Origin of the sequence: uncultured Campylobacter sp., from assembly GCF_938039205.1 — a bacterium.
Lineage (GTDB): Bacteria > Campylobacterota > Campylobacteria > Campylobacterales > Campylobacteraceae > Campylobacter_A.
The window spans coordinates 1-113800 of sequence record NZ_CALHVM010000056.1 but is presented as its reverse complement, the minus strand read 5'-3'; the positions used below and the strand labels follow the sequence as shown (position 1 = coordinate 113800).

Annotated in this window: 118 protein-coding genes, 2 tRNA genes, 1 other RNA gene and 1 pseudogene; 33 read left to right on the top strand and 89 right to left on the bottom strand. The window is 44.6% G+C overall.

All coding sequences use genetic code 11. From position 1 onward, the window contains the following. Nucleotides 1-330 precede the first annotated feature (330 nt). Nucleotides 331-3084, bottom strand: coding sequence for a bifunctional aconitate hydratase 2/2-methylisocitrate dehydratase (locus tag Q0394_RS08430; protein WP_298946786.1), 2754 nt, complete (start codon nt 3082-3084; stop codon nt 331-333). 86 nt (nt 3085-3170) lie between these two features. Here Q0394_RS08430 and Q0394_RS08425 point away from each other — a divergent pair, with 86 nt between their 5' ends. Continuing rightward, nucleotides 3171-3638 carry a methylated-DNA--[protein]-cysteine S-methyltransferase gene (locus Q0394_RS08425; protein WP_298946784.1) on the top strand — a complete coding sequence of 156 codons (468 nt, stop codon included), beginning with the start codon at nt 3171-3173 and terminating at the stop codon, nt 3636-3638. Nucleotides 3639-4053: 415 nt separating this feature from the next. Here Q0394_RS08425 and Q0394_RS08420 read toward each other — a convergent pair whose 3' ends face one another. The 14 genes from Q0394_RS08420 to Q0394_RS08355 all read right to left on the bottom strand — a co-directional run bounded on the left by Q0394_RS08420 (nt 4054) and on the right by Q0394_RS08355 (nt 17747). Further along, nucleotides 4054-4632, bottom strand: a complete 579-nt coding sequence (locus Q0394_RS08420) for a hypothetical protein (RefSeq protein WP_298946782.1) — start codon at nt 4630-4632, stop codon at nt 4054-4056. A 22-nt stretch (nt 4633-4654) separates the two neighbouring features. Then, nucleotides 4655-5083, bottom strand: coding sequence for an EamA family transporter (locus tag Q0394_RS08415; protein ID WP_298946780.1), 429 nt, complete (start codon nt 5081-5083; stop codon nt 4655-4657). Between the two features lie 189 nt (nt 5084-5272). Beyond that, on the bottom strand, nt 5273-7234 hold the full coding sequence (locus tag Q0394_RS08410; RefSeq protein WP_298946778.1) for a methyl-accepting chemotaxis protein: 1962 nt from the start codon (nt 7232-7234) through the stop codon (nt 5273-5275). Between the two features lie 316 nt (nt 7235-7550). Continuing rightward, nucleotides 7551-10109, bottom strand: a complete 2559-nt coding sequence (locus Q0394_RS08405; RefSeq protein ID WP_298946777.1) for a molybdopterin-dependent oxidoreductase — start codon at nt 10107-10109, stop codon at nt 7551-7553. Nucleotides 10110-10385: 276 nt separating this feature from the next. Beyond that, nucleotides 10386-10565 (bottom strand): hypothetical protein, encoded by a 180-nt coding sequence (locus Q0394_RS08400; RefSeq protein WP_298946775.1) that lies wholly within the window; start codon nt 10563-10565, stop codon nt 10386-10388. 16 nt (nt 10566-10581) lie between these two features. Continuing rightward, nucleotides 10582-11160, bottom strand: coding sequence for a cytochrome C (locus Q0394_RS08395; RefSeq protein ID WP_298946773.1), 579 nt, complete (start codon nt 11158-11160; stop codon nt 10582-10584). Nucleotides 11161-11429: 269 nt separating this feature from the next. Further along, a complete protein-coding gene (locus Q0394_RS08390; protein WP_298946771.1) occupies nt 11430-12356 on the bottom strand; it encodes a Dyp-type peroxidase in 927 nt (308 codons plus the stop codon). A gap of 197 nt (nt 12357-12553) precedes the next feature. After that, nucleotides 12554-13282, bottom strand: coding sequence for a response regulator transcription factor (locus Q0394_RS08385; protein ID WP_298946769.1), 729 nt, complete (start codon nt 13280-13282; stop codon nt 12554-12556). A gap of 65 nt (nt 13283-13347) precedes the next feature. Continuing rightward, on the bottom strand, nt 13348-14448 hold the full coding sequence (locus tag Q0394_RS08380; RefSeq protein WP_298946767.1) for an ATP-binding protein: 1101 nt from the start codon (nt 14446-14448) through the stop codon (nt 13348-13350). Then, a complete protein-coding gene (locus Q0394_RS08375) occupies nt 14417-15427 on the bottom strand; it encodes a bifunctional 3,4-dihydroxy-2-butanone 4-phosphate synthase/GTP cyclohydrolase II (RefSeq protein WP_004321359.1) in 1011 nt (336 codons plus the stop codon). The genes Q0394_RS08380 and Q0394_RS08375 overlap by 32 nt, the downstream gene beginning before the upstream one ends. A 685-nt stretch (nt 15428-16112) precedes the next feature. Further along, entirely contained in the window at nt 16113-16556 is a 444-nt protein-coding gene (locus tag Q0394_RS08370; RefSeq protein ID WP_298946765.1) for a helicase IV, read from the bottom strand. A 165-nt stretch (nt 16557-16721) separates the two neighbouring features. Next, on the bottom strand, nt 16722-17018 hold the full coding sequence (locus Q0394_RS08365; protein WP_122867820.1) for a hypothetical protein: 297 nt from the start codon (nt 17016-17018) through the stop codon (nt 16722-16724). 13 nt (nt 17019-17031) lie between these two features. Next, nucleotides 17032-17514, bottom strand: a complete 483-nt coding sequence (locus Q0394_RS08360) for a hypothetical protein (RefSeq protein ID WP_298946763.1) — start codon at nt 17512-17514, stop codon at nt 17032-17034. After that, a complete protein-coding gene (locus tag Q0394_RS08355) occupies nt 17511-17747 on the bottom strand; it encodes a TetR/AcrR family transcriptional regulator (RefSeq protein ID WP_298946761.1) in 237 nt (78 codons plus the stop codon). Before Q0394_RS08355 ends, Q0394_RS08360 begins: the two co-directional genes overlap by 4 nt. Nucleotides 17748-17970: 223 nt before the next feature. Here Q0394_RS08355 and Q0394_RS08350 point away from each other — a divergent pair, with 223 nt between their 5' ends. The 9 genes from Q0394_RS08350 to Q0394_RS08310 all read left to right on the top strand — a co-directional run bounded on the left by Q0394_RS08350 (nt 17971) and on the right by Q0394_RS08310 (nt 25994). Then, the gene (locus tag Q0394_RS08350; protein WP_298946759.1) at nt 17971-18351 is read left to right on the top strand and encodes a hypothetical protein; all 381 of its coding nucleotides are present in this window, start codon (nt 17971-17973) and stop codon (nt 18349-18351) included. Between the two features lies 1 nt (nt 18352). Then, nucleotides 18353-18664, top strand: coding sequence for a hypothetical protein (locus Q0394_RS08345; protein WP_298946757.1), 312 nt, complete (start codon nt 18353-18355; stop codon nt 18662-18664). Between the two features lie 111 nt (nt 18665-18775). Further along, a complete protein-coding gene (locus Q0394_RS08340; protein ID WP_298946755.1) occupies nt 18776-19003 on the top strand; it encodes a hypothetical protein in 228 nt (75 codons plus the stop codon). Between the two features lie 409 nt (nt 19004-19412). Next, entirely contained in the window at nt 19413-20879 is a 1467-nt protein-coding gene (locus tag Q0394_RS08335) for a hypothetical protein (protein ID WP_298946752.1), read from the top strand. A gap of 10 nt (nt 20880-20889) precedes the next feature. Next, nucleotides 20890-21309: a hypothetical protein gene (locus tag Q0394_RS08330; protein WP_298946739.1), complete on the top strand. Its 420-nt coding sequence runs from the start codon at nt 20890-20892 to the stop codon at nt 21307-21309. A 3-nt stretch (nt 21310-21312) separates the two neighbouring features. Then, entirely contained in the window at nt 21313-22461 is a 1149-nt protein-coding gene (locus Q0394_RS08325; protein ID WP_298946737.1) for a zonular occludens toxin domain-containing protein, read from the top strand. Then, the gene (locus tag Q0394_RS08320; RefSeq protein WP_298946735.1) at nt 22415-23557 is read left to right on the top strand and encodes a type II and III secretion system protein; all 1143 of its coding nucleotides are present in this window, start codon (nt 22415-22417) and stop codon (nt 23555-23557) included. The genes Q0394_RS08325 and Q0394_RS08320 overlap by 47 nt, the downstream gene beginning before the upstream one ends. A gap of 233 nt (nt 23558-23790) precedes the next feature. After that, a complete protein-coding gene (locus Q0394_RS08315) occupies nt 23791-25122 on the top strand; it encodes a replication endonuclease (RefSeq protein ID WP_298946733.1) in 1332 nt (443 codons plus the stop codon). Further along, nucleotides 25122-25994, top strand: coding sequence for a tyrosine-type recombinase/integrase (locus Q0394_RS08310; protein WP_298946731.1), 873 nt, complete (start codon nt 25122-25124; stop codon nt 25992-25994). Before Q0394_RS08315 ends, Q0394_RS08310 begins: the two co-directional genes overlap by 1 nt. 47 nt (nt 25995-26041) lie before the next feature. On the opposite strand, the gene Q0394_RS08305 is transcribed toward Q0394_RS08310, so the two are convergent. From Q0394_RS08305 to Q0394_RS08220, 18 genes are all read right to left on the bottom strand, one after another. Continuing rightward, a tRNA-Met gene (locus Q0394_RS08305) sits at nt 26042-26116 on the bottom strand. Between the two features lie 12 nt (nt 26117-26128). Next, nucleotides 26129-26203: transfer RNA gene (locus Q0394_RS08300), tRNA-Gln, on the bottom strand. Nucleotides 26204-26278: 75 nt separating this feature from the next. After that, on the bottom strand, nt 26279-26968 hold the full coding sequence (locus tag Q0394_RS08295) for an MOSC domain-containing protein (RefSeq protein ID WP_298946729.1): 690 nt from the start codon (nt 26966-26968) through the stop codon (nt 26279-26281). Nucleotides 26969-26975: 7 nt separating this feature from the next. Next, nucleotides 26976-27662: a DUF4230 domain-containing protein gene (locus Q0394_RS08290; RefSeq protein ID WP_002951264.1), complete on the bottom strand. Its 687-nt coding sequence runs from the start codon at nt 27660-27662 to the stop codon at nt 26976-26978. A gap of 202 nt (nt 27663-27864) precedes the next feature. Further along, nucleotides 27865-29076, bottom strand: coding sequence for a threonine ammonia-lyase (gene ilvA, locus Q0394_RS08285; RefSeq protein WP_298946727.1), 1212 nt, complete (start codon nt 29074-29076; stop codon nt 27865-27867). 151 nt (nt 29077-29227) lie between these two features. Further along, a complete protein-coding gene (locus Q0394_RS08280; protein WP_298946725.1) occupies nt 29228-29623 on the bottom strand; it encodes a CoA-binding protein in 396 nt (131 codons plus the stop codon). Beyond that, nucleotides 29616-30737 carry a tRNA (uridine(54)-C5)-methyltransferase TrmA gene (gene trmA / locus Q0394_RS08275; protein ID WP_298946723.1) on the bottom strand — a complete coding sequence of 374 codons (1122 nt, stop codon included), beginning with the start codon at nt 30735-30737 and terminating at the stop codon, nt 29616-29618. The genes Q0394_RS08280 and trmA overlap by 8 nt, the downstream gene beginning before the upstream one ends. Before the next feature lie 2 nt (nt 30738-30739). Further along, on the bottom strand, nt 30740-32434 hold the full coding sequence (locus Q0394_RS08270) for a Na+/H+ antiporter NhaC family protein (RefSeq protein ID WP_298946721.1): 1695 nt from the start codon (nt 32432-32434) through the stop codon (nt 30740-30742). 462 nt (nt 32435-32896) lie between these two features. Then, nucleotides 32897-33643 (bottom strand): SDR family NAD(P)-dependent oxidoreductase, encoded by a 747-nt coding sequence (locus Q0394_RS08265; RefSeq protein ID WP_298946719.1) that lies wholly within the window; start codon nt 33641-33643, stop codon nt 32897-32899. 10 nt (nt 33644-33653) lie between these two features. Next, the gene (locus Q0394_RS08260; protein WP_298946717.1) at nt 33654-34865 is read right to left on the bottom strand and encodes an ankyrin repeat domain-containing protein; all 1212 of its coding nucleotides are present in this window, start codon (nt 34863-34865) and stop codon (nt 33654-33656) included. A 63-nt stretch (nt 34866-34928) separates the two neighbouring features. Beyond that, on the bottom strand, nt 34929-35426 hold the full coding sequence (locus Q0394_RS08255) for an HIT domain-containing protein (protein ID WP_298946715.1): 498 nt from the start codon (nt 35424-35426) through the stop codon (nt 34929-34931). Nucleotide 35427: 1 nt separating this feature from the next. After that, on the bottom strand, nt 35428-36213 hold the full coding sequence (gene trpC, locus Q0394_RS08250; RefSeq protein WP_298946714.1) for an indole-3-glycerol phosphate synthase TrpC: 786 nt from the start codon (nt 36211-36213) through the stop codon (nt 35428-35430). Beyond that, complete coding sequence (locus tag Q0394_RS08245) at nt 36210-37475, bottom strand: hypothetical protein (RefSeq protein ID WP_298946712.1); 1266 nt, start codon at nt 37473-37475, stop codon at nt 36210-36212. The genes trpC and Q0394_RS08245 overlap by 4 nt, the downstream gene beginning before the upstream one ends. Further along, on the bottom strand, nt 37451-37828 hold the full coding sequence (locus Q0394_RS08240) for a YkgJ family cysteine cluster protein (protein WP_298791654.1): 378 nt from the start codon (nt 37826-37828) through the stop codon (nt 37451-37453). Before Q0394_RS08240 ends, Q0394_RS08245 begins: the two co-directional genes overlap by 25 nt. Continuing rightward, a complete protein-coding gene (locus Q0394_RS08235) occupies nt 37825-38520 on the bottom strand; it encodes a methyltransferase (protein ID WP_298791655.1) in 696 nt (231 codons plus the stop codon). The genes Q0394_RS08240 and Q0394_RS08235 overlap by 4 nt, the downstream gene beginning before the upstream one ends. Continuing rightward, on the bottom strand, nt 38517-40499 hold the full coding sequence (locus Q0394_RS08230; protein WP_298946710.1) for a vesicular transport factor Uso1p: 1983 nt from the start codon (nt 40497-40499) through the stop codon (nt 38517-38519). The genes Q0394_RS08235 and Q0394_RS08230 overlap by 4 nt, the downstream gene beginning before the upstream one ends. 2 nt (nt 40500-40501) lie before the next feature. Further along, nucleotides 40502-41452 carry an NAD(P)-binding domain-containing protein gene (locus tag Q0394_RS08225; RefSeq protein ID WP_298946708.1) on the bottom strand — a complete coding sequence of 317 codons (951 nt, stop codon included), beginning with the start codon at nt 41450-41452 and terminating at the stop codon, nt 40502-40504. A 236-nt stretch (nt 41453-41688) separates the two neighbouring features. Beyond that, nucleotides 41689-43026 (bottom strand): class II 3-deoxy-7-phosphoheptulonate synthase, encoded by a 1338-nt coding sequence (locus tag Q0394_RS08220; protein ID WP_298946707.1) that lies wholly within the window; start codon nt 43024-43026, stop codon nt 41689-41691. A gap of 163 nt (nt 43027-43189) precedes the next feature. Between Q0394_RS08220 and rarD the strand changes: the two genes are divergently transcribed. From rarD to Q0394_RS08195, 5 genes are all read left to right on the top strand, one after another. Continuing rightward, entirely contained in the window at nt 43190-44080 is an 891-nt protein-coding gene (gene rarD / locus Q0394_RS08215) for an EamA family transporter RarD (protein WP_298946706.1), read from the top strand. 32 nt (nt 44081-44112) lie between these two features. Continuing rightward, nucleotides 44113-44571: a hypothetical protein gene (locus tag Q0394_RS08210; RefSeq protein ID WP_298946705.1), complete on the top strand. Its 459-nt coding sequence runs from the start codon at nt 44113-44115 to the stop codon at nt 44569-44571. 66 nt (nt 44572-44637) lie between these two features. Beyond that, nucleotides 44638-45570, top strand: a complete 933-nt coding sequence (locus Q0394_RS08205) for an aspartate carbamoyltransferase catalytic subunit (protein WP_298946703.1) — start codon at nt 44638-44640, stop codon at nt 45568-45570. Then, nucleotides 45567-46847 (top strand): dihydroorotase, encoded by a 1281-nt coding sequence (locus Q0394_RS08200; protein ID WP_298946701.1) that lies wholly within the window; start codon nt 45567-45569, stop codon nt 46845-46847. Before Q0394_RS08205 ends, Q0394_RS08200 begins: the two co-directional genes overlap by 4 nt. A gap of 135 nt (nt 46848-46982) precedes the next feature. Further along, nucleotides 46983-48695 (top strand): reverse transcriptase family protein, encoded by a 1713-nt coding sequence (locus Q0394_RS08195; protein WP_298946698.1) that lies wholly within the window; start codon nt 46983-46985, stop codon nt 48693-48695. A 74-nt stretch (nt 48696-48769) separates the two neighbouring features. Here Q0394_RS08195 and Q0394_RS08190 read toward each other — a convergent pair whose 3' ends face one another. The 15 genes from Q0394_RS08190 to Q0394_RS08120 all read right to left on the bottom strand — a co-directional run bounded on the left by Q0394_RS08190 (nt 48770) and on the right by Q0394_RS08120 (nt 63050). Further along, nucleotides 48770-50089, bottom strand: a complete 1320-nt coding sequence (locus tag Q0394_RS08190; RefSeq protein WP_298946696.1) for an amidohydrolase — start codon at nt 50087-50089, stop codon at nt 48770-48772. Between the two features lie 370 nt (nt 50090-50459). Continuing rightward, nucleotides 50460-51542: a glycoside hydrolase family 3 N-terminal domain-containing protein gene (locus Q0394_RS08185; protein WP_298946695.1), complete on the bottom strand. Its 1083-nt coding sequence runs from the start codon at nt 51540-51542 to the stop codon at nt 50460-50462. Between the two features lie 409 nt (nt 51543-51951). Next, nucleotides 51952-52842: an NAD(P)H-dependent glycerol-3-phosphate dehydrogenase gene (locus Q0394_RS08180; RefSeq protein ID WP_298946693.1), complete on the bottom strand. Its 891-nt coding sequence runs from the start codon at nt 52840-52842 to the stop codon at nt 51952-51954. A gap of 143 nt (nt 52843-52985) precedes the next feature. Further along, entirely contained in the window at nt 52986-54407 is a 1422-nt protein-coding gene (gene gatB / locus Q0394_RS08175; RefSeq protein ID WP_002953297.1) for an Asp-tRNA(Asn)/Glu-tRNA(Gln) amidotransferase subunit GatB, read from the bottom strand. Nucleotides 54408-54533: 126 nt separating this feature from the next. Continuing rightward, a complete protein-coding gene (locus Q0394_RS08170) occupies nt 54534-55241 on the bottom strand; it encodes a F0F1 ATP synthase subunit A (protein ID WP_298946691.1) in 708 nt (235 codons plus the stop codon). Nucleotides 55242-55388: 147 nt separating this feature from the next. Further along, on the bottom strand, nt 55389-56156 hold the full coding sequence (locus Q0394_RS08165) for a TSUP family transporter (protein WP_002953299.1): 768 nt from the start codon (nt 56154-56156) through the stop codon (nt 55389-55391). Between the two features lie 436 nt (nt 56157-56592). After that, entirely contained in the window at nt 56593-57141 is a 549-nt protein-coding gene (locus Q0394_RS08160) for a superoxide dismutase family protein (RefSeq protein WP_298946689.1), read from the bottom strand. Nucleotides 57142-57276: 135 nt separating this feature from the next. Beyond that, nucleotides 57277-58038: a TIGR02757 family protein gene (locus Q0394_RS08155; protein WP_298946687.1), complete on the bottom strand. Its 762-nt coding sequence runs from the start codon at nt 58036-58038 to the stop codon at nt 57277-57279. Nucleotides 58039-58092: 54 nt separating this feature from the next. Beyond that, a complete protein-coding gene (gene flgK, locus Q0394_RS08150; protein ID WP_298946684.1) occupies nt 58093-59946 on the bottom strand; it encodes a flagellar hook-associated protein FlgK in 1854 nt (617 codons plus the stop codon). A 3-nt stretch (nt 59947-59949) separates the two neighbouring features. After that, nucleotides 59950-60378 carry a flagellar export chaperone FlgN gene (gene flgN / locus Q0394_RS08145; RefSeq protein WP_298946683.1) on the bottom strand — a complete coding sequence of 143 codons (429 nt, stop codon included), beginning with the start codon at nt 60376-60378 and terminating at the stop codon, nt 59950-59952. 35 nt (nt 60379-60413) lie between these two features. Next, nucleotides 60414-60617: a flagellar biosynthesis anti-sigma factor FlgM gene (locus Q0394_RS08140; protein WP_002953309.1), complete on the bottom strand. Its 204-nt coding sequence runs from the start codon at nt 60615-60617 to the stop codon at nt 60414-60416. Nucleotides 60618-60670: 53 nt separating this feature from the next. Next, nucleotides 60671-60982, bottom strand: a complete 312-nt coding sequence (locus Q0394_RS08135; RefSeq protein WP_002953310.1) for a rod-binding protein — start codon at nt 60980-60982, stop codon at nt 60671-60673. Beyond that, nucleotides 60982-62043: a flagellar basal body P-ring protein FlgI gene (locus tag Q0394_RS08130; RefSeq protein ID WP_298946681.1), complete on the bottom strand. Its 1062-nt coding sequence runs from the start codon at nt 62041-62043 to the stop codon at nt 60982-60984. The genes Q0394_RS08135 and Q0394_RS08130 overlap by 1 nt, the downstream gene beginning before the upstream one ends. Before the next feature lie 66 nt (nt 62044-62109). Next, nucleotides 62110-62676: a 16S rRNA (guanine(966)-N(2))-methyltransferase RsmD gene (gene rsmD / locus Q0394_RS08125; protein WP_298946679.1), complete on the bottom strand. Its 567-nt coding sequence runs from the start codon at nt 62674-62676 to the stop codon at nt 62110-62112. Further along, the gene (locus Q0394_RS08120) at nt 62673-63050 is read right to left on the bottom strand and encodes a hypothetical protein (protein WP_298946677.1); all 378 of its coding nucleotides are present in this window, start codon (nt 63048-63050) and stop codon (nt 62673-62675) included. The genes rsmD and Q0394_RS08120 overlap by 4 nt, the downstream gene beginning before the upstream one ends. Nucleotides 63051-63197: 147 nt before the next feature. On the opposite strand from Q0394_RS08120, the gene Q0394_RS08115 reads away from it, so the two are divergent. From Q0394_RS08115 to Q0394_RS08095, 5 genes are all read left to right on the top strand, one after another. Then, nucleotides 63198-63569, top strand: a complete 372-nt coding sequence (locus tag Q0394_RS08115; protein WP_298946676.1) for a FlaG family protein — start codon at nt 63198-63200, stop codon at nt 63567-63569. A gap of 2 nt (nt 63570-63571) precedes the next feature. Then, nucleotides 63572-65305, top strand: a complete 1734-nt coding sequence (gene fliD, locus Q0394_RS08110; protein WP_298946674.1) for a flagellar filament capping protein FliD — start codon at nt 63572-63574, stop codon at nt 65303-65305. A gap of 11 nt (nt 65306-65316) precedes the next feature. Next, nucleotides 65317-65709, top strand: a complete 393-nt coding sequence (gene fliS / locus Q0394_RS08105) for a flagellar export chaperone FliS (protein WP_004321273.1) — start codon at nt 65317-65319, stop codon at nt 65707-65709. Further along, the gene (locus Q0394_RS08100) at nt 65696-65914 is read left to right on the top strand and encodes a hypothetical protein (protein ID WP_298946672.1); all 219 of its coding nucleotides are present in this window, start codon (nt 65696-65698) and stop codon (nt 65912-65914) included. Before fliS ends, Q0394_RS08100 begins: the two co-directional genes overlap by 14 nt. A gap of 71 nt (nt 65915-65985) precedes the next feature. Further along, complete coding sequence (locus tag Q0394_RS08095) at nt 65986-66402, top strand: hypothetical protein (RefSeq protein WP_298946669.1); 417 nt, start codon at nt 65986-65988, stop codon at nt 66400-66402. Between the two features lie 233 nt (nt 66403-66635). Here Q0394_RS08095 and rnpB read toward each other — a convergent pair. The 5 genes from rnpB to Q0394_RS08070 all read right to left on the bottom strand — a co-directional run bounded on the left by rnpB (nt 66636) and on the right by Q0394_RS08070 (nt 68263). After that, nucleotides 66636-66961: RNase P RNA component class A (rnpB, locus tag Q0394_RS08090), an RNA gene on the bottom strand. A gap of 148 nt (nt 66962-67109) precedes the next feature. Further along, complete coding sequence (locus Q0394_RS08085) at nt 67110-67319, bottom strand: alkylphosphonate utilization protein (protein ID WP_298946666.1); 210 nt, start codon at nt 67317-67319, stop codon at nt 67110-67112. 237 nt (nt 67320-67556) lie between these two features. Further along, nucleotides 67557-67679, bottom strand: coding sequence for a hypothetical protein (locus Q0394_RS08080; RefSeq protein ID WP_298055843.1), 123 nt, complete (start codon nt 67677-67679; stop codon nt 67557-67559). 18 nt (nt 67680-67697) lie between these two features. Further along, on the bottom strand, nt 67698-67901 hold the full coding sequence (locus Q0394_RS08075) for a hypothetical protein (protein ID WP_298792513.1): 204 nt from the start codon (nt 67899-67901) through the stop codon (nt 67698-67700). 194 nt (nt 67902-68095) lie between these two features. After that, entirely contained in the window at nt 68096-68263 is a 168-nt protein-coding gene (locus Q0394_RS08070) for a hypothetical protein (RefSeq protein WP_298055837.1), read from the bottom strand. Between the two features lie 54 nt (nt 68264-68317). Between Q0394_RS08070 and Q0394_RS08065 the strand changes: the two genes are divergently transcribed. Continuing rightward, nucleotides 68318-68476 carry a hypothetical protein gene (locus Q0394_RS08065; protein WP_298946662.1) on the top strand — a complete coding sequence of 53 codons (159 nt, stop codon included), beginning with the start codon at nt 68318-68320 and terminating at the stop codon, nt 68474-68476. On the opposite strand, the gene Q0394_RS08060 is transcribed toward Q0394_RS08065, so the two are convergent. From Q0394_RS08060 to Q0394_RS11975, 9 genes and pseudogenes are all read right to left on the bottom strand, one after another. Then, the gene (locus Q0394_RS08060) at nt 68460-69578 is read right to left on the bottom strand and encodes a M20/M25/M40 family metallo-hydrolase (RefSeq protein WP_298946660.1); all 1119 of its coding nucleotides are present in this window, start codon (nt 69576-69578) and stop codon (nt 68460-68462) included. The genes Q0394_RS08065 and Q0394_RS08060 overlap by 17 nt on opposite strands. 11 nt (nt 69579-69589) lie before the next feature. After that, on the bottom strand, nt 69590-70054 hold the full coding sequence (locus Q0394_RS08055; protein ID WP_002950687.1) for a YjiG family protein: 465 nt from the start codon (nt 70052-70054) through the stop codon (nt 69590-69592). After that, nucleotides 70051-70689, bottom strand: a complete 639-nt coding sequence (locus Q0394_RS08050; RefSeq protein WP_298946658.1) for a nucleoside recognition domain-containing protein — start codon at nt 70687-70689, stop codon at nt 70051-70053. Before Q0394_RS08050 ends, Q0394_RS08055 begins: the two co-directional genes overlap by 4 nt. Before the next feature lie 524 nt (nt 70690-71213). Next, nucleotides 71214-72338 (bottom strand): tRNA pseudouridine(13) synthase TruD, encoded by a 1125-nt coding sequence (gene truD, locus Q0394_RS08045; protein WP_298946656.1) that lies wholly within the window; start codon nt 72336-72338, stop codon nt 71214-71216. Next, the gene (locus tag Q0394_RS08040) at nt 72316-73149 is read right to left on the bottom strand and encodes a thiamine-phosphate kinase (RefSeq protein WP_298946654.1); all 834 of its coding nucleotides are present in this window, start codon (nt 73147-73149) and stop codon (nt 72316-72318) included. Before Q0394_RS08040 ends, truD begins: the two co-directional genes overlap by 23 nt. 103 nt (nt 73150-73252) lie before the next feature. Then, entirely contained in the window at nt 73253-75061 is a 1809-nt protein-coding gene (locus Q0394_RS08035; protein WP_298946652.1) for a menaquinone biosynthesis decarboxylase, read from the bottom strand. Nucleotides 75062-75133: 72 nt separating this feature from the next. Beyond that, nucleotides 75134-75322, bottom strand: a complete 189-nt coding sequence (locus Q0394_RS08030; protein ID WP_298946650.1) for an ester cyclase — start codon at nt 75320-75322, stop codon at nt 75134-75136. Between the two features lie 52 nt (nt 75323-75374). Then, nucleotides 75375-75527, bottom strand: a complete 153-nt coding sequence (locus Q0394_RS08025; RefSeq protein WP_298946648.1) for a hypothetical protein — start codon at nt 75525-75527, stop codon at nt 75375-75377. A gap of 36 nt (nt 75528-75563) precedes the next feature. Further along, nucleotides 75564-75677: pseudogene (locus Q0394_RS11975) on the bottom strand (twin-arginine translocation signal domain-containing protein); the annotation flags it as partial. Nucleotides 75678-75747: 70 nt separating this feature from the next. Between Q0394_RS11975 and Q0394_RS08020 the strand changes: the two are divergent. Next, complete coding sequence (locus tag Q0394_RS08020; RefSeq protein ID WP_298946646.1) at nt 75748-76470, top strand: lecithin retinol acyltransferase family protein; 723 nt, start codon at nt 75748-75750, stop codon at nt 76468-76470. 201 nt (nt 76471-76671) lie between these two features. Here Q0394_RS08020 and Q0394_RS08015 read toward each other — a convergent pair whose 3' ends face one another. From Q0394_RS08015 to Q0394_RS07970, 10 genes are all read right to left on the bottom strand, one after another. Continuing rightward, nucleotides 76672-77037: an Imm10 family immunity protein gene (locus Q0394_RS08015; RefSeq protein ID WP_298946644.1), complete on the bottom strand. Its 366-nt coding sequence runs from the start codon at nt 77035-77037 to the stop codon at nt 76672-76674. Between the two features lie 4 nt (nt 77038-77041). Further along, entirely contained in the window at nt 77042-77971 is a 930-nt protein-coding gene (hemC, locus tag Q0394_RS08010) for a hydroxymethylbilane synthase (protein ID WP_298946643.1), read from the bottom strand. Next, nucleotides 77959-78396 (bottom strand): FxsA family protein, encoded by a 438-nt coding sequence (locus tag Q0394_RS08005; protein WP_298946642.1) that lies wholly within the window; start codon nt 78394-78396, stop codon nt 77959-77961. The genes hemC and Q0394_RS08005 overlap by 13 nt, the downstream gene beginning before the upstream one ends. After that, complete coding sequence (locus Q0394_RS08000; RefSeq protein ID WP_298946939.1) at nt 78393-80105, bottom strand: proline--tRNA ligase; 1713 nt, start codon at nt 80103-80105, stop codon at nt 78393-78395. Before Q0394_RS08000 ends, Q0394_RS08005 begins: the two co-directional genes overlap by 4 nt. Beyond that, entirely contained in the window at nt 80102-81394 is a 1293-nt protein-coding gene (gene hemA, locus Q0394_RS07995) for a glutamyl-tRNA reductase (protein ID WP_298946639.1), read from the bottom strand. The genes Q0394_RS08000 and hemA overlap by 4 nt, the downstream gene beginning before the upstream one ends. Continuing rightward, the gene (locus Q0394_RS07990; protein ID WP_298946636.1) at nt 81394-82287 is read right to left on the bottom strand and encodes a polyprenyl synthetase family protein; all 894 of its coding nucleotides are present in this window, start codon (nt 82285-82287) and stop codon (nt 81394-81396) included. Before Q0394_RS07990 ends, hemA begins: the two co-directional genes overlap by 1 nt. Before the next feature lie 22 nt (nt 82288-82309). Continuing rightward, a complete protein-coding gene (locus tag Q0394_RS07985; RefSeq protein WP_004321220.1) occupies nt 82310-82765 on the bottom strand; it encodes a hypothetical protein in 456 nt (151 codons plus the stop codon). Continuing rightward, a complete protein-coding gene (locus Q0394_RS07980) occupies nt 82758-83015 on the bottom strand; it encodes a DUF2018 family protein (RefSeq protein WP_298946634.1) in 258 nt (85 codons plus the stop codon). Before Q0394_RS07980 ends, Q0394_RS07985 begins: the two co-directional genes overlap by 8 nt. 90 nt (nt 83016-83105) lie before the next feature. After that, a complete protein-coding gene (locus tag Q0394_RS07975) occupies nt 83106-83729 on the bottom strand; it encodes an HAD family hydrolase (protein ID WP_298946632.1) in 624 nt (207 codons plus the stop codon). Continuing rightward, on the bottom strand, nt 83726-84058 hold the full coding sequence (locus Q0394_RS07970) for a hypothetical protein (protein ID WP_122873782.1): 333 nt from the start codon (nt 84056-84058) through the stop codon (nt 83726-83728). Before Q0394_RS07970 ends, Q0394_RS07975 begins: the two co-directional genes overlap by 4 nt. A 79-nt stretch (nt 84059-84137) precedes the next feature. Here Q0394_RS07970 and Q0394_RS07965 point away from each other — a divergent pair, with 79 nt between their 5' ends. Further along, on the top strand, nt 84138-85409 hold the full coding sequence (locus Q0394_RS07965) for an aminotransferase class I/II-fold pyridoxal phosphate-dependent enzyme (RefSeq protein WP_298946629.1): 1272 nt from the start codon (nt 84138-84140) through the stop codon (nt 85407-85409). A gap of 163 nt (nt 85410-85572) precedes the next feature. Here the strand turns inward: Q0394_RS07965 and Q0394_RS07960 are convergent, their stop codons facing one another. The 4 genes from Q0394_RS07960 to Q0394_RS07945 form a co-directional block, all read right to left on the bottom strand. Then, entirely contained in the window at nt 85573-85917 is a 345-nt protein-coding gene (locus Q0394_RS07960; protein ID WP_298946628.1) for a hypothetical protein, read from the bottom strand. A 271-nt stretch (nt 85918-86188) separates the two neighbouring features. Beyond that, entirely contained in the window at nt 86189-87634 is a 1446-nt protein-coding gene (locus tag Q0394_RS07955; protein WP_298946626.1) for a potassium/proton antiporter, read from the bottom strand. Nucleotides 87635-87759: 125 nt separating this feature from the next. Continuing rightward, nucleotides 87760-88137: a helix-turn-helix transcriptional regulator gene (locus Q0394_RS07950; RefSeq protein ID WP_298946624.1), complete on the bottom strand. Its 378-nt coding sequence runs from the start codon at nt 88135-88137 to the stop codon at nt 87760-87762. A gap of 1 nt (nt 88138) precedes the next feature. Continuing rightward, complete coding sequence (locus tag Q0394_RS07945) at nt 88139-89011, bottom strand: DnaJ C-terminal domain-containing protein (protein WP_298946622.1); 873 nt, start codon at nt 89009-89011, stop codon at nt 88139-88141. Nucleotides 89012-89185: 174 nt separating this feature from the next. On the opposite strand from Q0394_RS07945, the gene Q0394_RS07940 reads away from it, so the two are divergent. The 3 genes from Q0394_RS07940 to Q0394_RS07930 all read left to right on the top strand — a co-directional run bounded on the left by Q0394_RS07940 (nt 89186) and on the right by Q0394_RS07930 (nt 92843). After that, a complete protein-coding gene (locus Q0394_RS07940; protein ID WP_298946620.1) occupies nt 89186-90601 on the top strand; it encodes a Do family serine endopeptidase in 1416 nt (471 codons plus the stop codon). Between the two features lie 289 nt (nt 90602-90890). Then, nucleotides 90891-91583 (top strand): response regulator transcription factor, encoded by a 693-nt coding sequence (locus Q0394_RS07935; RefSeq protein ID WP_298946618.1) that lies wholly within the window; start codon nt 90891-90893, stop codon nt 91581-91583. Between the two features lie 21 nt (nt 91584-91604). Further along, a complete protein-coding gene (locus tag Q0394_RS07930; RefSeq protein WP_298085153.1) occupies nt 91605-92843 on the top strand; it encodes an ArsS family sensor histidine kinase in 1239 nt (412 codons plus the stop codon). 170 nt (nt 92844-93013) lie between these two features. Here Q0394_RS07930 and Q0394_RS07925 read toward each other — a convergent pair whose 3' ends face one another. The 6 genes from Q0394_RS07925 to secA form a co-directional block, all read right to left on the bottom strand. Further along, the gene (locus tag Q0394_RS07925) at nt 93014-93415 is read right to left on the bottom strand and encodes a hypothetical protein (protein ID WP_004321201.1); all 402 of its coding nucleotides are present in this window, start codon (nt 93413-93415) and stop codon (nt 93014-93016) included. Nucleotides 93416-93523: 108 nt separating this feature from the next. Next, complete coding sequence (locus Q0394_RS07920) at nt 93524-93709, bottom strand: hypothetical protein (RefSeq protein ID WP_298946616.1); 186 nt, start codon at nt 93707-93709, stop codon at nt 93524-93526. A 22-nt stretch (nt 93710-93731) separates the two neighbouring features. Further along, on the bottom strand, nt 93732-93944 hold the full coding sequence (locus tag Q0394_RS07915; protein WP_004321198.1) for a hypothetical protein: 213 nt from the start codon (nt 93942-93944) through the stop codon (nt 93732-93734). Continuing rightward, nucleotides 93941-94411: a hypothetical protein gene (locus Q0394_RS07910; protein WP_298946614.1), complete on the bottom strand. Its 471-nt coding sequence runs from the start codon at nt 94409-94411 to the stop codon at nt 93941-93943. Before Q0394_RS07910 ends, Q0394_RS07915 begins: the two co-directional genes overlap by 4 nt. A 472-nt stretch (nt 94412-94883) precedes the next feature. Next, nucleotides 94884-96080 (bottom strand): ABC transporter permease, encoded by a 1197-nt coding sequence (locus Q0394_RS07905; protein WP_298790728.1) that lies wholly within the window; start codon nt 96078-96080, stop codon nt 94884-94886. 239 nt (nt 96081-96319) lie between these two features. Further along, nucleotides 96320-98905, bottom strand: coding sequence for a preprotein translocase subunit SecA (gene secA / locus Q0394_RS07900; protein ID WP_298946612.1), 2586 nt, complete (start codon nt 98903-98905; stop codon nt 96320-96322). 89 nt (nt 98906-98994) lie between these two features. Here secA and lolA point away from each other — a divergent pair, with 89 nt between their 5' ends. Then, entirely contained in the window at nt 98995-99507 is a 513-nt protein-coding gene (gene lolA / locus Q0394_RS07895; protein ID WP_004321189.1) for a LolA-like outer membrane lipoprotein chaperone, read from the top strand. A 555-nt stretch (nt 99508-100062) separates the two neighbouring features. On the opposite strand, the gene Q0394_RS07890 is transcribed toward lolA, so the two are convergent. Together Q0394_RS07890 and Q0394_RS07885 are read right to left on the bottom strand one after the other, a co-directional pair. Next, nucleotides 100063-100566 carry a hypothetical protein gene (locus tag Q0394_RS07890; RefSeq protein WP_295142358.1) on the bottom strand — a complete coding sequence of 168 codons (504 nt, stop codon included), beginning with the start codon at nt 100564-100566 and terminating at the stop codon, nt 100063-100065. Then, a complete protein-coding gene (locus tag Q0394_RS07885) occupies nt 100563-101888 on the bottom strand; it encodes an AAA family ATPase (protein WP_298946611.1) in 1326 nt (441 codons plus the stop codon). Before Q0394_RS07885 ends, Q0394_RS07890 begins: the two co-directional genes overlap by 4 nt. Nucleotides 101889-101938: 50 nt before the next feature. Between Q0394_RS07885 and Q0394_RS07880 the strand changes: the two genes are divergently transcribed. Then, complete coding sequence (locus tag Q0394_RS07880) at nt 101939-104008, top strand: M15 family metallopeptidase (RefSeq protein ID WP_298946609.1); 2070 nt, start codon at nt 101939-101941, stop codon at nt 104006-104008. 823 nt (nt 104009-104831) lie between these two features. Here Q0394_RS07880 and Q0394_RS07875 read toward each other — a convergent pair. The 3 genes from Q0394_RS07875 to Q0394_RS07865 form a co-directional block, all read right to left on the bottom strand. Then, nucleotides 104832-105155 carry a hypothetical protein gene (locus tag Q0394_RS07875; RefSeq protein ID WP_298946607.1) on the bottom strand — a complete coding sequence of 108 codons (324 nt, stop codon included), beginning with the start codon at nt 105153-105155 and terminating at the stop codon, nt 104832-104834. Then, entirely contained in the window at nt 105133-105630 is a 498-nt protein-coding gene (locus tag Q0394_RS07870) for a DUF523 domain-containing protein (protein WP_298946605.1), read from the bottom strand. Before Q0394_RS07870 ends, Q0394_RS07875 begins: the two co-directional genes overlap by 23 nt. A 163-nt stretch (nt 105631-105793) precedes the next feature. Continuing rightward, nucleotides 105794-106648, bottom strand: coding sequence for a D-amino-acid transaminase (locus tag Q0394_RS07865; RefSeq protein ID WP_298946604.1), 855 nt, complete (start codon nt 106646-106648; stop codon nt 105794-105796). Between the two features lie 130 nt (nt 106649-106778). Here Q0394_RS07865 and Q0394_RS07860 point away from each other — a divergent pair, with 130 nt between their 5' ends. Then, nucleotides 106779-107288 (top strand): hypothetical protein, encoded by a 510-nt coding sequence (locus Q0394_RS07860; RefSeq protein ID WP_298946599.1) that lies wholly within the window; start codon nt 106779-106781, stop codon nt 107286-107288. Here the strand turns inward: Q0394_RS07860 and Q0394_RS07855 are convergent, their stop codons facing one another. Then, nucleotides 107289-107573 (bottom strand): hypothetical protein, encoded by a 285-nt coding sequence (locus Q0394_RS07855; RefSeq protein WP_122863615.1) that lies wholly within the window; start codon nt 107571-107573, stop codon nt 107289-107291. Further along, nucleotides 107563-108495: a 16S rRNA (cytosine(1402)-N(4))-methyltransferase RsmH gene (gene rsmH / locus Q0394_RS07850; protein ID WP_298946597.1), complete on the bottom strand. Its 933-nt coding sequence runs from the start codon at nt 108493-108495 to the stop codon at nt 107563-107565. The genes Q0394_RS07855 and rsmH overlap by 11 nt, the downstream gene beginning before the upstream one ends. 54 nt (nt 108496-108549) lie before the next feature. Between rsmH and Q0394_RS07845 the strand changes: the two genes are divergently transcribed. The 4 genes from Q0394_RS07845 (at nt 108550) to ftsZ (ending at nt 113337) form a co-directional block, all read left to right on the top strand. Then, the gene (locus Q0394_RS07845) at nt 108550-109137 is read left to right on the top strand and encodes a class II aldolase and adducin N-terminal domain-containing protein (protein ID WP_298946595.1); all 588 of its coding nucleotides are present in this window, start codon (nt 108550-108552) and stop codon (nt 109135-109137) included. Nucleotides 109138-109256: 119 nt separating this feature from the next. Beyond that, nucleotides 109257-110720: a peptidylprolyl isomerase gene (locus Q0394_RS07840; RefSeq protein ID WP_298946593.1), complete on the top strand. Its 1464-nt coding sequence runs from the start codon at nt 109257-109259 to the stop codon at nt 110718-110720. Nucleotides 110721-110733: 13 nt separating this feature from the next. After that, on the top strand, nt 110734-112164 hold the full coding sequence (ftsA, locus tag Q0394_RS07835) for a cell division protein FtsA (RefSeq protein ID WP_002948629.1): 1431 nt from the start codon (nt 110734-110736) through the stop codon (nt 112162-112164). An 18-nt stretch (nt 112165-112182) separates the two neighbouring features. Continuing rightward, nucleotides 112183-113337 (top strand): cell division protein FtsZ, encoded by a 1155-nt coding sequence (gene ftsZ, locus Q0394_RS07830; protein WP_298946591.1) that lies wholly within the window; start codon nt 112183-112185, stop codon nt 113335-113337. The last annotated feature ends 463 nt before the right edge of the window (nt 113338-113800 follow it).

Genomic DNA, 113800 nt, shown 5'->3' with positions numbered 1-113800 from the left:
CATTTTTAAAATAAAAAAGTAGTTGAATTTAAATGAAATTTAGCGCGCAAAAGAGAGGGCAAAATATGCGAAAAAAGAGTAAAATTTAAGTGCATTTTACGAGATAGGCAAGTACGAATTTTACCGCTTTTACCCTGTCTAGAGACTTACGTATTTATTTAGAGCGAAGCAAAATTTGGCCATACAGACGAACTCAGCATGGTCGCCGTGAGTAAAATCATCGCCGCAAAGAGAACTTAGACGCGTAAACATCAAAATATGACACATCCGTCGCTAAACTATCTATAGCGGCGTATCCGTCCATAAAAAATACGCCGCCGCGCCGAAAAACTAAATTTTAAAATTTTCTATCTCGTTAAAATTTAGATACCTATAAATTTGCGCCTCTTTGCCCGCAAGCTTTTGGGGCACTATACTTATGTATTCTGAGACGCTAGGCAGCCTGCCTAGCACGGCGCAAACGGCCGCTAGCTCGGCGCTGCCTAGATACACGCGCGCGCCCATGCCCATTCGGTTATCGAAATTTCTCGTCGAAGTCGAAAACACCGTCGCGCCGTCGTTTACGCGGGCTTGGTTACCCATACAAAGCGAGCAGCCCGGCACCTCCGTGCGAGCGCCTACCTTGCGGAAGATATCGTAATAGCCTTCCTTTTCTAGCAGTGCCTGATCCATCTTGGTAGGCGGCGCGATCCAAAGGCGAGTGGGCAGCGTCCCAAGCCCCCGCAGAGCCTCGCCTAGCGCGCGGTAGTGGCCGATATTGGTCATACAGCTACCCACAAATACCTCGTCGATCTTATGCGGGCGCGAGCTACTAGCCAAAATTTCGCTCAGAGTCGTGACGTCGTCGGGGTCGTTCGGGCAGGCCAGGATGGGCTCAGTGATTTCGTCCAAATTTATCTCGATCACCTCGGCGTAGCGCGCGTTCTTGTCGGCTCGCAGCAAGCTAGGCGCCGCTAGCCACTCGCGCATTTTTGCCGCGCGCCGCTCCAGGCTCGCCCTGCTCTCATACCCGGCCTCTATCATCGCCTCGATGAGAGCGACGTTTGAGCGGACGTATTCGCAGACGCTCTGCTGACTCAAATTTACCGCGCAGGCCGCCGCAGAGCGCTCGGCCGAGGCGTCGCTTAGCTCAAAGGCCTGCTCGACTTTTAGATTTTCCAGCCCTTCTATCTCTAAAATTTTACCCGCAAATACGTTTTTCTTGCCTTTCTTTTCAACCGTGAGCAGCCCGCGCTTGATCGCGTAGTACGGGATCGCATTTACCAGATCGCGCAGCGTCACGCCCCTTTGCAGTCGCCCGCTAAATCGCACGAGCACGGAGCCTGGCATATTTAGCGGCATGGCTCCCGATACCGCCGCAAACGCCACCAGCCCGCTACCCGCAGGGAAGCTCACGCCGATAGGAAAGCGCGTATGAGAGTCGCCGCCAGTGCCTACGGTATCTGGCAGCACCATGCGGTTTAGCCACGAGTGTATGACCCCGTCGCCGGGCCTCAGGCTCACTCCGCCGCGCGAGCTCATAAATTTAGGCAGCGTCCTTTGCGTTTCAAGGTCGCTAGGCTTTGGATAGGCCGCCGTGTGACAAAAGCTCTGCAGCACGAAATCTGCCGAAAACCCAAGGCTTGCCAGCTCCTTGATCTCGTCGCGCGTCATCGGCCCAGTGGTATCCTGCGAGCCTACGGTGAGAGTTGCTGGTTCGCAGTACTGTCCTGCCCTGACCCCCCGCACGCCGCAGGCCTTGCCCACGATCTTTTGAGCTAGCGTATATCCCTCGCTCTCATCCGTTTGCGGCTGCGCGGGCTTTGCGAATATATCCTCCGCGCCTAAATTTAGCGCCGCCCTAGCCTTACCGCAAAGCGAGCGGCCGATGATGAGCGGTATGCGCCCGCCCGCTCTGATCTCGTCAAATATCGTGTTTGGCGCAAGCGTAAAACGAGCGACCGGCTCGCCTTGGGGTTTTTCGTTTTCATTTAAATTTTCAAATTTAGTTTCACCGTAAATTGAAACCGCGTCAAATTTACCCTCGGCGCTCAAATTTACGCGCCCGACGCGGAACATCTCGCCCGCGTATGGATAGATATCGACGACGTCGCCCGTCTCTAGCGCGCTCGCGTCGGCTACTATGGGCAGCGCGCCGCTATCCTCGGCGGTATTAAAAAATATCGGCGCGATCGCCGTACCTATCACGATGCTGCCCGTTTTTTTGTTCGGCACGCCCTCTATCTCGCGTCCAAGGTGCCACTGGATGGAGTTTATGCCACTTTTTCGGCTACTGCCAGTACCCACGACGTCGCCCGCGTAGACGACCTCGAGCCCGCTTTTTTTGAGCTCGCCGATCATCTCTAGGCTACCCGGCTGACGCTTAACTAGCATAGCATTTGCGTGCAGCGGGATATCCGAGCGTGTATAGGCCTCGCTAGCAGGGCTTAGATCGTCGGTGTTGGTTTCGCCGGCGACCTTAAATATGACCGCTCTGATGCGTCTCGGCAGGCTCTCGCGCGCCTTAAACCACTCCGCCTCGGCCCACGAGCGCAGCACTTCTAGCGCAAATTTATTGCTTTTAGCAAGCTCCGCCACATCGTTAAAATAATCATGCACGAAAATCGTCTCTTTTAGCACGTTACAGGCAGCTTGCGCTACGGCCTTGTCGGCGTTTTTTAAGCTCTCAAGCAACACGATGACGCTGTATCCGCCCAGCATCGGTCGCAGCAAATTTACGGCGGTGATTTTATCGATTTCGCTTATAACCAGCCCATGATTTATAATCTCGTTTAAAAACTCCGCCTTTACCTTCGCCGCGTCGTCTACGCCAGGATTTACGCGATTTGCGAGTAAATTTACGAGCCGCTTTACCCTCTTTTGATTTTCATCTAGCTTTGCGGCGATAATTGCTTCGCCTTCACCGCCCGGCTCCATCGCTGGCACGCGTCCTGAGAGCAAGCCCAGATACTCCCTCTCGTGCGCGCTTTCAAGCCTTAAAAGCTCGCAGACTTTTCTGGTCTGCTCCTCGTTTAGCGGTAGCGGCGGTACGCCTAGGGCCTCGCGCTCTTTTACGTGTTTTTCGTATTGCGTGAAAAAGTCCATCTTTTATCCTTATTAAAATTTACGTAATTTTAGCAAAACAAAGCGAAATTTGGCTAAATTTAAGCACTTGATTTTAAGGAATTACGATGCAAAAAGCGTATTTTGACTCGCCTGTGGGCGTTTTGGAGATTTGCGGCGACGAGAGCGGAGTTTGTGAGATAAATTTCGTGCGCGAGTTTGTCTGTGCGGACGTAACGGACGCAAATTTAAAGCTCTGCTTAAGCGAGCTTGAGGGTTATTTTAAAGGCGAGCTAAAAACCTTTAAAACGCGGCTAAATATCGGCGGCACGGCGTTTCAAAGGTGCGTTTACGAAAATCTGCAAAAGATCGCTTACGGGCAGCGAGTTACGTATGCCCAGCTAGCAGCGATGGCTGGGCGACCGAGGGCGTTTCGCGCAGCAGGCTCGGCAAACGCAAAAAACAAAATCCCGATCATCGTGCCTTGCCACAGAGTCGTCGCCTCAAACGGCCTTGGCGGATACAGCGGCGGCGAAGGGCTAGCGACTAAAATTTGGCTTTTGGAGCATGAAGCGAAATTTAAAGACAAAGCTTAACGTCTTTAAAATTTGACGGTGTAAATTCGTCCAAACAAGCACAAATTTGATCGCTTAGTTTTAGTTAAGCTCAAGCCTGGCTACACGAAGTGCGGCACCGTTTTTAGTCGGCAAAACGCGAGGTAAATTTGCCAACTAATCCGAGCAAATTTACCAAAATCTAAATCTAGCAAGCAAACAAACTCAGCCCGTTTCAAAAACTCAAATTTAAATACAAAGTTGTCGGTAAATTTGAGGCAAAAATCTATCCGCAAAAAGGTAAAAATAAATTTAAACCGCAAACAAAAATGCAAATTTGACCAAAAACCGCGCCGCTTTAGCCGCTTGTTCCGCCTTGCCGGATAGCAAAATTTATCACCCAAACCCCCGCTCAAAAAACAACAGCCAAAAACATCTCTTAAGGTAGCGAATACCGCTAAAATTTATTATTTTTACCCTTGGCTTTCGCGAGATCTCTACGATTTAAAAACCATACTATAAATAGAAAAAAGGCGGCTATTTTTAAGCATGCGTAGATCGAATCCATGCGTCTCTGTGGCGTTTGCAGTTCATCTTCGTAGCTATATTTGACGTAAACCTTACCCGCATCGTCTTCTAGCTGCAAAATTCTATTTCCTAGCGGCACTACCTTGCTATATATAACCGCCCTCTTTTTTATGAGCGGTCTATACGACTCGTCATCTCTGCTATCTATGTAGTATGACACCGCCGAGCCGTCGTCTAGCCTCAGTTTTAGCTTTCCGTCGCCTTTTAGACCGTAGTTTGCAGACTCCACCGTCCCTACGTTTTTCGTTAGTTCGTTTAGCGGTTTAAAATCGCTATAAAAAATCATATCCTTGATAATAAACAGGATCAAAGTAAAACACAAACCGACCATAGCCATCAAAAATGCCGAAAAAATACTTCTTAAGGCAGAGCCGTTACCGTAAAATCCTCTTTTTATAAAAACTACATACAAATACGAGTTTTTGATTTTTTCTTTAAATTTCTCCAAATTTAACTCCCGCTACTTGATACTATTTATCCGCAAATACCAGCGTAAACACGCCGCTAGCAATCAGCGCGATACCGATCCACTCTCTGACGCTCGGGCGCTCGCCCAAAAACATAACCGCAAAAACAACGACCAAAACGACGCTAAGCTTATCTATCGGCGCTACCTGCGACGCGGAGCCTATCTGAAGCGCCTTAAAATACGCCAGCCACGATGCGCCGGTGGCCAGTCCGCTAAGCGTCAAAAACAGCCAGTTTCGCGCGCTTAGCTCGCCAAGCGGCTGCCACTTTTTAGCATATGTGAGAAACAAAACCAGCGCCGCAGCGATAACGAGCGTCCTGATAAAAGTCGCGAAATTTGAGTCTATACCCTCAAGCCCAACCTTGGCGAAAATCGCCGTAAGTGCGGCAAAAACCGCCGAAGCTAGCGCCCACAAAGCCCACTCTTGCATGATTGATCCTTTGCAAAATTATAGTCAAATTTTACGGCAAATTTAGCTCAAAAGGGTGCAAATTTAAAATAAAAAAATAAGAGAAAGCTGCAAAGCGATTAAATTTGGCAGCGTCGTAAATGGATTAAGTAGCGTTTAAATTTAAAAAAGCGAATGCCTGATTTTTGACATTCGCCTTTAAAGTTTGATTTAAAATTTATTTTTTCTAACATCCGCGACGATATTTTTAGCCATATCGTCTATCTCGGCCGTAACCTCGTTTGTGGTATTTACGATCGAGATATTTTGGTGAGTGATGGAGTCGATTTGCGTGACCGACTGATTTATCATATTTATGCCGTCGCTTTGCTCCTTGATGCTTTCACTCATCTCATTGATACTTTGAGCTAGCACGTTTGCGTTAGCTTCGATTTCGCTTAGGGATTTTTGCGTTCGCTCGGCTAGTTTTCTTACCTCATCGGCCACGACGGCAAAACCACGCCCGTGTTCGCCTGCTCGCGCTGCTTCGATGGCAGCGTTAAGCGCTAGCAAGTTTGTCTGATCGGCGATGTCGCGGATGATCACGATGATGTTTTTGATCTCCTCGCTTTGTCGAGTTACATCCTGCGCCTTTTGGCTGATAGCGTTCATCGAGCTACTCATCTGCTCGATTGCAGCAGCGCTTTCTTGGATGGAGTCGGCTTGTCTATGAGCGCCGTCGGTCAGATTTTTCATAGATTCGGCTAGGATTTTAGCTTTTGCTTCTAGGCTTTCGGCCTCGTTTAGATTTTCTTTTAGCATATTGCTAACAGCTACACCGGCGCTCTCTATGCCCATGATCATATCTTTTAGATCGCTTTCTAGCTCATCTTTGAGCTCGATTTTAGCAGTGTAATCGTTTTTGTTATATGAGTTTAGCACTCGCGCGATATCTTTTAAATTTGAAGATATTGAGCTAAAGAATTTATTTAGCAAATCTTTTAGTTGCACGAGAGCCGGATTGTTCGGATCCGCCTTTATAGTCGCGCCCATATGGCCTTTTATCATGAGATTTGCGATGCCGTTCATCTCCTCGATCAGAGCGCTATCTTTTTTGATGCCGTAGACTACTTTATCTATATTTTCGTTGATAGCCCTACTCATAACGCCGAATTCATCCTGCGTATTTACTGCTAACTTTTCAGGAGCCTTAGATACCTCATGTGTGACGAATTTAAATGTATCCTCAAGCTTTTCTTGGATAGTTTTTATCGGACTGAGAGATTTTTTAAGTAGTACGTAGACAAAAATCGAAAGAGCGACTATAAATAACGCCGCTAGCGCAAGCTGAGCCTTAAGTAGAGGAAGGGTATTGCTAGAAAAAGTATCCGCTCCGATAGCTGCAACAGCTAGCCAGCCTTTATCGTTGATAGGCAAAAGTTTAGCCGTTACGTTCTCGCCCTTATAGTTAGTATAAGGAATAAGTCCGTTTTTATCAAATTTCTTTTCTGCATATTGCTTGGAGAGATATGTAGTAGAGTCGACTGATTTACCGACGTTCTCAGGATTTGAGTGCATTAGCATGACGCCGTCTTGATTCATTAGATAAACGTAGCCGTATTCGGTCTTGCCCATATCGAGGATTTTTTTGCTTAGAGTTTTTATATCGATATCTATACCTACTATACCGACAAATTTACCGTTTTTTACCGCAGGTGCTACGAAAGTTACGACCAAATCGTTAGTCGAAGTTAAGCGAGGCTGCATATAAATAGCTTTATTTTCATTTTTAGCCGCTCCATACCAACCCCTAGTTCGCGGATCATAGTTATCGGCCAAAGTTGTTCTTTTACCGTCTGATTGGAAAAAATAACCATCCTCGCGTCCATAGTAAACATAAGTAACCAACGAATTTGCAAGCTCTTTTTCTAGCACCAAGTGACGCATTATATCATCGCCGTCGTCTGAAATTTTCTCGATGTTTGCAGCTATTTTTTTGACCATAGCCAAATAATCTTCAAAAAACGAATTAGCAACAGTATTGACGTCTTTTAAAATTTGAGCCTGATTTTGGCTAACGAGCTGAACGACCTTATTCTCAGCCGTATAATAACTAACCGCCGAAATAGCAGCAAACGAAACGATCAGCGCGACGATAAGCATCACAGCGATCTTGTTCGTGATAGAACGCATTTTCTCTCCTTAGATTTTGATTAAAATTTCTATTTTACTACGTTAAAAATTAAATAAAATTAAAACTTTACATTAACTATGTTTTAAAAGCAAAATCCAGTCCAAATTTATTAAAAATAAGAAGTAATTTTTATGAGAATAAAATATAAAGCGGAATGAAAGCAAAATCAGCGTAGCAAAAATGATAAATTTAATCCAAATTTATACCGCTCCGAGTTAAATTTAACGACTGAATTTTAAACGCCTCGCCGAGTCAAATTTAACCCGGCGAGGTTTTATCGAATTTAAGCCGCAAATTTAGTTCGCGGCCTCAAATTTAAGCAAATTTCGGATCGCTAAACGCCGTTAGCTCAGGCGCCTTGCCCATAAATTTCTCGATATTTACAAGCGCGGTGTGGCTGATGTTGCCGTTAGCTAGCTTGCTAGTCGGGATATCGATAGTTAGCACATTTGGCGAACCATTTTTGCAAAGACCCGCGTCAAATCCGTCATACCATACGCCTTCGGCAAGCTTAACGACGCCCTCTTTGATATCTTGCGTCACCAAGGCACCCGCTAGCACTTCGCCGCGCGCGTTAAATACCCTAACCAAATCGCCGGTTTTTATGCCTTTTTTCGCAGCGTCTTTAGGGTGTATCCAGATCGGCTCGCGGTTTGCTATCGCGTAGTTTTCGCGTAGAGAGGTTTGGTTTAGCTGCGAGTGGAGGCGATCGGTCGGATGCGGGCTTAGCATGTGTAGCTCGGCAGGTTTATCTTTCATGCCTAGCCACTCGATCGGCTCAAACCACATCGGGTGCGCTTTGCAGTCATCATAGCCCATTTTCTCGATGGTTTCGGAGTAAATTTCGATTAGGCCGCTTGGCGTTCCTAAAGGATTTAGCACCGGATCCTCTCTAAACTCGCCAAATCTCACCCACGTATCGCTCTCAGGCGTCGAGGCAAAAGTTACCGGCTTATTTTCATTCCAAAACTCCTCAAACGGCTTCATATCGGTTTCAAAATCAGGTATAGCCTTGACCTGCTCGTACGCCGCGCCGTAGTACTCTTTGATCCAGTCAAATTCATCCTTGCCGTTGTCGGTGTAGGCTACGACTAAATTTTTAGCGTACGCCTTGCAAAGATCGGTGAAAATTTGATAATCATCGCGAGCTTCGGCGTATTTTTCCACAACTTGCTTCATCGGCACGATGTTCATATTCGAGTAGTCGCCCGTCATCGTGACGTCGTTGCGCTCGTATGCGGTTGTGGTTGGAAATACGATATCAGCCATCTTAGCAGTCGGCGTCCAGTATGCCTCGTTTACGACTACCGTGCGAGGTTTGCGCCACGCTTCTAGTAGGCGGTTGGTTTCTTGATGGTGGGCTAAAGGATTGCCGCCGACCCAGTAGATAAAGTCGATATCAGGATACGTGATTTTCTTGCCGTTGTGATCGATCACTTTGCCAGGATTTAGCAGAGCGTCTGCTATACGAGCGACCGGGAATGCATAATGAGTCGCCTTTTGCAGCCAGCTTTGACCCGTACCAGCAACCGCCGCAGCCTTAGCTACGAAGCGGCCGTTTGCGTCAAATTCTCCGCTATCGGTACCGATAAACTCGCCCTCGTCGTTAAATTTACCCACGCTTGCGCTATTTACGCCGCCGATGACTGCGCCTTTGCAAGTCGGAGCGCCGCCGTTTGAGTAGTGGTAGCTAAGGCCAAAACCTCCGCCAGGAAGCCCGATCTGTCCTAACATCGCCGCCAAAGTCACCATTGCCCAGTGCGGCTGCTCGCCGTGATGCGCGCGTTGCATGCCCCATCCGCTCATTATCATCGTGCGGTTAGCGGCGAAGGTATCTGCAAGCTCTTTTATGAGGCTTGCTTTTAGGCCGCAAATTTTGCTCGCCCACTCCAAATTTTTAGGCGTGCCGTCGGTTTTACCGAGCAGATACGGCAGGAACTTATCAAAGCCGCTCGTATAGGTTTCGATGAAGTTTTTATCGTATTTGCCACTCTCGTATAGGTAGTGCATCATGCCTAGCATCATCGCAGTGTCGGTGTTTGGCACCGGAGCGATCCACTGAGCCTTGTCGAAGTACTGCGCCGTATCACTTCTGATAGGGTCGATGATGATCACTTTGATATCTTTTTTGTTTTTTAGCTCTTCAAAATACTTAAAGCCCTGCTCGTCGGTGCTAGTCCACGCTATGCGAAGGGTTGCCACCGGGTTTGCGCCCCAGATAACGACTACTTTTGAGTTTTCTAGTACCACAGGCCAGCTGGTTTGCTGCTCATATACCTCGATGCTACCCACGACGTGAGGCATGATGATCTGGCTGGCACCCGTGGAGTAGTCGCCTAGCGAGCCCACGAATCCGCCGCTAAGGTTCATAAATCTATGAAGTAAAATTCGCGAGTTATGCACGTTGCCGCTTGATTTCCAGCCGTAGCTACCGGCAAACACACCCTCTAGCCCCTTTTGCTTTCTAGTCTTTTTTAGCTCTCTAGCTACTAGTTTTATCGCGTCCTCGTAGCGTACTCGTACCCAGCCGTCTTTACCTCTTAGCTCTGGTTTTGGCGAGTCCGGATTTTCTAGGTAGCTTTTGCGCACCATAGGGTATTTTATGCGTGATTTATAGACCATATCGGCGGTGTAGTGTTGCAGCGGATTATACACTTCGCTCGTTTTTTGAAACGGCTCTGATTTTACGATCTTGCCGTCTTTGATGCTAACCTTTAGCATGCCCCAGTGAGCAGCCGTTAGCACCTCGCCGTTACGTACGTTTGCCGTATTTAGCTCGGCGCCGAGTAAATTTGACGCCGTTACGCTAGAAAACAAAGGAGCTGCCGCAAGTGCCGCTCCGCCTTTTAATACATTTCGTCTTTGTAGGTTCATTTTTCTCTCCTATTTTTATTTCTCGGTCGAATAAAATCCGACCTGCGAGCGGAAGCGCAAGCGCTCCCTGCACCATTCTGCTTGCAGTTGCGAAGTCGCAGACGCAAGCAAGGCTAAAACACATCGCTTCTTTTAAAAGCGGCTTTAAATCGGCTTTTTATCAGCCAAACGAGCCGCGCCTTAGCACGGACTCAAATTTAAGCTTTTACGCTCAAATTTGACCGCTCTCTCGTCCAGCGAGTCAAATTTGACAACTAAAAGCCTCGTTCGCGCAGCCTAGCTCGCAAAGCAGCCGCTCAAATTTAGCGTATATCTCGTTTTGTACGCTAAATTTACCATCCGCCAAACCTTCAAATTCGGCGTTTTAAAAACAGCCGCTTCGCCGCGAATTTTATAAAATCTAGCTCCCGTAAATCTCGTCCATCTGCGGGCGCGCCAGGCGTAAATCCTCGTCAAATTTACGCGCCGCTTTTTACTTTTTATCTACGTTCACGTCGGCAGAGTGCTTTTGCAAGTACTGTGTCACCAGCCACTCGTCGTCTTTGCCGATCGCCGTTCGCGCGATCATCGATTTTAGCAGGTTAGGCCACTGATTTGCCTTGTAGTGCGTGGTTTGATGCAGCGAATGGCACACGCCGCAGCTCTCTTTGTAAAGCTCGCCGCCCTTAGCAAAAAGTCCGCCTAGATCGTTCGTAAAGCCGTCTTTTTGCGCATAGACCACGGTCTCGACCTCGTCCCATTTGCCGTTAGCGCCCTTTTTCACGACCTTTATATCAGGCGTTGCAGTTTTGGCAAACGCAACGGCGATGACGCGCTCGGAGTCGCTAAAGTAAACGACGTTGCTAACGGCGGGATTTTGGTAGCCTTTAACGGAGATTTTCACGCGGTCGCCCTGCGTGGCTAAAATTTTAACCCCGTTCGTCGGCAAGAGCCTGCCTATGCTTTTTTGCGACGTCGCATCTGCGTAAACGTCTTTTACCGATGGGCTATACACCTCGCCCGCTGCAAAGAGCGAACAGGCTAGCAAGCTTGATAGTAGGATTTTTTTCATTTTGCTCCCTTAAATTTAAAATGTAAAAGGATTATATAAGAAAAGTATGATGAAAGTATGATTTTATGAAAATATAATTTTATATTTGCGCGGTTCATGCCGTAAATTTGCAAGCAAAATTTGCAAATTTAGCGGTAAAAGCTTACGAAAAAATACTAATCTCGGTTTTAAATTTTAAAAGCGAATTAGGCAAGGTTGTTAAAAGTAAAATTTAAAGCGGCAGCCCGCAAAACGTCCGCAATTTAGGAGGGTTCGCGAGCCGAAAAATCCTACTCTGCGCTATAGCTTGAGAGCATATCAAAAGTAGGCGCAAAAAATAGCGCTCCGGTGATCGGCGTGCTAAAATCAAGCAATCTATCCGAGTTGCCGCGCGGCTCGCCGATAAACATCTTATTTAGCATCGCTTCAACCGTCGAAAACATGCCAGCATACGCGATAAAGTACGTCCCCGTCACGCTTCCCTCGACAAAAGGCATATTTCCGCGAACGACTTTTTTATCATCTCCTACGTTTGCCGCGGCGGAGTGCGAGTTGCTAGGCTTTTCATCCTCGCTCATCTCGATGTCGTCTGCTTTCGTGCGGCCGATGACCTTTTCTTGCTCGCTCACGCTAGTTGCATTCCACTCTCTCATTTTGTGTTTATATTTTTGCACGAACACATAGCTTCCGCCCTTAAATTTAGCGTCCTCGTCGCCGACTTTGGCAAAAAAGTCCCTGTCTTCGCCGTTTGGATTTTCCGTACCGTCTACAAAGCCAATGATCGCTCTGCCGTCGTGGTATTTAAAACCCTGAGTTTCGTCTGCGAGCTTGGCAAATTTAAAAAGCTCGGCCTTTATATTTTGCGCCATATCAAAGCAATCCGCCGCATCAAGCGCCCTAATATGCACGTGGATATCGCCCGCGGTGCTCACGGCTTCGTGCTTATCGCCTTTTATCGCTTTAAAATTTACAAGCTCTTTTGGTAGCGGTTGCGGGAGTCCTAGTTTTAGCCACGCATCGTGTCCGACGGCGATTACGCAGTTTACGTTCGCCTCCGCGCCAAACCTTACTTTGGCCGTCTTATTTAAATTTACAACCAAAGCGCAAAGCCTCTCAAAACCTTTTTTACAGGCGTTTTCGTCGCCGCTTAACAGCCAAGTTTGAAAAACGGTGTTATTTCCGGGCGTTTGCGTAACCTCTTGAGAATTTATTTGCATTTTCTCTCCTTAAATTAATATTTTAAAATCAGTTCTTTAGATTTTACAACTTAAATTTTAATTTTTTATAAATTTAAGCTTTAAGGAAGCGAAAAAATCAATTTATTCATAAATTAAATAAACGCTATATTTCGGCAAATTTGACTTTTGAGTCATATAATGCAAAATCATTAAATTTCGTAGATAAATTTACATTCTCAAACGTAGCCGACCTGGCTCACGGTGCGCTGATTTTGCTCATCTAGGATGAGTGCATAGCCGCTGCCTTGCGCGTTTTGGATGAGTTCTGGATAGAGTTTTTTGCGTAGTTTATACACAAAGCTTCGTATCGCGTCGGCGGTGCAGCTACCATCCTGCCAGACGCACGCCTCGATCATCTCAAAGCTCACGACGCGGCCCTGATTTTTTAGGAAAAGATGGAGCAAATTTTGCTCTTTTTTCGTTAGCCCCACCGGCTCGCCGTGCTTTGTCAGCTGCCTGCTAAAGGCGTTAAATTTAAAGCCGTTTTTTAGATCAACCTGGGCAAAATCGTTTTTAAATTTATTCGCCGCAAAGCTCATTTCCATGATGAGTTCGCGCTTTTCAAAGGGCTTTTTTAGTACGCCAAAGCTACCTAGCTCTATCGCGCTAAGCACGTTTTCGTCGCTATCGTATGCGGTGAGAAAAATAATGGGCACGTCTTTATCAAGCCCCCTGATGCGAGCTGCCATCTCAAGCCCGTTCATGTGCGGCATGTTGATATCCGAAAGCACCAAATTTACGCCTTTTGCCTCAAAAATCTCCAGCGCCTCTTTCGCGTTTGCGCAGGCGTAAACCTCGCTCACATAGTTTTCGACCGATATCTTGATACTCTCGCGTAGGCTCTCGTCGTCCTCGACGATGAGTAAATTTACGCCGTTTAAGATATTTTTTATTTTGCTATACACGCTAGCCTCGTTTCTTGTTTGTGGTTCTTAATTCCTAAAACTAATTTTCAAATTTACCGCCTCGTCTAAATTTCGCCTAAAAATAGCGTAAATTTAGTCGGATTTACGGCACTTTCAAGCTCCAGCGAGCCGCCTAGCTTTTTTACGGCGAGTTCCCTAGCTACGTTTAGCCCCGTGCCCGTACCTATATTTTTCGTCGTAAAAAACGGTTCGAAAATCTCATCTCTATCCGCCTTAACCCCGCCGCCGTTATCGCTCACGCTCACGCAAAATAGCCCGCCCTCTCTCTTTAGCTCGATTAAAATTTGCGGCGTATCACGTCCGCTTTCAACTAGCGCGTCCTTGGCGTTTGAGAGTAAGGATAGCAAGATCTGCCTCACGTAGCTAGCGACGCTTTTTAGCTCGTATTTTCCGCTCTCGTGAGCAAATTTTAGCTCGATACCGTGAGAGTTTAGCTCGGGCCGCACTATCAAAATAAGCTCGTTTATGATATTAACGAGATCAAATTTCGCCGCTCCTTCGCCGCTGGCGTAAAAATTTCTAAACGCCTTTATCGTTTCATCCATGAGCCTTAGGCTCTTTTTGCAGGCTGCGATTTGAGCCGATATGCGCTCAAATTCGCCCTCGCTCGCGCACTCCTCGATGTTATCTAGATATAGCCCCAGCGCGCTTAGAGGTTGGCGCTGCTGATGCGAGATGGAGTTTATCATCTCGCCTACCAGCGCGGTTTTAGCGTGCACCAGCACCGAGCGCCTTTGCTCAAGCTCCTTTTTTTCGAGCTCTTTTTCGTGCGTGACGTCGGTGACCGCGAGGATAAATCCGTCAAATTTCACCCCGCCCTCAAGTACGTTCGAGACGTTTAGCCTGAAACTTTTTTCGCCTTTTTTTACGATAAAATCGCTCGAGTTTAGCGGGCTATTTTTGAGATTTTTAAAGCTCTTTAGCTCGTCAAGTCCCTGCGCCGCAGCGATCATATCGTCAAATTTCGCTCCGTAAAAAATTTTTGGCGCTAGAGCAAAAATACGCTCGAATTTTTTATTTATAAATTTTATGACGCCCTTTTTATCCGCGTACAAAAGCCCCAAATTTAGCGTCTTGGCAAATGCCCGCGCTACCTCGCTAGGCCCGCTTGCGTTACTCTTTGTAGCCCGCGATGTCAAGCCCAAAGCCCTTTAATGCAACGAAATCTTTGTTTTTATTTGCGCTTAAAAGCTCGATACGGCTGACGCCTAGTTTGTGTAAAATTTGCGCCCCGATGCCGTAGTCCTTGACCTGTCCGCCGCACTTCTCTTCGCCTTGTAAAAACACCGCGACTCCGCCGTTTTTAGCTAGATACTCAAGCGAGCCGCGCAAGTCGTCAAATTTATCCGAGCAAAGCAGCTCCACGTCGCTTGAAATTTGATGAAATTTGACTGCGGTTTTGTCTTTTATCTCGCCAAAAACAAAGGCGTAGTGACGCTCGCCCTTGTGATCTAGGATCTCGCATTTTAGCGCGTCAAAGCCTGCTATCTTAGCCGCGGTTTTTTCTTTTATCTCGATTAGGCTTTCGTGTTTTAGACGGTACTGCACTAGCTCTGAGACAGAGACCATATTTAGTCCAAATTTCTCGCAAAATGCCTCTAAATCGGGTCTACGAGCCATATTTCCGTCCTCTTTTACGATCTCGCAGATGGCGGCTGCTTGCGTTAGGCCTGCGTATTTACATAGATCGACCGACCCTTCGGTGTGCCCGGTGCGGCTTAGCACGCCGCCTTTTTTAGCGATGAGCGGGAAGATATGTCCCGGGCGCACGAAATCCTCGGGCTTTGACATCGGATCGGCGGCTAGGCGGATCGTGACGTCGCGCTCGTATGCGCTCACGCCCGTCGTCGTGTTTCTAGCGTCGATCGTTACTGTAAACGCCGTCTCGTGGCAGGATGTGTTTTTATCTACCATCAAATTTAGATCGAGGCGACGCGCGATCTCCTCGTTTAGCGCGAGGCACAGCACGCCTTTTGCGTGAGTTATGGCGAAATTTACCTTTTGCGTGTCGCTAAAGGTCGCCGCAAATACCAGATCACCCTCGTTTTCGCGATCCTCATCGTCGACCATTACGACCATTTTACCGTTTTTGATGTCGTTTATGGCCTGCTCTACTCTATCCATTGTTATTCCTTGTTTAAAAATTTGGGGTAATTATACATTTTTAGCTTTGAATTTAGGCTTTTGCGCGGGCTTGGCTTGAGATTTTACGGACTTTTAGATGTAGCCAAACGCGGCGCGAACGGGCTTTAGTTAAATTTAAACGAAGCGACCAGGCTTGTAAGTTTTTGTTTAATTTTTACGGATTTATTAAATTTGACCGATTTTGGGCATAACCCGCACCTTGAAAATGTTAAAGGTTAAATTTGGCGATAATAATATGCGTGAGGCAAATTTACAAGAATTGTTATTTTGATTAAATTTGTCAAACCTTAAAATGGAGCGCGATACGATTTGGGTTGTTTTTCATCGCGGCGACTAAATTTGATCAAACTCGCCGCTGATTGGAACTGTTTTGGAGCAAATTTGCCGACCTTAAAAGCATAAACGCTCGCTTGACGTACGCGAGTGGCAAATCTTTTTAACGACCATATCCGCGCTCTTGCTCAAACGGTTTTATCGCACGCGCACTGCGATCGGCGACTTCAGCTCTTACACCTTACTAATATCTATTTTTCAAACGACTGCAAATGCTTTTAAATAGTTGGTTTTTTCTGATTTAATAAATTTTGTGTCCGTCAAATTTAGTAGCCATATCTGCATGCAAATTTGCTACATATGCGATAGCGTTTACGAAATTTGACGATTTTTAGAGCTTTGGCCTGATTTGGTATTTTGCGCCGAGTCTTGCAAATTCTTTGGCAAAAAACGTGTTTAGATCGCGCAAGCTGTCGTCGTTCATTTGGATAAGTTTTAGGCGGTTTTTCTTGTAAATTTTGATTTTTTTACTTTTTCTTTTTAGATACTGCGGTGTTTCAAGTCCCCAAAATTCGATATAAATTTCGCTTTGCGTCAAATAAAAATCACTAATGACACGCTCTTTGGTCGGCACCTTTTTCTCGTAGATAAAATCTATACCGCGGTAAAATAGCCAATTTGCCACAATGAGCTCGGCGCGGCTTTTTACCGTATTGCCGCTATCGCTTTTGTATCTAGTTTGCTTGATTTTTTGCCTTTTAAATAGCTTTAAAGCTAGCAAAGCAATTACGATCAGCAGTAAAACGATTAAAATTTGAGATACGTCAAAGTTCATAAATAATTTTCTTTAGTGCAAAATTTGATTTTTTGGAGTAAGTGAAGGATAAATTTTAGATTTGGTTGCGGAGGACGGATTTGAACCGCCGACCTTCGGGTTATGAGGATTATGGGCTGTAAAATCTCTTTTAAAACGCCCATTTTTTGGGCGTTTTTTGTTATTTTAATCAAAAAAAGCCCTATGCTTTATTTTTTCTCCTGTTGTTTTTTCAATGTGTTCCTCTAGTTCGTAAAATCTTAGTTCTAAATTTTTTATTTTTCTTTCTGCTTCTTTTGCTAAGCTATAGCTTCTGAAAATATAATATATCATTGCTATTGTTATTATTATGCTTATTATTGCCTCTGCTGTTCCCATATAATACATTTGTGTTGCTCCTTTTGCCATTGCCTGATTAAAATCTTGCATACCTTTTGCTGATTCCTCCATGATTTTGCTCATGTTTTTAAAATATTCGTCCATATTTTTCCTTTTTTTAATTTATTTTAATAACTCTTTTTGCTCTTTCTCTTTCTCTTCGTTGGCTTTCTTTTTTATCTAAGATTTCGCACATATATACATCTCTTTCTTTGTTTATTATATTTACTAAATAACAATTTCTATTTTCTACTAAATCTAATTTTCTTTTTATTTTTATATCGTCGTTCATTATATTCCCGATCATTGCTTCAACAAATTGTTTATTGTCTACTTCTAATTGAAATTTTATACTTACTATTCCCGGTTCTTTTGAATATTGCCAATTAAGTTGTTTTTTAACTTCTCTATCTTTTAGTATGTCGTAAATTGTTCCGTCTGGTCTAAAATTTAACGTCCATTTATTTCCAGCCCCTGATGCAAACGCAAACGATAAATCATCCACACTTCTTATATACCACTTTCCAACAATATCTACATCTTTACCAAAATCTAAGGCTAGCAAATTTATTCCAAATAATAATATTAGTATTTTTTTCATTGCCCTAGCTCTTTTTTTAAAACAGTTATTTTTATATTTGATAAGTAAAATTCTTGTTCTTTTTCTGTAAGTTTTTCAAAATATTCTTTAAGTTCGTTAAATTTAGAATCTTTTTCGATAGTTTTATCAATATTTTCAACTATAAATTTATACAGAGTTGGTCTATTCTTTTCCCAATTATAAAGCGTTCTAAGCTCTATTTCTAGCAAATTTGCTATTTCTTTTTTTTCCATATTTATAGAAATTCTTTCATTTTTTATTTTATATTAAGCTTATATATGAAATAATTTCATTGTTGAAATCTAATTTGTTGAAAGTATTTCATATTTTTAGATTATATCAAAAAAATGTGGAATTCCGCCCTGAATACGGCGCTAAACTGTTTCCGCCGCGTTTAGGTATAGAGCACCTCCGCGGCGGTGTTTATGCTCTAAATTCATTTTTAAGAGGTGCTTTATGGAATTAGTTGATAAAGGTTATGAATTAACCTACACACTTGTTAAGGGACTTATTAGAAGTTCCGCTTCTGGTAAATTTGAGGGAACTGATTATTCCTCGTCTGTCCGAATTTCTACTGTAAACGTTTATGATGTTGAGAATAAAAAGACCGGCATTATAGATAGCGTTCAGCAACCCGTAGTTTTTAAAATCGTTTGCCCTGATGACGTTACCGCCGGGCTCGTTGGGAATGCTGTTCGTGAAAAGCTTAAAAAAGGCCCTATTGTTTTACACGGCGGTTTCCCTGCTGGCGATCAGCGTATTATAACCGTAGCCGAGCCTTACGAATACTTCTTATTTGACTCAAAGCCAACCGAAAAAGCTTCTAAGGGGGCTTAACATGAGCTTTTCTCTTAATTATGAGGTTTTTCGCGGTGAAGTTTTAGCCGTTGGCGGCGGCAAGGATTCCGAGCCTGCCGTTCTTATAAAATGTTCAAATTCTTTTGAAAAATTAAAAGATGGAAGTTTGTTTGAACAAAATATGACTTTTAAAATTCCTTGTTGTAGTTATGCTTTTGCGCTTAAAGTTGCCAAATTTATTAATAATAAATTTGATGATGGAAATAGTGTCTTTTTTTCCGGCACTATTCCTAGAGACGGTTTTGTCATTGTTACCACTTCTTGCAATAGTTTATTGTCTGATGGTTCTTGATTTGTTTTTTGATTTTTAGCCGAATTTATTTCGGCTACTTATTTAAGGGTTAATTCTTTAGCTCTTAAATAAGTAGCTCACACTACTAAAATTTTCTTAAAAGGATAGAAGATGTTTAAGAAACTCTTCTCTGGGCTAAAATCTGCGTTTTTAGCTCTTGGTTTGGGGTTAGGTGCGGTTAATGCTACTGCTGCTGATCTAACTATGGGTACTGATGGAACTGTTACAGGTACTATCAATCTAGCCAACGTTTACGCTGTCGGTGCTGCCGTATTCGGTGCGCTTGCTGCTATCGCTGTTGTTTCAATAGCGTTCAGAATGATCCGCAAAGTCGGTTAATCTGAATATTCCAAAGGCTCTAGTATGTTTGAATTTATAGAGTTGGCTAAATTTTACAAGTTTATGTTTTCTTTATATGTTCCTATGTTTGGAGCCTTTGTCGCTTATTTCGTGGTATCTCTTGCGATTGATTTTTTCAGGAGATCGGCTAATGATTGATCTTGGTATTTCTCAAGAGCAATATAACTTTATGATGGCTCTATCGGGTATTTTATTCGGCTTTCTTGTGAATTTGCTGTTTATTTTGTTCGTTCATAAATTTAGCTAAGGTGCTTAAAATGTTTACAATTACTGGCGTTGCTTCATTTGATTACTTTGCTAGCATATTTATCTATTTCTTATTTATATCATTTCCATTTTCACTTTGTATAAGCATCTTAGCTAAGAAATTGATTAAATAGGCTTCCCCATGCGAGGTTTATTAAAATTTATCCTCTTATCTTTCGCCTTTTGTATAAACCTTTTTTCCGTTGATTTCTCAACTGTTGATGATTGGACCTATACTTCATCTGTAAAAAATAGTTTCCTTCCCGTTGGTGTGTCTGCTTCTCAAGCTTCTAACGTTGAAATTTTGAGTAATTCTTATTTACGTATTGCTGATGACATATATACTTATAATCCTATTTATGATAGTGTTTTTAATTTGGAATTTTTAAAAGATTCTGGATATATGCTTGAAAATAAGCCTAAAAATTCTGTTCGTGATTTATATTATTATGATCCTAGTTTTTCAAAAAGCACCGTAATTTGTCAAAAGGATAATTCTGATTATCTCGGTTGCTCAAAGCATGGTTACGATGATCAGTTCGGTAAAGACCCTAGTTTTAAAAAGGTTGAATTTTCTTATTATAAAAAAATGTCTATTTCTTTAGTTTCCTCTTGTCAATCTGATGAACACTTCAACACACAAACGAAACAGTGTCAAAAATGTAAAGAAAACGAGTCTTGGGATCCTGAAACAAATACTTGTTTTAATGATTGCCGTAAAGACGGCAAGATTAACAAATTTGCTTTTACAGATGGCTCTTGCATTGATTGTAGTGGTGAAAAAGATCCATTGTCTGTTTTAAAATGTATTTGTCGAGGTTATGGCAATAGTTCTATTGATCCAACATTTTGGGGTAAAAATGGCGGTTCTCTTGATGGTTGTCAGCTTGAAGGCTCTTGTGGTGATGGTTCTATTCAGCATTCTTTTACTAATCCAAAATGTAAACCCGACGATAAACCCGACCCAAAACCTGACGACAATAAAACAAAACCCGATCCAAAACCCGATGATCCCGACAATCCTGATCCAGACAATAAGGATAAAGACAAAGATAAAGACAAGGACAAAGACAAGGACAAAGATGAATTTTGTAAGAAAAACCCAGACGATCCAAAATGTAAACCTGATGATTTTTGCAAAAAAAATCCTAGCGATCCCAAATGTAAACCCGATAATAACAATACAAAACCTGGCGGTGGTGGCGGTGGCGGCTTCGGCGGTGATGGTGTTAAATTTAAAGAAGGTGATTTTAATGCTGATGGTTTAAATAAGGAAATGGGGGCTTTTGAGAAAGCTTATAGAGGTGCTTTTTCTAATATTGAAAAAGAATTTCAAGGTTCTGAGGGTTTTAATGCGTTTAAAAACGGTATTGATCAATTTATTAATAATTTAAAAGGTAAAGGCCTTAACGATATTTCTAAAAAAAGTGTTCCGAAGAGTTGTTCTCATAAAGAAACTATTGATTTTTTCGGCCATAACATTGAAATAGATTTTGATTTTTGTAAGATTGTTGAGCCTGCGTCCGGTGCTTTTTACTATCTTTTTTACGTTTTTTTCTTTGGTTGTTTTCTTTTCTTGATTATTAAATTTTTGATATTTTCATTTTAAAGGATAGATAATGCCTGCTTTATATTCTGCTATTGTTTGGTTTTTTAGGACTTTTCTCGCTGAAAAATTTGTTGGTTGGGTTCTTAAGGGTATTACATTCGGTAAGATGGTTTTTATTAATACTGCGTTGTTTGCTCTTGTTATAGCTTATGGTTGGGCTGTTTTTAAACTTATTATGTTTGTTCATGACTCTATTAATAAATTTATATCTTTTTTAAGTGATATTAGTTCAGGCGGTTCTAATGAGATTTTAGCTTGGGCTATGGATATTATTCGCGCTCTTGGCGTTTGGGATGCCTTTGTTGATGTCTATAATATTTTTTCTGTTCCTATTGTTTCCGTTATTTTGCTTTATGTCTATAAGATCGGCTTTAAGGTCTTGCATTCTATGCAACTTACTCTGACTACTTTTAACATCGCCAGGCTCTAACCCATGATAACCTATATAGTTGGTAATCCAGGTTCTGGAAAATCCTATTTTGCGGTTTACAAGCTTTGGTATATGTTTATCTATAAGCCAAAGCCGGCTAAAGGTATTTTAGGCAAAATTTTCAAGCCTAAACTTCCTAAAAATGAATATCTCTATGCCTATACTAATATCAATGAGTTTAAATTTGAGCTTGACGAGCGATTATTAAAATTTGACTATGATGAAGTATATGCCAACCTTGCAAAGCTTTACAATGCCTATAAGGTAGAAAAAAAGACCGATAAGGAGCTGATCGAGCTAGCTAAAGAAATGAGGCTTTATAAGGTTCTTTTCGTTGTTGATGAGATCCATAACTACTTTAAGGCCAAAGAAGATCCAGTTCTCGTTTGGTGGGTCACTTACCACAGACACCTTTACCAGGATTTGTATTTCATCACCCAAGATTTAAGCCTGGTAAACAACGAATACAAGCGTGTAGCCGAGAAGTTTTATCTTGCTATAGATAGTTCCAAGCGTCTATTCTCTACACGCTTTAAATACGCTTATTTTATGTCTTATAAGATGTTTAAAACCGACCGGGTCAATAACTTTAATATAAATTTGCCTTTTAATCAGGAAGTTTTTAATCTCTATCATTCAGGCCAGGATAGTAAGAGTAAATCGGTAGTTAAATTTTTTATGGTCGCTGGTCTTATTATCTCTCTTTTAAGCGTGTTCGCTTTCATTTATGTATTTAATACCTTTTTTGCCGTTCCGGATGAATATGCGACTACTCCGTCTGAAAATTTAACCCCGCAAGTCTCCGCGGCTTCTTCTGCTTCGTCTAAGGCTTCTTTGTCGTCTAATGCTTCTAAACCTGACGAGCCTATCGAGGCTGCTTATATTTATGAAATCGTTTGCGTTGCTGATAGCTGCCGTTTTAAAGGCGGTTCGGGTTCATTCCCTTATACCTATGTTTCTTTTGTTATTTCAAGCCATAAACCCGCTTATTTTTACTCTACTACGAAAAATAAGCATTATGTTGAATATTACCTCGTTTTTAAATCCCCGGTGCTTGAAACTATCAAGCTTGCTTCATTTCAAAAATCTAATAAAGGTGCTCTAAATGAAAACTTTCAAAAAAATTCTGATCCTAACTCTTTGCGTAATTAGTTTTTCTAAAGCTGAAATGATTTACACCGATCTTGTAAATTTCGCTCAGCTTGCAAGTATATCCAACAATATAGCTATTGTAACAGATGATAGTATTGACGGCAATTATTATTACTTTATCTATCAGCACGATACAAATTTAACCCTTTCTATGTTTAGAAAAATGCTTGAGTCTAAAGGGTTATTTCTCTATAAAAAGGACAATTTTTACTATATAACCGATAAAAAGCTACCCGATTACGATTTAAGGCGCATTGATCTTAGTAATTACGTTGTTGAGGACGTTCGCCGAATAATGGCAAATTTTGAGCTAAATGCGACATATTCTACGACTTCAAACTCTGTATTCTTTCGCGCTGATGATGTAGCATACGAGCAAATAAAACAAGCCGTGGCTTCTATAGATAAACCCCTCGAGCAGGTTGAATTTAAGCTCACTATCACGGAAACTAATCTAAAAGATATTAAAGACCGCGGCGCAAAGCTTCAAAGCCTGCTTAAGCCGCTAAATTACGGCGATTTGGCTTATTACATTAATCTTATTACTTCGCCTTACACTACTAATTCAAACGTTGTAAGAAACGATAGCGAGGGTTTTTTCGGCGTCTTAAATTTCCTCGATACCAACGGCTTAACCAAGATCATATCTAGCCCTTTTTTGACTGCTAAAAATCACACTGAAGTTAATTTCTCTGCCGTTCAAAATATTCCTTATTTAGTTCAAAATAGCCAGACTTCGGCTACCCAGACCACTACCCAAAACAGTTATGAATACAAAGACGTTGGATTAAAAATTACTCTTAAACCGGTTATTTTAAAAGATCACGTTGATTTTGACCTACATCTTATCCTCGAGGACTTACTTTCATCTAGCAATACATTGACGCCTATTACAAGCAAAAAGGAGCTTAAAAGCTCGTATTCTCTCAAACGCGGCGATATTTTAGTTTTATCAGGCATTAACAAAACCACTACACAAAAACAGCGTAACGGCATCCCCATTTTAAAAGACATTTATATTCTTAAATATCTCTTTTCCGTCGAGCAAGACCAGGACATCAATTCCGTAGTTACTTTGACTATCCAAGTTATCTAATCTAAATTTTGTGTCGTGCGGCGCGTAGCGTGGGATCAAGGGTTCCCACGCCGCCGCACATAACCCAGGGTGCGGGGGAGCCGCTTGCGGGTTCGCTCCCCCGCCAAAATGAGCGAAGCGTTGGCTTTGGCGGCAAAGGCCGATTTTGCGAGCGACGCGCGCCCCGCGCGCGGAGCAAGCAAAGAAGGCCGCCTTGTCAATCTAATAAAAAAGTGCCAGTTTTAAGGTTGAGCGTGTTTGGAATCAGTGAGTTTGACCGGATTCAATGTCAAGAAAAGCTAGAAAAACAAAAAGCCTATATGAAAAGCTTTAGCTTTGTTAATGACTTCGGAGAGGTTAGAAGCTTGCTTGATTTCTCTATGGCCGCAAATTTTAGCCGTAAGTATTACGCCGAGGTTGCCAACCGCGTAAATACGTTCGGTTCTTTTGCGATAGATTACGCCCAGCGCCCGGTATTTCTCACGATCACGCTTAACGGCTGCTTTCGCGGCGCATTGAGCGGCGATTACTCCAAATTTAAGGATAAAGATATGAAATTTTTACCGACCGAGGTTAAATACAAGGTTAAAAACGGTGCGCCCCTTACTATTAGCGATTTATGCGCTACTTTAAATCATCAGTGGCGTATATTTTTTAGACGTTTTACGGCTAAATTTAAGGTCGATTACTCTTATATAAGGTGCTTTGAGCCTCACAAAAAGGACGGCGTGCCGCATATCCACGCCCTGCTTTTCGTTCCTAGCTATACTATAGATTTTCTTAGGCGTTCTTACAAGGATATATTTTACGCACCTCAAAATTTACGTGTGGACGCTATTTCACGCGAGCAAATAGCAAACGGCGAAACAAACGGCTTTCAAACCTCTATACATAATCCCGCTGGCTACGTAATGAAGTATATTCAAAAAACCTTTATAAATTTGGACAAAACCCAGGAGCTTGATGATCTTGCCGCTTGGTATGTAAAGCATAAAGTAAGACGTTTTTTAACCTCTCAAAATAACGTTCCTTTGTGGGTTTATAGGAAAATTAATTTTATAGCTACAATGCAAGATTTCTATCACTTAAATAACTTTAAAAACGACGATAATAACGTACTTGAGTGGGATAAACAAAGCGATTATATATACATCAATATCCCCGAGCGTAAGGAAGTTATCATTTATGATAACGGCAGGCTGGAGCATTATGTTTGCGATAGGCTTATAAATAGCTATGATCGTAAAAAACCGCCTAAAAACGTAACTTTCCAAACCATTAAACCCGATCTTGACGCCTGGGTAGATGCCTGGTATGTTCGGGAGGGTCAAAAAATCAAATTTGAAGCTATGAGAAACCGAAAAGAATTTAAAAAACCGCCTCTATGGATGAAAAATTACGAGTTATATAATTATTATTCAAAACTCGATAAAGCTAACTGTAATATTCAACACCTAGCCTACGTTGAAAATATAATGCTTGATCGCGGCTTGAATTCATTTACGAAAAGAAATACAAAGCACGATCTAAATAATCCGGACCTTGAGGACTTTATCGAGCGCGGATTAAGGGAGTATGAATTTTAATGACCCTTAACGAGCTTTTTAAAAATTATCTTGAATACTATGAGCTAATTTTAAGCCCCTCTACGCTTAGAAGCGATATATCTACATATCAAAAGCATTTCAAAGACGATCTAGGTTTAAAAAATGTCGATGAGATAAATTTCTTGGATATTCAAAGATTTTGTAACGAGCTTATCAAGCGAGATTATAAGATCAAGACCGTTAAAAATATCCTTGCAAAGCTTAAGGTTATTTTTAAGCTCGCTCTAAAACTCGAGATAATAAATAAAAACCCTTGCGACTTTATCGAGTTGCCCAAATTTGACAATAAAAGATATTTTGATTACAGTGTATCGATCCAAAAGAAGTTTATTAAAGCCATTTCAGAAAACAAAGAGCCTAACGCGGATATATTCTTTTTTCTGCTCCACGGTCGCCGAAAAAATGAGGTGTTAAGCCTTAAATTTAGCGATATAAATTTTAAGACCAGGACTTACACTATCCCGTTTAAAATCAACAAGGCTAAGCGCGATATGTCTTATAAAATGAGTGATGAGCTTTATGATCGCCTTTACCGCCGATATATCGAAGCAAAGAAGCAAAACAAGCTAAACGGATATGTATTCGTAAATCCGATGACAAACGACAAATACCAGGATTTACGTAAGAGCTGGAACTCACTATTAAAGCGCAATAATCTGCCTAGAATTAGGCTGCATGATATAAGGCACTTAATTGGCACGTATTCTATTAATTATCTTAAAATTCCGATTGAGCAAGTATCGTTTACGCTTGGCCATACAAATATTATTACAACTCAAAAATATATCACTGCAAACGTAAGAAAATCTAAAGAAACTATCGAAAATTTGCTTAAATCAATTTCAGAATAAATTAAGCGTTTTTAAAAGTGGCTTCAAATACCGATAAAATGGGGGTTTGGTTGCGGAGGACAGATTTGAACTGCCGACCTTCGGGTTATGAGCCCGACGAGCTACCACTGCTCTACTCCGCGATGAAATTTGAGTGGATGGGGTAAGAGGATTCGAACCTCTGGATGATTGGACCAAAACCAATTGCCTTACCGCTTGGCGATACCCCAGCCTGTAAAAAGAAAGGTGATTATATATATTTTTACCTTATTTGTCAAGCTTTTTGGCAAATTTTCGCCGTTTTTTCAAAGTTTTTCCATAAAAGCCGTGCTGTATGAGCCGTTTAAACGCCTATTTATATCATCCTGCCAGCTAACAGGAAGTACTTCAAGGGCTCTAAATTTAGGCAACAAATCCAAATTTTCGCTCGGATTAAAAAATAATTTATTTATTTGCATCACGCTTAGAGCATTTTCGTTTTTTTGCAGGATCTCTATCTCGCAGCCAGCCTTACATGAGCCGTTTTCTAATACTTTATAGTACCAGCCGGTTAGCCCCGTGGCAAAAATTTCTTTAGCCAAATTTGCATTTCCCCAGCGTTTTGCGAGCTTAAAACACGGTTTTCGCGGCTGAGTTACTTGTAGCACTAGCGAGCCGATTTTATGCACGTCGCCCACGTTTACGCTATTTTCATCCAGCCCGCTAATGGTCAAATTTTCGCCCATCGCGCCTAACGGCAAATTTTTAAGCCCAAGATAAGCTTCCCACGCGGGATAGTTTTCGAGCGAATTTGCAAACACGGCTTTATTTACGCCGCCGTGATGCTTCGTATCAGCCACCTCGTCGCCCTCAAAGCCAAGCTCGCCTGCGTAAATTTCGCCCGTCTGCGCGCTCTTAAATATCGCTGAGCGCCACGCCTTACCTAGCTCGTCCGTGGCTGCCACGCTACCGTACAGTCTTGCTTTACCTATCAAAAGCGCTTTTAGAAATGCCATCTTGACCTCACGCTACGTTTTGCAGATTTAGCTGAACTTGCTCGCCCTCGTCGTTAAACTCAAACCTCACCGCCCTAGCCCCAAAGCTCTTTGCGATCGCCTCGAGCGTGTCGCGTGCGGACTTGTGGATCTTGGACTGGAGCTGATTTATCAGGCGTACAGACATCTTTTCGACCTCGGCGCGCGCCTCCTCGATGAGCCTATTTTTATCCTCCTCGCTAAAGCTGCTACCGAAAAATCCATTTAGCGAATCAGGTAGCAAAAACGGGATAAATTTGCCGTTTTTCTCGTCGTAAAATTTCATATTTGCGATCGAAAATTTGTATTTGCAAGGCGGCATCTTGATGAGATACTCCTCGCTCGCGACATTTACGATCTCTAGGCGCGGGCTCGTTAGGTCGTAGATGAAGTTTATCTCAAACTCAAATATCATCGAGAGCTTTTTCTCGCTCACCAGCCAGCGCAGATATTCCTTGCCAAAGCTGCCAAATGCGTGGTCGGTTTTGGTCACGATCTCTTTGCTATAGACCTGAAAAACGGATAGCTCGCCGATGGATTTTAGCTGCGATATCTCGGTGCTAATCTGCGTCATCGCAGGCTTTTGCGCGGTTTTTAAGGCTTTATTAAATCTAAAAATCGTAAATACGCAAATCGCCAGCAAAATCGCTAAAATAAGGCTTGTAACATCTATCATCTTTGCTCCTTTAAAAGGCGATTTTAGCGAAATTCGTTAAAATAATCGTTAAATTTGAGTTTTTGGCTGTTTTATATCGGTATAAATTTGGATCGTAAGTTTAAATTTAGCGAGCTTTTAGATTCGGTGCAGTTTGGCAAAACCCGCACCTTTGAGATACGGGTTTTAAATTTTACGCAAATTTGAGGCAAATTTAAATAGCTTAAAACACCTGAATAAATTTAAAATCATGCTCTCTAAGCACTTTTTTGATGAGTTCTTGATGGTCTTCACCCTTGGTTTCCAGCGTGATCGTGATATTAGCGTCGCCGTACTCCAGACTCGTGGAGAAGCGGTCGTAGTCGATCTTTACTATGTTGGCATTTGCGATCTTTAGGCTATCGGTTAGGCTCATGAGCGCGCCTGGTTTATCTATCAGCGTGATTTGTAGCGCCATCTTGCGGTGCGACTTTATGAGACCTTTTTCGATGATGACGTTTAGCATCTGCACGTCGATGTTTCCGCCGCTTAGCACGATGCCGATACGCTCGCCGGCCTTAAATTTGACCTTGTTGTGCAAGATACTGGCGACACCGACCGCACCCGCGCCCTCGACCACGATCTTTTGCGTCTCAAGCAGGAACAAAATCGCATTTGCGATCTCTTCGTCATCGACCTGTACAAACTCATCTACGCACTCTAGGATATTTGCCAGAGTCGTCTCGCTCGCGTCGCGAACCGCGATACCGTCGGCGATCGTGCGAACTGTTTTTGAGTTTATGCTCTTTTTAGCGCCAAAGCTGTTAAACATAGCAGGCGCACCCTTTGCGCTCACGGCGACCACGCGGATGTCGGGGTTTACCTGTTTTACGCAGCTTGATATGCCGCTGATTAGCCCGCCACCGCCAACCGGTACGATGATAGTCTCAAGCTCGGCCAGATCGTCAAGCATCTCTAGCCCCACCGTGCCCTGCCCAGCCATCACGTACTCGTCGTCAAATGGATGAATAAAGCTCATGCCCTGCTGCTTGGCGTACTCAACGGCGTAGGCGTAGGCCTCGTCGAAGTTATCGCCCTTTAGGATAACCTCGGCGCCTAGATCTTTGGTGCCTAGCACCTTTAAAAGCGGCGTGGACTCGGGCATCACGATAGTGGCCGGCGTCTTAAACTCGCGCGCTGAAATAGCCACACCCTGGGCGTGATTGCCCGCACTTGCCGCGACGACGCCTTTTTTACGCTCCTGCGCGCTTAAATTTGCGATTTTATTATACGCGCCGCGGATCTTGTATGCGCCGGTGCGCTGGAGGTTTTCTTCTTTTAGGTAGATGAGCGCGCCGCTGGCGAGGCTTAGTTTTGCGCTGTAGGCAAACGGCGTCTTGTACACAAAGCCGCTTATCGTGCGCTTGGCTTGGATTATTTTATTTAGAGAGATCATTTTAGCCTTTCGTTTTTGTTTAAATTTTACTTTTCGTCGCTTTTGCTTGCGCGTTTATTTACCGTATTTTTGCTTACGTTTTCTTTATTTTTTTATCGCGCATTACCGCATTTGCGTTTTTTATTTGGCGTTTAGAGACGTCAAATTTAGCCTAGTCAAGCCTTTTTAGCTCGATTTTTATGCACCTATCCTGCACGAAATTTATCCCGTTTTCGCGCGCGATCGCTCCCGCCGCATCGTTTGTTATACCAAGCTGCAACCACAGCGTTTTTACGCATTTTTTGACGGCGTCCTTTACTAGCTCGCTAGCAAATTCGCCTTTTCTAAACATCACTGCGACGTCTATATCTTGGTCTATTTCCATCAAATTTCTATAGACCTTGCGTCCTAAAATTTCATCAAATTTTGGATAAACAGGAAATACGTTAAATCCGCGCTTGATGAGAAATTTCGCAACCTCGTTGCTAGGCTTGCTCTCATCAGGACTAAGGCCCACGACCGCGATATTTTTAGCGTCGGATAAAATTTGCCCTAGATCGCTAGGCATTTTTACCCTTTAAAAGCACGCCGCACTCGATATGAGTAGTATTTGCAAACTGATCAAACACGGCAAATTTGACCGCCTCGTGCGTCGCGGCAAGCTGCGTTAGATCGCGCTTTAGGCTCTGCGGCGAACAGGAGATATAGATGATATTTTCGTAGTTTTTAATGAAATTTATCACGCTCTCATCAAGCCCCGCGCGCGGCGGATCAACCAAAACGTGCGAGAAATCGTAGCTAAAGATATCAAGCTCTCTTAGACGGTTAAACTCACGCTCGCGCCTAAACGCGCTCATCAGCTCCTCGGCGCTCATTCGCAAAAATTTAATGTTATCTACGCCGTTTAGTTCGCAGTTTTTGAGCGCATTTGCGATTGAGCTTTTGGATATTTCGGTCGCCAAAACACGCTTGAATTTTTCAGCTAGTGGGACGGTAAAGTTGCCGTGTCCGCAGTAAAGTTCAAGTAGATCCACACCGTGCTCTACACACCCCTTCACCCATGCGATCATCTTTTCGTTTACGGCGGTGTTTGGCTGGATAAAAGCTCCGTCGCCGAATGTAAATTTGTAAATTTTACCGCCGATATTTAGGCGGTCCTCTAAATTTAGCTCGCCGCTTAATAGCTTTTGCCCCTTTGCTCTCGCCGCTATCGTTACGCTCAGATCGGCAAATTTGCGCACTAGGCTCTCTATCTCGCTCTGTTCGGTTTCGCCTAGGCGCTTATGATAGAGCAGCGTCGCTAGTATCCCGCTCGCGCACGAAATAAACTCGGCACCAAAGAGTCTCTCTTTTAAAATTTGATTTTTCGCAAGCGCCTCAAGCAAACGCGGCATCAAATTTGCGATAGGAGCGGCTACTTTCGGGCACTCATCTATCATGACGCGCCTGGTTTTAGCGCCGTACATCGTAAATCTAAGCTCCTCGCCGTCACGCCAGACTCCAAACTCCGCTCTGGTGCGGTAAGCAACACTCTGCGAGGCGAAAAACTCAAATTCGCCGCTATAAAACGGCTCAAACTCACGCCTTATAAACTCGGTTTTAAATTTAACCTGTTCCTCGTAAGGCATATCAAGAGTGCAACTACCGCACTCTCCTAAAAATTTGCAAAATTTATCGGGCAAATTTAAACCCTTTGCCCGACGAATCTAACAACTAAAGCCGTCACTAAAAGCCCCAAAGGAAGCACTATCCAGATGCTTAGGCCAAGCGCGGTCGGGAAGTATCCCGCAAAAATGCTGATCGCGCAAACTGCAAGCGCATAAGGCATCTGCGTCTGGACGTGGTCGATGTGGTTACACCCTGCGCCCATAGACGAAAGTATCGTAGTATCCGAGATCGGAGAGCAGTGGTCGCCAAATATCGCGCCCGTTAGAACGGCTGAGATATTTACTATCATATAAGCGTGCAAGGCGTCGCCCTCTAGTCCGCTGTGCATGCCCACCGCGCTAGCTAGCGGTATCGCAAGCGGCATCAAAATGCCCATCGTGCCGTAGCTGGTGCCGGTAGAAAAGCTGATAAACGAACCCAGTATAAAAATCGCCGCCGGAAGGACGATCTTTGGGGTAGACTGCGAAAGTAGATCGACTAGGTAGCGAGATGTGCCAAGCTCCTTGATAACCGAGCTAAGCGACCACGCAAGAAGCAGGATGATAATCGTAGTTATCATGGTTTTCCAGCCCTTACCCCATGTTTCTATCGCCTCGCGAATGGTCAAAATTTTTCTATAAACGGCCATAAATATCGCCACCACGGTAGCTAGCAAAGCCGACTGAAATAGCGCCACGGACGCATCGGCAGCGCCGAACGTAGCTTGAAATGTATGGAACGTAAGCGGATGAGCCTTCGCGCTCTCAAGAGCCTCGCCCTCAAGCGCACCCAGACCGCTAAAGTAAAAGCTAACGAACGCGCCCAAAATAAGCACCAAAAGCGGAATAACGGCGTTTGAGCTTTGTAGTTTTATATTTTCTTTAGGCTCTAGCGTCTTGTCCTCTACGTCCTCGATCATGGCTCCGCCGCGTCTAGGGTGCAGTTCGCCCGCTCTAGCTCTGCGCTCGGCTTTTAGCATACCTGCAAACTCGCGCCCCATAAACGCGGTGCAAACGATGAAAAATAGCATGAAAAGGTTGTAAAATCTATACGGCATCGTCTCGACGAATATACTAAAAGCGTTTACGTTTGTTATGCCGATAAGCTCGTAACCTTGTTTGATCAGCGAGATCTCAAGTCCAACCCAAGTCGAGATGACGGCTAGACCAGCGATCGGAGCGGCGGTTGCGTCGATGATAAAGGCTAGTTTTTCGCGAGAGACTTTAAATTTGTCCGTTATCGGGCGCATGATAGGGCCCACAATGAGGGAGTTTGCGTAGTCGTCGAAAAAGACAAAAAGTCCCATCACCCAGGTTGAAATTTGAGCCGAAACGCCTGTTTTAGCCTTTTTGCTCAGCCATATCGCCACTGCCTTGGTTCCGCCCATTTTGGTGATGAGCGCGACCACGCCGCCGATACAAAGCACCTGAAGCACGATGCCCGCGTTCCAGCTATCGGCTAGCGAGCCCACGACCCTTTTTACGATGTCAGTAAAGCCCTTTACGAAGGTCATCGGGATGCTTGAATCGATGACGTTTATGAGAAACGTTCCGCTAAAAACGCCGATAAAAAGCGACAAAACGACGTCTTTGGTGATAAACGCCAAAACTATCGCCACCACGGGCGGTATGAGCGTCCAAAAGCCGAAAATTTCGGCATTTTTTTTCGCTACTTCGGGATCTACGGCTAGCGCCAAGATCGGCAAAAGCGACAAAAATAAAATCTTTTTCATCAAAAACTCCTTTTTGTTTTTCGTCGGTTTAATCAAATTTTCCGCCCCGTGTGCGGTCGGTCGGTATTTAAGGCATAAATTTAGCTAAAAGCGGCTTAAATTTTTGTTTTAAATTTGCTTATTGGTTAAAAAATTTAGCTCTTTATTAAAATTTTATGTTAAAAATGAAGCTTTTGTGGAAATTTTGTTTAAAACTGCGCTCGGTGGCAAATTTTAAATTTGGTCATGATTTAAATTTTGCAGGGAATTTTGAAACTCTGGTTTGTTGATCGAATTTTGTATTTAATGCGCGGAGTGTTATTTGCATAAAAAGGTAAATTTACGATATCTGCTTAAAACCGCACGGATTCAAAGCATTATTAAGCTCGCCGCTCAAAATTTAATATTAGGCGTCAATTTTGGGTTAAATTTGATAAAAGAGTCAAATTTAACCCAAAAATCCACAAATTTAACAACAAAAGCCTACTTTTTCTCTATAAAAAGCCCGGCCCAAGTCTGCTGCGTCGCCATCGCCTCGACGACGTTGATGTTTACGCGGTGAGGCATATTTAGGCAGTTTAGCACTATCTGCGCGATATCCTCAGCAGTTATGTACTCCACGCCCTCGTAAACTGCGTCGGCTTTAGCCTTATCTCCGCCGAAGCGAACCTCGCTAAACTCGGTCTTGCAGATACCTGGAGCTATCTCGGTCACGCGTATGCCGGTGCCGCGGATGTCGTTACGCAGATTTCTACTAAACTGCTTCACAAACGCCTTGCTAGCGCCATAAACGTGACTGCCCGGATACGGCCATGCGCCCGCGGTTGAGCCTAGATTAAAGATATAGCCGCTCTTTCGCGCGATCATGAGGGGCAAAACGGCCTTGGTCGAGTATAAAAAGCCTTTGATATTAGTATCGACCATCGTCTCAAAGTCCTCGATGCTAGTCTCTGCCACGCCTTCAAGTCCCAGCGCTAGGCCTGCGTTATTTACGAGCACTTCGATATCGCGAAACTCCTGCGGCAAATTTGCCACACCGTCAAAAACCGCCTTTTTATCGCGGATATCTGCGACGATGATGTGGGTATTTCCAAGCTCTTTTGCCAAGGCTTCGAGCCTTTCCTTACGGCGAGCGAGCGCTACGATCTTGTAGCCTTCACGGCTGAGCACCCTAGCTATCGCCTCGCCAAAACCCGAAGTAGCTCCAGTAATAAAAGCCGTTCCTTTCATATCTTTCTCCTTATTCGGTGATCAAATTTGACTCAAGCCCCATCGCCCTTAGATACTGTGCGTTGATCTCTTTTTTACCGATGATCGCGTAGTCTAGGGCGTTTAGTCCGTTATCATCCACTGCCTGCGCGTCCGCGCCGTTATCTATCAAAAGCTGCAAAATTTCCACGTCAGCCGCCCCCGCGGCGCTCATCAGCACGCTTTTTGACGCCTCATCAAAGTCGCAGAGCTTCACGAAGCTTGGTAGTTGGACGCTTAAATTTGCGCTATATGCAAGCTTGGTGCTCATGTCTATCAGCCTTTTGTTTACCAAAGCTCCGTTTTCAAGCAGAAATTTGACCAAATTTATGTCGTTTAGCTGCACGGCCTTAAAAAGCGGAGTGACGCCGAGCAGGTTTGCATAGTTTACGTCCGCACCGCTAGAAACCAGGAGCTTTACGTTATTTAAATTTTTAAGCGCGAAAAATAGCGAACTCTCAAAGCCGTAGTTTAAATTTACCCCCGCGCGCAAAAACTCTTTTATCACGTCCTCGCTTTTTTCGTAAAGAAGCGCGGCGTTAAAGGCGTTTTGCAGCGAGCTTTGCGAGACGGCGCCCGAATATATCGCCTCATTGATGCCGTATTTTGTAAAGGTCGGGTCGCTAACCTTTCTCGCAAACTCGTCCATATCGCCATTTTGCAGAGTCGCGGCGGCAAATTTTAAAAACTCGTTTGCAACCTTTGAAGCGTAATAAATCGCGCTGCCTTCGTCTATCTTAAAATTTGATTTGTAGTAGTTTACGAGCGGCTCAAGCGCGGCGTTGTAGTCTTTGTTAAAGTCCTTAAAAACCGTGAAGTTACTTAAACTTTGATGTCCCCAGTAGCGAAGCCTGGCTCTATTTTGTGCTACGAGTTTTTCGTATTCGTCGGGACTTTCTAGCTCTTTGGCGTAAATTTCAGGTGCATAGGAGGCTTTTAAAATCTTAAATTTAAACTCGTTTAAATTCTTAGTCGCTAAATTTCCAACGCAAGCAAGGCTTTCGGAGCGGATATTTTGCGCTACCGAGAGTAAAATTTGAACCTCTTTTAGCCCCAAGATAGAGTCGTTGCAGTTTGGCTCAAATCCTCCCGAAAAGGTTAAATTTTGCGAGAAAAATCGCTGCTTATCAACCAAAGCGTCATCACAGCTAAAGCTAGCAAAAACAAAAGAAAATGACAAAAATATCGGCAAAATAAATCTCATCGCATGCCTTAATATCTTTTTATTTTGATAATTCTACCAAAAAATAATTTGGTAAAAATAAATTTACCGCTCGTTAAAGCAAACATCAGCAAACGCGGCTTTTAGCTTCTCGTAAAGCGGAGTAAATGGAACGCCGTTTACGCGCACCTCGGCGATGGAGGTGATGAAATTTGTATCGCCGCTCCAGCGCGGCACTAGGTGATAGTGCACGTGCTCTGCGATACCCGCACCCCCTGCTTTGCCCAGATTCATCCCGATATTTACGCCAGCCGCATTTAACTCGCGTTTTAAAGTTTTCACGCCCTCGCGCACGTAGGCGCTCATCTCCATCCAGGTCTGCTCATCTAGGCTTTCGATATTATCGGTATGCACGTAGGGTATCACCATAAAGTGCCCGGGCGTATACGGGTAGAGATTCATAATCCCAAAACACCGCTTTGCGCGAAACAAAACACCAGTCTGCGCGTCTTTTTCTGGATGATTTACGACGTTGCAAAAGACGCAGCCCTGCTCCTTTTTACTAAAATATTCGCTCCTCCACGGTGCGCAAATGTGCTCCATCTCAGCCCTCCTTTACGGTTTTTACGGCTTTTGCCAAGCCCTCTTGCCTCATAAAATGCTCGCCTATCAAAAACGCGTCGGCTCCTTGAGCGTGAAGCTCTTTTAGCTGCGAGTGCTCATAGATACCGCTTTCAGCGACTATGACACTTGCATTTTTTATTTTAGAAAACAGCTTCTCGCAAAGGCTCATATCCATCTCAAATGTGCTTAAATTTCGGTGATTTACCCCGACTATCTTTGCGCATGCGAAATTTGACTTTTCTACATCCTCCTCGTCGTGCGTCTCGACCAAGGCCTCAAGTCCCAAAGAGCGCGCGTAATCAAGCAGCCGCTTTAGCTCACCCACACCAAGAGCCTTTGCGATAAGCAAGATAAAATCGGCTCCATAAACGAGCGCTTCTAAAATTTGATACTCGTCTACGATAAAATCCTTGCGAAGTAGCGGCAGCGAGCTTTCGCGTCTGATAGCAGCTAGATACTCTAAATTTCCTTTAAAAAAATGCGGCTCGGTTAGAACCGAGATAGCGTTTGCGCCGCCTTTTTCATACTCTTTGGCTATCTCTACGGGCGCAAAATTTGACCTTATTAGTCCCTTGCTAGGGCTTGCCTTTTTGACCTCGGCGATGATGCGATACGGCTCGTCTGCGCTGCTTTTTAGCGATTTTACCGCGTCTTTTATCTCGCGCGGATTTTTCGCCGCGAGCTCTTGCAGCTTTTCAAAAGGCGTTTGCGACTTTCGCAGCGCCAAGTCATCTTTCGTTCGTTCGATTATCTGATCCAATATCATTTTTTACCCTTTTTTAGGCACTCTTTGATAGAGTTTATGTGCTCTTTGCCCTCGGGCGAATTTACAAATTCCTCGTCGTGCAGGATTTGTTGCATTATCTCGTCAGCCTTTTTGCACTCGCCTAGCTTATAGTATCCCCACGCTAGCGAATCTAGATAAAACACCGAACCCGGCTCTAGCTCGAGGGCTCTATTTACCAGCTCTACCCCTTTTTTCGCGTCTATATCGTGGTCGATGAGTAGGTAGCCGTAGTAGTTTAGATATAGCGCATTATTTAGCTTTACGGCTGATTTTTCAAAGTTATTTATGACTTGCTTTAGACTATCTTTATCTATCTTTTTGGTTTGTTTGTTTGTGTCTCTTTCATATTGGTATATCGCCATTTTGGCTTGATATTCGAGATTAAAGCTCTTATCAAAGGCTTCCTGCGCCTTTTTATACGCTTTGCCAAAATCCCCGGTCGCGGCGTAAAGATCCATCAGCGCATCGTCGTTGTAGGAGTATTTTTGCAAAAATTTGATCGCAGCGTCGTAGTTTTTTTGATAGACGTAGACGCCAAGCGCTTTTTCTAGATATATCTTTTCTTTCGTCGCTTCAAAAAGACTCTCGTAAACATCGATCATATCAGAGTAGCGGCCGTCCTGCGCGTAGATATCTACTAGCGCCGTGCAGGTCTCTACCTCGCAGCCGTCGATTCGGCGTGAGCTCTCCAGATGCCTGATCGCCTCTTTTTTGTCGTTCATTTTATTGTATAAAAGATCGACTATGCGTAGCAGATTCTCAACGCTCCTATCTAGCTCATATGCGCGCTCAAGCTCGCCTAGAGCGGCTTTGTTATCGTTTTGCATCGAGTAAACAGCAGAGAGCATGACGTGATTTTTAGAGACGTCCTCTTTTTTGACGAGCTCTTTCATTATCTTTGCGGCTTCGTCTAGTTTGTTTTCGCTCATCAAATTTGCGCCCTGTATGCGAAGCACGTCCACGTCGTCTTTTAACACCTTTTGGCTGAGCGCTAAAATGCTTTTAAAATTTACGTTTTTAGAAAAAAACGCGAGTCTGAGCGCCTCTTTTAGATAGTCCGTGTTTTTAGTTTTTTCGTAAAGCTGCTCGTAAAGCTCGGTCGCCTCGTCGTGCCTAGCGTTTTCCACCGCCAAAAGCGCCTTGATAACGTACAAATTCTCATCAAAGCCGTCTTTGGCGGTAGCAAAACAAACAAGCAAGGCCGCCAATATAAATTTTAAAATCGCCTTATTCCCGCGCATTCTTTCTCCAATTCATTGATTTTATCCTTAAAATAGTCCCAAAACGGAAAGGTGCGGCACTGGCTCGGTCGAAAGTCGTAAACCGAGCAGTTTTTTGCCGTTTCGTCAAAAAAAACGCACGCAAACCCGCCGTCGTAGGGCTTTTCTTTGAGGCTAAATTTATATCCGAATTTATCTAAAAATCGCGATCTAAACTCATCCTCACTCATTTTTAGATGCTGCGCCAATGACGAGATTTCCGCGGAGCTTATCCATATATAGCCGCTCTCGCCAGTGCAGCATTTGCCGCCGCACAGCTCGCACTTGCTAGCGTCAAATTCATAACCAAAGCCGCTTTGTCTTAGCAAATTCACTCCGCCGCATCCTTGCTTTGCGTATTTGCCGCGGCAAAAATTTCAGCCGCCTTTTTACTATAAACGCCGCCTTCAAAAACAAAAATCGGCGGTAAAATTTGAGTCAAAGATTTTGAGCTTTTTTTAGCCTCGATTAGCACCAAATTTGCCGCGCCGTCCGCTTTTGGATGCACGAAGCAAAGCCTAGTAAGCGTAAATTTAAATTCGCTCAAACAAAGCAAAATTTCAGATATACGCTTAGCGTCGTAGCAAAAGCTAAAAACTCCGCGCGGCTTTAGCAGCGAATTTGCGCTACCCACAAGCTCGCTAAGCGGCAAATTTTCACTATATCTAGCGGTGCGAAGGTGCTCGTTCTCGCTTTTTTTCGCGCCGTCGTGGTAAAAGGGCGGGTTTGAGACGATGAGATTATATCTTTTTTCACTCTTAAATTTAGCAAAATCAGACGTTATAAACTCGGCTTCAAGCCCGTTTTGGCTAGCGTTTGCGGCGGCCAAATTTACGTTAGCTTCTAAAATATCAAGTAAGCTAAGCGAAATTTTAGGAAAATCGCGCTTTAAAAGCAGCCCCAAAACCCCGCTACCGCAACCAACCTCTAGCACCTCGCCGCACACTCCGCCCTCACGGATAAAGTCATACAAAAACATCGTGTCGCTGTTGTAGCGGTAGCCGTTTTTGGGCTGAGTGATTATCATCTATATACCTTGATGATAAATCCTTGCTTATCTTGAGAAGTGATGATGTCGTTACTGTACGATATACGCGAAAAGTCGCCAAATTCATCTTTTATCATCTCGCCGGCAACCTTGGCGCGCTCTTTGCCGATACCGAAATTTGCATATGAGTTGATCTTTTCTAGCTCGTCTTGCGGGATCACTTTTGCCGCTTTTGACGTGGCGATAAAGTTACCTCGGCTCACTATCGGCGTGATCTCGAAATAATAATTTGAATTATAACTCTGCAAAAAGTCGCTTACCTTGTTTTTGCAAACTTGCGTCGGCCTGTCTGAGCCCGCGCTCATATCAGAACACTCGACCGAGGCGATGAAAACAACTTTTTTAGGCACTTCGGCTCTAAAATTTAGCTGGATTATCTTTTTTAGATTTTCATTTTCGCTCATCAGCTCTTCGTTTTTGGTTAGTATCTGCGCCACTTCGCCCTTTGCGATGTTTTTTTGTGTACTTGTTTTAGCTAAATTTTCCTTCGTATCGCTTAAATCTTTAGCTCCGTCTTGTATCTGTTTTCTTAGAGTCGCGAGCTCTGCGTCTTTTTGCGTCAAAAGCTCATTTAGAGCATCTAGTTGCTCTTTGTTTTCCTTGGCTGTTTTGATGTCGTTTTCAACTAAAGTCGTGATTTTGTTATTTAAAATTTTATAGTTTTGGATATTTTTTTTACCAGCGGCGATCTCGTCCTCTAGCAGTTCTTTTTGGATATTTAGCGACTCGTTTAGCTCTGCAACCTTAGCTTCCGCATTTTGCAGTGAACTATCTTTTTGCGAAATTTGATCTTCCAACTCGTAGATTTTAGCCTTTAGTTCGGATACGTTTCGCTCAGTCTCTTGGCGCTCGTTTTCGAGCTGATTTTTTAGCTTTTCAAGCTCGGTTTTATATATAGCCTCGTTTTGTTCAATCTCTTTTTCAAATCCTTGTTTTTCTTTCTCGAGCTTTGCGGCCAACTCTTTATTAGTCGCGTTTAGCTCATCATTTATCGCTTTTAGCTTAGCTTTTGACTCGGCTTTTTTATTTGCATTCTCCAGGCTTGCTTCAAGCTCGCTGATTTTTTTTCTGTCCGCGTTTTGCTCTTTTTCTAGAGCCTCTATCCTGCTTTTGGATAAATTTTGAGCATTTAGCGCCTGAGCGTTATACTCGCTAGCGATCCTTTTTATCTCGCTATCTTTTAGGCCCAGCTCGTTTGCGAGCCTAGCATTTTCGCTCTTTAGTTTTGCAGTCTCTTCGTTTGCCGTTCTTAGTTCGCTTTCAAATTTAGCCTTACTAGATAGCGCTTCGCTTTTTAGCTCGTCGTTTTGGGCCTCGAGCCGTTTTAGAGCATTTTGACTTTCGCTTTGCGTTTTGGCGCTTGATTTGTCAAATTCACTCTGCTTTTTCTCGAGCTCGGTTTTTAGAGCTTTGATCTCGCTACGAAGAGAAGTCAAATTTTGCTCTAAATTTTTATTTTTTTCGTTTTCTTCTTGCGCTTTGGCTAGTTTTTTATTTAGCTCGTCGATCGCGCTTATACGCTGTTTGTCATTAGCGCTGGCGGCTTGTTTTCGCCTGGTTTCCAGTTCGGCTTTTTGATCGCTTAAGATATTTGAGATTTCTAGATTTTTGCTCACTAGATCGACGTTATCGTCATAGAGTAGCTTATTTTGAGCGCGCAGGACGCGGATTTGCTCTTTTAGCTCGTCCTCGTCGCCTAAAATAGGCGCGTCCGTATAATTTGCGTCCAAATTTTTAGTATACTTTTCCTGCGGCAAAGCTTGACTTGGGATAGCCGAATTTGTCTCATTCGTAGTACTTGCGCCCTCATTTTTAGGCGCTTCTTCGACGTTCATTATTTGCACGGCGAGTTCCGTAGACTTTGCAGACGGTTTTGCAAACTCGAAATACAAATAGTACCCGCCCAGCGTGAGCAAACAACCGCAGATAAAAAATAAAACTAAATTTAACGCTCTCAACTCTATTTTTCCTTGATGTCTTGGATTACCTTATGCGCATGATTTAACGCGAGTACGATCGAGCCGCCGTTTTTTAGCACGATGTCGCCGCCGATATATAGGCCGGGCACGCTGCTTTCATAGTGCTCGTTTACGACAGGATCTTTGTCTGCGTCGAGCTCAACTCCGCATTTTTGTAGAAAATCCACCGGAGTCGAGCCGCCGATAGCGTAGACGACCCTGTCGTAGACTCTGATTTTTCCGTTTGAAAAGTGCACTCTAACGCGTCCTGATTCATTTTCGATCTCGGCGATATCGTGATTTAATCGCACTTTTAGCTTATTTGCTTTTTCTAGTTCCCACAGCGCCGTTACGTTTACGTCGTTTACGCGGCTAAATTTATCCTTACGGTACGCCAGCGTAGTTTTGTTGTATTGGCATAGCTCGATGGCGTACTCTACGGCCGAGTTACCGCCGCCTACTACGAGGACTTTTTCGCCGCTAGAACAGGAGTTTAGGTTAAAATTTATAACATTATTTAGCGAAGGTGGGATCTTGTAGTCCGGTTTATTCGGGCGTCCCATTTTACCGATACTTATCATCACGTTTTTGGCTTGATAGTCGCCCTTTGCGGTGTGCACGAAAAACAAACCGTCCTTTTTCTTTACGCTTTCGACCTCGGAGTTAAACACGGCCTCGATCTTTTCCTCGTCTAGCAGCTTATCAAAATAATCAAGCGTGCTCTCCTTTGTACCGTCCTCAAAGGATACGATGCCGTGGATGGTGCTGTCTTGACCTTTATACTCTTTATCCACGCGCTTATTGTCTTTGTAAAATTTTCTTATAGTTTGGCTGTGGTTGTCGCCCTTTTCGAGAAGCAAAACTTTTTTTAATCCATTGGCTCTCGCCTCTACGACGGTCGCGATGCCGCAAGGGCCGCCGCCTATCACGATAATGTCGTAAACATCGCTCATTGATTCTCTCCGATTTGATAATTTTTCATTAATGTAGCGAAAATTGTATTAAATTTTAAGAAATTCGCGAAATTTGGGATAAATTTGATTTAAAAAAGACAAAAACAGTCAAATTTGGAAGGAAAAAGTCGAGCAGGAGCAAATTTAGCTCATATAAATTTGGTAAATTTGAGAGTCAAATTTGAAGCGCATTAAATTTAAGAGCGCAAATTTCATCAAATTTACGCCCGCTAAAGCTAAATTTTCTTTAAAAACTCGGCGATTAAAAACGCAAGTTCTAGCGACTGATCGGCGTTTAGGCGCGGATCGCACTGCGTCTCGTATCTGTGAGCTAGATCGTCCTCGTTTAGCTTAAACGACCCGCCCGTGCACTCAGTCACATCCTGACCCGTCATCTCTAGATGCACGCCGCCAGCATGCGTGCCCTCGGCTCGATGTATCTCGAAAAAGCTTTGCACTTCGGCTAGGATTTTATCAAATTCGCGCGTCTTGTAGCCGTTTGCCGCCTTTATCGTATTGCCATGCATCGGGTCGATGCTGTAAACGATATTTAGCCCTTCGCGTTTTACTTCGCGTAGGATTTTCGGTAACCGCTCGCCGATTTTATCCGCGCCCATTCTGATTATCACATTTAGTCTACCCGCTTCGTTTTGCGGATTTAGCGCATTTGCGAGCGCGATGACGTCCTGCGCGGTTGCGTTTGGTCCGATCTTTACGCCTAGAGGATTATGAACGCCGCTTAGAAAATGCACGTGAGCGTCGTTTACGCCGCGCGTGCGCTCGCCGATCCAAAGCATATGCGCCGAGCAGTCGTACCAGTCGCCGGTGAGGCTATCCTCTCTAGTTAGCGCCTCCTCGTACGGCAGCAAAAGCGCCTCGTGTGAGGTGTAGACCTTAGTTTCGCTAAGCGCAGGAGTATTTGAGGCGTTTATGCCGCAAGCTCCCATAAACGCTAGGGTTTGGCTCAGCTGTCTGGCTAGCTCGCCGTATTTAGCGTCAAGCTCGGGCTTTTTGATAAAGCCTAGGTTCCAGCGATTTACCTCGTGCAGATCGGCTAGACCGCCGCGAGAAAAGGCACGAAGCAGGTTCATCGTGGATGCGCTTTGATAATACGCCTCGATCATGCGGTTTGGATCGGGCACGCGAGCCTCGGCATTAAATTCAAAACCGTTTATGATGTCGCCGCGGTAGCTCGGTAGCTTTACGCCGCCTTGTTCCTCGTAGTCCGAGCTTCTAGGCTTGGCAAACTGACCCGCCACGCGCCCTACTTTTACGACAGGGCAGCGTCCGGCAAACGTCAAAACGATCGCCATTTGCAGCATCACTTTAAACATATCGCGGATATTTACGGCGTTAAAATTTGAAAAACTCTCCGCGCAGTCGCCCCCTTGTAGCAAAAATGCCTCGCCGCTACAAACTTTAGCAAGGTCTTGCTTTAGGTTTCTAGCCTCGCCGGCAAAAACTAGCGGCGGCATCGTCTTTAGCTTGTCCTCGGCCTTTTTTAGCAAGACCTCGTCGGGGTAGCTTGGCTGCTGCAAGATATTAAATTTTCTCCACGAATCTCTACTCCACATCTTTAAACCTTTTTTAAAAATAACCCCGATTCTAGCTAAAAGAACTTTTATTACAGATAAAATTTTAAATTTTAGCCCCAAATTTGCCCTCGCTGCGCATTTTTGAGTCACATAAGCTTTGATTAACGACAAATAAATATAATTTCGCCAAAAAAGCGGAAAAATGCAAGACAAAAATCAAACCAAAATCGGCTTCATCTACGGCCTGTCGGTCTTTATGATCTGGGGCGTTTTTCCTATTTATTTTAAACAACTCAGCGCGCTTTCGGCCACCGAGATCGTCGCTCACCGTATCGTTTGGTCGGTGCTGCTTTTGTTTTTGCTACTCAAATTTGGCCGCAAACTAGGCGCTGCGGAGAAAATTTTAAGCGACAAAAAAACCACGTTTTGGCTATTTGTCACGGGGCTTCTCATCGCCGCAAACTGGTGGATCTACGTCTACGCCGTAAATATCGGTAAGATCGTAGAAACCAGCCTAGGATACTTCATAAATCCTCTCGTAAATATGCTCCTTGGCGTGCTGATTTTAAAAGAAAAGCTATCGCGCGCGGGCAAATTTGCTGTCGGCATAGTCTTTGTCGCTATCGGAGTGCAAATTTACGACGCGGGCGGCCTACCTATCATCTCTATTATTTTGCCTATCACGTTTGGATTTTATTCGCTCATTAGAAAGCGCCTTAGCGTGCCCTCTTTAGAAGGGCTTTTCGTCGAAACCGCACTCATAGCTCCTATCGCGCTCGTTGCGCTATTTTTTGTAGCCGCTAGCGGGCAAAACCACTTTAGCTTTTCGTGGTTCGGGCTTTTGATAGCTCTTTGCGGACCTGCGACCGTCGTGCCGCTTTTGCTTTTTAACTCGGCGGCTACTAGGCTAAATTTGAGCACGATCGGCTACCTGCAGTATATCTCGCCTTCGATGCAGCTTTTGCTTGCCGTTTTTTACTACGGCGAGCAAGTTAGCGCGCTCAAAGCGCTGTCGTTTTTGCTGATCTGGAGCGCGCTTGCGGTGGTTAGCTTTAGCGCGATTTATAGTAAAAAAAGCAAAATTTCAGTATAACCGCAAATTTAAATCAAAAAAGGAAAAAAATAATGTCATCTATCGCATTTTACGCCATCATCTGCGTCATAGCCGCGCTCGTGCTCTACGCGCAGATACAAAAGCTAACGAGAAAGATCGACGAGAACGGCACTCTAGCAAACAGCTCCCCCGAGGCCGCGCGTCAAATTTCGGTGCAAAAGTACAAGGATTTTTGCGAGATCATTAACGGCGAGCTAAGAGAACTAAAGATGAAAGCACTCTACGACGACGCCCTAAAAAACGAGGATCTCAAAGAAAAATTTTTAGAAAGTCTAAGTGAGATGAGCAAGAAGCTAACGTTTATCGAAACGATGAACACCGCTAGAAACCCCGACAAATGGGAAAGTGAGCTCTTTGAGGTGCTTAGCCGCCTAGACGATCTCGTTACTGAAAATTTCAAAGACGGCGAGCGCGCGGGCGACGAGATTAGAGAGCGTCTGGGCGCGGAGTTTAGCAAGCTGCAAAATTAAACCTTAAGTAAAAACGGGGTAATATCGCTTTTTTGATTTAACTCTATCTTTCTAAGGAAAAAACGGATGAGCTATACCAAAAAAGACCTCGTAACCGCTGCAAATTTAAACAAAGACGAAATTTACCATTTCCTAAATTTAGCCAAGGAGTTTAAGGCGTTAAATAACTCCGAGACCAAGAAAGCAAAGTCGCTCTACGGCAAAACGACCGTAAACGCCTTTTTCGAAAACTCGACTAGGACGCGAACGAGCTTTGAGATCGCGGCTAAGCGCCTCGGAGCCGACGCTATAAATTTCACCGCCTCAAGCTCCAGCACCAAAAAGGGCGAAACACTCATCGATACCGTCCACAACATCGTCGCGATGAAAACGGATATCGTAGTCGTGCGCCACTACAGCTCGGGCGCGGCTAAATTTATCGCCGAAAACACGGACGCTCACGTCGTAAACGCCGGCGACGGACTCAACGAACACCCTAGCCAAGCGCTGCTTGATCTCTTTACTATACTGGAAAATCGTGGCAGTCTAGAAAATCTCACGGTCGCCATCATCGGCGATATCTTTCACAGCCGCGTAGCTCGCTCAAACATCTACGTCCTAAAAACGCTCGGAGCCAAGGTTAAGCTCTTTGGCCCGCCGATGTTTTTAACGGGTATGGAGGCTTTCGGCTGTCAAATTTGCACCGATATGCAAGTGGCGATCGAGGACTCGGACGTCATCATTATGCTACGTATCCAGCTCGAGCGTCAGGATGACGAGATAGCGTTTCCGTCCGTGCGCGAATACTCCAAATTTTTCGGCCTAACCCAAGCCAAAATGAAATACGCCAAAGATGGCGTCATGATCCTGCACCCGGGCCCGATAAACCGCGGTGTCGAGATAAACTCCGACGTAGCCGATGATCCGCGCTACTCGCATGTGCTAAATCAGGTCGAAAACGGCGTCGCCGTCAGGATGGCGATCCTAGATACTCTCATCAAAAACAAAGGCGCAAAATGAAAACTCTCATCAAAAACGGCACGATCGTAAATCATAACGGCTCGAAAAAAGCAAACGTCCTGATAGAGGGCGACAAGATCGCTCTCATCACCGCGGACGAACCGGCAGCCGATAAAGTAATAGACGCTAGCGACAAGCTCGTGATGCCGGGTCTAATCGATATGCACGTGCATTTTCGCGATCCCGGCCTTGAGTACAAAGACGACATAAACACGGGCTCCGAGACCGCAGTCGCCGGCGGCGTAACCACCTGCTGCCCGATGGCAAATACAAATCCCGTAAACGACAACGCCGTCGTCACGCGCGATATGGTAGCTAAAGCTAGAGCCCGCGGCCTCATCGATCTGCTACCAATCGGTGCGATAACGAGCAAGATGGACGGCAAAAAGTGCGTGGAGATGGGCGATATGACGCAGGCGGGCGCAGTGGCGTTTAGCGACGACGGTTTGCCCGTAGCCAGCAGCGACGTGATGAGATACGCGCTTGAGTACTCAAAGCACTTCGGTAGCTTCGTCATCAACCACTCCCAGGACTGCTCGCTATGCCGCGGCGGCCACATGAACGAGGGCCGTGTCTCGGCGATACTAGGCATCAAAGGCATGCCGCGCGAGCAAGAAGAGATCATGGTCTCGCGCGATCTACTGCTAGCCAAGCTAACGGGCGGCCACATCCACATCGCGCACGTTAGCTCCGAGTGGTCGCTAAAGCTCATCGCACAGGCTCGCGCAGCCGGCATAAACGTGACCTGCGAGGCGACGCCGCACCATTTTACCTACACCGAGGACGAGCTGCTGGGCTACGATACGAATTTTAAAATGTCGCCGCCGCTTCGCACGAAATCAGACGTAGAGGCGATCAGAGACGGCCTAAAAAGTGGCCTCATCGACGTCATCGTGACCGACCACGCCCCGCACCACAACGACGAGAAATTTTTAGAATTTGACAAGGCGCCTTTTGGAATACTCGGCCTACAAACACTCGTGCCTATGACGCTAGATTTGGTAAACGACGGCGTGATAAGTATCGAGCAGATGGCGGCTCTGACGTCCTATAATGCGGCTAAAATTTTAAAACTAAAGGACAAGGGAGTGATCGCGGAGGGCTACCTCGCCGACATCGCGATAATCGATCCAAATTTCAAGTATCTATACGACAAAAACCTAAATAAATCAAAATCCCAAAACTCCCCGCTGCTAGGCAAAATGCTAAAAGGAGCGGCGGTAATCACGATAAAAAGCGGCAAAACGGTGTTTGAGTTTCCAAACGTAGTGGCGTAGAATATTTAGATTTATTATGCTAAAATTATAAAAGGGTATGGAAAAATAATTTGGAATGCGAATCGTATTCGGTGGTAAGTCAATTACAATCTAATCCTATTTATTCCATACCCCTTTTCGTTTTTAGGTATACACTTGGACATAAGAAAACTAAATTCACTAGAAGCTATAGCAAAAAGTTTTAATACCAATATTGGCTTTCTGGGATTTATGAAAGAGCCAGACAACACAAAAACTCAAAGTGATTATTTTAAGCTACTAAAGCTAAAGAAAAAGAACAAAAAATTTTCAACAAGCTTTAGAGAAGTATTAAAAATTAATGAACCTTTTAATGTTTTTTATAAAGAATTGCTAAATGAGTTAGAAAAAATTATATACAGCGATTATGACAAGTATATTTCACAATATGCACATGGTTTTTTAAGGGGTAAAAATACAGTATCAAATTCAAAAGAGCATCTTAATAAATATTACCTATATAAATTTGATATTGAAGACTTTTTTATATCAATTAAAAAAGAAAGTATTGAAAATATTTTTATTAAGATTGGCTACGAAAAGCAAGCTGCCGAACTATTTTCAAATCTATGCACATATAATAATGCATTAAAAGAAGGCTTAAATACAAGTCCGTTATTAGCAAATTTATTTTGCTATGAATTGGATGCAGACATAATATCCTCGATAGCTAAAAATGTTGTTTATACTAGATACGGGGACGACATTACTTTTTCTTCAGATGAAAATAATTTTATAAAAGCAGATGATTTGCAAAAAATACTAAACAAATATAATCTTAAGCTAAACAAACAAAAAACTTTATTTGCAATACAAGGGCAACCACAATATGTTACTGGACTAAGTATCTCAAACAGAGAATATCCAAGAGTGCCCAAAAGACTAAAAAGAAAAGTTAGACAAAAATTATATTATATGAATAAATTTTTTGGGAGTAATTCAGAAGAGGAATTACTAAAAAGATTATATGGAGAAATTGCATATATAATTGGAATAGAAAAGGATTTAGGAGAAAAATATAAAAAAACTTTTTTGGAAATTCTAAAAAATAATAATTGTACAATAGATAATGCATCGGCTAAAACTTTCAAGGTAACTACAGCCAAACGTATCTTTCATTATATAGATGAAAGCGAAATTATAATTAACGCAGATAAACAGTATTTAGCAATATGTGTGGTTTCCATAATTGGCGATTCAGATAAGAAAAAAAATATTCAAAAATTATACGATCTAAAAAATAGCTTTCTGATAGATGCCAGAGATGAGTTTATAGAGAAAGAAGGTCTTTTCCACTATACAAGCGATAATACAGAGATAAAAATCAAAGTCCAAGATTTATTAAGAGGGCTAGAATACGAAGCTTTTATCATTTTTGATAAATTTAATAAAAAAGTAGCCAAAGAAGAATACCAAGAGTTGTACTATAACCTATTTAGTAAAGTTTTTAACAAAATACTATTGAATCGTTTTGGAGATGCAAATAATTATATATGCTATGAAGAGAACAGTAAAATATCAACAAACAAATTAAGTAGTTACTTGCGTAACGAAAAACATTCTACAAAATTTCAAATAGAAAAAATATCTAAAGAAGACATTCTATCAACTCTACCAGATTATATCTTAGGAACCTTTTGTAGCCTTGCCAAAGAGGAAAAATTAATAGAAAAAATAGAAGATCAAAAATACCCATTTACATTAAGAAATTTAAATAAATTATCAAGTAAAATAAGACTAATTGTAGATAATAATAATAAAATATACTACTCAAGGCAAAATAAAAATAAAAATGATTTTTTGAAAATCAATAAAAACATAATGAATTAAAAAGCTTTTATAATTAGAGTATCGCGAGCTATTTTGCAATATAACAAAACAGCTCGCAACTACCAGTCAAACCCTCACGCGTCCTTGCCATTTATCGCGTATGCCGACCGTAAAAACACGTCCGTGCCAGATAACAGCGCGCTCTCGTCAAAGTCAAATGCGCCGTTGTGATGCCCAGCGGCGAGCTTGGTGCCGATCATCAGGTAGCCGCTCTTGCCGCCTGCTTTTTGCACGGCGTGCATAAAGTGTGCGAAGTCCTCGCAAGCGCCGAAATTTAGATCCCGCACGATGAGCTCATCTTTGATAAAAGGCGACTGGCGCGCGGCGCGCTCGTAGATGTCCGTGATCTCCTCGCTACTGTCGCCGCCGCTCGTGCCACCGGCTAGCTTCACGTCGTACTGCACGCCGTACATCTGCGCGACGCCTGCGACGATGTCCATGCATTTTTGAAACATAAATTCATTTAGCTCGGTCGTTTCGCCGCGCGTTTCGCAGGCTATGTAGCCGTTTGGCGCGATGACGTTTCGTCCCTCGCCCGCTCGCAAAACGCCCACGTTTATACGCGTAACTCCGTCGGCATGGCGCGTGATGCCGTGCATGGCTAGAGCCGCCTGAGCTGCCGCTAGCAGCGCGTTTGCCCCCTCCTGCGGAGCGCCCGCCGCGTGAGCCGATCTACCAGTGAAATTTACGTCAAATTTCGACGTCGCAAGAAGCTTGTTCGTACCGCAGATGATGCCGCCGCTAGTCTTTGCCTGAAAGCCGATATGACCGCCTAGTAGGTAGTCCACGCCCTCTAGCACGCCCGCTTGCTCCATCGGCACGGCGCCTCTCGTGCCCTCCTCGGCGGTTTGAAATATAAATCTAAATTTACCCTTAAAATCATCTAAATTTTGCGCGATGAGTTTAGCCATCGCTAGGCCGATCGTGATGTGTCCATCGTGCCCGCAGGCGTGCGTGATGCCGTCTATATCGGCTCTAAAGCCCTCTTTAAACGGTCTGTGCGCCTCATCCTTACTCTCGGTCACATCCACGCCGTCGATGTCGAATCTAAACGCAAGCGTCTTGCCCGGCCTACCCGTATCAATCTCGGCCACCACGCCCGTGAGCCCATCTTCCATCACGGGTAAAAACTCGCGCTCGTCGGCGCTTAGCAGGCTTTTTGCGCGTTCTAGATATTTTTCTTTATCTTTTTCGCTACCAAGACCCGCTCTAGCTTCGGGCTTCATTATCTCGCGTCCCATTTTTAGGCTATAGCCGAGTTTTTTTAGTTCGCTAGCGATCTTTGCCGTCGTAAAAAACGTGAAAAATCCAGTCTCGGGATGTGAGTGAAAAAACCGCCTATTTTTCACCATTTCGTCTTTTAGCGCTTCGACTTTTGCTCCTATTGCGTCCATTTTTGCTCCTTAAATTTAGAATTTTTATTATTTTTCTTAAAGATATATTATACATCAAGATTAATTTTAAAAGCTTAAATTTGAGCCGAATAATGATAATTTTAATGCTGATTTTTGCAAGCCGGCTTGTTTGGCGTAAATTTGATTAAATTTACTTTTTCTTGCCGTGGATATTTCGGTCGGTTTTAAAACTGTAATTTGCGCCAAAGCGGTACGTGTTTGGCGAGCTAGGCAGTAAAATTTGGGCGTTAAAATTTGAGTTCAAATTTAAAATGTCGTCAAATTTGAACTCAAATTTACAAAACGAGACAAAAAAGCAAATTTGACTTCAGCCACCGTGCTAAAAACTCAAATTTGCCCCTTAAGCAACCTATTTTAAGCTATTTTTTAGCTTCATTATTCGCTCGTAGGATTCCTCGATGCGCTCTTTTGGTATCTGCTTGGCGCCCACTGCATCCACGACCAGCTGCGTGACGAGCTCCGCAGTCCTGCGCCCGTCTATCTTGTAGTCGCTAAAGAGCATCACGTCGCCGCCTGCGTTGATAAAGTTTATCACCTTTTCTTGCAGCGTAAAGTCCTTTAGTCCGCCCATGAGCATGTCGTCGCTGATGACTACGCCGTCAAATTTTAGCTCGCCGCGCAGCAAGCCGTCGATGATCGCCGGCGAGAGCGAGGCCGGCAGCTCAGAGTCGCGCTGCATGAGGTAGATGTGGCCGACCATTATCATCTTGGCTTCGTTTTTGCGAACCGCGTCAAAATACGGCTTAAGCTCGGCATAGTCGAATTTTTCGATCACGACCTTTGCCGTGTGGCTGTCGGCCTCGACGTTGCCGTGGCCCGGGAAGTGCTTCATCGCAGCTATCACGCCGCGGGACTGCGAGGCTCTCATAAACTCGCTCGCATACAGCGAAACCTCGTCTATATCGGCGCTAAACGCCCTGCCGCGCGAGCCGATGATGGTGGATTTTGGATTTAGCACATCGACTACGGGAGCGAAATTTACGTTTACGCCGACGTCTTTTAGCTGCTGCGCCATCTTGCCGTAAAGCTCGCCCGCAGCGCCCAGATCAAGCGTTTTTGCCACTTTTTGCGCCGAGATAAAGGTCTCAAAATCTTCTTTATCCTTAAATCTCGTGACCCGTCCGCCCTCCTCGTCGATAGCGATAAAAATGCCCTCTTGCGCCTCTTTAAATGCGCTTGTTAGCGCCGTGAGGTTCTTTTTGTCCGAGATATTTTTACCCAGCAGCATTACGCCTCCAAAACGCTGATATTTAGCCTCTGAAACAGCTTCTTTGGCGGTTTTAGGATCAGAGCCGTTGAAGCCGACCATTATCATTTGAGCTATCATTTTGCGAAGTGTCGGCTTTTCTTGCATTTGCGGCGCGGCATTTAGCGCAGTCGGTAAACCCGCCAAAAATAGCGCCGAAAAAAGTGCGGCTATAAATTTTTTCATACTTTTCCTTTTTTTGTTTTTGTGGATTTTACACTATTTTAGATAAATTTAAGGAATTTGGGTGAGGTTTTGAGCAAGCTGATGCGACAATACAACAAAATTGAAAATATATAAATTTGTTGTAAGTAAGAAAAATTTTTTGCACAAATTGTCTCTTGAGGATATTTGACAATATTTTCTTTAGTTGACGTTTTTTATAGCCAGTATGGACATTTTATTGTTTTTCATTTTTTCTAGCTAAAAACGGCAAAAGTCAAGTAGGCAAATAATCTAGTCAAATTTAACGTTTTCAAATTTTACGGCACACAAAAATATGAAAAATTAGTTCAGAAATAGACAAATAACAGCCTCGCAAGCCAAATTTACATCCACAGCAATACGCCGTAAAATACTCAGTTTTAGTCAAATTTTATTTCTTGCTCAGCAAATCTCTCAAGCTTTCCTGTACATCTTTACCGCGCAGCATCGCCGCAACCTCGTTTACTATCGGCGTATAGATGCCCTTACCGGCGGCGATCTTTTCTATCGCGTACGAGGTATCCACACCCTCGGCGACTTCGCCTAGATCGTTTAGGATTTTGTTAAGGCTCTCATTTTTAGCAAGCCCCAGACCCACGCGGTAGTTGCGCGATAGTACGGACGAAGCCGTGAGAAACAGATCGCCCGCGCCGCTAAGCCCCAAAAAGGTCTGCTGTTGCGCGCCGAAATACTCGCCAAACCTCGCCATCTCGACAAGTCCGCGCGAGATGAGGCTGGCGCGAGCGCTGTTGCCAAGCCCGAGCCCGTCGCAGATACCGCCTGCGATGGCGATGACGTTTTTGTATGCGCCTGCGATCTCAGCTCCGATAACGTCGCTACTGGCGTAGGCTTTGATATTTTGCGGGAAAAGCGCTGAAATCTCGCGGGCAATGGCTTCGTTTTTGGAGTTTATCACGAGCGCGCACGGAAGGTCATTTTGTATCTCTTTAGCAAAGCTCGGACCCGACAGAAAGGCTAAATTTGCCGCATCTACATGCTGCTCGTAAATCTCGTCTAAAAATCGTAAACTCGAAGTCTCAATACCTTTTGAGGCGACCAAAATTTTCTGTCCAAAGTTTTTAAAATGCTCTTTTAGCCAACCGCTAACGGACTGCGAAGGTATGGCAACGACGAGCAGATCGCACTTTAGCGCCTCCTCTAGGCCTACAAAATGCGCGCCTTCAAGCTGCCTACGCGAGCTAATGACGCAGTCGTTTTTTTGCGAAAGCGCATGAAAAAGCGCGCTGCCCCACTTTCCCGCTCCGATGATGGCTATTTTCATTTTTTCTCTTTTTTGTAATTTACGTTTATTTTAGCTAAATTTAACCGGCCCGCTCGCAAGACAAAACTTACTTTTGTGAAAATTAAACGGATTAAATTTGACCACACCGCCAAATAACGTCAAAATAGCGGCGCACGCAAAATTTAACCTAATTTTTCTTTTAAAAGCTCATTTACTTTTGCTGGGTTAAACGCGCCTTTACCCTCTTTCATCGTCTGACCGACGAAAAATCCAAAAAGCTTATCCTTGCCGCTTTTATACTCGGCGACCTTATCGGCGTTCGCGCTTAAAATTTGATCTATTATTGCTACGATAGCCGAGTCGTCGCTGACTTGTTTTAATCCCAATTTTTCGATGACGGCGTCTACGCTACCCTCGTTTTCCATAAGATAGTCAAGCACCTCTTTTGCCGCCTTAGCGCTTATCGTACCGTCTTCTATGCGGCGTAAAAGCTCTATCATTTTAGTTGAATTTACTGGCGATGTCTCGATCGTAGCACCGTTTTTTAGACGACCCAAAAGCTCAACGATGAGCCATGTAACAGCCAGTTTCGGCGATATTTTTGCTTCCACGAGCTCTTCGAAATACTTCGCCGTCTCCACGCTGCTAGTTAAAATCAGCGCGTCGTCCTCTTTGACGCCAAGCTCGCGTCCGTATCTAGCAACCTTTTGTTCGGCAAGCTCGGGGATCTTGATTGCTTCGTTATACATCTCCTCCGGGATCTCGACGGGCAACAGATCAGGATCGGGGAAATATCTATACTCGGCGCTATCTTCCTTGCCTCGCATAGAGCGCGTAACTAAATTTACGGTATCAAAAAGGCGCGTTTCTTGATAAACTTCCTCGTCGTATTTACCGTCTTCCCACGCCGCGCTTTGACGCTCGACCTCATAGTCGATCGCTTTTTGGATAAATCTAAACGAGTTTAAATTTTTAATCTCGACGCGCGTATAAAGCTTGCTGTCGCCTTTTGGACGGATGCTTACGTTAGCGTCGCAGCGGAAGCTTCCTTCCTGCATATTAGCATCGCTGATGTTTAAAAATCTCAAAATCGAGTGCAGTTTTTTTAGATATGCAACCGCCTCGTCGGAGCTGCGCAGATCAGGCTCGCTTACGATCTCAAGCAGCGGTGTGCCAGCACGGTTTAGATCGACTAGACTCTGTCCGCTCTCGTGAATGTTTTTGCCCGCGTCCTCCTCAAGGTGCGCGCGAGTGATACCGATGCGTTTTTTCTCGCCGTTTACGTCGATAAAAAGCTCGCCTTTTTCCACTATCGGTATCTCAAACTGCGAAATTTGATAAGCTTTTGGAAGGTCTGGGTAAAAGTAATTTTTACGGTTAAAAACCGAGCGTTTATTTATAGTCGCATTTACCGCCGCGCCGAAGCTTATCGCCTTTCTCACGGCTTCTTTGTTTAGCACCGGCAAAGATCCGGGTAACGCCAGGCAGGTCGGACAAACGTGCGTATTTGCCTCATCGCCAAAGCTCGTGGAGCAAGAGCAGAAAATTTTAGTTTTTGTATTAAGCTGAGTGTGAACCTCAAGCCCGATAACGACTTCAAACATAATTTGCCTTTTATTTAAAATTTAGGGCTTATTTTAGCAGGATTTTTATTTAAGTTAGATAAAAAGAAGGGGTTGCGCCCGCCGATTTTTAGCGTATTTTAGCTGGCGGACGCGTAAATTTAAATTTTAGTGCTCGTCGTGACTGATCAAAATCGCGCCGGCAAGATACACGTAAGTAAGAATCATAAAGATAAATGTTTGCAAGCACGCCATAAACGTAAGCAAGACAAACGCCGGAAGCGCAGCGTAAGACGCAAGAGCAAGTACGACCAAAAGGAACAAGTCATCACCCTTGATGTTACCGAAAAGTCGGAAAGAAAGCGATACGACACGAGATAGATGCGAAACGATCTCGACGATAAACATTATCGGAGCTAGCCATTTGTTTGGTCCCATGAAGTGAGCAAAATACTTAACTACGCCGTTTACGCGGATACCTTCGTAGTGGTAAAACACGAAAACCACGAACGCTAGAGTAAGGGTCAAATTTAAGCTCGAAGTCGGAGCCTCAAATCCAGGTATTATGCCTATTATGTTACTTACAAATACGATCAAACCGATGGTGGCGACTAGCGGCAGGTATTTTCTAGATAGCGCTTCGCTGCCTAGCACGTCCTTGCCCATGGATACGACGCCTTCTAAATACGCTTCGAGGATGTTTTGGGTTCCGCGAGGCACGAGCTGCAAATTTTTAGTTGCAAATTTTGCCACGATAAGTACGATAATCGCGACTAAAACGAGATGTCCCGCGTAATTTACCGCGTGGATAACGTGCTCGTTGTCGGTAAACAAAGAAGCGATCCAACCTGTAAACAAAAACAAATTTTCTTGCATGGATTAACCTTAGATTTATGAAATTTAACGGCAATTTTATCCAAATAAACGTTAAAAGTTTTTTAAGCTTACCTCAAATTTCGCCCAAATTTTAGCTTTTTTGTCAAATTTAGCTCAAATTTCTACGTCGTTTTTTAAAATCAGCACTCACGCGAAAAATCTATCGTAAACAAGCTTTAGTATCGTCGCGCCCACGACGGCCAAAAATACGACTCTAACAAATTTAACGTCCTTTTTCATGACCATGTTTGAGCCAAAATACGCGCCTAAAACCTGCCCTACGCCCATCAAAAGCCCGACCGTCCAAAGTATCTGTCCGCCCGCGATAAAAACGACAAGAGAGACGATGTTGCTGGTAAAATTTAGTATTTTCGTATGCGCGACGGCTTTTTTCATATTTAGCCCGATGAGCGCAACCATCGCAAACGTCCAAAAACTGCCCGCTCCAGGCCCGAAAAATCCGTCGTAAAAGCCTAAAATTAGGCCAAATATCACGTAAAAAGCTCGTGCATTCATGCGGGCGACTCTGTCTTCGTCGCCGACCTTTGGCATCAAAAGCGTATAGATGAAAATCGCTATCAAACAAAATGGGATAATAACGCGCAAAAATTCGGCGCTCAAAAACAAGATAAGGACCGTACCTACGCACGCGCCGATAAAAGTAAAAACGATGCCGATAAAAACTTCGCGGAAATTTATCATGCCTTTTCGGGCGAAATTTAGCGCCGCCGTGAAGCTGCCGAAAGTGCCTTGAAGCTTGTTCGTCGCTAGCGCCATGTGAGGCGGCACGCCCATAGCCATTATCGTGGGTAGCGCGATCAGTCCGCCCCCGCCCGCGATCGCATCTACAAAACCTGCCGCAAAGGCCGCCGCGAAAAATATCAAATATGCCGTAACGCCGAAGTCAAAGTCCATTTTCGCCCCTTTAAATAGCAAAATCATACTACGAAAATTTTAAAAATTTATAAAATTTGGCTTTTTGTTTTACTGCGGTTAAAATTTAACGAAACGGCGGGTAAATTTTACCGAGCGGGGTTAAATTTAGCGGTTTAGGTTGCGGCGCGTTTTGTAAATTTTGCGGGCAAGTTCGGCGATTTTTGAAGTTTTAGATAAATTTTGCAAATTTGAGCTCTATTTAACGACGGTAAATTTGATATAGTTTTTAAAATTTAGCTTGCAAAACCGAGCGGACGAAATTTGGATATTTTAGAAAATTTATTGAGATTTTGCTTTTTCGAGATGCGGGTTTAAAAAACATACGAAACACCGAATTTAAAGCCGCGTTAAATTTGACTGAGTAAGAAAAAGAAGTTCGCCGACTGCCGAGCGCGGCAAATCGGCGAATACGGGATTATTTTATAACGCCGCAAACCATTCTAGCGCCGCCGCCGCCAAGAGGCTTTGGATGGTCGCTGTGGTTATCGCCGCCGACGTGGATCATTAGCGAGTGGCCTTTTAGCTCGTCGATTGTTTTGATTTTCGGAGCTAGGACTGGATAAACCGCGTTACCCTCAGCATCAACGAAAAGCGCAGGTAAATCGCCCTTGTGGCCGCTGTCGTCCCATGCAAACGAGTGTTTTTTGGTGTCGCTTGGATCCCAGTGACCGCCCGCTTTCATGCCTAGGCCTTTTTCATTTGCGCCGCAGTCAGCGTTTTGATGCACGTGAAATCCGTGCGCGCCGCCCTCAAGGCCTTTAAGATTCGGGAATAGCGCCACACCGTAGTTAGTCTCGATCGCTACTACCTCGCCTACGACAGTGTTGCCTTTTTCGCTTAGTTGTTCCATAGTGACGACTAGGTGCTTGCCAGCCTTTGGATCAAAGGCTTTTTCCTCGTGCGCAAGGGCGCTAGTAGCGAGTAGACAGCCTAGAGCCGCGCTAGCTAAAACGATTTTTTTCATTTTTTCTCCTTAAAATGTAATTGCAAGGTAACTATAGCCTAAATTTGATTAATTTAGGCTTTAAATTTTCTTAAATTTAATGCGCCGCAAGGGCTTAAATTTGCCGCTATTTCGCGAGAGAAAAACCCGCCAAATTTACTTTATCTCGCTTAGAATTTGCGCCAGTTCGCCGCTTTGCCCGATGCGGTAGAGCGCGAAGTCATATTTGATCGGATCGGCGGGGTCAAATTCGCAAAGCCTGTCTGTTAGCTCGCGCACAGCCCTAAAATCATAGCTTTTGCGAGAGATCAAGCCCAAATTTAGCGAAACTCGATGTGTATGCACGTCAAGAGGCATGAGGAGCTTGCTTTTTGGCAGGCTTTTAAATAGCCCAAGGTCGATGTCGCTATCTCGCACCATCCAGCGCAGGAACATATTGTAGCGTTTATACGGGCTTTGCGGCGCTTTTTCGTATGGCTTACCAAAGAAAAACTCATACCCCTCCGAGCGGTAAGGGTTTAGCGAGTAGATAAATTTAATAAGCTCGTTTACGCCGTCCACCATCGAGCCGTTTTTTTCAAAGCCCGATCTCACCGCACCTTCGATATCACCGTGCTTTTTTAGGCGTGAAAGGGTGATAAAAATCTGCCTCACGTCCTCGCAGCTTTGAAAGCGGTATTTGTGCTGCGTCAAATTTGAGGCGATTTGCTCCTCGCCTTTATCTAGCAGCGAGAAGTCGAGCGAATTTAGAAAATTTACGATTAGTTTTGCATTGCCGTAAGCAAAAAGCGCGCAGATGAGCGAGATCTCGGGCGTTTTAAATTTGCTGGCAACTTGTAGCGGATCGGCGGCGGCAAACAGGTCTGTATGAGTATTTTTAGAGATTACGTTTTGATCTAGGAATGTTTTTAAGTCCATTTTTAGCCTTTTTGGCCGAGATTTTAAACCAAAAAGGCTAAAATAAATTTAAATTTACTGTTTTAGCGTGAGCAAGGTATCGAGCATCTTTTCTACGGTCGTGATTATTTTAGCCGCCGCACCGTAACTGCTTTGAAAGCGTATGAGGTTTGTCAGCTCCTCGTTTAAATTTACGCCGCTAACCGACTGGTACTCAGACATAGCAACTTTATGGATAGCTGTATTTGCGTCGTTTAGATCGTTATTTGCCTGAGTTTGGCTAGCTAGATCGGTGGTTATATAGCGATAGTAGCCCTCGACGCTCTCCTCCTTGTCCGCATGCTTGTCGGAGTAAAATATGATTTTTTTATACTGCATTTGCACCATATCATTTGCAACTTCGTTGTTGCCAGGAGTCGGGTTTGAGTAGGCTTTTAGCTTGTGCGGATTTTCCATCAGCTCGCTTTTTACACTCATATTTTTCGCGTTTCCGCCTTCAAAAACTCTATTTACACCGATAATACCTGGGAAATTCGTACCCTTATCCACGAAAGCGACGCTGTATTCGCCGGCATTTCTTTTAGCTGTTACGCCAAACGTGCCTTTGCCCGTCGCCGCGTCGTATTGGTAGTTTGCCTGAAAATAATCATCCACGTCGTTTAGCGAGTTATTGTCGCCGTTATCGTCGGTGTCGGAGTTAAAGTCCCGCACGATAGAGTTGCCGCGAGTATTGTCGTTTATAGTAGTAGAGGCGTTTATGTTTATCGTTTTTCGAGCGACCTCTTGGCCTTGGTTGTTATAAACTACGACGTCAAAGCTACCGTGCTTGATGTCGTCGTTAAAATTCATCAGCGTCCTAGAGTCGCTTAGGCCGTCCAGCTCATCGGTCACGGCGTTTTCTACGGCCGATCTCGCGTAGATATTGTTTGTCTCGTTTATGATGCCTTTGGCGAACGTATTTAGGTTGTCGATGTATTTTTGTATCGTTCCGTCTTGAAATTCGCCGTTATCATCCACTCTTCGTCCGCGCAGATCTAGTGCGGCGCCTAGTTTACCGCCCGAGATTCGTCCGTTTAGATCGACTTTCTTGCTATCGTCTCTTTCGAAAAATACACCTTTAAAATCGCTCTTGTCGCTTATCCTATCGACTGTTAGCGGGTGATACGTTGTACCGTCTACAATATTAAAACCAGATATATTTATCTGATGTTTCGTACCCATATCAGTTACGGTCGGATCGATATTGTTACTTTGTAGCTGCCCTTTAAATACGCTTATACCCGCAAATTTAGACATCGCTAGTTCGAGCTGATCGCGTTTGTCGCGTAGGTCGTTTGCTCTAGTAGTGCCGACTGACTCGACACGTACAATCTCTTTATTTATCTGCGCGATTTGCTTGGCGTATTTGTTGATTTCATTTACGGCAACTTCTATCTGCGAGTCCACGTCCTTTTGGATCTTAGTTAGCATATCGTGAGCTTTGTTTATGCTATTTGATAGCGTCGCGGCCGAATTTAGTAGATTTACCTTCTGAGAACCCTCGGTCGGGTTAGAAGCGAGGTTGTTCCATGCATTAAAATAATTTTGCAAATCCCTGCCTATGCCTACGCTTTGTAGATCAGGGAAGCGCTGCGAAATCTCCTCTAAAATTTGCTTTTTATATTCGCTTGATTCTAAATTTATATTTGAAGTTCGAAGTCTAGCAAACGTAAACTCGTCATGCACGCGTACGACCGTATCGACCTTGGTGCCAGTACCGATGTCGCCCGGCATATCGTGAAAAGGCTCTCTGGCAGACTGCACGACGCGCTGTCTAGTGTAGTGCTCGCTGTCGGCGTTTGTGATGTTGTGTCCTGTCGTAGTGATCTGCGTCTGCGCGGCATCTAGGCCGCTAACTCCGATATGTAAAGACGAAAATATATTAGCCATTTTTTAAACCCTTGTTTTAAATAAACTTTCAGGCGTCAAGCCTTCTTTATCGTAGCTGCCAGACTCGCTTTTAAACATGTTTTTTAGCAAGCTATCGAAAAATTCTTTTACTCCGACGACGTATTTTGCGTATTCTTTGTTTTTTGAGTAGAGCTCTTCAAGCTTTGAGCGCATAAGCGCGAGAGATGATTTTACCTCATCGTCAAGGATAGAGCTTAAATTTGCCTCGCCGTTTTCTTTTGAGACTCTTAAAAGCTCTTTATCTAGCAGCGATTTTATAGATTCGAATTTTTTAACCAGCTCGTTTTTGCGTTTGACGCTATCATCGACCTTAGTGTGATCGGCTAGTTTTATCTTTTCTATATCTTCCGTAGTTTGGGCGATGAGCTCGTCTAGCACGCCCATCGCCTCATCTAAATATTTTTTAAGCATTTTTGTCCTTTCTTTTTACGCAAGGACAAAAAATCTTATAAAAGCGTATCGGCAATGGCTTTTGCAGTCTTGGACATATCTAGTTTATATGTTCCGTTTGCGATCTGCTCGGCTATCTTTGCAACCTTGCTTTCTTCTTTGCCTTGTGTTTTTTCCATGTTTTCGCTCTTTTTTACGTCGTTTGAGCGAGTGATTTGCTGCGGGCTCATGCCCAGTTTAGCTCCCAAAGTTCCTATCATTTTAAAGCCTTTTTAGATTTGTTAGAAACTAAATCGGCAAATTTTGATTTTTCTTAAGCCCTTTCTTTCAAATAATTGAATAAAAGTTCACTAAAGCCTAAATTTCCGCTCAGAGCCTTGCTCATCGTATCGTTATACATCGAGTGATAGATCTCGTCACCGGCGTCTTTACCGAATAACGGATTTTCGTCTTTTAGCGCGATATCCAGCACGCTTTTAACTAAAAACGCCTCAAAAGCGTCGGTTTGCTCTTTTAAAAGCGCATCTTGCTCGCTCTGAGGCTTATTTGCGCGCCTATTTTCGATTGAACTAGTGGCAAATTTATTATACGAGCTTAAAGCCGCCGAACTGTCTACGTTTAACATTATATTATCTCCAAATTTACGTGTATAGCGCCTACGCGTTTTAGATTTTCCATTATCGCGATGATATCGCTAGGTGTCGCGCCCATCTTGCTTAGCGCCCTTGCGACGCTAGCTACGGTTGTTTTTTCGCCGCTGATTTTTAGCATATTAGTTAGCGGATCTACCGCTGCGCCGTCTTGTAGATCGATTGTTTGCTGATTTGCCGCCATATCGTCGTATGAGCTAGGCTCTATCTTTATCGTGATATCGCCGTGCGTGATGACGACGGGATCGACGGTGATATTTATGCCGCTTACTATCGTGCCGGTGCGCTCGTCGATTACGATCTTATCTAGCGCTTTATAATCCACGTCCAAATTTAACACCCTAGCTACGAAATCAACCATATTTACTCCGTTTGGCTTAGCGATCCTGATCGTTCTGGAGTCAACCGCTACGGCGCTATCGCCGCCTATATTTAAATTTACCACTCTTTGTATATTTGAAGCGGTGTCGAAATTCGACTCTTTTAAGCTTAAAAATATCGCTTCTTGATTATAGATATCGTACGCGATCTCGCGCTCCACGATTGCGCCGCTTGGGATCGTGCCCGCGGTTACGTGGTTGCCGCCTTTACTTCCGCCTCCGCGAGATGCGGTTTTGCCGCCTATAGTTAGCGAGCCCTGAGCTAGAGCGTAAATGTCGCCGTCCACGCCCTTAAGCGGAGTCATCAAAAGCGTTCCGCCCTGAAGGCTCTTTGCATCGCCGATAGATGATATCACGACGTCGAGCTTATCGCCCTGCCTAGCAAACGGCGGCAGCTTTGCGATAACCATTACCGCGGCGGTATTTTTTGATTTGATGTCGTCTGGCTTGATTTTTACGTTCACGCTTTGAAGCATATTTGAAAGAGACTGGATCGTAAACTCAGAGCTACTGCCGTCGCCAGAGCCGTTTAGACCGACGACCAGACCGTATCCGATCAGCTGATTTTCCCTCACGCCAACGACGTTTGCGATGTCTTTTATCTGCGCCGCAAAAGTCGATATGGCAAGGCTCAGCAAGCATGCCGCTAGTTTCATTTTCGTCCTTAAATTTGTATTTTCAAGGACTAAAAGCAATTAGCATTCCAAATTTGATGCAAGAATTTAAGAATAGTAGCTAAGCGAGGTATTTCCGAATTTTTTAGATTTTAAAAGCGTAAAAGCCCCGATATTTTCGGGTAAATTTATATGGCTAGCATGCTCAAAAGCGATCAGATAAATTTTATCTTTAGGCAAATTTAGCACCAAATTTACGCACTTTTCATAAACGTCCGCAAATCCGTCTCTGATATCAAAAGGCGGATCGAGATACAAGATAACGGGCAAATTTTGCCTCGCGACGATAGCCGGCGTAGTATCAAAAGTATCGCCGTTTATGACCTCAAGCTCGTTGCCGATAAGCTTGGCGTTTCGTAACGCGATCTTGTAGGCGTTTTTGTCGATTTCTACCGCATAGGCCTTTGCCGCGCCGTTACTTAGCGCTTCTGCGGCCATCAGCGCGCTACCACCGAAAGCCTCGATAAAAACCTTACCCGCTAGCTCGTAGCGAAACGAATCAAAAAATGAGCCTTTGACGATGCTTTTTGTGCTTCTTGTAGTTTGAAGCGATGGCAAAAGCAGCTTTTTACCTTTAAATTTGCCGCTTGAAATCGTAGCGTAGAGATTTTTCAACGAGCTTTCCTTAGAATCGCAAGTAGCTCTTCTTTAAATTTATCTATCAAATTTGAAACCTCAGTCTCCAAATTTGAACCGTTTTGCGGCGCGGCTTCTTCTTTTGCGGTCGCGGTCGCGCGAGAGAGCGCAATGGGCTCTGAAAACTGGATCGCCGAGTAAAACTCCTCAAGCGCAGAAATAAGGGCCTCTTTGCTAAAAGGGATTTTTAGATGCGGCGAATGCTCGGCGATCACGAAAACGGGCTTTTTGGTCTCTATCTTTTTGTCCGCCACGATAAAGTCGCAATCTTTTCTAGGCGAGATAAAATCCCTCAAAAATAGCCTTAGCGACTCTCCTAGCAAAATACAGTCGCATTCAAACGAAACTTTCACAAATTCTCCTTTTTCTCGCCTTAATTTAGGCTGGATTTTAACAAATTTATGCGAAAATTTAAATTAAGCAAAAATTTTCCCGAACGGGGCTAAAAAAATTTACAAATTTGACGATATAGAAGCTAGCAAATATTTAAAGGAGAAAATATGGAAATTTTCAAAGTAGCGAGCCAGCCGATGGCAAACGTAGCTACAAGCTCGCACGCACAAAGCTCTACGCAAACCAGAGAGGTCGAAAGGACGCAGATCCAGCAAGATACGACGCGCAATCTAACTGAGCAAAACAACGAAACGCTAAGCAAAGAAGTAAAAGAAGCCACGGAAAAGCTAAATAAACAAATGGAAGATCTAGGCACTAGCATACGTTTTGGTTACAACGACAAAATAGGCGCGATGTACGTAAACGTCATGGAGATGAAAACCGGCGAAGTAATCCGCAAAATCCCGACCGAACAGGCAATGAAGCTAAGCGAATATTTTAGAGAGGCGGTCGGAGTTTTATTTGACAAGGAGAGCTAAAAATGGCACTAGGTAAAGTTTCTTCGCTTGGCTTTGGTAGCCAAGTTTTAACGCAAGACGTTATAGATAAGCTAAAAGCCGCCGACGAAGCGGGTCAGATAAAACCCGTAACTGCTAAAATCACGGCAAATGCGACAAAGCAAAAAGATCTGACCGCTCTAAAAACGCTAATAGGCACTTTTCGCTCCTCAGTTTCAACTCTAGCAGACGATAGCTCATATCAAAAAAGAACCACTAGTTCGGATGGAAAGAGCGCAGATATAAGCGTGAGTGCGGGCGTCGCAGTACAAGATATCGACATAGATGTTAAGCAATTAGCCAAAAAAGACGTTTATCAAAGTACTAAATTTGGCACCTCAAGCTCGTTTATCGGCAAAAACGGAACCTTTGGTATAAAAGTCGGAGACCAAACCTATAAAATCGAGGTTAAAAACTCCACTACGCTAGAAGAGCTAGCCGATAAGATCAACGAGGTCACAAACGGCGCCGTCTCGGCAAAAGCGATGAAGGTTGGCGGCGAAGATCCGTATCAGCTTATATTGCAGTCCAAAGAAACCGGTGCAGAAAATAAAGTCGAGATAACAAATGTCGATAGTGATGGCACAGCCCTAACCGGTGCAGACGACGTTTTGCAAAAATTAGGCTGGGATAGCGCAAATATCGCAAACAACAAAATCTCAACGGCACAAGACGCCGAGTTCGTCTACAACGGCATTACGATAAAACGAAGCGGCAACGAGGTAAAAGATCTAAATTTAGGAATGACGATAAAACTAAAAGATACCGGCAAGACGACTTTTAGCGTCAAAGAGGACACGAGCGCGATAAAAGAGAGCATGCAAAGCATGGTGACGGCGTATAATAATCTCGTAAACAACCTAAAAGTCGCTACCGATTATGATTCGGACACGAAAAAATCGGGCACTTTCCAAGGCGTGAGTGAGATAAATACGATAAAATCGACGCTAAATAAAATTTTATTCGGCAATCAGACCTACACGAAAGATAACGTAACAAAGACAGCAAATTTAGCCGACTACGGTCTAAGTCTAAACAAAGAAGGTTTGCTAGAGCTAGATAGCTCAAAACTCAGCAAAAAACTAGATGAGGATTTGCAAAGCGTCCAAAAGATATTTGCCGGCGGCACTACCTACGGCACGGCTCAGATTCTTAGCTCAAAACCGGTAGATAGCGGCGCGCTCACTATCGGCGGCGATGATCTAGTGATAAACGGCAAAAAGATAAATTTAGCCGCTACGCCTGCGTCAAATTCGGCAAAAGAAAACGCTCTAGCGCTGCTAAAAGCTATAAACGATGCCGGAATATCGGGCGTACAAGCGACGCTAACCGCAAACGAAGACGGCATATCGCTAAAAACTACAAACGGTACGGCAATAAGCATAAAGGGTTCTGGAGCGGCGCTAAACGCCGTGGGCTTTAGCGAATCAACCGTAACACCGAAAAATACGACCGTAAACGGCATCTTTTCCTCGGCGAAAAAGACTATAGATGGGCTAATCAACTCAAAAAACGGCTCTTTAACCAAATACGGACAAAGCCTGATCGAGGAGAAAAAAACGCTCGATGCCGAAAAAGAAAAGACGCAAAAGTCGCTCGATGCAAAATACGCCACGATGGAAGAGCGATTTTTGGCATATGACAAGATCATCAGCAAGTTAAATAGCGAATTTTCGTCGCTGAAATCGATGATCGAAGCCGAATATAACAAGAAATAAAAGGTAAATTTATGCAATACAACACTGCACACGCGGCGTATTCGCAAAACGCGGTAGGCGGCATCGAGTCGCCTACTAAGCTCATCGAGATGCTTTACGAGGGCGTTTTGAGATTTATTTTTAGAGCTAGAAAAGCGATGCAAGATAACGACGTGGAGAAAAAAGTATATTTTATAAACCGCACGAACGCCATCTTTATCGAGCTTCTAAACTCATTAGACTACAACCAAGGTAGCGTCGCGCACTATCTAAGCGGACTTTATACGAGACAGATCCAACTGCTGTCGATGGCAAATATAAACAACGACGAGCAGAGCCTAAACGAGGTCGTGAGCGTAACCAAACAGCTACTTGAAGCATGGAAAGAGACGACTGGCGCGGGGCAAGCCGATGTGGCTGGATGAGCTAAAAATAGCCGTCGCTAGCAATGACGCGGAGACTATCGCGGCACTAGCGGACGAGACTCCTAGTAAATTTGACAGCCTAGAGGATGCCCTGCAAGCTCAGGAACTTCTGGGTGCAGCGATAAATTTGATACAAAAAAACAGAGCCGAGCTCGGCAAAGAGCTAGAAAAACTAAAAAACGTAAAAAAATACATAGCGTCGTAAATAATTTCTCAAATTTACGGCGCTTTTTATCTCAAATTTCCTTCTAAATTTTATCCCACAAAGGCAAAGATATGACGAAAAACGCTATAAAGGACGCTTTAAAAGATAGACTCGGCGCGGAAATAGCGGGCGACTTTAGAGTGCTAAAGGAGCACGAACTAGTCAAATTTAACGATGAAGCGAATTTTGTTTTTGAGGGCGAGAGCGAGATAGTGCGCGAGTTTTATATCTTTGCAGATACTGGCACGGGCGATCTTTGGCTAGCCTGCTTAGATGACGGCAAGGTTGCTTTTTACGACCACGACGCGGGATATCTTTGCGCGTCAAATTTGGTTAAATTTAATCTGGATATGGCAGGCTGGCTTGAAGTCGCCGAGATGTTTGGAAAATTTGAAACCATAAACGAGCCAAACGACGAACAAAAATCTAAATTTAAGCTAGCCGTTAATACTATGTGCCCGCAAATTTTAGAAATTTGGAGTATTTAGGCTCCAAAAACGCGCCTTGCGCCGTTTCAAACTTAAACCCTGTCCGTAGCCGTCAAATTTAAACCCGATTCCGCCTCGCCAAATTTGATCAAATTTTACTCTGCTGCTCGCCGCAAACCTCAGCTTAAATTTGCCAAGCTTCGCAAAACGCGCCGTCCAGATAGCGGTTTATCGCAACCAAACCCACGAATTTAAAAAATCCAAGCTAGCTAAATTTGATGAAATAAAAGTAGTAAAAAGGCATGGCGATAAGCCGAGTTCTGTCGTGAATGATTATTTATCTACTCCAAATTTTACAATTTGGCTCTAGCGAAGGGTTTGACATAAGACTCAAAACCACCCCTTCTTGCTGCGAGTTGGGTTTATATAGCCGCCGCGCTTACACGCCGCGCTGGTGGGCTCTTACCCCGCCGTTTCACCTTTACCGCCAAAGCGGCAGTTTGCTTTCTGTTACACTATCCCTTGGGTCGCCCCAGCCATCCGTTAGATGGAACTCCGTCTTATTGCAGCTCGGACTTTCCTCTTTTGTCTACGCAAAAGCAATCACTTGCCATACCTTGGGCGCGATTATAGCTTTTTCGTGTTTAAGGATAGCTTGGGCTAGATCTTATGATTTTTAATATGCGTAAAAATACGCGTATATCTAAGTTTTGTAGGTACGCAAATTTAACGATCTTGCGTCAAATTTACGTTTTTCATAGACGAGATTAAGCCTTCTTTAAAAACTCCGTCTTTAGCACTATAACGCCCATTTTATCGATCTTGCCTTCGATTTCTTTGTCGTCGTCCGTGATTTTAATATTTTTCACCATGGTTCCGCGCTTTAGCGTCGCGCCCGCGCCTTTTACTTTTAGATCTTTGGTCAAAGTTACGTTATCTCCGGCGTTTAGTTCGGTATCGTTTGCGTCTTTTGGCATATTTTCTCCTTTAAATTTAGCGCTCATTTTACTAAAAAATAAGCAAAAATCAAAATCTAAGCCGCTAAATTTAAAAAAACGAGTTATAGGCGTCAAATTTGTCGCCGTCAAATAAGCTCAAATTTGACGAAACCAAGTCCGCCAAAATTCGCCGTAAACGCGACGAAATCAAAGACTGCGCCAATAAAATTCGGCTTCAAATTTATTCCTCTGTGCAGTCTTTTGCTTTAGATGACCTTACTGGCCCATCTGCTGAAGTCCGGCGCAGCCGATATTATCTCCGCCGTCGCACGCCTTTTTATATAAAGCGCGCGCCTTTTCTTCGTCTTTGCGGTCATATGAGTCGTTTTGATATATCATCGCTAGGTCCCTGCAAGCTCACGGAAGCGACTGACATGCCTGTTCCAGTATCTCCGCCGCAGCATCGACATTGCCCATATCTCTAGCCATGACGCCTATTCGTGCGCACGCGGATGCGTTATTGGCATTACAAGCTTTTAAGAAAAACTGAGCGGCAGTACCCTGATCCTGCTGGACGCCGTAACCTCTCACGTATGCCAGACCCGCCTCCTCGCAAAGCACTGCACTGCCTAGTTCGCAGCCCTTTGACGATGCTTTAAATTTCTCGCTGTGGCGGTTTTCTTGATAAAGACCAAAAGCCTTTTTGCACTGCTCGGTGCTACCCTATTGGCACTCTTTTGCGGCAGTTACCAGCTCTTCGCTATCCTTTGGTCTTTCAGGCGCTTTTAGTACCCTTCTAGGCTTTACCTCCCTGCCTAGTCGTTGCCGCCCTCGTAGCAAGCAGATTTAAAAAGCGCCGTCGCGCTTGCGTAATCGCCTTGCGCCTTAGCTTTTAACGCTTCGCCGTAGTCAGCAGACGGATTTGCCTGAGCAAAAGCAACCAAAATGCCGATCGTCGCAGCACTCAAAAGTAGCTTTTTCATAGCGCCTCCTTTAAATAGATTTATAATGAAATTATAGTACGAAAGGATATGGGAGTGTTAAAATTGGCAGTTTTTATTTTAAATTTTATGGTGAAATTTGTAGCTAAATTTGGACTAAATTTAGCTACAAAACAAGGCTTTAAAATTTTAAAATTTAAGGCAAAAGGAATCAGATTTGACCCTTTTGCCGTTAAATTTAAACAAGCTTTTTGATGACGTCTAGCACGAGATTGCACTTTGGCACGACGGAGCTAGCGTCCATATACTCGTTTTTGGTGTGCATATTTCTGCCCGTAGGCCCTAGTCCGTCAATCGTCGGGCAGCCAGCCGAGGCCGTTATATTGCCGTCGCTTAGACCGCCGGCGTCCACCCAGCTCACCTTTGCGCCCGTTTCTTTGGCGACCTCGTCAAAGACCGCTTTGATCCTCGGCAAATTTTGCTCGTCTATCATCGGCGCTTCTTCGTTGATTAGCGTCTTTTTGTGAGTTACGCCGTTTATAAACGGTTTGCTTAGGATTTCATCCAACTTTTTGTTAAAAAACTCGACCGAGGAGGCAAATTTATACCTCATCTCGCAGGTCACGCTGGCAAACTCGGGCACTACGTTGTGCGCGGTGCCGCCGTTTGTGATGATGGAGTTAAAGGTATGTCCCGCCGCAAAATCAGTCAGCTTTGATAGCTCGACTACAAAATTTGCCGCCTCGACGAGCGCCGAGCGACCGAGCTCGGGATGATTGCCCGCATGCGCGCCCACGCCGTGAAAATCTATCACGTAGGTCATTACGCCTTTTCTAGTCGCCACCATCGAGCCGTCCTCGCGAGCAGGCTCCATCACGAGGCAAAATTTGGACTTTCTCGCGTATTCGCGGATCTTTTCTTTGGTGAAATTTGACCCCGTCTCCTCGTGCGAGTTTAGAAACAAAGCGACGTTGATTTTACTAAGATCAAGCTCCTTGATGACGTAGAGCGATAGTAGCGCGCCGCCCTTATCGTCGATGACGCCTAGCGCATTTACCCTGCCCTCGTTCTGAGTAAAAGGGGTGTTTTGCACCGAACCAACGGGAAAAACCGTATCCATATGCGCAACGAAAAGCACGTCGAATTTCGCAGCGTTCGGATTATTTGAGATAAGTAGGCAGTCAGCGACCTTATCGGTGCCAAGCACGACCTTTTCGTGCTTTAGGCCGAGCTTATCAGCTTTATTTATAAACCACTTTGCGACGCTATTTACACCCTCTATGCTAGACGTCGGACTCTCGATATCGGTTAGCTCCTTTAGCTCGGCTAGATATTGTTTCAGCTCCTCTTGTTTCATGGACTATCCTTTTATACGATGAGACTCATTACAAACATAGCCAGATAGGCGTTTAGGATACATATGCCAAACAGCACCAAGTAGTGCTTGCCCGGGATGCCCAGCACGCCTAGCACGCGACCCATATACTGCACCGTAGAGCCTACTAGCGCCATGCCTGGGATCAGTACTGCGATATCGGGAGCCGTTAGAGTGCCGCCCTGAACCAGCGCCACTAGCACGCCAGCAGACCCTCCCCAGCTAAGAAACGCCGCCATGATAACCGCTATCGACTCGCCCGGAAGCCCAAGCGGCAGCATAACAAAGCCAAGATACTTGCCTATGATATCAAGTGCGCCAGAGACCTTTAGGATGTGTATGATAACAAAAGCCATAAGGACGTTTGGGATAGTGTTGTGAACGGCGATATCCCAGCCCTTTCTAGCGCCTTCTACGAAAACGTCGGTTAATAATTTATTATTAGCTTGCTCGCTCATACTTCAGTCTCCCCGTCTTTTACGAATTTTTTGACGTAAAGTCTCATCAAATTTGCCCCAAATACCTTAAACACCAAAATAATTCCCAAGCCCGCCGCGATAGATATAGGCGCTAGGGCTCCATTTTTGTCCGCAACCAAAAGTAACGGAGCGAAAGATGCTAGGAAATTTGTGATCATCGCGCCCGCGCTAAACTGAAATGCGGCAAATATCAAAAGCTCTTTGTGCGTGATCTTGCCGTCTTGGCGTAAAAACTTTGCCGTGGAGCTACCCGCGTCGGTGCTTTGCGTACTAGCTATGAGCGAGATCGAGCAGCAGCCCGGGATACCGATGAGAGGCTTTAGCACGGGAGTAAGCCAGCGTGAAGCCGCGTAAAGTGCGTAATATCTCTCAAATATCGCGACGAACCCAAGAGCGAGCATGATCGCCGGAACTAGGCTAAGCGCAAATATAAAACCGCCCTTTGCGCTAGTTCCGCCTGCGGTCTTAAACCACTCCGGAAACTGTCCGGTTAACTTACTGAAATCAAAGATACCGCCTGCGACATCCTTTAAGAAACCGCCGAAAAAGACGATAGCTAGGATCAAGGCAACGGTGCCGATCGCTAGCTTTTTGCCGTCGTTTGCCTCTTGCATAAAGCCTCCTTAAAAATAAAGTAAATACATAGGTAATATACAGTCGCGAAGCTTAGGAATGAGTAAAAAGCAGATTAAGATAATGAATAATATTTAGTTATTTTAGTTAATGTTACTTTTAGATACTTTGATTTCAAAACAATCAAATTTAATAAAAATAACCACAAATTTGCAGCTTTAGCAATACGAACCCAAGGCTTGAAGCGATTTGTTTAAAACAGCGATAGGGTTAAAATTTGACGACGATAAAGCAAGCGGCTTAACTAGTAAATTTAAAGTAGAAATTTGCAAATTTAGCGCAATATAACGCCAAATTTTAACATAGAAAGTCAAGGCAAATATCGCGAGATGATTTATGTTTTCTACATCGCTAGGCTCGTAGCCAAATGGAATAAGTAAATTTCGTCCCAAGCTAAGGCATATAGCCTATCGCAGGGCGAAATTTACGTTCTGCTTGCAGTTTGCGAGCAAAGCGGAGCAAAAAGAATTTAAAAGCGCTCGCGAAACAAGCCGCTTATTCCAAATCATTCAAAAATATTTTTGTGTAAAATTTCCTCCAGCACCACCGTCGCGTAGCTTCCTTTTTGTAGCGTGAAATTTATCGTAAAATGAGCCTTTTCCTCGTTGTATTTATAGCTCGCATCCTCCAGATAACACCACGCAAAGCGTCTCGAGCCGGTCATTTTGGCTTTATATTCATTTGCCTGCGCGAAAATTTGATCCTCTACTGCCCTAGCCGCGCCCTGCGCCTCATACGCCTTCGCGCCTGCGATCAGTCCACAGCTAGTGATATCTCTAGCGTCAAAGCGCGCGCCCTCCGCGTCCAAATCCTCGCACAAAAAGCACTTGCCGTGCGGGTAATGCCCCAAAACTTCACCCTCAATAAGCTTAAAAAATCTCTTTTGCGATTTCAAATTTTTCAAAATCACTCCGTCAAGATAAGGGTAAATTTGAGTTAGCTCGCCCAGGCTAAAATCCTTCGCAAACCTCGAAATCTCAACGCGCTTGCTAAGCCATCGGTTAAAAAGATCGCTCTGAAAAGCCGAGATCAAAAAGTCGTTTAGCTTTGGATTTTTGCTCTTTTTACCGTTTACGGTGCCCGATTTTAGCAGCTCCAGCCCGCTTTGCGCATTGTCGCCGTATTTGCCGAAACGCTGATAGCCAAAGTAGTTAGCATAGCCCGTCTCGTCGATGTTTCGCACGGCTTGTTCAAGCTTGGCAGCCTCGCTTGGCATCACTTTTTTTAGGCGGATAAAAAAACTGTTCCCTTTTAGGTGCCCGATGCGAAGCTTATTGTCATGCGCGGCGAGGCTTAAAATTTTCATCTTTTCGTGGCTAAAATTTGCTAGCGCGGCCTCAAATTTACGCGGCATCGAGATAAACTGCGTCGTCATACCCTGTTTGTCTTTTAGCCCCGCGTAGCCAAAATCTCGCATCTTTACGCCGCTAACCTCGCTTAGAGCGTGCAAAGCTTCCTGTGTCGTCATATCTTTTTTGCAAATTTCAACGATGAGGTGCTCGCCCTGCCCGCTAAATGCGTAAAGCGGGATCTCGCGCACCACAAAATCGTCTGAATTTTTACTAAAATACGCGTTAATGGGCGCGTGAGTGAGCGCGTAAAGGGGCTTAAAAATGGTGGTTTCTTGCATTACTTTTAAATTTTCCTTTCGTGATTTTGGCAAAGATCGTGATTTTAGTGCGGGTTTTGCGAGCGAGGCTTAGAATTTTAGCGCGATTTTTCTGACTAAACGTAAATAAAATCTCGTACTCCTCGCCGCTATTTAGCTCGTGTTTGCTTAGCCGTTTGATAAATTTTGCCCCGCAGCGACTCTGCGCGCAAAGCTTGGCTAGATCGGTGCAAAGCCCGTCTGAGACGTCCATGGCGGCGTTTATCTTATTTGCTGCGGCATAGAAAAATTTATCTTTTAAAACAGGCTTTTTAAAGCGAGAATTTGACGCGACCCGCCCGCCGTTTAAAAGCGTCCTAAGCCCCTTGAGGCTCTGACCCAGCTCGCCCGTAAAAGCGACTAGATCGCCTTTTTTCGCGCCGCTTCGTAAAACCGCCTTGCCTCGGAGGCGTGAAATAATCGTAACGCTAAGCAAAATTTTATCGCTGCCGATCGTGTCGCCGCCGATGATAGTGACGCCGTACTCGTCGCAAACGTCCGCAAATCCCTTGCGTAGCGCCGAGATCTGCGCCGCGCTCGTATTTTTGGGTAACCCAAGTCCCAAAAGCGCAAATTTAGGCTCGGCGTTCATCGCGACGGCGTCGGAGAGATTTACGAGCATCGCCTTGCGCGCGATCTCCTCCATGCTAAGCCAGCCTGCTAGAAAGTGCGTCCCCTCGCAAAAAAGGTCCTTGCTATACACCCACCGGCCGCGCTCATGCGCCACTACAGCGCCGTCGTCGCCGATGAAAGAGTTGCTAAATTTATCGATTATCAGGCGTTCTTTATCCATTTTGCGATTTTATAAAATTCGGGCTAAAAAGGCGCTTGAAAAACGAATTTATTTAAGCGGCTCGGCAAATTTAGCCGCTTTTAAATTTACCGAGTTTAAAAATTTATCCGAAAATCTCAAATTTGCTAAACAGCTCGGGTTCGTCTTTTACTATGCCGCGCTTAACGAGACTCTCCACGACGTCGCGGTCGCAGTCGGTTTGCAACGGCCAGCCGCGAGTATAGCCCTCGGCCTCGCCTTTTGCGGTGGCGTCGATGCAGACCGTGCCATCGCGCACGTAAATATCGCGCAAGGCGTCGATGTTATTAGTCACGCGCCAAAGCAGCATATACGGGTTTTCCAGGCGATTTTCGGAGCCGACGAAAACGAGTAGTTTAAAGTACTCTTTAAATTTCAAAAGCTCTTCAAAAACCTCTTTTACGAGACGGTTTTTGTCAAATTTGACGACACAAATCGGAGTTTTGGTATTTGTTTTAAACTGCACGAGCTGCGTTAAATTTGGCTCTATTTCTTTAAATTTAGCCAGCAGCGCAGCGTCGTCCAAAAGCATAGGCGCAGGCACCGAAAAATCCTGCGTAGCGTCAATTCCCAGCTTACCGCCAAAGCACGAGTTCGGGCTCGCGTGATCGAGCTGATCGCACACGCCCTCGCTGATTAGCAGGCTTTTATCGCTGAAACGGTTTAAAATATGCTCCGTAAGCGCGCCATAATCGCTCAAATTTGGCGCATCCTCGCCCACAAAAACCGCGTGCTTTACAAAGCTCATCTGCCCCACGCCCCAAAATGCATGCATCGCCTGCTTGGCGTGCGCTGGATAAAGGGCGTTGATTTTAGCCAAGATTAGGTTGTGAAAGACGCCGTTTTCAGGCATGTTGTAGTCTAGAAGCTCCGGTACCGTCGTGCGCAAAAGCGGCAAGAAAATGCGCTCGGTCGCCCAGCCCATGTACTTATCCTCAAGCGGCGGCTTACCGACCACGGTCGCGTGAAATACGGGCTCACGCTTGCTCGTGATCGCCGTGACCTCCATAACAGGAAACGGCTCCACCGGCGTATAAAAGCCCGTGTGATCGCCAAACGGTCCTTCAAGCTCAAATTTATCCGTATCGACAAAACCCTCGATCACGTAGTCCGCGTCGTGTGGGACGTAAATTTCGTTCGTTAGCGACTTTACGAGTTTGGCCGGCTCTTTGCGGATGAAGCCGTAAAGCAGCAGCTCAAACACGCCCTTTGGCAGCGGCGCTTGAGCGCACCAGATGTAGAGCGGATCGCCCCCTATTGCCACGGATACAGGCATCTTGCGGCCAGCGCGCTTGTATTCGTTAAAGAAATTCGCGCCGTCTTTGTGGATCTGCCAGTGCATGCCGAGGCGATTTTTATCGTAAATTTGCAGTCGGTACATGCCGACGTTTTGCAGTTCGCCGTCAGGGCTTTGCGTATAGACCTGTCCCATCGTGATAAAAGCGCCTCCGTCAAGCGGCCATGTTTTTAGCGCGGGAAGCGAGAATAGATCGACCTCGTCGCCCATGAATTTGACCTGCTGACACTCACCCTCGCCTTTTAATCTTTTCGTGAAAATTTTTCTCATCTCAAACAAATACGCGGCAAAATTTAGCTTTTCGCCAAAGCTTTTAGGTTTTTTAGGCTTTAAAAGCCGCTCGATCTCGCCCGCGATCTCGTCGGGATCGCGTCCAAAAATAAGCTCTAAAGCGCGCTTTGAGCCGTAGATGTTTGTTAGCACTGGAGCAAATTTGCGCCCCGTTTTTTTGCAGACGGGATTTGTAAAAAGCAGCGCCTGCGAGTTTTCGCACTTGACCTCGATGTAGCTCGCGTGCGCGATCTCCAGATCGATATCCGCGGGCTCGTCAATGACGCGCAGCAGGCCGCTGTCTTTTAGAAGCTTGATGTAGTCCATATTTCGCCTTTTTGATTTTTGGGCGATTTTAGCCAAAAATAGCTGAAAAAGGCGAAGCGGAGCATGGAGCGGTTATTTATCGCATGCGCCGATAGCTCGCAAGATGGCGATCATCCCCTCGGCTACCACGTCGTTCGTGATCTTGCCGGCGTCGTTAAAATAGTAAAAATTCATCACTCTAGCGCTAAATTTACGCCCAGTCGCCGCCACACCCGCAAAGTCATGCTCATGCGTACCCGTGCAAAGCCAATACACCGCCACTCAGCGCTCGTCCGCCACCATATCTTGCATCGCCCACTGCACGTCGGGGAAGCTAATCTCGCATCATCTTTACCACCGCGAAGTAAACCTCTCCGCCGTAAAGCGGCTCTGGCGAAGTAAGCGTGAGAAATGGCGCTTTTGGATCCACCAGCTCTTTTAGAGCCGCCATGTCTGCGCTGTTTATAGCTTTTTCAAAGCGCTTCATTGCGGCTTTATTTTGCGATATTTTATCAGCCTTTTGGCTTGCGGCGTTTAGCGCGCTAGGTAGCGCCGCAGCCCCTGAAACGGCGGCAAATTTTAAGAAATTTCGTCTTTTTATATTCTCTCCTTGCGGTTTGTCAAATTTAGATGATATTTGAAATTTAGCAAATTTGGGCTAAATTTGCCATTTTATTGCGATTTTAAAAAATTTGATAGAGAGAAATATGGAAAATTTACCAAAAATAGGCGATCACGTCTTTGTAGATAGAAGCGTGTTTGGCATAAAGCTTTACGAACACCACGGCATCTACGTCGGAGACGATATGATCGTGCATTATAACGGCTTGGCACGTGGGATAGTTTTTGAAAAGAGCTGCTTTGAGGAGATCTTGAGCAACGTCGTGCCGCTAGATAAACGCAATATCGCAAAGGTGGAGATGACTAGCCTTGAGGAGTTTGCTAGCAGCGATACTTGGCAGATAAAAGAGCACGCAAATGCGCCGCTTAGCGGCCAAGATATAGCCCTTTGCGCCAAAGCCCGCATAGGCGAGCAAAAATACAACCTGCTTATCAACAACTGCGAGCATTTTTGCAACGAGTGCGTCTTTGGCGAGCACATAAGCCAGCAGGTGCAACACGCGAAGCAAAATTCTGCGATTTTTAGCGAGATAGAGCCATTTTTAGGGCAGATCATAAGTGAGCTTTTTGGCGCACAGACCAAGGACGAGATCAAAGAAACTCTCGTAAAATCATTTACCGCGCTTGCGCAGCACACCAAAGATAGGGTAGAGAAAAAGGCTCGCGAGATGATAAAAGAAAATAGCGACAAGGCAAATTTGCAAATAGAGAAATTTATGGACAAAAATGCCGAAATGAACGCTATGTTTAAAAATATCGGCGAGGATTTAAAGACAAAGATCGCAAAGGATTTTAATATCAAATTTTAGTCCGACTACGGTTTTAACGTTTGGTCAAATTTAAAAGGTGCTTTTAAATCGTGGCTTTATTTCTCGATATCTTATCCGCGTTTTGGCTTGCAGCATTTAGCACGGTAGGTAGTGTCACGCCTCCTGAAACGGCGACAAATTTTAGAAAATTTAGTTTTTTATCTCTTTTTCTTTTAAAAATATTCATTAAATTTAAACAAACTATTTTTGCACGCTACACTTTAACAGTTCGCCAAATATCTCTTTACAGTATTTCATAAAGCGTTCATTTAGCCGCACGCCTTCTATATTGGCGCTGATGACGCTATCCTCCACTTCAAAAACTATGGTTTTATCGGTGATGGTTACGCATTTGCAAGCGTTGTAGCAAACGTCGCCGTTACACTCCGCATATAGGCCGTTTATATCGGCGTTCTCGTCGTCACCTTTTTTGAGCTTGATCGGTCTTTGAAAAATTATATAGTTTTTGTAGTCGTATTTATCATCTGCAAGACCGATCATATAGTAGTTGTCTTTGCTGTTTTTGGTAGCGGTTACGGCTTTTGCTTTAAAATTTAGCTCAAACACGCCTCTACGCCATCTCCTCGGCGCGTTTTAGCAGCTCTTTTGCGCCCCTGCCGATAAATATCCGACCAAGCTCGGCGCCCACGCTCTTCCACTCGCTTTTTTGCGCGACGATGTTTTCACGTATGCTCTCGCTGCCGTCTGGCAGTCCGACAACGGCGCGTATCTCGATCTTATCGCCGTTTAAATTCGCATTTACGCCGATAGGTACCTGGCAGCCGCCCTCTAGTATCGCGACGAAATCACGCTCCACGGTCGTCTCTATCACGGCTTTTTCATCCTTTAAAAACTCTATCAAATTTAAAATTTCAGCGTCCTCTCTAGCCTCGATACCTAGCGCACCCTGCCCCATCGCGGGCACCATCTGATCTAGCTCAAACGGCACTATATGCGCGACTTCGGAGCGTAAATTTAAGCGGTTCACGCCCGCCATCGCTAGGATAATCGCGTCAAATTCGCCCTCTTTTAGCTTGCGCAAACGAGTTTGGACGTTGCCTCGCAGCGATATTATCTCAAGATCGGGACGCATCGCTAAAAGCTGCATCTTGCGGCGCAGGCTCGTCGTACCCACGCGTGCACCTTGCGGCAGATCCTCAAATTTAGCGTATTTTTCGCTTAGCATCGCATCTCTCACGTCCTCGCGAGAGCAGATCGCGGCTAGCACTAGCCCCTCTGGGAAAACGACGGGCACGTCTTTTAGACTATGCACGGCAATGTGCGTTTCTCCGCTTAGCATGCTGTCTTCTAGCTCTTTCGTAAAAAGCCCCTTGCCACCGATCTTTGCTAGCGGCGTGTCTAGGATCACGTCGCCTTTGGTTTTCATGCCCGTTAGCTCGACCGCGATTTGCGGATAGCGGGCTAAAATTTTATCCCTGATATGCTCGCTCTGCCACATAGCCAGCACGCTTTTTCTCGTTGCGATTTTTAGTTTTTCCATATTTGCCTCTTTTCTTCTACGACTTCGACGTCGATGATCTCGCCCTCGTCGCGCGGTTTGCTCTGTCCGCTTTCAAATTTTTCGTAATAGTATTCGCTCCCGCTTTTGCGCTCGCCGCCGTTTTTTAAATTTGCAAAAAATGCGACCGCTACGATCGCCGCGCCCAAAACGTCGGTGATAAGCCCCGGGATAAACATAAAAAAGCCCCCGATCGCCATACCTACGCTACTAAAAACGTCTGCGGGCTTAAAAAATGCGATGTTGCTCGTGAGCTGAAAAAATCCGACGCGAAACATAAAAAATAGTCCCAAAACGGCCGATGCGATGACTTCAAAGACCAAATTTAAAAATCCGTACGCGTGGATAAAAAAATACGCCGCTACGATCTCCAAAATGACGTAGGGCGTAAAAAAATGCTTTATCATAAGCTCTTTAGTCGCACTAAAATTTCGCTCGCTTTGACGGTTTCTTTGGTTAGCCCGTCGCGCGTGACGAGCTCTACCGTGCCTTCTGCTAGCCCCTTGCCCACGATCACGGCATAAGGAAAACCCATCAGCTCAAATTCGCTCATTTTGACGCCAAAACGCTCGTTTCTATCGTCAAGCAGCACCGAAACGCCAGCCGCGCGCAAGCTCTCGTAAAGCTCCTGCGCAAATTTGACGCCTTCTTCGTCTTTTAAATTTGAGATGATGATTTCAAATTTAAACGGAGTTAGGGTTTCGTTCCAGATTATGCCTTTTTCGTCGTGCTTGGCCTCGACGGCGACGGCGACCAGACGGCTAACGCCGATACCGTAGCAGCCCATGATAAACGGTTTTGCCTTGCCGTTTTCGTCCAAAAACGTCGCACCCATCGGCTCAGAGTACTTGGTGCCTAGCTTAAATATATGCCCAACCTCGATACCTTTACTAACGCTTAAATTTCCGCCGCAGCAAGGGCATTTATCGCCCGCTTTGACCGCGGTTAGATCTTTGAAACGCTCAGCGTTAAAACTGCTAACGCTAACGCCAACGAAGTGATAATCTCGCTCGTTTGCGCCGCAGATCATCTGCGATTCGCCTTCAAGCTCTTTGTCGATATAAAACTCCACGCCCTTTAGCCCAACCGGCCCGCAAAATCCGCCCACAAGCCCGGCTGCCGTGATCTCGGCCTCGGTTGCGTCCGCTAGCTCAAGCGCCCCGCATGCGTTTTGGGCTTTGACCTCTTGTAGCTCATCCTCGCCGCGCACGAAAAATACTACGATTTTCTCGCTCTTTTCGCCTTTGGCGTCAATAAAAATCGCCTTTTTTATCACCGCTTTTATGCAGTAAAACTCGTCAACTCTAAAAAACTCCGCCACATCTTTGATGGTTTTGGCATTTGGAGTTAAAAATTTAGCCGCGTCGGCCTCTGGCTGCTCAGCCTTAGTCGTTCGTTTTGCGCGGGTTGCGGCCTCTATGTTTGCGGCGTAGTCGCAGTTTTCACAGACGATGATGTCGTCCTCGCCGCTATTTGCAAGCACCATAAACTCTTTACTTCCGCTGCCGCCTATCGCGCCGCTATCGGCTCTAACCGCGCGGAAATTTAACCCAAGGCGAGTAAAAATTTTGCTATAAGTTTTCTCCATCAGGTCAAATTCTCGGTCCAGATCCTCGGCGTTTGCGTGAAAGCTATATCCGTCCTTCATCAAAAACTCACGCCCTCTAAGCAGTCCAAATCTCGGCCTTGCTTCGTCTCTAAATTTGGTATTTATCTGATACAAATTTAGCGGCAGTTGCTTATAGGATGTCACTTTACCTCGAACGAGCGCGACGACGCTCTCTTCGTTGGTTGGACTCAATACGAAGTCGTTTTCTTTGCGGTCCTTAAAGCGCAAAAGCTCCTTGCCGTAGACGTCAAAGCGTCCGCTCTCGCGCCAAAGATCCGCAGACGTGACGAAGCTCATCGATATCTCCTGCGCGCCCGCCTCGTCAAGCTCCTCTTTGACGATATTTTTTATATTTTCAAGAACTCGTTTGCCAAGCGGCAAAAAGTTGTAAAGTCCGCTACCTACCTGCTCGGCGTAGCCCGCTCGGAGCAAAAATTTATGACTTGCCAGACTCGCGTCTTTTGGCGCTTCTTTTGCCGTCGGCGCGTAAAGTTTGCTAAATTTCATTCGTTCTCCCATTCAAATTCGTTATTTTCTTCTTGCGGCGTTTGCTCCGCGACGTTAAAAATTTCCCCGATAGCTCTTAGCTGTGCTTCGCTTCCCGCAGCGCCCGCGAGGTTTTTTAAATTTATCGTCGGCGCGTGCAAAAACGCCTTAAAAACCTGATGTATGAGGCGGTACGCCTCCTCCTTGTCGCTATGTTTTAGATAGCCCTTTTTTAGGGCTTTTGCGAGTTCTCTCTGGGCGCACTCTTTAGCCTGCTCTCTTATGCCTTTTATTAGCGGCGTGACTGCTAGTTCGCGCAGCATTTGGAAAAACGCCGCCGTATTTCGCCCGACGATGCCGTACGCGATCTGCGCCTGTTCCTCGCGCAGGGCTAGATTTTTATTTACGATCTCTTGCAAGTCGTCCACGGCGTAAATTTTGATATTTTCGCTCTGCGTGATCGCGATATCGCGCGGCACGGCTATATCAAAAAAGTAGCGCTTAAACTCCTTTGGCTCTACCATCGCGTCGATCAAAACGGGATGCGGCGCGGCGGTCGCGGAAAATATGATTTGATATTTATTTATGTACTGCGCTACGTTTGAAAGTGCGTCGTATTCGTTATTATCCCCCAGCGTCAGGGCCAAATTTTTAGCGCGTTCTTTGTTTCGGCTGACGATTATCGTTCGCGCACCGCTTGCGATCAGGTGCTTTGCGGCTAGCTCCGCCATCTCTCCCGCACCCACGATCACGGCGACCATGCCGTTTAATGTGCCGAAAATCTCCTTTGCCTTAGCCACCGCGACGCTTGAGACCGAGATCGGATTTTTGGAGATTTCGGTTTTATTTCGCACCTCTGCCGCGCATTTAAAGGCAAACTCCATCGCTCTACCTAGCTTTGCGCCGCATTTGCCGTTAGCGCGGGCAAATTTATAAGCCTCTTTTAGCTGTCCCGCGATCTGCGTTTCGCCGATAACAAGGCTATCTAGCGAACTAGCTACGGCAAAGAGATGATGCACGGCGCCGTTATCCTCGTAGATGTCGGCTCTGCTTTGCAGCTCCTCAAAAGGGATGCCGCAGATGAGCGACATGCAGGCGATGATGTGCTTGCTAGCGCCTTCGACCGTCTTTACGCTAGCGATGATCTCGACGCGGTTGCAAGTACTTAGCACCATACATTCGTTGATGTTTTGACTGGAGCTAATGAGGCGTAAAATTTCGTTTTTGCGCTCGATGTTAGAAAAAGAGAGCTTTTCGCGCACGGATATATCGGTGTTTTTGTGCGTAAAGCTCACGCTTGCATAATGCATTAAAATTCCCTATCTATCATTGATTTTACGATACTTTCTAGGCCGTCTACGTTAAATTTCTCTACCGATTTTATCGCCTGCTCGCCTAAATTTTTCGCCGCTTCTATGCTTTTTTTTATAGCGCCCGTTTCGTTCATCTTCGCCCTCACCCAGCCTCGCTCGGCCTCACTCAGATCCTTTTTAAATAGGCTTTTTAGCTTATCTTTGTCCGCTTCGTTTAAGCTTTCGTAAAGATAAATGTAAGGTAGCGTCGTTTTACCCTCTTTAAAGTCGCTAAAATTCGGCTTCCCAAGCGTCGCGGCGTCTTGCGTGACGTCTAGGATGTCGTCGATTATCTGAAAGGCTAGGCCTAGGTTTTTGCCGTAAATTTTAAAATTACGCGAGTCAAGCCCAGCCAGCATCGCACCGACCGCGGCAGTAGCCTCAATCAAAACGGCGGTTTTGTAGTAGATCATCGTTTCGTATGCAGACTTGTCTTCGTTAAATTTAGCCGAGATATCCACGTCCATCATCTCGCCTATGCTTAGCTTACTAACCGCGCACGATATCTCGCCCGCGATCTCGTGCGGAAATTTAGACAGCTCGTAAAAGCCCTTCGAGTAGAGGATATCGCCCAGCATAACGGCGTTTTTGGTGCCGAAACTCGCGTTTATACTAGGGCTTCCGCGCCTGGTGCCCGCATCATCTATCACGTCGTCGTGAAGCAAACTAGCTAGGTGAATAAGCTCTATAATCGCGCAAATTTTTAGGCTTTGCTCGCTTTCTCCCGCTATTTTTAAAAGTAGCTTAGAGCGCAGCTTTTTGCCCGAATTTATCCGTGCAAACATCGCGTTTGCAGGCTCGTAGCCAAGCTCCGCGATAAAATTTTTCATTATCAGATCTATTTTTTCCATTTAGGCTCACTTAATTTTGCTTTTATCTGGCGTTTTGCGCGCTATTTTGAGCGCCGCTCTGCTTTCTTGGCGGGTTCAAAAACTCCACGTCTACGCGCTGTTCGTCGTCGTTTATCAGCACGCGAAATTTCGCTACGCCTTGCTTAAAATCCTCAAAAACGAGATAAAGCGCGACGCGGTCGCTAGGCGGATACTTGAGGTCAGGTATCAAAGTCTGCTTGTAAGTCTCAAGGCCGCGCCTTAGCGACATAACAAGCTGACGAGGATAGTTTCGGTAGCGCGAATGCACGATGATGTTCGTGTTATCAAAAAGCGTCCAGCGAAAGTCGAAGCTCTCGCGCTCGTCTGTGCCTTTTTTAGTGACGAAAACCCGCGCCCACTCGTCTTTTTTGAGCTCAAAAAGGTGCTCTTCCTCGAAATTTACCGCGCCAAAAGCCAGCGATAAAAACAACGAAAATATAACGGCTATTTTACTCATTTTGACTTAAAATATCCCCACTAAGCCCGATATAAATGTCGTTTAGACGCTCATTTATCAGGGTTTGATTTTGAGAAATAAACGAATTTTGCGCCATTTCGTCAAAGCCGTTTTTTTCGCAAAATTCACTCATCGCGATAAATTTTTCAAAGGTTTTTTCAAGCTCGTTTTCGACTAAGTTTTTGTTCGCGTTAAATAAAATTTCAAAGAATTTTTCTCTCGGACTTTGAGAAAATATATCATAATCCATAAATTTTAAAACCTTTCGCAAATCTTAAAATACATATTATTTTTTGTAAAATCTTATTTAAAATCATACACACTATAATACGCTAAATTTTTATAACTTCTCGATATATAGGGCTGCCTCAGCCACCGTAAAAACATTATCGCAGCTTGGACTTTGGCTACCAAATCCCCAGCAAACGTTTAGATATCTCATATCCGCATTGCGTGCGGCAAGCTCATCTTTTTTACTATCTCCGACAAAAATCGCTTTATCGAATTCGCCTGATTTTAATATCAAATTTAGCATCGCGGGATCTGGTTTTTGAGGTACGTTTTCGTCCGCTCCGACGATGAGATCAAAAAATTTAAATATCCCGCTTCTTTGTAAAATTTCATCCAAAGTATATCGCGGCGCATTGCTAGCTAGAGCGACGAAATGCCCGGCATCTTTTAGCCCTGCTAGCAGTCCCTCGACGCCATCATAAGCAGCGGCGTATTCGCGGTAGTTTTTCTTAAATTTAGCTTCAAAGTTATCCCGCAGTTTCATATCAGGCTTATCGATACCGTAAAAGTCAAGCCCCAAATTTCGCCCCGGCTCGTTTATGGCCTTTACGATAAACTCGGCCGCGAGATCGCCCTCAAGCCCCAGCTCGCGCCGCACCTCGTTTACCGTCTCGCAGATCGCTCTTGCGCTATCTATGAGCGTGCCGTCCATGTCAAATATCACGCATTTCACTCTTCGTCCTTATATTTTTTTCGATGTTTTTCTTTTTTATAGGTTTTTTGGTTTTTTAGCTTTTCTAGCGCGTTAGCGCAGGCTACTAGCTCGCCTCTCTCGCCGCCTTTTACGACCAAATTTACGAAATTTTCAAGAGATTTCGAGTAGGCGTTATCTAAAAAAACCGGCTCGATCTTACGTAAAATTTCAGCGTTTTTGCCGACCCTAGCGCGAAATTCATCCTCGTTAAAATCCTCTCTTTTTAGCGCGCTAATCGCCGCTTTTGCGAATTTTTCCAGGCCGCGTAGGTATTTTACGCGCTTAAATTTGTCGTTTTGTTCAGCCATTTTTTCCTTTCAAAAGCCCAATTATACCAATTTAAACTTTTAGCGGTTATAATGCGCGCAAATTTTACAAGGAGAAAAAATGCAAAAAGAGACGATTGCAACGCACTACGGCTACGACACCAAGACGGGCCCGGGCGCCATGGCGGTGCCGATTTACCAGACTACGGCTTATGATTTTGGTAGCGCCGAGATGGCTGCGGCGAGATTTGCGCTAGAAGAACCGGGCCACATCTACACGAGGCTGGGCAACCCGACGACGGACGTACTAGAGAGCCGTATAGCCGCGCTCGAGGGGGGCTCGGCCTCTATCGTGACGGCCAGCGGTCAGTCGGCGATTTTCTACTCGATCGCAAATTTAGCCGCAGTCGGCGACAACATCGTCGTGGCAAAGAAAATTTACGGTGGAACGATGGTTCTTTTTATACATACGCTTAAGCGTTTTGGCATCGAGGCGCGGGTGTTTGATAGCGACAGCGCCGATGATCTTGAAAATTTGATAGACGACAAAACGCGCGCGATATTTTTTGAAACGCTATCAAATCCGCAAATCGCAATCCCGAATTTTAAAAAGATAGTAGAGATAGCAGACAAGCACGGCGTCGTAACGATAGCCGATAACACCGTGCCTACGCCGATCATTTTCCAGCCGCTAAATCACGGCATCGACGTCGTCGTGCATAGCGCGAGCAAATATATCTGCGGCCAGGGCCTAAGTCTAGCGGGCGCAGTCGTCGCTAGTAAAAATTTAAACGCCAAGCTAGTCGGCAACGCCAGATACATGCACTTTAACGAGCCCGACGAGAGCTATCATGGGCTAGTTTACGCTCAGATGGCTGACAAATTCGACATCTACACGCTACGCATGAGGGTGGCTTTGGTGCGCGATATAGGCGCTACGATCTCGCCTTTTAACTCTTGGCAGCTCATCCAGGGGCTTGAGACTTTGAGCGTTCGTATCGAGAGGCACTCGCAAAATGCGCGCAAGATCGCCGAGTTTTTAAACTCGCATAAACACGTCAAGCGCGTGACCTACCCTGCGCTAAAAAGCGATCCCGAGCACGAAAAAGCGCAAAAATACTTTAAAGACGGTATGGCTAGCGGGCTAATGTGCTTTGAAACCGATAGCTATGAGCGCGCCGTAAAGATGCTGGGCAAGGTAAAGCTCTTTAAAATCGTCGTAAATATCGGTGACTCAAAGTCGCTCATCACGCACCCAGCCTCCACTACACATCAGCAGCTCTCGAGCGAGGAGCTAATAAAAGCCGGCATAACAAAAGAACTAATCAGAATAAGCGTCGGTCTAGAAAACGCAGACGACCTCATCGCCGATCTCGCGCAAGCTTTGGAGTAAAAGAGAGTTAAATTTGAAAGATAAATTCGGCTAAATTTAAGCTAAATTCAAATATACCCCTTCGGCGGTTTCACCGCCTTGGGGTTAAGCGCTAGATTGTTAAATTTGATCAAGAGGGCTTCCCTCTTGATCCTTGGCTCGTCCAAACTCAAATTTGAGCAGGCTACTTGTCCTTTTTCCTATCGGCTTTTTCTTTTATCTCTTCCGCCGCCTCTAAGTCTAGCTGCGCCTGCTTAAACGCTTTACGCGCCTTATCGACGCGGCGAGAGTTTTTAGTGCTGCGGTCGCCCTCGTAAGCCTCTTCTGCGTCTTTTAGCGCCTGCTCCGCTTTGCCGAAATTCATCTGCGCCGCTTCTAGGTTATTCGTAGCCTTATTACCGCCCGCCAGCTCCGCCTTTGACGTTACCTTACCAGTTACTGGGTTTCTGCCGATAGTCATATCAAGCTCGCGTTTGGCGCGCTCCGCAGTGCCGCGATTAACGTCGCACTCCATTTTACCGCCAATCATTACCCCCCCCCAATATATCTAGGGGTGTTTTTCGGGTCGTTACAATCGACTTTTTCTTTTGCATAACTAAATGTAATACCTAAAGCGGTTATTAAAAATAAATTGACAAACTTCATTTTTATTTTTCCTCTTTAACGTTTTTATCTTTATTTTTATTAAGTCCTCTTTTATTTCTTATCCTACGAAATGCGCTTGAAAATGTAGATAAGGTCATTTCCTCAAATTTCATTTCTATTTCCTTTCTTTAAATTTTACGCAAACGGCGGCAAATTTACGCCGTAAACGTCTTTAAGGTTTCGTTGTATTTGTTTTCGTCCTCGCACTGAATGAGCAGCAAGTCGCCATCCTCAAATACCGATGAGCCGGTAGGTTTGATGTATTCGCCCTTTCGCTTGATGAGTAGCACCAAAAAGTCGCTAGGAAGCTCGAGCTCGACTAGGTTTTTACCCACGACTTCGGCGTCAAAGCGTATGGTGTGCTGGCGTAAAGTGTGGTAAAAGATCGGTAAATTTGACATCTCGACTTCTTTTGGCGCGACTTCTTCTTTGACGCCGCATTTTTGCGCGACCTTTTCTAGCGTCATGCCTTGGATGATGATCGAGACGAACACGACGAAAAATATCGTGTTAAAAATCAGCTCCGAGTTTGGCAAATTTGCCCCGAACGGATAGGTCGCAAGTACGATAGGAACGACGCCGCGAAGCCCGACCCACGAGATAAACATCTTTTCTTTCACGTTGTAACGCGAAAAAAGTAACGACGCGAAAACGCCCACCGGACGCGCGATAAACATGATCCAAAACGCGATCACTGTGCCCGCAAGCGCGACGGCGGGCAGCTGAGAAGGATTTACCAAAAGTCCCAGCGTCAAAAAGATGACGATCTGCATCGCCCACGCGATACCGTCGTGAAAACCGATCAAATTTTTCTTATGCGCGAACTCTTTTTTATTTATAAACATACCCGCGATATAAACAGCCAAAAAGCCGTTGCCGCCGACCTTGCCCGCTAGCACGTACAAAAGCATCACCCAAGCCATCGAAAAAACAGGATATAGTCCCCAGTACTCAAGCCTTAGACGGTTAAAAAGCCCAGGTAGCGCGACGCCAAATACATAGCCCATCAGCCCGCCGAGTAAAAACTGCTTGATGAGTGCGACAGTGATGTCAGAGGCGTCTGGGACGGTGTTTAGGGCGATGATTTGTATCATTGTGACAGTGAGGAAAATCGCCATCGGATCGTTTGAGCCAGATTCTAGCTCCAAAAGCGGTCGGATGTTATTTTTTAGCAAAATTTCCTTCGCTCCAAGGATCGCAAACACCGCCGCAGCGTCGGTCGAGGAGATGATCGCTCCAAAAAGCAAGGCTTCAAGCCAAGTTAGCCCTAGTAAAAATTTAACCAAAAGTGCGACCAGAGCCGCCGTCAGCACGACGCCAACGGTCGCGAGCATGATGCCACTCATCATGATAGGCTTTATCGATTTTAAATTCGTATCAAGCCCGCCAGTGTAGAGGATAAAAATAAGTGCGATTATGCCCACATCATGAGCGATGAGCTGGCTATCAAAGGCGATGCCTAGCAGTCCGTCCGAGCCAGCCAGCATCCCAACCGCCAAAAATACGACTAACGACGGGATACCGAATCTATCTGAAACCTTGCTAGAGACGATACAAGCGATAAGTAGAATAGAAAAAAATAGTAAAAAAGTTTCTAACATTGTCCCTCATTTGAGTTCAAAGCGGGGCAAATTTAAGGCTAAATTTAGTACCACTAAAGCCTCAAATTTGGCGCGTTTTGTAAGTAAATTTTACCCGATTTTACCTTTTTTAACGATAAAAAGGATTAATTTTTATCATCATAAAAGATGAGATCAAAGCTATTTTTGCGCTTTACCAGAGCCTTTTTAGACGGCACGCCGCCCTGCTCCATTTTAGCCAGCTCCTCTTTCATCTGCTTTATTATGACTTCAGACTGCTCGATCTGCTCTTTTAACTGCAAGATGATATCCACGCCTGCTAAATTTACACCCAGATCGCGCGTTAGACTCAGTATCATCTTGATACGATCCATGTCTTTTTCGGAGTAAAGACGCATCTTGCCCTCGGTTCTTGATGGCTCTAGCAGCCCCTCGCGCTCGTATTGGCGCAGCGTCTGCGGATGTATGGAGAGCACCTTTGCTACGACGCTGATTAGATATACTGGTTCTTCGTATTGTTTCATCTTATGCCTCCGGGAGTTTTTGCTTCATGAGTTCGGCTAGCTCGCCGTCTAGGGCATTTACGTCCGGCAAAGACACGCGCGCCCGCAAGTATAGATCGCCAAACATCCCGCTTTTTCTATTTTGCACGCCGTACCCTTTGAGCCTGATTTTTTGCCCGGATTTTGAGTTTTCGGCGATTTTTATCGTTACGTCTTTTTTAGGCGTTTTTACCTCTATCTTACCGCCAAACATCATCGTTTTTAGCGGGATTAGCACGTCTTTATATAGATCGTCGCCGTCTCTTTCGTATTCGTCGCTAGGCGCGATATTTACCGTTAGGATCAGATCTCCGCGTCCGCCACTACCCTTACCTTTTATGCGTAGCTTTTCGCCATCGTTGATACCGTTTGGGATTTTTATTTTGATATTTTCGCCGTTAAAATTTATCGAGTGTTCGCCACCTTTTACCGCTACGTCAAACGGGATAGTTACCTTTGCGCGGGAGTCTAGATCCTCATCGTCCTCAAAACCGCTAAATCCGCCAGTTTGCCTAAAGCCACCAAATCCGCCTCTGCTAGAAAAGGCGCCAAAACCGCCTCCGCCGAAGATATTTTTTAAAATTTCGTCCAAATTTCCCATACCCGAGCTGCTCGCAAAGTCATGGAAATTTTGCCCGCCAAACATCGCGTCGCCGTGCCTGTCGTACTGCGCGCGCTTTTTTTCGTCGCTTAAAATTTCATACGCGGCGTTTATTTCTTTAAATTTATCCTCCGCGCCTGGGTCTTTGTTGATATCGGGATGATACTTTCGAGCCAGCCTGCGATAGGCCTTTTTGATCTCGTCGCCGGTGGCCTTTTCGGACACCCCTAACGTTTCGTAAAGACTATTGCTCATGTTATGTCCTTATAGTCAATTAATTTTATAGCGATTATAGCATAAAAGTTTAGCGTATGTCAATCAAGTATAGTAAATAAAACGATTTTAAACGACTTAAATAATAATTAACTTTACGTTGAGCTTAGCGCCATATAATCGCGCTTTGAAAAAATTTTATCAAAAGGAAAAGTAATGAAAAAGATAACCGTATTATCTTTGGCTACTTCTTGCGCAATCTTTGCCGCAAGCATAAATTTTAACGAACCAGCAGAGGATTTCACTAGAGTAAATCCGGAATTTAACAAAAACGTCGTCCTCTCCTACAATAGCTCCATAGCCGATGCTAAAAAATCGGTCGTAAATATCTCCACCACAAAAACCGTCAGCAGCAACGTAGCAGATATGAACGATATGTTTAGCGATCCGTTTTTCAAGGACTTTTTCGGATTTCAGTTTAATATCCCTCAAGAAAAACAAAAAAGCAGCTCGCTGGGATCTGGCGTCGTCATATCTAGCGACGGCTACATCGTAACAAACAACCATGTCGTAGAAGATAGCGACGAGATCATAGTCACGCTGCTAGATAGCGACAAAGAGTATAAAGCCAAAATCGTCGGCACCGACCCTAAAACCGACTTAGCCATCATCAAAGTAGACGCAAAAGAGCTAAAAGCCATACCATTTGCCGACTCGGCTAAGCTGATGGAGGGCGATATAGTATTTGCCATCGGAAATCCGTTCGGCGTAGGCGGCAGTATCACTCAGGGCATAGTTTCCGGCCTAAACAAAGACAACATCGGTCTAAATCAATACGAAAATTTCATCCAGACAGACGCCTCGATAAACCCGGGTAACTCGGGCGGCGCGCTAGTCGATAGCCGCGGCTATCTAGTAGGCATAAACTCAGCCATACTTAGCCGCAGTGGCGGAAACAACGGCATCGGCTTTGCTATCCCGTCAAATATGACTAAAGATATCGCCAAAAAACTCATCGAAGACGGCAAGATTGAGCGTGGATATATCGGCGTGATGATAGCAAATCTAAACGAAGAGCAAAAAGAGATATACAAAAACAAAGAAGGCGCGCTCATTAGCAGCGTAGAAAGCGGCCTTCCTGCGGATGTTGCGGGACTAAAACGAGGCGATCTCGTAATCAAAATCGACGATAAAGAGATCAAAAACGCAAATGATCTAAAAAATCTCATCGGCTCGCTAGCTCCAAACAAAGAGATCACGCTAACCTATGAACGCTCCGGTAAAATCGAAACCGCCAAGATAAAACTAGCTAACGCAAACGCGAAATCAAGCGCTCCGGCGGCAAAAAACGGCACGGCTATCGAGGGTCTTAGCGTCACGGCGATCGACGACAACGCAAGGTACAAATACCGCCTACCTGCGGACGCAGCGGGTATCCTGGTAACTGACGTAAAAGCGGGCTCGAATGCTGAAAAAATCGGCTTTGAAAAAGGTGACATCATCATACAAATCGCCGAGGAAAATATCAAAAATATGGATGATTTTAACAAAGCCCTAGCAAACGCGAAAGGCAAAAAGACCCTCGTTTGGGTCAACCGGGGCGGACTTTTCCAAGGTCTTGTTATAAAATAATTTCTACCTTAAGGCGCGGGAAACTGCGCCTTTTCTTTTAAATTTTCCAAATTTTACCAGTCAAATTTGACACTCTATCATTTTAAATTTAACCTGATTAAATTTATAGATTCAAATTTGCGCGTCTTAGTTTGACTCAAATTTTACTAGCAAACAAAATTTAGCGTAGGCTAGGCAGATAGTTTGCCGAGCTAAATTTAGCCGGCAGCGAAAAAGCGCTAGCCGGATAAGCCGCTACCGCCATTAAAAATTTAGTCAAAACTCGCTATAATCCCCAAAAGGACATAAAATGATAAAAATTTTGATGATAGAAGACGACCTAGAGCTGGCGGAAATTTTGACTGAGTTTTTAGCAAAAAGCGATATGAGTGTAACGACGGCGGAGGAGCCGTATATCGGGCTTTCGACGCTAAACGTAGAAAAATTCGACCTCGTAATCTTAGACCTCACGCTGCCGGGACTCGACGGCCTAGAAGTATGCAAAGAGATCCGCAAGCGCCACGACGTGCCTATCATCATATCAAGCGCGCGCCACGACATCACCGACAAGGTAAACGCCCTAGATAACGGCGCGGACGACTACCTACCAAAGCCCTACGACCCGCAGGAACTGCTAGCTCGTATCAAAAGCCACCTACGCCGCCAAAGCGCGGTAGCGGGTGCAAATTTAAGCGGCACAAAAGAGCCAGCGCGCGAAAAAGACATCGCGGTAGATGATTTTAAACACGTCATCACGCTAAAAGGCGAGCCGTTAAATTTAACCGCAGCGGAGTACGACATCCTAAAATACATGCTTCAAAAAGAAGGCGGCGCCATCACGCGCGAGGAGTTTATCTACAACTGCGCGAGCATCAGCGAGGACTCGACAAATAAAAGCATCGACGTCATCATCGGGCGTATCAGAGGCAAGCTAGGCGACGACCCAAAAGAGCCAAAATACATCCACGCCATCCGTGGCATCGGCTACAAGCTAGTGCAGTAAATTTGACGTAAAGCCCCGCAAATGAAACGCTCATCGGTTTTTTACACTATCACTTTTATCTTTGCGCTTGCACTTACGAGCATATTTCTCGCGTTTTTGTGGCTGATGGACTACGACAAGCAAAACTACGCGCGCGAGCTAAACGCCAAGTACTCCACGATCGCTAGAAACCAGCTCTTTTTGATGAGCGGTATCATAAACGAAAAAGAGTACGAGCGTCAAACGGGCGACTTTAAGATGCCTGAGATCACAAACGAACAGCAAAAAGAAGAGATCCTAGCAAACGCAACCGTGCTTGAGGAGATATCCGCAGACATCGGTTCTAGCGCCATCATGATCTATCAAAATCACCACTATCTAAAAGTCCAGCACGTAGATAAAATCCTGCTTTTAAAGGATAACGACTACCAGCCATACCGCTACGACATCATCAAGATTATCTTTTTGCTAGTCGCAATCATACTTCTTGCCGCTTACGTTTTTGTTATCAGAAAGCTAAAACCGCTAAGAAAACTAAAGCGCCAGATAGCTAAATTTGCCGCGGGCGAGATCGAAGAAGTGCAAAACGTAAGTAGCGGTAACGACGAAATTTCCGAAGTTGCGGAGGCGTTTTATGACGCAGTGTCCCAGATCAAAAGCTTAAACGCATCGCGCAAGCTGTTTTTAAGAAACATAATGCACGAACTAAAAACCCCGATCACCAAAGGTCGCCTAGCTGCCGAAATGATCGAAAAAAGCAAAAACCAAGAGCGCCTCGTGTCGGTGTTTATAAAACTCGAAAATCTCATAAACGAATTTGCCGCCGTCGAGCAAGTCACGTCAAACATCGCACTAAATAACACTAAAATTTGCCGTATCGACGACGTCATCGACGAGGCTCTGGATATCGCGATGGTAGATCCGGGGCAAGTCACGATCAGCAAGCTAGAGGACGTGAACCTAAATGCCGACTTTAAGCTACTGGCTATCGCCGCCAAAAACATGATCGATAACGCGCTAAAATACTCCCCAAACAAGCACGTAAATATCACGATCACGCGCGAATCTATCAAATTTATCAACGAAGGCGAGCGGCTGTCAAAGGAACTGCGCCACTACGTCGAGCCCTTTACCAAAGGCGAAAGTGCGCAAAAGAGCTTTGGTCTGGGGCTCTACATCGTCGAAAATATAATCAAAGCCCATAAGCTAACTCTAAGCTACGAGTACAAAAACGGGCTAAACGTGTTTAGCTTTGAAAATCTGCAAAATATTGCGGCGTAGGCGTGAATTTGAGCGTTTTGTCGAGTTTGCGACACACAGAGAAAATTTAAGAGCCGTATTTGCTTAAATTTTAAAATTCGGCGTATCGTTTGTGGCCAACTAAACGCCAAATTTTGAGCTACAAATTTGGCGCTCGTTTCAAATTTATAGTCAAATTTAGTGAACGCTCGCTACTCATAATAAAAAGACTTTACAGGCACGAAATTTAGCCCGGCCTCTTTGCACAGCGCGTAAAAATCAACCTCGCCGCCGCTAGATTTAAACTCAAAATAACATTCGTAAAGCTTTACTAAGTTTTCAAATTCTAAATTTAACCGCTCGCTTATCTCGTGTTTTTCTCTTGAGTCTCGAGCTTCGCTGGTTAGTTGCTCATAGTATGTGCGCTCTATCAGGCAGCCATCTGGAAAGTGGTGTGCGCCCCAGTCTAGCGCATCTAATAGCGTACAAAAGTATAACTCCACGGTTCGTGCGTCGCAATGCTCATGGCGGTATGCGTGGCGCAAAAGCTCATCCCTATCAAGCTCCCGCAAGCCGCGCGTGCAGATCTGGTACGCCCAGCGCAGATGCGGCATCTCACCTGTGTCGCAGCGCCCTTTTAGATACTCGCCGACTAGCTCGCCTAGCCGAAACGGCAGCTCGCCGTTGCCGCGGTTTTTTAGATTTTTGAGCTCGCTTTGGTCTTAGTCTAAAATTTCGCGGCAAAGTTCGCCTAGAGCATGGTCCTGCTGCGTCTGGCTAAATTCGCTTTTAAATTTACTTACAGTGCCCTTTAGATGCTCGTTTGCCCACTTTTTTAAGCCCACATCGTATAGTTTTAGATACTCGTAGAGCTCAAATTTTAGCCAGCCAAAAGCGTCCGTTTGCATTTAGTTCCTTACCAGCGTAAATTTAACGCGCAAAAACGACAACCTCGCCGCGCTCAAACGCGATCTGCCGTCCCGCTAGATACAGCTCAAAATAGGGCTTTAAAAAGTCCTCTTGTGGCCTTTGCGCGTAGTTTGGATACTGCAAATACGCCGACAGAAGGTAGTCGCAGTCGATCGAATAGTACGCCTCGCTGAGCACCCATAGCTTCACATCAAGCTTAGGCGAATCTATCATCCACTCGCCCCGTAAACGTCGTCCGCAAGCCCACCTTCGTGATCTGCGAGATCAGAGCTCTCCTGCACGCGCACGGATTTTATTTCGTTAAGCATTTTTAAAAACTCGTCATCACCGAGAAACTCGGCAAAAATTTTTAAATTTCGAACGTGCGCTAAAGCTAGGCTCTTAAGTCCTTCGTCATCAAATTTCGGATCCTGCGGCGGGCAAAAATACCCCGGCGCCACGTCCTGATCGAACGCCTCTCGCGTTTGCTGCGCCGTGACTGAGTAGATCGGCATTATGCGCGCTTGCAGCTCGGTGCCGTTTTGCAGCGGCGCAAACACCGTTTCTATACCGATGCCATCGGGCATAAAGCACTGAAAAAGTCCGTAAAACTTATCCTGCAGATCTATCTCTTTGCAATCTAAATCAAGATCCAGCCCTGCAGCCTCGTCAATGCGGCGCGCATACTCGAAATTCGTCATTTTTCTCCCCAAATTTGGATTAAATTTTGAGCATTATATCTTAAAGGGTCTCAAATTTTTGCTTGCAAATTAATATAATAACTTTCAAAATAGCAGCAAAATATGGCGTAAATTTAGCATAAGCACCAACCTTAAGCATAGCTTTTCTAAATGACGTAAGTAAATTTAGCAACCGTTGCAGTATAAAAAACATAGGCAAACTTACGGCTACTACTTGGTTGCGGATACCTTACACGATGTACAATTTCTAGTTTGGAGGGCAAATTTGACGCCGACGGCGGCTTAAATTTAAAAATTTACACGCGCGAGAATAAAAACTCGAACGAAAATAATTTAAAGCGGCGTATTTTTATATAAATAAAATTTCGCCGCTTTTTATATAATTCAAAAAATAGACGAGCCAGCGCGGTCAAAACAGCAAATTTTTATTCGCTCAAATTTAACCCAAAAGCATTTCGGCTAAAATGCCGATTTATTCATTCCTAAGCGTCTCAAGTACGTTTATTTGCGCGGCTTTTTTAGCAGGGTAAAACGACGAAAACGCCACGATAACGACCGCTCCGACCAAAATCATAACAAGATCAAGCAAAGATAACTCCATAGGAAGCTTCGCGCTACCGTAAACGTCTGCGGGCAAATTTACTATATCAAAGCTACCGAGCAGCCACACGCCAAAGAGCCCGAGCACGAGTCCAAACACTATCCCGCCTCCGCCTATCGTGGCTCCCAGCGCAAAAAAGCTCTTTTTGATCTCGGCCTTGCTAGCGCCCAGCGAGAGTAGTAGAGCGATCTCTTGGCGGCGGTTCATGACGGTCATGAGCAGCGAGCTTACGATATTTAGCGAGGCAACCAGGATGATGAGCATCAAAACGATGAAAAGCGCACGTTTTTCAAGCGCCAAAGCGGAGAAAAAGTTGCCGTTTTGCTGCCACCAGCCGATGGCTTTTTGTCCTAGCCGTAGCTCGCGCGAGATCTTTTCGATATCGGCGAACGGATCGTCTGAAAACACATGTATGCCGTCAAATTTGCCCTCATCGTACTCAAGTATCTTACGCAGCGCCTCCACGCTCGTGTATAGATAGCTTTTATCGTAGGCCACAAGCCCCGAGCTAAACGAGCTCACGACGTCAAAGCGCTTCATTTTGGGCGTTAGAGCAAAGCCGCTCGGGTCATTTTTGGTAAAAATGAGCGTGAGTTTGTCATTTTCGTTTATCATCATCTCGTTTTTGACGCCTTGACCTACGAGCAGGCCGTATCCGTCAAGCTCGCGGTCCTCAAGGCCGGCCGCAACGACTGAGTTTATCTGCTTTTCGTCGGCTGAATTTACGCCAAAAAGCAGTCCGCCCTCAAAGCTATTCGCCCCCTTTATGATAACTTGACTCATGATATATGGGCTAAATTTGAGATTCGGAAACTTTTGCTTTAGTTCGTTAACATCGCTCTCGTCGATGTTGCCGCGTATGGCAGAGAGGATCGTGATCGGGTAGTTCATGGTAAAAAGTTTGCGCTCAAATTCCTTGTCAAAGCCGTTCATGATCGCCATCGCAACGATGAGCACCATGAGCCCGACGCCCACACCTAGAAATGCTAGCAGCGCCGAAAGCATGATAAATGGCTGGGTTTTATCAAACCGTAGATATTTAAAAAGTAGATATTTGGTTAGGCTCATTTGATTTTCCGTTGTTTAAATTTGGGCTTTGGTTTGCTCGCTACTTTTGCGTCGCTTTGTCTTGTTTAAATTTGCGCTGAGGCAAGTTTAAAATTTAAATCGTCCATCCGTGTAAATTTGACGCCAAATTTTTAAACCACTTGCAAAAGCTAGGCGTTAAATTTACGACTTCGCGCCGCTATAAAAACGGCGGCTAACTTAAATGCAAAATTTAGCAAACCGCCGCCAAAACCCCAAAGCTAAATTTTATCCCAATCCTCAGCAAAAGCTCCTTTTTTAGGGCCGCTCTTGCCGTGGCAGTCTTTGTACTTTTTGCCGCTTCCGCACGGGCATGGGTCGTTTCTGGATACTTTTTTGCCGGGCTTTTCTTCGCTCTCGGGCACTCTAGCAATCTCGGTATCTTGCGCTTCTTGCGGCGCAGACTCTGTAGGCTCGGAGAAGCTTAAGCGTACGGCCGTTAGGAGCTTGATGCTTTCAAATTTAATGCGGCTAACGAGCTCCATAAAGAGATTAAAGCTCTCTTTTTTATACTCGGTGAGCGGATCTTTTTGGTTATAGCCGCGCAGTCCGATGCCGGTTTTTAGGATGTCCATCTGATATAAATGCTCGCGCCACGCAGTGTCTAGCACTTGTAGGCAAAGCACCTTTTCTAGGTATTTGCGCTGATCTTCGCCTATGACGCCCATTTTTTCCTCGTAGTCGGACTCAAATTTAGCTGTTATCTTCTTAACAAGCTCGGCGTAGTCGAGATCTTTTAGCTCGTCTGGCTGCATGAACGCGCCGTTTGAGATTATCACGGAGCTTAGTTTTTCGAGATTGTATTCGCTCTTTGGCTCGCCTGCGTAAATTCCGGCCTGAGCTAGCAGATGCTCGACAAATTCGGCACGATTTTGTTTGATTTTTTCGCCGACTTCAAAATTTGGATCAAGTAGCTCGTTTCTAAATTTATACACCGTTTTTCTCTGCTCGTTTGCGACGTCGTCGTACTCGAGGATGTGTTTTCGCGCTTCAAAGTGCAGGCTTTCGACCTTTTTTTGCGCATTTTCGACGGCTCTAGTGACCATTTTCGAGTCGATGCTTTCGCCCTCTTCGATACCAAGGCGCGTCATTATCGCTTTTATGCGGTCGCTGCCGAATATCCGAAGTAGATTATCCTCAAGGCTTAGGTAGAAGCGGCTCACTCCAGGATCGCCCTGACGTCCCGAGCGGCCTCGCAGCTGGTTGTCGATACGGCGGCTTTCATGTCTTTCGGTGCCGATGATGTATAGACCACCTAGGTTTCGCACCTCGTCGTCGATACGGATATCTACGCCGCGTCCAGCCATATTCGTCGCGATCGTAACCGCGCCGCGAGCGCCGGCTTGAGCGATGATCTCGGCTTCTTTTTCGTGATTTTTAGCGTTTAGCACGGAGTGCGGGATCTTTTCTTTTACGAGTAGGTTATGCAGTTTTTCGCTCTTTTCGATCGAGGCGGTACCCACGAGTACGGGCTGACCGCGGTCGTGAGCTTTTTTGATCTCGTCGATGACGGCTTTAAATTTCTCATTTTCCGTTTTATAGATGAGATCGTTGTTGTCTTTTCTGATAACTGGCACGTTTGTCGGGATCGAAACGACGTCAAGCTTGTAAATTTGCGAAAACTCGGTCGCCTCCGTCTGCGCCGTACCCGTCATGCCGGATAGTTTTTTGTAAAGCCTAAAGTAGTTTTGAAATGTAATATCGGCTAGAGTTTGGCTCTCTTCTTGGATCTTTACGCCCTCTTTGGCCTCGAGCGCTTGGTGTAAGCCCTCGCTAAATCTTCGACCTTCGCTAAGACGCCCAGTAAATTCGTCGACGATTACGACTTGCCCGTCACGAACGACGTAGTGCACGTCCTTTTCAAAGAGATTATGCGCCTTTAGAGCTTGGTCTAGGTGGTGACTCAAAATCGCGTTTTCCATGTCGTAGAGATTTGCTACGCCAAAGAGCTTTTCAGCCTTTGAGATGCCCTCTTCGGTGATAGCTATCGTGCGGTTTTTCTCATCTACGGTGAAGTCACCAGTGGCCTTTTCTTGCGGAGTCGCAGGCGGTTCGCCGCGCTTCATCTGGCGCGCGACTTCATTTGCTTTGATGTAGCCGTCTAGCGTGCGGTTTGTAGGCCCCGAGATAATGAGTGGCGTCCTGGCCTCGTCTATAAGGATACTATCGACCTCGTCCACGATGACGAAGTTATGCTCTCTTTGCACCTTATCTTTGAAATCCATTTTCATATTGTCGCGTAGGTAGTCAAAGCCAAATTCGTTATTCGTGCCGTACGTGATGTCGCTATCGTATGCAGCTTTGCGCGCTGCGTCGTCGTATTCGCCGCCTAGTATCACGCCGACGCTAAGACCTAGAAATTTATAAATCTCACCCATTTGTGTCGCGTCACGCTTAGCTAGGTAGTCGTTTACGGTCACGACGTGCACGCCCTTGCCGCTCATCGCGTTTAGCACGACGGGCAAGCTTGCCACGAGGGTTTTACCTTCGCCCGTTTTCATCTCGGCGATCTTACCGTCGTTTAGTACCATACCGCCAATTAGCTGAACGTCGAAATGGCGCATGTTTAGCGTCCTTTTACCCACCTCTCGCACGATGGCAAATACATCGTCTAGCAACTCGTCCTGGCTCTTTTCGCCGTTTTGTACCTGCGCTTTAAATTCGTTAAATTTTGCCTTTAGCTCATCGTCGCTCATCGCTTGATATTTGCTCTCGAGCGAGTTTATGTAGGCGACTCGTTTGAAATATTTTTTTACTTCCCTGTCGTTTTTTGTGCCAAATACCTTCTGCATAAACGCCATTATCATTTTTAGCCTTTTTAAATTTTGTTAAAGCTTGGATTTTAACATTTTATTATTTAAACTTAGCTAGAATTTCGCCCGATAAAGGAAAATATATGAAAAAAATTTTAGCATTTTTGCTCTTTTGCGCCTCGGCTTTCGGAGTTACGTTAAATTTCGTCACGCTTCAAAGCGACTTCGTACAAACCATCACTAGCGAGAACGAAACGGTCGATTATTTCGGTAAATTTTACGCAAAAAGCAACAACCGCGCCTACTGGATCTACGAGCGCCCGACGCCTAAAAAAATCTACTTTGATAAAAACCGCGTCGTCGTGATCGAGGATGCGCTCGAGCAAGCGATCATCTCTAAATTTGAAAAGGCACCAAATCTAATCGACGTCGTTAGAAATGCGGTTAAGATCACCGACACTCTCTACAAAGCCAAATACGACGGCGTGGAGTATCTAATCACAGTCAAAAACTACATCCCGACAAGGATCGATTACGAGGATAAGCTCGGCAACAAAATCAAAATCACGCTAAGCAATACGAAAAAGGATTTTAAGATAAGCGATGATTTGCTGACGCCGGTGATACCGTCGTATTATGACGTCATAAACCAATAAACTCTCTCAAAAAGCGGCTTGTCTTTTGAGCGTCTTTGAATGAGTTTGCAAAAATATCGCTGCGGCAACCTACGTGGTTAGCCTTGCTCATTTTTGCTTCACAACATTCAAATCCATCTCAAAACAAGCGTAGCGTTTTTGTGAAGCAAAATGTTTCTATAAAATACTTCGCCTTATCGTTTTACGCTCAAATTTGAAGCTAAATTTGTAAATTTGACGCACCGAAACCCTCATCTTGAAAACGTAAATTTGAATACGCAGCAAGAAAGCGCTAAATTTAACCTGCGCGTAGCGGAACAACTTCTCACGTGCAGTGGGGTTAGAGAAGGCTTCTGCATCGCTACGCTAGCAGCTGCAAGCAGACGGGAGAGGGTCTGCTTTTGGCAGTTGCGAGGCAAAGCCGAAGCAAAGAAGGCGACGCTCTACTTCGCTTCGCTTGTAGGTGCAAGTAGACCGTAAGCAGAACCTCTTCCTCTCTCAAAGAAAAAGAAAAAGCTTATAGCACCGCCAAGACTCGGGTCTCGGCGAGTAAAATTTATAAATTTAATCCCAAATTTACTGCTCGCCAAAATCCTTGCCAAAATCATCTATCTGGTTTAAATCCATCGGTTTTAGCTGATTTTTATTTCCTCTTAGTATATCCTCGACCTGCTCTTTTTGCGATCTTTTTGAGCCTGTAGTTTTGACGTTTTTTAGCGCTTCAAGTAGCTCTTCGATATTTGGTTCGCGCACGGTTTTTAGCGAGATGATGAGCACCTCGTCGATATCTATGGAGTGTTTTTTAGCGGTGTATTTAACAAGAGTTTCTTTAAATTTTTCCTTACCCAGCGAGGTTAGCAGATCCTCGACATAAAAGCTGCCTATAACGACGTTTAGCGCGTCAAGCACGTATGCTTCGTTATCCGCGACGTCGCGCCCCTCTAGACGCAGGCTCACGCTTACTTTTTTGATCGAGCTTTTGGCGTCTCTGGAGTACAGATCGGTTTCAAAGTTGTCGATATTTAACGTCTCGGCAAAGGCCATAACCGCGGCAAAAGCCAGCGCAAAAATCTTTTTCATACGTCTTCCTTAATGTTTTCAAATTTGTTTTCAAGATAGAATTTCTCGACCTCTTCGTCTATTTTAACGACGCTTTGCAAATACTCTCTAAACGGCCGACTTTTGCCGTAAAATATCCTAAGCTTTTTTGGATCGATCGCCCGCGATAGCGCGACGTAGAGCTGCCCGTTGGCAAAGATATGATTTAGGTCGCACACTAAATTTTCGATACTCATGCCTTGGGATTTGTGGATCGTGATCGCGTAGGCTAGCTTTAGCGGAAACTGAGTCAATGACGCCCTCGCGCGCTCCTGCAAATGCTCGCCCTCCATCACAAACTCGCTCATATCAAATCTCGCTCGCTCCACCTCGACGATCTCGCCGCCGTCAGCTTTTTGCACGATGACGCTTTTTATCTCGCCGTTTTCTTTTAAAATTTGCATTATCTGCCCGCGCTCGCCGTTATAGTACTCGCCCCATTTATTTACGGTAAATATAACTTTCGCACCGATTTTTATGTTTAAAATTTCAGGCGCGTAAAGGTTTGCGATCCAGCGATCCAGCGCGTTTTCGTTTAAATTTTCATCATAAATTTCAACTAGCGCCTCGGCTCTTTCAAGCGGCGCTGGCAGTTTAGAGAGCATCTTGTTATTTAGCTCGTCCGCTTCGTAATTTCGCCCAAAAAGCACGCTCGTATCGTCATCTACCTGCACCCTTGGCACGCGTAAATTTTCGATATAGCTAAACACCTCTTCGCTAAGTCGCCCGACGCGAAGCATGGACAAGATATCGTAAAATTTCTTATCCTTCGTACGTTTTGATACGACTAGCTCAATATTTTTAAACTCAAATTCATGCCACGAGCTAGAATTAAAAGCATAAAGAAATTTAAACAGCAAGTTGCCGTCATCGCCGTTTTTTCGTACGGGCGGTAGCTGGTAAAAGTCGCCCACGAGCATCACACGCCCGACGAATCGCGAGCTCATCAAGCGGTAATAAATCATATCCATCAGCCCCGCACTGATCATCGAGATCTCGTCTATCACGATGAGATCGCAGACGTCGAGCATCTTTTTTAGTTCGCCGAGCTTTCCGCGCTGTTTGCGGTCGTAGCCACGCAGCTCCTCGAGGTTTGAGCAAATGCCGAATTTAAAAAAACTATGTACGCTCACTCCGCCGACGTTTACCGCTGCGATGCCGGTGCTGCCCAGCACCACGACGTTTTTTAGCTCGCTTTTATAGTGCTTGATGACCGCTTGCGTGAGGTGGCTTTTGCCCACGCCGCCGCGTCCGGTGAGAAAAACGTTTGATTTTTTTAAGATGTCTAGCAGCTGGTTTAACACAAATTTCCCTAATTTTTTGTAAAATTATAGCTTATTTTTAAGGAGTGAGATTGAAAATTAATAAATTTATGCTTTCTACGGCAGTAGCGTTAGTAATGCTAGGCGGTTGCGCATCGTCAAAAGATGCCACTAGTGCGGTAAATTTACCCGATCAAGGCGCCAATACAGCGTCGGCATACGATATGCCCGAGGAGAGCGCGGGCGAAAATTTAGGCCACATCAGCTATCTAAAATTTGACGTCGATCAAAATGTAAATGCGCTACCGATACTGCCTTTTGAGGCTCAAAGTAGCGGCCAGACACTGCTACAAAAACGCTTTAACTCGCTTGATCTAAGAGCGCCTTCAACCACCGCAAAAGATGCGTTTTGGGCTCTGGACTACTATAAAAATACGGCAAAAAGGCAGTATTATTTCTCAAATATGCGTAAAATCCCGAACGAATGGTTTGAAAAGGTGCGTAAAAACGCTAGCGTAGAGAGCTTCGGTAAAGTCTCTCTACCTGCGATAACGACGGCAAATACTAGCCTGCGAAATGTACCGACCGACGAGGCCATACTCTATAATCCGGCACGTGCCGGCGAGGGACTACCGTTTGATTACGCCCAACTATCTTTCGTCTCTATCGGCTATCCGCTTTACGTTTCGCACTTTTCGGCCGACGGCGCTTGGGCGTTTGTCGGTAGCGACGCCGCATGGGCCTGGGTAAAATCGACCGAGATCAAAATTTTAAGCGCAGAGGCAGTGCAGGAGCTAAAAAACTCTAAATTTTTAAGCGTTATCAAAGATGAAGAGCCCGTTTACGACAAAAACGGCAACTTTTTATTTTACGGGCGTATAGGCGCGATTTTGCCGTTTCAAAGCGAGGATCAGTTTAAATTTTACGGCAAAATCCAGACCCAAAGCGGGCTAAGAAACTACGAGATCTCAAAACAAAGCGCAAGCCGCTTTCCGCTTAAATTTAGCGACGAAAACGTAAGAACGCTGGCATCATCGTTGCTCGGGCAAAGCTACGGCTGGGGCGGGTTTGGCGGCAAGCGCGACTGCTCGCTGTTTTTGCAGGATTTTCTCGGTAGCTTTGGCGTGTGGCTGCCGCGAAACTCAAAGGCGCAAGGCCAAATCGGCAAGGTCGTAAGCCTGGCAAATTTAAGCGCGGAAGAAAAACTACGCGTCATAAAAACGCAAGCAGTGCCGTATAGAACGCTATTTCACATGAACGGGCATATCATGCTTTATGCGGGTATGCGCGGCGACGAACCGCTCGCCGTGCACGATGTCTGGGGTATCCGCACGAAAGATAACGGCAGAGCCATGATCGGCGGCATAGCGATCACGACGCTAAAAATCGGCTCGGACGTCTCAGACATCGATCCAAAACGTTTGCTGGTTTCGCGGATAAACTCCATGAATACCTTTGAAGTGGCTAGCGGCGAGGAGGCGTCGCGCGCGAAAAAATCGGCGATCGAAAAAGCTTATGGCGTGAAAATCGTCGGCAACGAGGTGATTTTCGCTGACGGCAGCAAAATTAAATTTGACGACGGCGAGACAAAAGATACCGCCCGCCTGCTAAACCTTGCCGACGTCGAGGATACTTTTGCGCAGCCTTATCCATTATTTAAGCCTCTAGAACTACCTAGCAATGACGCGGGTAGATACCGAAACTACGAGCTTTTGGATAAAATTTACGGTGCGAACGAAGCGGAAGTGAAGGCAAATTTAACCGACGTCGTTTGGCTAAAAAATCACGGCAGCAAAACGCTTAAATTTAACTCTAAAAACGGCGCGGCAACCGCCCTGCAAGCCGTCTCAAACGAGCTTAATGCGCTGGCCCTGCAAAAACCCGAGCTACTAAAATTTCTTGATAACCCGTCTGGCACGTTTAACTGGCGTGCAATCGAGGGCACAAAGCGAAAGAGCGCGCACTCATACGGCATCGCGATCGACATAAATACCGACAAAAGCGACTACTGGCGCTGGAGCAAGGACGGCCGCTACCGCAATCAAATCCCAGAGGAGATCGTGCGCGTATTTGAAAAGCACGGCTTCATCTGGGGTGGGCGCTGGGTGAGCTTTGACACGATGCACTTTGAGTATAGGCCGGAGTTTTGGCATTTGAGATAAATTTGACGGCGGTTTTAACGATAAATTTGGGTGAAATTTGGCTCAAATTTATCGTTATGTTTTGGCTGGTAGCGAGGCGTCGCAGACCGTAAATTTAAGATACAATCAAGAAGGCGCGAATAAATTTTGCTTTGCCGCTTTTTGGCGTAAAATTTAAGGCAGACGACACGAAAAATCTATCGCCTCTGTGGCAAATTTGAGCTAAACCGGACTTAGATTTGCCGCCAAATTCGGCTAAATTTTTAGTAAAAGGTGGATTAAATTCGGCGGTTTGATTTCGGCGAGCGTTGCATTTCCGCATTTCCATGTTTTTTTTGATATTTGGCGAAAATTTGCAAGCGATTGCGAGAGGCTCGCTACCCTTTTGCGGTTTGTTAAATTTGCTGGGCGGTTAAATTTGACGCCGAAGCGACACGGTCTTGTTTTAGCCTACGTTTTATAATTTTGTAGTTCGTAAATTTTGCGCAAGCGGGACGGGCGAGGATAAAATTTAACCCGTCGTTTTTTAAACTTAGGGCGGCGATTTGCCGTTTTGCCGTCGTCGATATTTTTACCGTTTTTACAAATTTTACGCCGCTCGCAAATTTGCTTCCATTCTTATCGTTTGTTTTACGGCTACGTTTTGCTTGCCAAATTTGGCTACAATTTGATTATACCAAGCCTAAAGGCTCCGAAAATCTTACCGAAAAATTTAGATAAAATTTCAAGCGGCAAATTTTCCAAAGTCATGCTAGAAATTTGATACGCACAAATTTATAACAACTTTTGCGCCGCTAGCTAGCAGAATTTTACTAACAAACTAAAGATGTTAAATTTTACCGCCTTATATTACCGCAATCTCGATACTTTTACTTATAAATGCCTCTTGTAGCTCACTCTCAAACATCCGCTTGATCTCGCTTCCAAGTACGTAGTTACCCTTTCGCTCGAGACGGCAGATCACGTTGCCTTCTTCGCCTGCGCTTAGGCAGACGCAGTTAAAATAGCTCTTGTCCGAAGCATTGTCCGAGATAAGGTAAACAAGCCCGTTTTCGGGGATAAAATTTCCCTCCTCTAGCCCGCACGGCGTCGGCATTATCCTAATCGCCGCCCCGGCGTAAAATTTCGCTCCGTCCGCTATGTCTTTAACATTTATCCACTCGGCCATTTTCTGCTTCTTTTTCTAAATTTAGCTCTAAAAGCGCACTCTCGCCAACTACCCGAATGCCAAGTTTTTTTAGCACCGCTGCGGTTATCCCGTCGCCACTAACGATCCGCCCAGTAAAGCTTCCGTCATAAATTTCGCCGCTTCCGCAGCTTGGGCTTCGCTCTTTTAAAACCGCGATTTTACAGCAGTTGTCGCGAGCGACATCGGCGCAAATTTGTGCTCCCAAGAGAAACTCCCGCGTCACGTCGCGACCGCTAAATTTAGTAAGCACCCGTCCGTTGGCGCAAATTTCGGCAGGCTCACGCGGGGTCGTTAGTCCGCCCATGCACTCCGGACAAACGGCGATGAGCTCGTAAATTTGCCTAAGTTTATCGAGCTCGTCCACAGGGATAGCGTCTGTATTATTACCGCCGTTATACTTGCAGTTTTTGCCGAGCAAACAGGCGCTGATTAAGATTTTGGGTTTATTTTTCATCATTAGTTCCGAAATTTGATGGTCTGCAGGCGTTATTTTGGCTCAAATTTACTAACGCTTCGGCTAGTAATTTAAATGAATTAGTCGAATTTACCGTCAAATTTGACTAATTTGAGCCGGCTCACGCAAAAAATATAAAGCCGACTCAAAACGCCGAATTATCCTAAAGCCCGGCCTCCTTTTTGATCTTATCTATATACATCTGCCTTAGCATCGGCACGTATTTGCCGACTTTGCCGCCGTTTATCGGCTTGCCGTCGGCCTTGACGACGGGCAGTAGCGGCAGCGTCGCAGCCGAGATAAACACCTCGTCAGCTTCGTAAACGTCCTGCATCGTAAACGGTCGCTGCCTGATCTCAAGCCCCGCCTTTTCGGCAAAACCTAGGATCACCTTTCGGCGGATGCCCGGCAAAATCTCGTTTGAGAGCGGTTTGGTTATCAGGACGTTATCTTTTATAATAAAAGCAGACGAGCTAGTCGCCTCGGTAACAAAGCCGTTTTCGACCATGAACCCCTCGTAGGCGCCGGCTTTTACGGCTTGTTCTTTGGCGTAGCACTGCGCCAAAAGCGAGATGGACTTGATGTCGCGGCGCTTCCAGCGGATATCCTCGACGCTAACGACCTCGATACCGGTCGCGGCGTCAGGGTTTGCGACGATATCTTTTTCGTAGCAAAAGACGAAACAAGTCGGCTTTAAGCCTTTTATAAATTTAAAATCCCTATCGGCGACGCCGCGGGTGATCTGCATATAAACACCGCCTTCTTTTAGGTTGTTTCGCCAGACTACTTCCTCTAAAACTCCCCCAAAATCGCTCTTTGAAAGCGGCAAGCTTAGCTCGATCGCAGCTAGACTTCTCTCAAATCTCTCCCAAAAATCCTCTCTATCCACGAGCCGCCCGTTTAGCACCGGCACGACCTCGTATATGCCGTCGCCAAAGATAAATCCGCGGTCAAATGCGCTAACTTTAGCCGCCGCCGCGTCTATAAATTCGCCGTTTAGATATACTATTCCGTTCATTTTTTCTCCTTAAAATTTAAGTAATTTTAGCTCAAATACTCTTAAAAAAGCGTTGCCTTAAGTCCAAATTTTAGCTTGGATTACGAAGTTTTTGATATAATTGAGGCTAAATTTAAGGATAATCAAAAAGATGAAAAATAACGCGTTAAAAAATTTAATCCTAGAAAATATCTTCGTTATCTCAAAGCAACCCGTGCTGTTTCGCGATCTACTCGAGGCAAACTGCCTTTTTAACGAAGGCATGTTGGTTGATCCTGCCAAGCTAAATTTTAAATTTCGCTATGCAAGAACTTACCTTGTTTACGGGCTTTTATGCTTCGTCGTGTTTTTTGTTTTGCTGATTTTGACGCACCGTCTTTTTACCAAACTTGACTTTCACCTCTCGATCGTTAGCGCGGTGGTGGGTACTTCGGCCGTTTTTATCGGCTTTGATATGTTTAAAATTTGGGCGAGAAAAGCCGTTAGCAAAGAGCTTATAAAAAAGGCTTGGAGCGTGCATTTTCCGTATTTTAGCTACGAAAAATACTCCACGAAAGTCGAGATGATCTACAACGAAGCGGTAAAAAACGAAATCCCGCGCAAAGACTTGGAGCAGTACGTCCTAGAGCGCCTAGTAGCGCAGTCTGAGGCTGGGATTTAGTTATTGCAAAATAAGCGGATCTAAAATTTGATTTTTGTATTTCATTCTCTCGAGTTTTAGGCGAAGCTCTCTGTTTTCTTCGAGCAAGACGTCGCGTTTGCCGCTTAGATCGCCGATTTCGCGGCTGATGTAATAAATTTGATTTGTGATGTAAATTTTAGGCAAAAACAAAGCAAGCGCGATAAAAAGCCCGAGATACGCCGTCGCTAGCGTTTTGTAGTCTAAATTTCGTTCCTTTTTTTGCTCACCGCCGCTAAACTCTAAAACCTCGTTTTTATCTTGCATTTTTACCTCTTGAAATTTTAAAAATCCTCATTTTCGCGCAGCTTGAGCGCGGATTTGCCTTGACTTCGGTAGCGCTTGGCGTTATTGCCTTTTTACTGACTATTTTACCTAGCGCATTATCCCCTCCGCACGTGCACCTAAGGGCCTGCGGCGGACAAATGCAGCTTTGCGCCCACTGCCTAAATTTATTTTTTACGATACGATCTTCTAGCGAATGAAAGCTGATTATCGCCACGATACACTCGTCGATCTGCGAATCCTCAATGCTTTGTAGCAAATTTTGCAGTTCACCTAGCTCGTTGTTGACTTCTATTCTGATCGCTTGAAAAGCTAACGTCGCCGCGCTAACGCTGCGCCCGTTTACGCCCTTTAGCCCGATTATTTGCGCGAGACGTTCGGCGCTTTTTATCTCGCCGCTTTGCCTGGCTTCTATGATTTTGGCGGCAAATTTGGCAGGACTAGGTAGCTCGCCGTAATTGGCAAAGATACGCTCCAGCTCTTTTGCGCTATAAAAATTTACAATGTCGTAAGCTGAAAATTTAGCCTGCGCATCCATCCGCATATCTAAATTTTCGCTCTTTAGTCCAAAGCCGCGCTCGTTTTTATCGAGCTGCAACGACGAAACGCCGATGTCGGCTAGGATACCGCGGATTTGAGATTGTTCTACTTTGCCCAAAATTTCTGAAAATTTGCTCTTAAAAATTTGCGCTCTTTGGCCAAATTTTTTAAGTCTTTCGGAGCTAAATTTGATTGCTTCTTCATCTTGATCGCAGGCTATCAAATTTACGTTTTGATTTTGCTCTAAAATCGCGCTAGAATGCCCGCCGTATCCGAGCGTACAATCGACAATCACGCCGCTTTTTATATCCTCAAAAGCTTGCAAAACTTCATTAAGTAGCACGGGAACGTGTGGGGAGTTCAAATTTAGCCTTTATTTTTTGTGTATAATAACAAAAAAAGTTTATAAAAGGTTAAAATGGACTTAAAATACTGCGCAAGCGAGATCAGCAACATCGCTCTTTCGATGTTTAGAAAAAACTTTTTCGGCGTCTTTCACGGCTCTATTTCAGCTAGAATTCAGCACGACTCTTTTTTGATAAATAAAAGAACGACGATTTTCGACAATCTTAAAGAAGAAGATCTCATAATGCTAAACTCAAAAAGGGATTATCGCTGGAACGATGCGAGCATAGACGCGGACATCCACCTAAATATATACAAAAATATAAACGAAGCCAAATATATCTGTTATGCCATGCCACCTTATCTAACAGCTTATACTTTGGGGCATTCTTTTATCCGTCCGAGGGATTATTTTGGTTATATCAAACACCACGAGATCCCGATCTATGATCCAAAACAGTTTGACGATTGGTATGAGCGCGCGGATACGGAAATTTATCGCTATATGTTAGAGAATAAAACTAACATAATGGTCATCAAAGGATACGGAGTATACGTGCATAGCAGGACCTCGTATCAGCTGGCAAAAGACGTCGCAATCCTTGAAAATACGTGCAAATTGCTAAGCGTAGCTCGCCTTTACGAATCTGAACAAAACTAACGTCTTTAAAAATGTTAATTTTTTTGAAATTTTATCGATAAAAAGCGCGTTTTTAAGGTGATATTTACGATATTTCAGTAAAATAATGCATAAAATTTTTATAAATTTGAAGGAATTAGATGATAACTTGGATGCAAAAGCATAGAAAATACCTCGTCGTAACGATCTGGGTAAGCACGATAGCATTCGTCGGAGCAGGCTTCGTCGGATGGGGAGCTTATGATCTAAACGCAAGCAGAGCTACCTCGGTGGCTAAGGTCGGTCACAGAAATATAAGCATCCAAGAATTTCAAAACAGATACGGTCAGCTTCATGCGTACTATAGCCAGCTTTTTGACGGACAGCTAAGCGATGAAAAGGCAAGCGAGCTAGGCATTGAAAATTTAGCTTTAGAGGCGTTAGTAAACGATGCTATGCTTTTAAATTTCGCAGATGACTTGGGGCTTGGCGTAAATGACGAAGATATAGTCAAATACATTATTGCAGACCAAAATTTCCACTCAAACGGCAAATTTGATAAAGAGCTTTACAAAAATACTTTAAAAAGAGCTAGAACTACCGAAAGCGAATACGAAGAAAGCCTAAAAAACGTAATACTTTTAGATAAGCTAAGACATGCTCTAAATTTACCCGCAAATGCTCAAGATATAGATATGCTAACGGCTAGCTTTTTGATGCAGGATAAAATCTCCATTAAGGTCGTAGAGGCTAACGCAGACGAAATAAAAATAGATGAAGATGCGCTAAAAAAACTCTGGGAAGAGCATAAGAACGAATATAAAACCATGACCGAATTTAAGCTTGATACCAAATTTATCCCAGCTATATCAAGCGATGCAAATACTAACGAGCTAACAGAATTTTACAACGAAAACAAAAACGAATATAAAGGTAGCGACGATAAGATAAAAGAATTTGAAGCTGTTAAAGATGAAGTACTAAAAGACTACAATCTCAAACAAACTAAAAAAGTCGCCCTTGAAGAGTATCTAAAAATCAAGAAAGACGAGAAGCAAGCAGATGTCTCGGTATCTACATTTGAAGATAATGCGAGCTTGCCGATGGATGAGCTAAAACTAGCAAAAAAGGGCGATACCCTAAAGCCGTTTGAATACGAAGACGGCTATATGATAGTGAAGGTAAAAGAGATCGTAGCGCCTAGAGTAATGAGTTTTGACGAGGCGAAAGAGCAAATTTTAGAACTTTACAAAGAGCAAAAAACGAAAGAAATCTTAGAAGCAAAAGCAAAAGAGTTGCTTGAAAAAGGATTTCAAGGTACCGATATAGGATTTGTTAGTAGAGATACCGTGAAGGCCGAAGGTGGGTTAAGCGAGGGTGAGTTTAATATCTTCGTCAATCGCCTTTTTGAAAAAGGCGGCAAAAAAGGCTATGTTGTACTCGGCGATAAAGCCGTAGTTTACGAGATAACGGAACAAAAACTAACAAATAGCGAAAAAGAGAAAGAGTATAAAGAGATAATAACGCAAAATGTAGGCTTCTTGAAAAATAACGAGCTCATTAGGGATTTAACAGCCATGTTGTCCAAGCGTTACCAAGTAACAAATTATTATACAAAAAAATAAGAAGGCATCTGTTTTGAGTACTAAAATTTTAGGTATTGACGTAGGCTCTGTTCAAATTTGCGCTGTTATAGGCCAGCACGATGAAACAGGACTTAAAATAATCGGAATAGGAACTGCAAAAACTCAGGGTATAAAAAAGGGCGTAATAACAAATATCGAGCTCGCATCAAAATCAATAAAAAGCGCTTTAATAGACGCTCAAAGAGTTGCGGGCACAAGATACGAAAAAGTAGTGGTTTCAATCTCGGGAGCCTATACAAAAAGCGTTGACAGTAACGGTGTGGTAAATGTTCCCACGTATGAAATAGGCATAAAAGAGATACAACGCTCGATGTCCGAGTCTGAGCGAAGGGCACAAATCCACAGCGACTACGAAAAACTACACATACTTCCTTATAATTTCAAAGTAGACGACCAGGAGCATATAGAGGATCCTTTGGGTATGAACGGTAGCAGGCTCGAGGTGCAAACGCATATCATAATGGCGCAAAAATCATCTCTTAGTAACCTAAGAAAAGCGTTAAATTTAGCAGGAGTCGAGCCTGATAATATCGTACTTTCCAGCTACGCTTCGGCTATCGCGACGCTAAATCAAGATGAAAAAGATTTGGGTGTAGCATTTATAGATATGGGCGGTGCAACTTGCAATATGATAATTCACTCTGGAAATTCGATAAGATATAACGAATTTTTAGGCATAGGTTCGTCAAATATAACCAATGATCTATCAGCAGCGCTTCATACGCCTATTTTAAAAGCAGAAGATATAAAATTAAATTACGGAATTTTGCTAAATAATGCCAACGAACTAGTTGAGATCCCGCCTATTAACGAAGATGGCAAGGTGCAGGAAGTATCTCTTGACGTTATTTCAAACGTCATATATGCAAGAGCCGAAGAGACACTAATGATACTTGCAAAAATGCTCGAAGATAGCGGATACAAAAACTCAATAGCCGCAGGCGTAGTTCTTACCGGCGGCATGACTAAGCTTGAAGGCATCAGAGAGCTTGCTATAGCAGTATTTGACAATATGCCGGTGCGAATAGCAAGACCGAAGGAAATGGAAGGGCTATATGAAATTTTAAGAGATCCGGCAAATTCTTGTGCGATCGGACTTTGTATGTACGGTGCAGGCTACTTTACACCTTATGAAATCGACTCTGAAAAGAAAATGCGATATAAAGACGAGATTGTAGTAAAAAATAAGATTTTAAAAGATATAGTCTACGACAATGGAGTAAAAATCGAAGATAAAAAAAATATCGAAGAAGTCGATAATAAAATCTTTAGAGGAAGCACTCTAGACGATAACTATATAGATGATTTAAGAATCGATGATGACAGAACTTTACAAGACGAACTAAATGAAGATTTAAACAAAAAAGAAAAAAAACCAAATATTTTTTCTGTGATTTGGAATAAAATAACACAACTATTTTAAAAGGAGATTGGATCAACTATGGGTAACTTTATGGTAGAAGAGAAAAAGCCTTCATACGGCGCAAAGATAAAAGTAGTAGGCGTAGGCGGTGGTGGTGGAAATATGATAAATCATATTATTAGAGAAAAAGGCGATGAAATGGATATCGATCTAATAGTCGCCAATACCGATGTAAAGGCACTTGATAGCTCTTTGGCCTTTACAAAACTTCAACTCGGCGAAAAGATTACAAAAGGTCTTGGTGCTGGTATGAATCCTGACGTAGGAACCAAAGCCGCTCAAGAAAGTTACGAAGAGATCAAATCTACACTTGAGTACTCAGATATCGTATTTATAGCATCAGGTTTAGGAGGCGGTACAGGTACCGGTGCAGCTCCGGTAGTAGCGCAGGCAGCTAAAGAGATCGGCGCTCTAACAATCTCAGTAGTTACTATGCCGTTTGAATTTGAAGGTAAAAAGCGCTATAACCTGGCTTTAAAAGGACTAAATGAACTAAAAAAAGAGTCTGATTCTATAGTGGTAATCCCAAACCAAAGACTAAAATCCCTTATAGACAAAAAAGCCGGTATAAAAGAAAGTTTTAAAATAGTTGATAACGTTTTAGCTCGAGCCGTCAGCGGTATGTGTACCATAGTTCTTGATTCGGGAAATAGCGACATAAACTCCGACTTTGCCGACGTCAAAAAAGTCATGGAACACCGCGGTATGGCGCTACTTGGCATAGGCGAATCAGAAGGTGAAGGCGCAGCCCAGGAAGCAATAAAAAATGCAATACAATCTCCACTACTAAGCGACATTACCATAAATGGTGCGGTCGGCGTTCTGGTACACTTCAAATATCACCCAGACTCTCCTTTCAGCGATATAGAGGAAGCTATGAACCTAGTGCAAAAAGCCGTAGACGATGAAGCCGATATCATATTCGGTACGACAAGCGACGAGAGTTTTGAAAATAACAAAATTCAAGTTACTATAATAGCCACCGGCTTTAGAGACAAAGAGGAAGAAAGGCCTACACCCGTAGCCTCTACGCCCGACGCTGCATTTAAAAAGTCAAGAAATCCGATTTTAGATGAAAGAATCAGCAGACTAAAGGTTAGCGGCGGATACAATAGCGAAGAAGCAACTAATATGCTAGAAACGCCATCGTATATCAGAAACCAAATGGATTAATGAATAAGGATTGGTCTTCCAATCCTTTAAAAATTTAAAACACAATAATTAGGTGGTAAGTTAAATTTTATATTATTCTAAATTTGGCTAAAAATTAAGTTGCAAGTAATAAATTGATTTTTTAACAAATTATACTATATTTCTTTAGTCACAATATATTCAGGATATTCTTATTTTACAATAAAATTATTACACTAAAAATAATTTCAAAAACATAGTTTTTAGATTTTACACTACCCCAAAAACACTATAATATAACGCCAAAAGCAAACCCAACCTAGCGAGTGCGATCTATCGCGTATGCCAAACGTGCCCGGCAGCCTCGCTTAGGTATCGCCGCAAACGGATGAGTGCGATGCATCACTATCTAACATAAATTTAAATAAAGCATGCAATGCGGCAAGCGTCGTTAAATTTGACGTAGACGAATCCGACTCCAATAAATCACAAAAAACCCCGAACG

Excerpts from the sequence above, each read along its gene's own strand:
- Q0394_RS08430 (WP_298946786.1), bottom strand. The coding sequence starts at position 3,084 with ATGGACTTTTTCACGCAATACGAAAAACACGTAAAAGAGCGCGAGGCC.
- Q0394_RS08425 (WP_298946784.1), top strand. The coding sequence starts at position 3,171 with ATGCAAAAAGCGTATTTTGACTCGCCTGTGGGCGTTTTGGAGATTTGC.
- Q0394_RS08415 (WP_298946780.1), bottom strand. The coding sequence starts at position 5,083 with ATGCAAGAGTGGGCTTTGTGGGCGCTAGCTTCGGCGGTTTTTGCCGCA.
- Q0394_RS08410 (WP_298946778.1), bottom strand. The coding sequence starts at position 7,234 with ATGCGTTCTATCACGAACAAGATCGCTGTGATGCTTATCGTCGCGCTG.
- Q0394_RS08405 (WP_298946777.1), bottom strand. The coding sequence starts at position 10,109 with ATGAACCTACAAAGACGAAATGTATTAAAAGGCGGAGCGGCACTTGCG.
- Q0394_RS08395 (WP_298946773.1), bottom strand. The coding sequence starts at position 11,160 with ATGAAAAAAATCCTACTATCAAGCTTGCTAGCCTGTTCGCTCTTTGCA.
- Q0394_RS08390 (WP_298946771.1), bottom strand. The coding sequence starts at position 12,356 with ATGCAAATAAATTCTCAAGAGGTTACGCAAACGCCCGGAAATAACACC.
- Q0394_RS08375 (WP_004321359.1), bottom strand. The coding sequence starts at position 15,427 with ATGGATAGAGTAGAGCAGGCCATAAACGACATCAAAAACGGTAAAATG.
- Q0394_RS08370 (WP_298946765.1), bottom strand. The coding sequence starts at position 16,556 with ATGAACTTTGACGTATCTCAAATTTTAATCGTTTTACTGCTGATCGTA.
- Q0394_RS08365 (WP_122867820.1), bottom strand. The coding sequence starts at position 17,018 with ATGGACGAATATTTTAAAAACATGAGCAAAATCATGGAGGAATCAGCA.
- Q0394_RS08360 (WP_298946763.1), bottom strand. The coding sequence starts at position 17,514 with ATGAAAAAAATACTAATATTATTATTTGGAATAAATTTGCTAGCCTTA.
- Q0394_RS08355 (WP_298946761.1), bottom strand. The coding sequence starts at position 17,747 with ATGGAAAAAAAAGAAATAGCAAATTTGCTAGAAATAGAGCTTAGAACG.
- Q0394_RS08350 (WP_298946759.1), top strand. The coding sequence starts at position 17,971 with ATGGAATTAGTTGATAAAGGTTATGAATTAACCTACACACTTGTTAAG.
- Q0394_RS08345 (WP_298946757.1), top strand. The coding sequence starts at position 18,353 with ATGAGCTTTTCTCTTAATTATGAGGTTTTTCGCGGTGAAGTTTTAGCC.
- Q0394_RS08340 (WP_298946755.1), top strand. The coding sequence starts at position 18,776 with ATGTTTAAGAAACTCTTCTCTGGGCTAAAATCTGCGTTTTTAGCTCTT.
- Q0394_RS08335 (WP_298946752.1), top strand. The coding sequence starts at position 19,413 with ATGCGAGGTTTATTAAAATTTATCCTCTTATCTTTCGCCTTTTGTATA.
- Q0394_RS08330 (WP_298946739.1), top strand. The coding sequence starts at position 20,890 with ATGCCTGCTTTATATTCTGCTATTGTTTGGTTTTTTAGGACTTTTCTC.
- Q0394_RS08325 (WP_298946737.1), top strand. The coding sequence starts at position 21,313 with ATGATAACCTATATAGTTGGTAATCCAGGTTCTGGAAAATCCTATTTT.
- Q0394_RS08320 (WP_298946735.1), top strand. The coding sequence starts at position 22,415 with ATGAAAACTTTCAAAAAAATTCTGATCCTAACTCTTTGCGTAATTAGT.
- Q0394_RS08310 (WP_298946731.1), top strand. The coding sequence starts at position 25,122 with ATGACCCTTAACGAGCTTTTTAAAAATTATCTTGAATACTATGAGCTA.
- Q0394_RS08295 (WP_298946729.1), bottom strand. The coding sequence starts at position 26,968 with ATGGCATTTCTAAAAGCGCTTTTGATAGGTAAAGCAAGACTGTACGGT.
- Q0394_RS08290 (WP_002951264.1), bottom strand. The coding sequence starts at position 27,662 with ATGATAGATGTTACAAGCCTTATTTTAGCGATTTTGCTGGCGATTTGC.
- ilvA (WP_298946727.1), bottom strand. The coding sequence starts at position 29,076 with ATGATCTCTCTAAATAAAATAATCCAAGCCAAGCGCACGATAAGCGGC.
- Q0394_RS08280 (WP_298946725.1), bottom strand. The coding sequence starts at position 29,623 with ATGCCTAGCGATCTAGGGCAAATTTTATCCGACGCTAAAAATATCGCG.
- Q0394_RS08270 (WP_298946721.1), bottom strand. The coding sequence starts at position 32,434 with ATGAAAAAGATTTTATTTTTGTCGCTTTTGCCGATCTTGGCGCTAGCC.
- Q0394_RS08265 (WP_298946719.1), bottom strand. The coding sequence starts at position 33,643 with ATGAAAGGAACGGCTTTTATTACTGGAGCTACTTCGGGTTTTGGCGAG.
- Q0394_RS08260 (WP_298946717.1), bottom strand. The coding sequence starts at position 34,865 with ATGAGATTTATTTTGCCGATATTTTTGTCATTTTCTTTTGTTTTTGCT.
- Q0394_RS08255 (WP_298946715.1), bottom strand. The coding sequence starts at position 35,426 with ATGGAGCACATTTGCGCACCGTGGAGGAGCGAATATTTTAGTAAAAAG.
- trpC (WP_298946714.1), bottom strand. The coding sequence starts at position 36,213 with ATGATATTGGATCAGATAATCGAACGAACGAAAGATGACTTGGCGCTG.
- Q0394_RS08245 (WP_298946712.1), bottom strand. The coding sequence starts at position 37,475 with ATGCGCGGGAATAAGGCGATTTTAAAATTTATATTGGCGGCCTTGCTT.
- Q0394_RS08235 (WP_298791655.1), bottom strand. The coding sequence starts at position 38,520 with ATGATAATCACTCAGCCCAAAAACGGCTACCGCTACAACAGCGACACG.
- Q0394_RS08225 (WP_298946708.1), bottom strand. The coding sequence starts at position 41,452 with ATGAGCGATGTTTACGACATTATCGTGATAGGCGGCGGCCCTTGCGGC.
- Q0394_RS08220 (WP_298946707.1), bottom strand. The coding sequence starts at position 43,026 with ATGTGGAGTAGAGATTCGTGGAGAAAATTTAATATCTTGCAGCAGCCA.
- rarD (WP_298946706.1), top strand. The coding sequence starts at position 43,190 with ATGCAAGACAAAAATCAAACCAAAATCGGCTTCATCTACGGCCTGTCG.
- Q0394_RS08210 (WP_298946705.1), top strand. The coding sequence starts at position 44,113 with ATGTCATCTATCGCATTTTACGCCATCATCTGCGTCATAGCCGCGCTC.
- Q0394_RS08205 (WP_298946703.1), top strand. The coding sequence starts at position 44,638 with ATGAGCTATACCAAAAAAGACCTCGTAACCGCTGCAAATTTAAACAAA.
- Q0394_RS08200 (WP_298946701.1), top strand. The coding sequence starts at position 45,567 with ATGAAAACTCTCATCAAAAACGGCACGATCGTAAATCATAACGGCTCG.
- Q0394_RS08190 (WP_298946696.1), bottom strand. The coding sequence starts at position 50,089 with ATGGACGCAATAGGAGCAAAAGTCGAAGCGCTAAAAGACGAAATGGTG.
- Q0394_RS08185 (WP_298946695.1), bottom strand. The coding sequence starts at position 51,542 with ATGAAAAAATTTATAGCCGCACTTTTTTCGGCGCTATTTTTGGCGGGT.
- Q0394_RS08180 (WP_298946693.1), bottom strand. The coding sequence starts at position 52,842 with ATGAAAATAGCCATCATCGGAGCGGGAAAGTGGGGCAGCGCGCTTTTT.
- gatB (WP_002953297.1), bottom strand. The coding sequence starts at position 54,407 with ATGTTTGAAGTCGTTATCGGGCTTGAGGTTCACACTCAGCTTAATACA.
- Q0394_RS08170 (WP_298946691.1), bottom strand. The coding sequence starts at position 55,241 with ATGCAAGAAAATTTGTTTTTGTTTACAGGTTGGATCGCTTCTTTGTTT.
- Q0394_RS08165 (WP_002953299.1), bottom strand. The coding sequence starts at position 56,156 with ATGGACTTTGACTTCGGCGTTACGGCATATTTGATATTTTTCGCGGCG.
- Q0394_RS08160 (WP_298946689.1), bottom strand. The coding sequence starts at position 57,141 with ATGAAAAAAATCGTTTTAGCTAGCGCGGCTCTAGGCTGTCTACTCGCT.
- Q0394_RS08155 (WP_298946687.1), bottom strand. The coding sequence starts at position 58,038 with ATGGACTTAAAAACATTCCTAGATCAAAACGTAATCTCTAAAAATACT.
- flgK (WP_298946684.1), bottom strand. The coding sequence starts at position 59,946 with ATGGCTAATATATTTTCGTCTTTACATATCGGAGTTAGCGGCCTAGAT.
- flgN (WP_298946683.1), bottom strand. The coding sequence starts at position 60,378 with ATGCTTAAAAAATATTTAGATGAGGCGATGGGCGTGCTAGACGAGCTC.
- Q0394_RS08140 (WP_002953309.1), bottom strand. The coding sequence starts at position 60,617 with ATGATAGGAACTTTGGGAGCTAAACTGGGCATGAGCCCGCAGCAAATC.
- Q0394_RS08135 (WP_002953310.1), bottom strand. The coding sequence starts at position 60,982 with ATGTTAAACGTAGACAGTTCGGCGGCTTTAAGCTCGTATAATAAATTT.
- Q0394_RS08130 (WP_298946681.1), bottom strand. The coding sequence starts at position 62,043 with ATGAAACTAGCGGCATGCTTGCTGAGCCTTGCCATATCGACTTTTGCG.
- Q0394_RS08115 (WP_298946676.1), top strand. The coding sequence starts at position 63,198 with ATGGAAATTTTCAAAGTAGCGAGCCAGCCGATGGCAAACGTAGCTACA.
- fliD (WP_298946674.1), top strand. The coding sequence starts at position 63,572 with ATGGCACTAGGTAAAGTTTCTTCGCTTGGCTTTGGTAGCCAAGTTTTA.
- fliS (WP_004321273.1), top strand. The coding sequence starts at position 65,317 with ATGCAATACAACACTGCACACGCGGCGTATTCGCAAAACGCGGTAGGC.
- Q0394_RS08100 (WP_298946672.1), top strand. The coding sequence starts at position 65,696 with ATGTGGCTGGATGAGCTAAAAATAGCCGTCGCTAGCAATGACGCGGAG.
- Q0394_RS08095 (WP_298946669.1), top strand. The coding sequence starts at position 65,986 with ATGACGAAAAACGCTATAAAGGACGCTTTAAAAGATAGACTCGGCGCG.
- Q0394_RS08085 (WP_298946666.1), bottom strand. The coding sequence starts at position 67,319 with ATGCCAAAAGACGCAAACGATACCGAACTAAACGCCGGAGATAACGTA.
- Q0394_RS08080 (WP_298055843.1), bottom strand. The coding sequence starts at position 67,679 with ATGATATATCAAAACGACTCATATGACCGCAAAGACGAAGAAAAGGCG.
- Q0394_RS08070 (WP_298055837.1), bottom strand. The coding sequence starts at position 68,263 with ATGAAAAAGCTACTTTTGAGTGCTGCGACGATCGGCATTTTGGTTGCT.
- Q0394_RS08060 (WP_298946660.1), bottom strand. The coding sequence starts at position 69,578 with ATGAAACAAGAGGAGCTGAAACAATATCTAGCCGAGCTAAAGGAGCTA.
- Q0394_RS08055 (WP_002950687.1), bottom strand. The coding sequence starts at position 70,054 with ATGAGCGAGCAAGCTAATAATAAATTATTAACCGACGTTTTCGTAGAA.
- Q0394_RS08050 (WP_298946658.1), bottom strand. The coding sequence starts at position 70,689 with ATGCAAGAGGCAAACGACGGCAAAAAGCTAGCGATCGGCACCGTTGCC.
- truD (WP_298946656.1), bottom strand. The coding sequence starts at position 72,338 with ATGCAAGAAACCACCATTTTTAAGCCCCTTTACGCGCTCACTCACGCG.
- Q0394_RS08040 (WP_298946654.1), bottom strand. The coding sequence starts at position 73,149 with ATGGATAAAGAACGCCTGATAATCGATAAATTTAGCAACTCTTTCATC.
- Q0394_RS08035 (WP_298946652.1), bottom strand. The coding sequence starts at position 75,061 with ATGGACTACATCAAGCTTCTAAAAGACAGCGGCCTGCTGCGCGTCATT.
- Q0394_RS08025 (WP_298946648.1), bottom strand. The coding sequence starts at position 75,527 with ATGAAGCGCTTTGAAAAAGCTATAAACAGCGCAGACATGGCGGCTCTA.
- Q0394_RS08020 (WP_298946646.1), top strand. The coding sequence starts at position 75,748 with ATGGAAAATTTACCAAAAATAGGCGATCACGTCTTTGTAGATAGAAGC.
- hemC (WP_298946643.1), bottom strand. The coding sequence starts at position 77,971 with ATGGAAAAACTAAAAATCGCAACGAGAAAAAGCGTGCTGGCTATGTGG.
- Q0394_RS08005 (WP_298946642.1), bottom strand. The coding sequence starts at position 78,396 with ATGATAAAGCATTTTTTTACGCCCTACGTCATTTTGGAGATCGTAGCG.
- Q0394_RS08000 (WP_298946939.1), bottom strand. The coding sequence starts at position 80,105 with ATGAAATTTAGCAAACTTTACGCGCCGACGGCAAAAGAAGCGCCAAAA.
- hemA (WP_298946639.1), bottom strand. The coding sequence starts at position 81,394 with ATGCATTATGCAAGCGTGAGCTTTACGCACAAAAACACCGATATATCC.
- Q0394_RS07990 (WP_298946636.1), bottom strand. The coding sequence starts at position 82,287 with ATGGAAAAAATAGATCTGATAATGAAAAATTTTATCGCGGAGCTTGGC.
- Q0394_RS07985 (WP_004321220.1), bottom strand. The coding sequence starts at position 82,765 with ATGAGTAAAATAGCCGTTATATTTTCGTTGTTTTTATCGCTGGCTTTT.
- Q0394_RS07980 (WP_298946634.1), bottom strand. The coding sequence starts at position 83,015 with ATGGATTATGATATATTTTCTCAAAGTCCGAGAGAAAAATTCTTTGAA.
- Q0394_RS07970 (WP_122873782.1), bottom strand. The coding sequence starts at position 84,058 with ATGGCTGAACAAAACGACAAATTTAAGCGCGTAAAATACCTACGCGGC.
- Q0394_RS07965 (WP_298946629.1), top strand. The coding sequence starts at position 84,138 with ATGCAAAAAGAGACGATTGCAACGCACTACGGCTACGACACCAAGACG.
- Q0394_RS07960 (WP_298946628.1), bottom strand. The coding sequence starts at position 85,917 with ATGATTGGCGGTAAAATGGAGTGCGACGTTAATCGCGGCACTGCGGAG.
- Q0394_RS07955 (WP_298946626.1), bottom strand. The coding sequence starts at position 87,634 with ATGTTAGAAACTTTTTTACTATTTTTTTCTATTCTACTTATCGCTTGT.
- Q0394_RS07950 (WP_298946624.1), bottom strand. The coding sequence starts at position 88,137 with ATGAAACAATACGAAGAACCAGTATATCTAATCAGCGTCGTAGCAAAG.
- Q0394_RS07945 (WP_298946622.1), bottom strand. The coding sequence starts at position 89,011 with ATGAGCAATAGTCTTTACGAAACGTTAGGGGTGTCCGAAAAGGCCACC.
- Q0394_RS07940 (WP_298946620.1), top strand. The coding sequence starts at position 89,186 with ATGAAAAAGATAACCGTATTATCTTTGGCTACTTCTTGCGCAATCTTT.
- Q0394_RS07935 (WP_298946618.1), top strand. The coding sequence starts at position 90,891 with ATGATAAAAATTTTGATGATAGAAGACGACCTAGAGCTGGCGGAAATT.
- Q0394_RS07930 (WP_298085153.1), top strand. The coding sequence starts at position 91,605 with ATGAAACGCTCATCGGTTTTTTACACTATCACTTTTATCTTTGCGCTT.
- Q0394_RS07925 (WP_004321201.1), bottom strand. The coding sequence starts at position 93,415 with ATGCCGCATCTGCGCTGGGCGTACCAGATCTGCACGCGCGGCTTGCGG.
- Q0394_RS07920 (WP_298946616.1), bottom strand. The coding sequence starts at position 93,709 with ATGCAAACGGACGCTTTTGGCTGGCTAAAATTTGAGCTCTACGAGTAT.
- Q0394_RS07915 (WP_004321198.1), bottom strand. The coding sequence starts at position 93,944 with ATGATAGATTCGCCTAAGCTTGATGTGAAGCTATGGGTGCTCAGCGAG.
- Q0394_RS07910 (WP_298946614.1), bottom strand. The coding sequence starts at position 94,411 with ATGACGAATTTCGAGTATGCGCGCCGCATTGACGAGGCTGCAGGGCTG.
- Q0394_RS07905 (WP_298790728.1), bottom strand. The coding sequence starts at position 96,080 with ATGAGCCTAACCAAATATCTACTTTTTAAATATCTACGGTTTGATAAA.
- secA (WP_298946612.1), bottom strand. The coding sequence starts at position 98,905 with ATGATAATGGCGTTTATGCAGAAGGTATTTGGCACAAAAAACGACAGG.
- lolA (WP_004321189.1), top strand. The coding sequence starts at position 98,995 with ATGAAAAAAATTTTAGCATTTTTGCTCTTTTGCGCCTCGGCTTTCGGA.
- Q0394_RS07890 (WP_295142358.1), bottom strand. The coding sequence starts at position 100,566 with ATGAAAAAGATTTTTGCGCTGGCTTTTGCCGCGGTTATGGCCTTTGCC.
- Q0394_RS07875 (WP_298946607.1), bottom strand. The coding sequence starts at position 105,155 with ATGGCCGAGTGGATAAATGTTAAAGACATAGCGGACGGAGCGAAATTT.
- Q0394_RS07870 (WP_298946605.1), bottom strand. The coding sequence starts at position 105,630 with ATGAAAAATAAACCCAAAATCTTAATCAGCGCCTGTTTGCTCGGCAAA.
- Q0394_RS07865 (WP_298946604.1), bottom strand. The coding sequence starts at position 106,648 with ATGAACGGAATAGTATATCTAAACGGCGAATTTATAGACGCGGCGGCG.
- Q0394_RS07860 (WP_298946599.1), top strand. The coding sequence starts at position 106,779 with ATGAAAAATAACGCGTTAAAAAATTTAATCCTAGAAAATATCTTCGTT.
- Q0394_RS07855 (WP_122863615.1), bottom strand. The coding sequence starts at position 107,573 with ATGCAAGATAAAAACGAGGTTTTAGAGTTTAGCGGCGGTGAGCAAAAA.
- Q0394_RS07845 (WP_298946595.1), top strand. The coding sequence starts at position 108,550 with ATGGACTTAAAATACTGCGCAAGCGAGATCAGCAACATCGCTCTTTCG.
- Q0394_RS07840 (WP_298946593.1), top strand. The coding sequence starts at position 109,257 with ATGATAACTTGGATGCAAAAGCATAGAAAATACCTCGTCGTAACGATC.
- ftsZ (WP_298946591.1), top strand. The coding sequence starts at position 112,183 with ATGGGTAACTTTATGGTAGAAGAGAAAAAGCCTTCATACGGCGCAAAG.